Source organism: Maribacter sp. 1_2014MBL_MicDiv, from assembly GCF_001865655.1.
GTDB lineage: Bacteria > Bacteroidota > Bacteroidia > Flavobacteriales > Flavobacteriaceae > Maribacter > Maribacter dokdonensis.
In genome coordinates this window covers 2,883,168-2,998,510 of the sequence record NZ_CP011318.1, presented here as the reverse complement: position 1 = coordinate 2,998,510, position 115,343 = coordinate 2,883,168, and the positions used below count along the sequence as shown (strand labels likewise).

Genomic DNA, 115,343 nt, shown 5'->3' with positions numbered 1-115,343 from the left:
TCCATTCCGTAGACCAAATTTACTCCCAAATTCAAGGAAATATCATCACGCAACATGGTCAAAGACGGATTTATACCTACCTGCAAATTGCCATAAGAAATACCATTATCATTGTCAGCATTACTAACACTGGCATTTTCAAATGCACCACCAACATAATCCAACTTTACTTTAGCATTAAAGGTTTCTTCGTTCATTGGAAACTCAAATCCGGTATTGAAAATTGCCCTGTTTTCACCGGAACTTACGGCATCAAAAAATCTTCTATACTTAAAATCGGCCCTTTTAAAATAAGCATCTTCCACGTTTATGTGACCACTTACTTCACCCATGTAATAATTTTGACGTTCATCAATACTATTAATATCCGTTTCACTGAACACACCAGGTTCAATACCGTACCAATTATACAGTTGATGTTGCAACCCAATGGCCGCACCCCAATCTAAATCCCTATCTCTTTTTGCATACGATGCATCTAACCTGGTATCATAAAAGGTATCGTTAAGCTCTACACCGTTGATTCCACCACGAGAAGACAAATGGTTGAAACCAATATCAAAATTCTCATCTCTATTTATAGTTCTACTCGTATAAAATTCGCCCAGAACATTACCATACAATCCGGCGCCCAATGAAGCATAAGAATTATATAATACCGGAGGAGGTAATTTTTCTACTTTAGATGCCGTTCCTTTAGAAGGCGTAAACGTAGATGCTACCGGAACGGAGAATATGCTGTAATTGATCGGTTTTTTCTGAAGAACGATAGAATCGTTCATGTTTGGTACCGATTTAATTTTAAAAGCATCTGAAACGGTTGGCGTGTAGGCTTTGGTCACCGTTACGGTTTCCGTACCCAAATCTTTCTCTTCCTCTTCTTGAGCAAAAGTAACTTGAAAGCCAAGCGTTAAAAATATAAGCGTAAATATATGTTTGTAGTACATAGGTGTTCTTTTACTGGTGTACGTGAATCTTTTAGTTAGGATCTACAGATGAATTGCTCTTGGCCTCTTTTGACTTTATGATGGTCAATTCCGCTCTAGCCTCGGCAACAATTTCCGGGTATTGCGTAAAGTTGGTTATTACGCTCTCTAAAATATAGGTTGCTTGGTAGGCATCGTTTAAGGCATAATAGTTTTTAGCCATTAACACCAAACCTTTACCGCCCCATTCTTTGTACGCCGCATAATCTTTAGCTAATTTTTGAACCGCTACGTTTGAATTTTCATAAGCACCGTCTTTATGCTCAAAATAAGCATCATAATACAATGCTTCTGCAGCAGTTGCACCAGAAGCTATTTTTAAAACTTCTGCATAGGCCGCTTTAGCCTTTGCCTCATCATTTGTAGCAATGGCCGATCTGGCGATCATTATATGCGCATCGCTCTTTATTCTGTCGTCAATACTTGGGGTAGACAATACCTTATCCGCATATTCCAATGTCTTTGGATAGTTCTTTTGCTTGTAATACCCTTTCATTAAATTGGAACGTGCAAAAGTTCTGTTCTGCTGAATATTAGCCTGACTCTCCAATTTTAACAAATATGGCAATGCAATCTGGTAATCGTCTTTAGAGACATAGACCTCGCATACACGTGTTAATGCTTGCTCTGCATACTCGCTCGTGCTTCTATCCGCCACATATTTGTAATACGGTAAAGCAGCTTCCTTATCTCCTTTTCCAAAATATAATTGAGCTAAACTGAAGTTAGCATCTACGGCATGTAAACCAGTTGGGAACTGCTGAATGTAATTCTTATACCCTTTAATAGCGGCATCAACATTACCCTCCAAGTTCTGTTTTTGGGCAGCGTCGAAGGTAGCGTTATCCAATTCGGCATCGGTTACCTCTACAAAATCCAATCCGCGTACCCACTCGGCATACTCGTTTACCTGCCCCATATCCACATAGACCAATTTTGCCGTAGCAACCGCCTGTATAGCCTCTTGCGTTTTTGGGAAATCTCTAACCACGGTTTTAAATTTAGCCAATGCAGCCTCATTTCTGCTAGCGTTATAATTGACCAAACCTTGTCTCATTAATGCCTGTGGCACCAATGAACTAGCCCTATATTCACTGATCAAACGATCATAAGCCTCTAGACCTTTGCTCTCTTGGCCTTGGGCTACATACGTATTACCCAGTTCAAACAAAGCATCGTCCCTAAAGCTTGATCTAGGAAATTTGCTTACAAATTCCTCTAGGTTTTCAATTTTGCTAGCACCTCTGTCCACGTAACCATAGCTCATTGCTTTTTGGTAGAAGGCATAATCTTTTTCAGGTCCTGTTAAAGCCAAAGCTTTATTGTATGTTTCTATGGCAGGCCAGTATTTACTGGTCGCATAATAACTATCGCCCAAACGTAGGTAACCATCATTTAATTTTTCTACATCGGCATTACCATTAGACGTAAATGCGTTGAAATAGGTAATGGCCTCATTATAATTTTTCTGCTTAAAATATCCGTATGCCAAATTATAATCAACATCGGTATACATTTCCGTACTTTGTGCAGACGGGTTATTCTTAAATGCAGTATACCCTTTTACCGCATCATCAAAACGGTTGGACAAATAATCGGACTCCGCTTTCCAATAATCGGCACGGGCCTTGAACAACATGTCTTCCGCACTGCCCAATGATTTGGAAAAATTCTCTGAAGCCGCATTATAATCGCCTTCCATAAAAAGCTCAATACCTCTATAATAAGCTACTTTTTGGTATACCGATTTACTGGCGTAGTTTTTATTCTCCTCCAACAATTGCATGGCACCTTCAAAGTTCTTTGAGGTAATGTATGAATCTACCAATAAGGTCTGCATCTCTTCTTGATGCTCATCTTTAGGATAGGTTTTCAAATAATTGGTAATTACTTGCGGTACCGGCTCATAGGCATTACCCACTTCATAACTTAAACGCGCATAATTTAAGAACGCATCTTTTTGAATTTCCGCACTGTAATCCATTTGAGATGCATTACGGAAGGCATTTAAAGCTTCCTGCTTTTTATCCAATTTTAAATAACATTCTGCCAAATGGTAGTATGCATTTTGTGCAACGCTATTGGTACCTCCTATAATTTTGTTGAATTGGGCAATGGCATTCGCATAATCACCACCTTTGTAATAGGCATAGCCCAAATAGTAATAATCGGTATTACTCCATTTACCGCCTTTACCATTATACTCCGTAAGGTAAGGTATGGCGTTTTCATACTGCTTTAGGTTAAAATAACTTTCCCCAATGATCTTGTTCAGTTCAGATACTTCACGTCGGTCAGATTTTGGCAATTGCTTTTTTGCCAATGCAATAGCCTCTTCAAACTTACCCAGCTTAAAGTTCATATCAGCCTGGTAATAACTCAACTTTTCCTCTAACACATCTTGATCCGTAATTTGATCAAAACGCTGGTTTGCAGTTTCATAGTCATCTTGCTGATAAGAAATATAACCTAAGTAATATTTTGCCTGTGAACCGTAAACCTGAGAGGTCGTTACTTTCTCCAAATATTTTTCAGCCTCTTTTGTTTTGCGTGACGAAAATAAAGAATACCCATAATTGAAGTTAAACTTATCCATCTCTCCACGAGAAAGAGAACTTTGATCTACTTTGTTGTACCATTTTAAGGCGTAAGGATATTTTCCTGTTTGAAAATAATACTCCGCCACATCGGCATATGCAGAATTACGTTTAGTGGACGTAGGGTATTTTTCAACGAAATCTTCCATCAACCTATCGGCACCCATCTGGTTTAAGCGCACTGCCGCGTTGGCAGAATAATAGGCGCTATTGGCAGCGGTCTCCTCATCTTTTGTTGACACTTTGACCTTATCAAAAATAGTCTGTGCGGCTTGATATTGTTCGTTGTTGTATAGCGCTAGCGCGTCTTGAAATGCTTTCTGTTCATGGGTATAGATCTTTGTCTCTTGGGCTGTGCCCAAAGCTACCAAACCCAATACCATTGGAATAAAAGCGGTGAATTGTTTAAGCATAGTGTTCTGTTACTATTTAGAATTACCGTTATCACATGTGATAACGGCAAAAATTGTACCTAAGTATGTGCAATACCCATACAAAAGAAAAGAATTTGAACATGGGGACTCTAATATCTAATGGAACTTATTACTTTTATATCAACATTTGCGTTATGGAAGAGATTGTTTTAGAACTTAAAGATGCGGCTATCTTTCAAAAGGAGAGCTTGGTACTTAGTGAAGTTAGTTTAAAAATCGCTAAAGGTGAATTTGTTTACCTCATTGGTAAGACCGGTAGCGGTAAAAGTAGCTTTATGAAGACCCTATATGGCGATTTGCCTTTGCAAAAGGGCGAAGGGCATGTGGTGGAGTTCGATCTTAAGACGCTAAAGGAAAAGGACATTCCATTTTTACGCAGAAAACTAGGTATTGTCTTTCAGGATTTTAAACTATTGCCAGACCGCAATATTAACCAGAACATGTTCTTTGTTCTGAAAGCGACCGGATGGACGGATAAAGCCGAGATGGATGCAAGGGTAGCAAACGTACTAGAAAAAGTAGGTATGAAAACCAAGGGCTTTAAATTTCCGCACGAGCTTTCTGGTGGAGAACAACAGCGTATTGCCATTGCCCGTGCCTTATTGAACGACCCCGAGCTGATCATTGCCGATGAGCCGACCGGAAACCTTGATCCACAAACCAGTGTAGAGGTGATGAAGGTTTTACAGGAAATCAACAAATCCGGGAGAACCATTTTAATGGCCACCCATGATTACGCCTTAATATTAAAATTCCCTTCTAAAACTATCAAGTGCGATGCCAATAAGGTTTTTGAAGTAGTGCAAAGGGCGGTTTAAATAGAATCCTATAATTCCATTTTAGATTTTTCTAGAAAATACTTAGCTATATGTCCCAAAATAAAAAGGAAATTTCATACACACTCCTTAAAGCGGGTATAGCATCTATCCCTATACTTGGAGGTGCTGCTTCTGAAATTCTTCCTCTTCTTTTAAAAAGTCCAATTGAAAAAAGAAAAGAATTTTGGATGAAAGAAGTTGGAGAAAAGTTAAAGATTCTTGAGAAATCCAATACAATTAGTTTGACTGAATTATCTAAGAATGATATTTTCATTGATACGATTATTAGAATATCAACAGAAGCTCTCAAAACTAGCGAACAAGAAAAATTAATATATTTTAAAAATGCACTTATAAATACAGCAATACTCGAGAATTTGGATATTTCCGAGGTTAATATTTTTACACGATTCATAACTGAATTTACTATTTGGCATATCCAAATTTTAAATCTTTTTGATAATCCTACAAATTGGTTTAGCAGAAATGAAGTTAACTTTCCTAAGTTTTCATCAGCACCATTATCTAAGGTTCTCGTTATTGCCTTTTCTGAACTAAAAGATCGAAATGAGTTTTATAATTTAATTTGGTCAGACCTTTATAGATCTATGCTAATAAATACTGCCGAGTTAAATGTCGGTATTACTTCAAATGGTTTAAAATCTTCAAGAACTACTGCTTTTGGCAAGAAATTTTTGTCTTTTATTCAACAAGTTGAAATTCAATAAATAAAATAAACAAAGTAGCATAAAGCGTACCGCGATTTGCGCGCAGCCTTAAAATTACCTTATGAAAAACCCTGAAAAAATCCGCTTATCACAACAACAAAAAGAAGAAAAAGACTGGTTAAAATGGGGACCGTATTTAAGTGAACGCCAATGGGGAACGGTACGTGAAGATTATAGTGCCGGTGGCGATGCCTGGAACTATTTTCCGCATGATCATGCCAGAAGTCGCGCTTTTCGTTGGGGAGAAGATGGTATTGCAGGTATTAGCGACCGCTATTGCAACATGTGTTTTAGCATAGGATTATGGAACGGAAAAGATCCCATTATAAAAGAACGCCTATTTGGGTTAACGGGTCCGCAAGGTAATCATGGCGAAGACGTAAAAGAACTGTACTATTATTTAGAGAATACACCGTCTCACTCGTACATGAAGTACTTGTACAAGTATTCCCAGAAAGCATATCCATACAATGAACTCATAACCGAGAATCAAAAACGAAATCGAAAAGAGCTGGAATATGAACTTTTGGATACCGGTATTTTTGATGACAACACCTATTTTGATGTCAGTACCGAATATGCAAAGGGAGACGAAACCGATATTCTTATCAAAATCACCATTACCAACAGAAGCAACCAAGCAGCGCCCATAACACTATTACCACAAATGGTAATGCGTAATCATTGGACATTTAAAGAAATGTCCAAAAAGCCTGTTATCACTAAAAAAGGGACCAAAACAAACCCCTTTGTGCACATAGACCACCCTTATGTGGGCAGCTACAATCTGTATTTTCAAAAAGCGGCACAGTTGTTCTTTACCGAAAATGAAACGAACAGAAAAAAAGTATATAGCGATACAAACGACCACCCATATAAAAAGGATTTATTTAATGATGCCGTTTGTAACAATGATTTTGAATTGGCCACCAAAAATAACTCCGGGACCAAATTTGCACCGCTATACCAAGAAATTATAGGTGGCGGTGAATCTAAAATCTTTCAACTTCGTTTGACCGAAGATACTCTGGATACACCTTTTTCAGATTTTGATGCTATTTTTAAAGCACGACAAGAAGAATGTGCCCAATTTTATGAAGAAATAGCTCCTAAAGCAACCGATGATCGAAAGGCGATTTTAAAACAAGCCTTTGCCGGTTTACTATGGACAAAGCAATACTACAACTACGAGGTTGAAAAATGGCTGGAAGGCGATTACAAAACCACCCCACCACCAGAGCAGCGTAAAAACGGAAGAAACAGCAATTGGAAAACATTGAGAAACCACGATGTACTTTCTATGCCCGATGCCTGGGAATATCCGTGGTACGCGGCGTGGGACTCTGCCTTTCACTGTGCCTCTTTTGCATCTATAGATCCTGAATTTGCCAAAGATCAATTATTGCTGTTCACCAAAGAATGGTATATGGCACCTAATGGGCAAATTCCCGCATACGAATGGAATTTCAGTGATGTAAATCCGCCAGTACAGGCATGGGCAACATTACAGATTTACGGCACCGATAAGTCCATTACAGGTGTACCCGATATCAAGTTCCTAAAACGCATGTTCAACAAACTTTCTTTGAACTTCAATTGGTGGGTAAATCGTCAAGACAGAAATGACAATAATGTCTTTCAAGGAGGATTTTTGGGCTTGGATAATATTGGGGTCTTTGATCGTAGCCATGGTGTGCCCGGCGGTGGATTCTTGGACCAAGTTGACGGCACCGCTTGGATGGCCCTATATAGTTTAAACATGCTAGAAATAAGTCTTCGTATTGCGGAACATGACGATACCTATGAAGACATGGCGACAAAATATTTTGGGCATTTTGTATTCATAGCAGAAGCCCTGAACAAAATGGATACCGATAAGGCAAATGTTTGGGATGATGTAGAAGGTTTCTTCTATGATAGGTTGACCTTGCCCAATGGGCAATCTACCACCATTAAAGTGCGCTCTATTGCAGGTATGCTGTCCCTAGCGGCAGTACTTACCATTAAAAAAAGTGTGTTGGATAAATTCCCTAAATTTAAGGCCAGTGTTCTTTGGTTTAAAAAGTACCGTGCAGAAAACTTAAAATATGAAGTAATACAGCAATACGAAGCAGATGGTGATCTACTGCTTTCATTGGTACCTAAGGATAGAATGCAAAAACTGGTCACCGCACTTTTAGATGAGAAAGAATTTTTAAGTGAATATGGTATACGATCATTATCTAAAGTACATGAGAAAGCCTATCAAATTCATATTGACGGTATAGAATATTCCATTGATTATGAGCCGGCGGAATCTACCGTACCCTTGTTCGGTGGAAATTCTAACTGGCGCGGACCTATTTGGATGCCCATGAACTACCTGTTCATTCAAGCACTACGAGAATACCAATGGTATGACGGTAATGATTTTTTGTTTGAATACCCAACCGGGAGCAACAAACTCCTGAACCTTAAACAAGTGAGCGATGAGTTGAGCAAACGCCTGATCCACATGTTCGAGAAAGATGAAAAAGGCAATAGGGCAATCAACAAGAACTACGAAAAATACTACCAAGACCCTCATTTTAAGGACTTAATATTATTCTATGAATATTTTCACGGAGAAAACGGTCGTGGTCTGGGAGCATCGCATCAAACAGGTTGGACAGCCTTGGTTGCCAACCTTATTGAGCAATTGGAAGAATAAAAAAATCCTTTTACATATCCGACTCAGAGAAACCCAAACCATATTTTTCGGTCGGATATAAAATTCCCTTTTCCAATTTAAAAATGGAATGATAGGGATCATCAATGATATCTAAATGACCATCTAAGTCGGCATACTTAACATTAGGTCTAGATAGGGCAAAATGCAAACCTGCGGCAATACCTAGTCCGCATTCATCTATACAACCCACCATAGCATCTAATTTAGCTGCCTTGGCTACGGAATTGATATGCATACCCACCCAAATACCACCTACTTTCTGTAACTTGATATTTACCATATCTACCCGTTCATTTTGTGCCAAACGAAATGCATCGGTCAATGTTTTTAGACTTTCATCTGCCATAATAGGCACATTTACCTGATCCATTACTTCGCCCAAACGTTCTTCAGCCTCCACTTTTGTAGGTTGTTCAAAAATTTCTACCCCAATTGCTGCAGTAGCCTTCACAAACGCAACCGATTCTTTTACAGAATAACCTTGGTTACCATCAAACCGTAATTCAACATTCGGGTACTTTTCGTGAATCATTCGCATTTTAGCAATATCCTCTTCAAGGTTAGAACCGCCTTTTACCTTTAAAATGCCAAATCCTTGCTTTACAAATTCATTAGCTTTAGCCAAGGTCTCGTCTACACCCATAATACCAATGGTAATACTGCTAGCAATTTGATTGCGATAACCACCCAAAAACTTGTATAAAGGCACCTCGGCTTTTTTAGACATGATATCAAATAATGCCAAATCTACCATTGCCAAAGCAGAAGACCTTTTGCCCAATACTTGTTTAAGTTCTAAAAGCAATAGCGCGTAGGTAAATGGATCCTTGCCTTTTAAATACGGTATAATAATGCTATCTATGGCATGTGCAACATCATCAGGAGTTTCATTGGTAACTATAGGATCTGGCGCTGCGCAACCATAACCTATAATTTTACCATCGGTCTCTACTTTTAATATAAAGTTACTGGTACGATCTATAGTCTCATAAGCGATCGTGTAAGGATCGGAGAGTTTTAAATCTAAGCGCTCAAAAGAAATGTTCGTTATTCTCATTTCAATTTTGACATCAAAATGGCTATTAAATCATCTGCGCCGTACTCCAACACATCAAAAGCCGGTAATTTAGTTTCAAGGGTAATTGCTTTGCATACCTCTAGAATTTCACTTTTCTCCATGCCTTCATGATTTACGGTAATGGCAATTACTTCTTTACCCGAAATCACTTGTATGGCATTGATCTGCTCTTCCAATGAATGCATTTTATATCCTGGAAACCCATCATATTCCAAACGTTTTGGTGCATGCTGTAGAATAACATAATCCGGTCTACCTGCAGCAAGAATTTCAAATCCGCCCGGGTAAGCAGGATTCATTAAACTCCCCTGCCCTTCTATGACAATAACATCTGGATCTTCATTCTTGTAGGCACTGACCACGGCATGTTCAATTTCACCCGATACAAAATCATTGATACAACTATCCATCACCATACTATACTTAGCGCCTTGCATCCATCCGGTTTGTCCGGTACCTATCATTTCCGCCTTTTTACCGGCATTCCTAAATGCATGTACCAAAATCCAGGCAGTAGTACGTTTACCTAGGGCAGAATCCGTTCCTAAAACCGCTAATTTTAAACAGTCTACTTTTTCGATATCTCCCGTAAAAAAGTGCAATTGATCACGATCTGGTGTTTTTCTGATATCCCTGATCCTTACATTCTTTTCTTTGGCCAATGCCACCAATGCCGCATCGTTCGTTAGAAAATCATGCAAACCACTGTCAACGTTCCAGCCTTGTTGCAACGCAGCTTTTATAGTGGCTTTTGCAACTTGTGGCAATCTACCACCATCTGGCGCAAGCCCTATCACCAAATAACTTGGCAAGTTGTCGCTGGCCGTTAATGCTATAATAGCAGCTTCCAGATCTTTAAAAACCGGAATTCCGTTTGGTCTGCCATCTAAAACATCACCAGCATCTCTACCGGCATATTTAGCATCTAGCACACCAACCACCTCATAACGTTCGGTAAAGCGAACCAGCCCATGTGCCGTTTTACCGTTAGGCGTATTAAATGCCCCCTCACAATATACCAGTGCCTTACCGTCAATAACTTTCTTCATTTTTATATTTAATTTTTTGCAGTGAGCACCGCCACAAATCGGTCAGGCTCAAAATTCATTTTTTCGTCTAATTCTAAGAGTCCGATCAAACCCGCTGTGGATGCAGGTAAAATTCGGAACCCTTCCTTTTTATGTAAAAGAGAGGTCATCTCCTTTAGCTTTTTATCGCTTATGTTAAAGGCATGCCCTTCAGATTCCTTAAGTGCATACAACGCCTCTTCACCATCAAAACTATGCCAATTGATCAATGGCTCATTGTATTTGGTTTCTTTTATTCCGGCAGGATTAAGATCCTTACAATGATCTAAACCTTGCAAATAGGATTCTACAATAGGGTTCTTATGCGCAGAGGATGCCGCGATCATTTTAGGAATACGCGAGGTCTTCCCTCTTTTGTAAAGATTTACAAAGCCCCTATAAATACCAGCGAACAACGTTCCGTTAGAAACGGGTACCGCACAGTATTTTGGGGCATCGCCTAAATCTTCAAAAATCTCTTGTGCGATCTGCGCATAGGCAGAAATCTGTAACGGCGTATTGGCACCGCCCGGGTTTGCATCATACCAGCCATGTTCTGCCGCCAACCTTGAACTTTCCGTAACCACATCTTCATAACTACCGGGTATACGAATAATCTCTGCGCCTAGGCTTTCCATTTCTATCACTCGATCGGTATGGTAACTTTCCGGTATATAAATCTTACAAGCTATACCCGCCAGGTCAGATGCCAACGCCATTGCCACACCATAGTTACCGCAGGTAGCCAAGCTTACCACGCTAAACTCACGACGTAGCGCATCATACAATTGTGCAAAAGCAATACGGTCTTTTTGGGTTCCGGTAGGGTTATCACCTTCGTATTTTAAATAAAGCTGACGAACATCGAACTCACGTTCTAAAGTCTTGGCACGGTGCAGACCGGTATCGCCTACTTCTAAACTTATAATATCTTCAAAGCACTCTAAGCGATCTACCAAAGATTTACGTTTATCCTTGACCATATCACTAAGTCTACGTGCCTCTGTAGACACCTTGTTCTCAGCCGTTTTTACGCCATCTTTAAGATTCATAAGTCTGTATAAATTCCATTTTTTAAGATACAGTTATTTTATTGAAATTAGATATAAATTTTTAACCCATTTACCCTCAAAAAAAGGGACGCATAGGTACTATTTAATCTGAAATTATTTTAAAAATTAACACCCTATTTTATGCGATATATGTCTTTATATTGATTTTACGGTATTTTTAAAAAATGCACTAACCAAAAAAATTAACATATAGCCAATGAGTGCTTTACCTAATTTTGACTACATTTTTAAATAAGCGAACGTCAATGAGATCAACCCCTGTTATTTTTCTTTTTTTCCTTCTATGCTGTACCGCAGTACAAGCACAAAATGAGCTACCACTTCGTATGGACAATTCGAAGATCAAACCCCTGCAAAAATTGTTGGACAGTTCTCTGCAAACCAATTTAAGGGATGAACTGGCTTCTCACCAAGAATGGAACGATCTTATCGTGCAAAAGAAAATGGCAGTTGGACTAGTTGATCTGAGCAATCCGGAAAAGGTGAGATTTGCAAGGGTCAACGGCAACCATATGATGTATGCTGCCAGCCTACCTAAAATTGCCATTCTATTGGCGGCCATGGATGCTATTGAAAAAGGCGAACTAAAGGAAACTGCAGAAGTAAAGAAAGACATGCGTTTAATGATCAGTAAATCTGACAATGCTGCATCTACCAGAATGATCGATCGCGTGGGGTATGAAAAATTAGAATCGGTGATGTGCGATCCCAAGTATGCCTTTTATGATGAACAAAAAGGAGGCGGTCTTTGGGTAGGCAAACGTTACGGCAGTGGTGGTGAAACTAACAGAGAGCCCTTAAAAAATCTGAGTCACGCCGCATCTGTAACCCAAGTATGTAGATATTACTATCTGTTGGCGAACGGTAAGTTGGTCAATGAAAAACGATCCAAGCAAATGCTTGATATTATGGAAGACCCGGAACTGCACCATAAGTTTGTAAATACGCTGGATAAGATCGCACCCAATGCCAGGTTGTTCAGAAAATCGGGCTCTTGGCGCACCTATCATTCCGATTCCATATTGGTTTGGGGCGAAGACAGTAATAGAAGATACATTCTGGTTGCGTTGATAGATGATGCTAATGGAGAACAAATAATCAGAGATTTAGTAAAACCAATTGAAAAGGTGTTAAAAAAGCCAGTACTTTAGGTCTTGGAATACAGATGCCCATTTCTTGATGGTAGAAAGACTGATTAAAAAAATATTCGATGTACGTGAAGGCGAGTTCAAAGTATCTCTTTGGATGCTCGCCTACATTTTTTTGGTCATAGCCGTATTACTGATCATAAAACCTACGGTAAACGCTCTTTTTCTTTCTGAACTAGGTGTTGAACAATTGCCTTTTGCTTTTTTATTGGTTGCCGTTACGGCGGTAGCCACCTCTTATTTTTACTCAAAGGCGGTATCAAAATACCCGCTTAAAAAAGTAATTGAGATTACCCTGATCAGTTCCATTACTATCATGATCGGTTTAGGCATTCTATTGTCATTTGAGGTAGTAAGTGGCGTTCTGTTGTATTTCTTCTACATCTGGGTAGCCATTTATGCCGTTTTATCCGCTTCTCAGTTTTGGGTATTGGCAAATTTGGTGTTCAATATTCGTGAGGCTAAAAGACTGTTTGGCTTTATAGGATCGGGAGCTATTATTGGTGGAATTTTTGGTGGATACTTAACTTCTATTCTAGCCCCTATAATTGGCAATGAAAACTTAATGTTCGTAGCCGCCCTGCTTCTATTTTTTTGCATTCCCCTTCTGCGAAATATTTGGAACATCCGCGTTAAAAAAAATGGTAGTGTAAAAAAACATAAATCTGCGACCAACCTTAGTGAACCGCCTTTAAAACTCATACTAAAATCCAAACATCTCACCTATATTGCCAGCATTGTAGCCGTGAGTGTCGTAGTCGCTAAATTGGTAGATTATTTGTTCAGTGATTTTGCGTCGTCGTCTTTTACGGATGCTGATGAGCTTACCGCATTTTTTGCTTTTTGGTTTTCTACGTTCAATCTACTTTCGCTAATAATTCAGCTATTTTTCACCCATAGAATTGTGGGTATTTGGGGTGTAGGGTTTTCACTCTTATTATTGCCCATTGGTATATTTGGTGGTAGTATTTTGTTTTTAATGCTTCCTGAACTTTCTGCCGTTGTAGTCATTAAAGCGATGGATGGCGTATTGAAACAATCCATACATAAAAGTGCCTCTGAACTGTTGACCTTGCCCTTACCTTTTGAGCTAAAAAACAAGACCAAATCATTTATTGATGTGGTAGTGGATAGTTTGGCTACAGGAATTGCCGGATGCCTTTTAATATTCGTGGTGCGTGGGCTAGACCTACCCTCTTTTTATATTGGCATTCTTATAATTGCTTTGGTATGTCTTTGGCTCTATTTTATTTATAACGTACGTATTGAATATTACAAAACGTTTAGAAACAATTTAGAAGTACTGACCGACTCTTATAAGAAAACCAAGAAGGTCACGGACACCAAAGTATCTGTAGTTACAGGCATGCGCACCGTTTTTAAGAAAGGTACAGAAGAGCAAATTCTATTTATGTTGGATAAATTGATGGAAATCAATGACAAGAGATTCGCAGATGATGTAGAGCTGCTGTTAGAGCACCCAAGTAATAAAGTGAAGTTATCGGCTATACAGAATCTATACTTTTTAAATTCTAAAAGTATGACGGCAGAGGTATCCGAATTATTGCAAATAGATGACCGTGAATTGACCATTGCCACTTTGGCCTATATTCTAAGTTTTGCCCATAAAGACAAATCGTTCATATTTGATGCGTATCTAGAACACTCAAACGAGCGTATTGCGACCGCTGCCCTATATTGCTTGGCTAGAGCAGCAAAGAACAACTTTTCTTTAAAACAGCGCTACTCACTATTGGACCGTATTTCTTTGGCACTGAAAACCATGGCATCTGACCAAAAAGACCTGCCATACGTTGCATCTGTAATTGAAATATTGGGAGTAGCCAACTTGCCTATTTTCCACAACAGGTTGGTTGCATTTTTACAGCATGAAAATGAAGAAATCGTAAAAACCACCATAAAGGCTATAGGTACGGCAACCGATCCAGAAATGGTACAGCACATTATTCCCCTTTTGGCAGAAAAGGCATTTAGACCAACAGTTCTGGAAGCCTTTAATGTATACGGACAGCAAATTTTGCCTATACTGAAGAACCATGTTGCAGAGCGCCGGCAACCTTTATCGGTATTACGATTTATACCGGCCGCAATGCAAGCTTTCCATTCCAAGGAGGCCGTACATCAATTATTGAGCATTTTAAACCATGAAGACCTTACGGTTCGTTTAGAAGTATTGAGGGCATTAAGTGCTATACGGGCAACGCACCCGCAATTAAAATTTAATAAGTACAAGGTGGTATCTGTCATTTTTGACGAATGCAAACTGCATCACCAAACCTTATCCGCCATGCACACGCAAATCATTATTTCATACCGAAATAGAAATAAATCCAAAAAGGAAATTGGCGATGCAGAAAGAGATGCGCGCACCAGTCTTTTAGAGCTATTGGAACGCAGACTGGATTCTGGGTTAGAACGGATTTTTAAACTTTTGGGATTACGTTATCAACAAAAAGATGTAGCTATTGCCTATGAAGGTTTACTGAGTCAGAAACAAGAAGCGCAACATAATGCCATAGAGTTTTTGGACAATCTTTTAACTGGCGAGCTAAAACGTAGATTACTACCCATCATTGAGGAATCTGCCTTGGATATTTCTTCTGAAGAGGAGCTTCAAAAGATTAAACATAAAATACCAACGGAATTAGAATGTTTTAAACTTCTTTTACAGGGCAATGACCTTAAGATCAAACTTGCCGTATTGTATCTTATCGCACAACAAAAAGAACCTAGGTATCTACACATAGTAGCACAATATCTTGATGACCCGAACCCTAAAATTAAGAGTTTTGCGCATATAGCCCATGAGGCCATGAACTCGGACAAATAATGCCATTACACAAAGGTAATACCTTGTTTAGCACAAATTTCCGCAACTTTCTCAAAATCCGGTGGTCCGGCAGGTAGTTCTGATAATTCTTGAAACATTATCTCTATGCCCGCAGGCAACGCCGAGGTAATCATTTTTGCCTTTTGGCTACCCACTACTTTCCATGTATGCGGTACTCCTTTTGGCGCAAATGCAATATCACCCGCTTTTAAGACCGTACTTTCTCCATCAATCGCGATTTCTACTTCCCCTTCAACAACTCTAAAAATTTCATCTTCCTTTGCATGAACATGAGGCGGAATACCCACACCGGGTTCAACGTTATCTACCCACTCAAAGATTTGATTATTGGTTTCGCTGCCCAAAAGTTTATGGGTCTGTATATCTCCTATCACATTGAGCACCTCTCCATCGGCATCTCGTATAACCTTTGGGTCATTGTAATTTAAAGTACCTACTTCATCATCTTGACTTTTGCAGAAAATGAATCCTGAGAATAAAGCATAACTAATACCTGCGCCTGATTTTTTAATAAAACTTTGTCTATCCATGATTCTGTTTTTATGCCAAATTAGGCATAAACCACTGTGCCTAAAATGTGAAAATCAAGGTATAAACCTTGAATTTAAGAACCAACGGACTTTCTTAATATCGAAGGCTTACTGCCTGTCTGTGTTTTAAAGAAATAACTAAAATAATCTGGTGTAGAAAAACCTAACTCGTAACTAATTTCCTTTATAGTCTTGTTCGAGAATTTTAACGCATGTCTGGAACGAATCAATAATTGCTCAATTATAATGCTCTTAGAACTTACATTAAGCACTTCTTGAACGCATTCGTTCAAATACTTTGTAGAAATATTTAAGCGTGAGGCATAATAACCCACCTCATGAGAGACTTCTATATTTTGATCTACCAATTGTTTATAGGAGTATACAATGTTTGACTTGGTATGATTTTTTTCAATGATGGATTTAATGTTGCATTGACCATCACAGTATACAAAAAAGGTATTCAACAAAGAAATGAGGGCATCTTCTTTATTGTTCAAATGAGAACCCAAGAGTTCATCGATCATCTCTAAAATGGCTTGGGTACGTTTTTCAATACCGGGGCTTAATTTAAATAATGGCACCGAACCCGTATTAAATAGCCTTACCTTATTGATATGTAACTTACTTAGTAAAGGGTGGCTTAATACTTCTTGAGACAATTGCAACAAGTACCCCGTATTGGAAGCTCCGTCTTTAATATGCAATTTCCAATGTACTTTTTTGTCCAAGAAGAAAATGGAGTTGGAAATATTGGCATAAAGTACACCATCTATTTCTATTCCTTTTATTTCATCTTTGATCCAGCAAACAGTATAGTCAGAAACATTGGAAGTGTGGGAAACATTTTTGACTATTTTCGATATATGTATAGTATCGGTTTTCATCAGTAAAATGTTGAATAATTAAAAAGGCTATGCAAAACACATAGCCAATACTCTAATATACAATATTTTAAATAAATAAACCTAGGTATTCTGCTCCAGTTCCATAATTAAGTTGGCAATTAATGCTGTCCAGCCTGTTTGGTGAGAAGCTCCAAGACCTTTACCTGAGTCGCCATCAAAAAACTCATAGAAGAAATGTTCATTTTTAAATTGTTCATTTTTCGAGAATAATTGCTGCTCATCTTCTGAGTGGTAGACAAATTTACCGTTCTCATTGGGCTCAAATAACTTAATAAGCCTTTTAGAAATCTCATTGGCAATTTCGTTCAAGTTCAGTTTTAAACCTGATCCCGTTGGAAATTCATATACATATTGATCTCCGTAATACGAATAATACTTACGTAAAGATTGAACGATCATATAATTCAAAGGCAACCAAATTGGCCCGCGCCAATTAGAATTACCACCGAACATATTGGATTGACTTTCCCCAGATTCGTACGAAATTTGATGATGTCCATTGTGTTGGAAAACATAGGGATGTTCTTCATGATATTTAGAAAGTGAGCGTATACCATAATCAGATAAGAATTCATTCTCATCCAATAAACGGAACAATAATTTCTCCAATCTAAACCCACGCATAATGGAGAACAGATAATTACCGTCTGAGTTGAACTCTTCAATATTGGAAATTAAAGACGCTAGATCAGGTCTGGTCCTAACAATTTCCGCAGCCCTCACTTTAAAATGTTTAAGCTCATCGAACAAATCCTTGTGAATGATCTCTACCGCGAACATTGGTATAATACCTACCAAAGATCTCACTTTTAAACGGTCCGTTTTACCATTGGCCATTTCTACCACATCATAGTAGAAATTATCTTCGTCATCCCAAAGTGAAATATCTTTTTGACCTATATGGTGCATTGCCCAGGCAATATTCAAAAAGTGTCTAAAGAACTTGGCAACACTATCCTCATAATTAGGGTTCACCGCCGCAAGTTCTAGTGACATCCGTAACATGTTTAAAGTAAACATGGCCATCCAACTGGTTGCATCTGCCTGTTGCATACGTGTAATACCTTCTGGCATGTGGTTACGATCAAATACACCAATATTATCCAGCCCTAAGAAACCGCCTTCAAAAAGGTTGGTTCCGCTTTTATCTTTTTGATTAACCCACCACGTAAAATTGACCAGTAACTTTTGATATGCTTTCTCTAGAAAGTTCACATCCCCTTTACCATTTCGCTTTTTATCCTTTTCATAAACCGTCCAAACGGCCCAAGAATGCACTGGCGGATTTACATCACTGAAATTCCATTCATAGGCGGGAATTTGTCCGTTGGGGTGCATGTAACTTTCTTTCAGCACCAAAAGCAATTGTTCTTTGGCAAAATAAGGGTCTATTTCTACAAATGATGCCATGTGAAAAGCAAGGTCCCAAGCGGCATACCAAGGATACTCCCACTTATCTGGCATTGAAATAACATGCCTATTCGTCAAATGTTCCCAGCGAGAGTTACGAGAATCCGTTCTATAAGGTTTTGGTTCTCCCGGACCACCAAAAAGCCATTTATATACATCATAGTAATAAAACTGCTTAGTCCATAATAAGCCCGAAAAAGCTTTTCTGGCTATTTCTTGTTGCCCGGCCGGAAGTTCTTTTTTTAAGATATCACCATAGAAATCTTCACATTCTTTAATTCTTTTATCAAAGATAGCATCAAAACTACCCCAAGGGTCATCAAGCTTTTTCTTGCTTAGGCGTACTTTAATGGTTTTTTCTTCTCCAGATTTTAATCGAAGTTTGTGCCAAACGGCAAATTTTGATCCTTTTTTATCTGGGTTTACGGTTGGCATACCATCTACCACATGATTATTAATACCGTCTTTTACATACTTTACCTCATTGGGTACATTATAAATACGCTCGTTATTGGTCTCATTCTCACAAAATAGCTGCTCTCCATTTTCATGATAAAAATAATAGCGCCCATTTCTAGTGCTACGCGATTGAACGGAATTATCTGAAATAGCCTTCATTTCAGGGCGCTCAAACCTACGATTGTGCTTCCAAAAATTACGAAACCACAAATGCGGCAGTACATGGATATTTGCAGCTCTTGGTCCTCTATTTATGACGGTAACCTTCATTAAAATATCACCAACATCTTCTTTAGCGTATTCTATAAAACAGTCAAAATATGTATTGTTGGCAAATGCCTTGGTGTCTAAAATTTCAAATTCTGGTTGTTCCCTATTTCTATTTCTGTTCTTTCTAACCAGCTCTGCATACGGAAACTTTTTATGCGGATACTTATATAAATATTTGGCATATGAGTGCGTGGGTGTAGAAACTTGATGAAAATAAAGCTCCTTAACATCTTCACCATGGTTACCTTCATCATTGGTCAACCCAAAAAGACGTTCTTTTAAAATGGCATCTTTACCGTTCCAGAAGGCAGGTGCCAAGCATAATATTTCTCTAGAATCACAGAAACCTCCAATACCTTCTTCTCCCCACCTATACGCATTACTTCTGGCTTTATCGTGACCAACAAAACTCCACGCATGCCCTTGCGGACTATAATCTTCCCTAACAGTACCCCATTGCCGTTCAGCTAAATAAGGACCCCATCTTTTCCAATTTTTATAATTATCCGCTACGGCTAACCTTTCTTCCTCGGCGTTTTTAAAATTCATAGGGTTTTTTCAATTTTACTATTCCTTGATCTAAATGATTTAGTTTGGAATTAAATAGATGAATTAAGTTCTAAAATACTATTTGTTATAACATTTGAATGATTAACGTAGACATCAAATGAATAGTATTGTACAATTATTACAATTACAGCACTATCAATGTCAACTTACTAAAAACAACTTGAATTATCTACCAACTACACAATCAAACATTACGGACCCCTTTTGATATATACAACACATTGTTAAAATTATTCAATTTTATATAGTTTTATAAATGCAAAGGCAGTTCCTATTTGCTGAATTCAATGCATTAATTAATTCGCCATGGCGGATTTAGCCTGTTTTCACCACCATAGAACAAAATGAGCTGGTTGCCATCCGGGTCTTTTAATCTTGCCTCTTTCCATAACCACCTCTCGTTGGTAGGTTCTTTTTCAAATTGAATACCGATCTCTTTAAGTGAAACTACATGAGCATCTAGATCTTCACATTCAAAATAAACATAAACTCCATCTCCCTGTGGCAATGTTTCTGTTAGGTGAATGGAAAAAGTGGCATTACCATCCGGACACTCAAACCTTGCATAATTGGGAAGCGATTTTACTATTAATTTTAATCCTAGTTTTTCATAGAAGAGAATAGCATTTTCAACATTTAAGGAAGGAACGGTTACCTGATTTAAATTCATAATTGTTCAATGTCTTTATCGGCTTCTAAAATAACGCATTCAAAACAATATGACCAACCGAGTTTCAGGATAGCAATCTACCATGCATTATTGTACGGGTAAGTAAATAATAAAAGTAGCACCTTCCCCTTTTTTACTAATGGCATGAATATAACCATTGTGTTTTTCAACTATTTTTTTACAGATAGACAAACCTATACCCGTACCCGAATATTCGTTCTTAGAATGTAGTCGTTGAAAAACCTCAAAAATATTACTAGCAAATTCAGGATCAAAACCGATACCATTATCACGCAGGGAAATTTTATAATAATACTCGGCGTTCTTTACAAAGTTTTCGGCAATGGTATCACTTCTTAATTTCTCCGATACAATATGTACTTGGGGCGCAATATCTTTATTTCTATACTTGATGGAGTTACTGATCAAATTGGTAAATAATTGTTCAATTTTGAAAGGAATACCATATAACAACGGTAAGCCGGAATAGGAGATTTCTGTTTTTGTATCTTTTATCAATTGAGAAAGCTCGTCTTCAACTTTTTCAATTGTATCGTTTAATTCTATTTGCTCAAATTTAGAATTGATCTTATCTATCCGCGAATACGATAATAAGTTTTGAATGAGCTCTCTCATTCTAAATGTAGCTGCCTTAATTTTATTGAAATAAGCTGAACCTGCATTGGGTGTCTTACCTTCTTCATCATCCTCTATGCGAGAAATGAACATCTGTATTTTCCTTAATGGCTCTTGTAGATCGTGGCTGGCTACCCTATTAAAAGACTCCAATTCTTCATTACTTTGTTTGAGCTTTTCATAGCTCTCAATAAGTTCTCTATCTTTTTCAATTCTACTTGTGATGTCTTGTACAATACCCACGGAAACCGGTCTATTGTCAATTTCCAAATTTCTCCCTTTTAGATCCAGATATCTAATTCCCTTATTTTTAGTGAAAACCCTATAAGTGAAAACCGTTGATTTACCGCTATCTTCAGTATTGGTCCCTAGAGATTCAAATATGGAAATATCATCTGCATGTACATACTCCTTATAGGCATCAAAAGTTACATCAAAACTATTGGGCTTAACCCCAAGTATTCTGTAGAAATTATCTGAAACCGTAGCACTACCGTCATCCAGGTACCAGATAAAACTACCCACACCTGCTACATTTTCCGCTTCTTTAAAAATGGTATTCTGCAGGCTAAGGTCCTCATTTAATTTTTGTAGAACCTTTTCAGCTTCTTTGACCTTGGTAGTATCCCACGCGGTGTTGGTGATACCATTGGCAGATTTTACAATGGTATTATGAATGTATTTCGTTTGGTTTTCGAACGTGTAAACACTCTCATGTTCTTGATTTTCACCACTTAAAAAACACTCTTTCATAATCTCAAAAAGTCCGTTTTCAACAACCATTGGATACAATTGTAAAAGAGAGCCTCCAATAATGTCATCCTGTTCTTCTCCCGTTACTTTTTCAATAGCGTCTGAAGTATATTTAAACTGAAAATCTACAATGTTCTTTTCACCATCCATAATAGGCTCAAAATGACTAATAACATTGTTAGAACTTTTATATACCCCTTTTAAAAACTCTTCAGTTTCCTGTAATTTTTTGTTCTGATTAAAAACCTGATTATTAACCTCTTGAATCTCTCCTTTTTGCTTGTATATACTAATAAAGCCAATTAAAAAAATACCTAAAGCGGTAATAGCTACCAATAATGATGACATAGGTGTCAAAAATGATTGAGAAGTGTATTCCTCTTTACGGGCCACCATTAAATAATTCTCTTCGGATAACATTCTCTCTTTAAGAATCTGAGAATCCTCTACAATTTTAGAGATTCTACCAATACGCTGATACCTTTTGCTTGCCAAGTTGATCTCCACACTATCCTTAGCTTCTATACTATCAATGACAGCAATACTATCTGTAGACTCTACCGTATTTACCTCACTACTAATTTTATCGCACAATTGCTCCAAGACCTTTACACGCTCTTGTTGGGCTTGGTTATCTGAAGTTAGCTGCTTTAACCTCTCTAAAGTCTGCTCCATTTCTGAAACTACAATACCACTTAAGTTGCTACTATCCTCTTTTAAAAGTACCTTAAGTTGTAAGGATTCCAGCTCTTGAAATTTAGCCGAAAGTTCTACAATAGTACGTTGCACCTCTAATGTATGCGCAACCATATCTCCGGTTTCATGAAGTCTATTTACCTGCTTGTAACCTACACTCACCGTATACAATAGAAGCCCTATAGCCAAAATTAACAGTACAACATATGTTTTTGCAGAAGCGATTAGGGCTTTCAACTTCATCATGGTCTCTTTTGAGAATAAGGTTGTCATTTTTAGCATCAGTTTAAAAGGGGGTATTACCGACCATTAAAATTTCAATCAATGAATATAGCTTATTTTAATACCAACATAAGGTCTTCTACACAAAAAAATAAAAAGATTTTTTAACCGCGAAATACTAATAGTTCCGCTGAAGAAAACAATGGGATACTATATCTTTCAATAGTCTAAAATTGCCTTATAAGGGTCTCCTTCTAAGCCAAGTAAATCTGCAAAAGCAGGCTCGGTTTTAATGCCCCGTAGTTTAAGCGCGATGATCTGTTTTCTAAATTCTTCCCCTTTTTCCAGTAAAATCGTATACTCTTTGATCATATGTCTATAAGCATTCTGCTCTTCAGTAGGCAGGTTTTGCCCAAAGATTTCAAAAACAAATGACCCAAATTCAAATTCACATATAGTCGCCTTTAGGTTATTGGCGTAGGCTGTAGAAATTTTAAAATTGTCAATAACCCAAATTCATGGACCAATACCTCTGCAAAAGCATTATGATCAACACACTCGCAAATAATATCTAGATCACTACTAGGTATATCAATACCTATGGGTAAAGTACCCGTTAACACCGGATCAAATGGTTGTAAGGTCTTAAAAATCTGAAGCTTATTCATTTCTTCAAACGCCAATCTTTGACGGTCATTTCCATGAAGTAAATAATCTAAACTTTTAAAATTGTGTTTTGGCATTTTAACATATGTAGGCTAATAAATAAGTGAAAATCTTCCTTACAATTAATTATGCAACACGTAAAATTTTTTCCATTTTACGTCCTTTTGCCAACTCATCAATTAGCTTTTCCATTTGCCTGCATCGTTTGTAGACTTCAAACTCATCCTCTATTTCCTCAATGCGATAACCACATACCACACCTTTGACCAAATGTGCATTAGGGTGAATTTTAGCTTTTTGAAAAAACACTTCAAAAGTCACTTTTTCATCAATTAACTTCTGAACCATTTTGTTATCAAAACCGGTAAGCCATCCTATTACTTGATCAAGTTCTTCTTTTGTTCGTCCGTTCTTTTCTAATCTAGCCAAATAAAGAGGGTAAATAGATGCAAAAATCATATTTGCAACCTTTTCATTTTTCTCTGGTGTTACCTTCATAATTAAAAGTATTGACTCATGACTTCTTAAAACTCATTACTATCCTTCCATTTAATAATTCAATTTACGAAATCACTTTAAAAAAATATATTCACTGCTAATTTGAAATCTAGTTATTTCAGGCTATTAATTAATTCTAAAATATTCTCTTGCGTATATTCTCCAGCTTTTTTCTTAAACTCTCCATTTTCATTAACGACAACAATTCCATAACAAGCTTCGCTTTTAGAAAAAAAGTTATTTAATATAAAAGAATTGACATCCTCAAAATGAGCTTTAGAATCAATAATCTTTTTTGCCTTCTTGTTATCTGAATATACAAACACGTTGTGCACGTTAACTAATTTCATTTTAGCATAATAACTAGTCCACCATGTAGAAGATTTTTTTAAATCTGAATAATTATTATAATGACAACTGCTTTTTGGCATTCTAAAATTAATAATCAAGAACTCTTTAGAAATCCAATTGTAGTTTTCTTTGATAGACTTCAATTCAGTTTCAGTCAATTTTTCTTTAGAACCATTTTTTTCTAACTTCTTAAAACTTAAGAGCGCTACTGCCAATATTATAGATAACAATATTTTTTTCATGTTTAAAAAAGATTTGAACAATTGCGCATTGGCGTAATCAGTAATGATTCCTATTTTCACCAAAAGATAGCAATTTAAATGACAAACATCTAGTAATATTTTGGCGAGGTCCTTATGATGGTACACAATATGTGATTTTAGGTTTTAAGAATATTTATAATGTTTTTTATTAATTTAACAAAGGTTTTTACCAAATGTGATGGGAGATTAACAGTATTTTCTTTGAACGGATTAACTTTTTAAATCACTTTCGGTAAATAAATGGAATAAAAAAGCCAGTATTTTGACAATACTGGCTTTTATAATTAGTGAGAAAATATAGTATTACTCTTCTCCTAACTCTGTTATTTTTTTCTCGTACAGTTTTTTACTTTCTACAACAGCAACGTTCAGCTCGCTCATTATTCCATCTACACGACCTTCTATACTTTTCATTTGATCATTGATATTATCAAAAGAATTAAGTGCTGCAGCTACCTCCAATGCTTTAACTACCTCAACGGCATCGCCATGCAGTAATCTTAATTTATCAATAGCTTTAGAGGTATTGGCTAGTGTACCATTATATTTTGTACGTGCTTTTTCAATTGCCCCTAACAAGGTTTTTTTACTGGTCTCATCGCTTAAGCTATTGGTTTGGGTTTCCATAGCCGTAAATAAATTGGAAGCTTTTTCCTTTAAGTCTTCATATTCCTTCGTCAGGTTTTTAACCCTACGGTCTACTTTCTCCCAGTCTCCATACACTTTTGCAAATTCCTTATCTTCATTTTTAGTATCCTCTAAGGCACTCTTTAATGCATTTAAGGATTCCAGACCTTTGTTCACATTTTTATTTGCGGTTTCCTTTTTGTTCTCAAAAGCATTTACCTGCGATTTAAATTTATCCTTTAAACGAATTAGGTCTTCTGGACTTTTATCTTTCCAACAAGAAATTAATGAAATGGCAACGAATGCAATTACTAGTGTTCTTTTAAACATATGTATACGCTTTAGTTAATGGTGCGGCAAATATACATAATCTGTCCACTTTTTATTTTGACACCTTATATAAAACAACAGCACTGTACAATGTACGGTGCTGTTGTTTACATTATTTTGACCAGACCATTAATCATAAGTCATTAATGTTTTGGCTACTTGCAGCAGATTGTCTTCAAAAATTTCTGTTTGTTTAGCCAAAGGAAAAGGTTGTTGCCCAGGTCTATTTACAAAGGCTGCCCGCCAGCCTGCCCATTGTGCACCTGCCACATCCCAGCCATGGGCGGCAATCAGCATGCACTCATTGGGTAGTATGCCCATTTTTTGGGCTCCCCAAGTATAGGTTTCCGTAAATGGTTTAAATTTTCCGGTTTCCTCAACACTCAAAAGTTCATCAAAATACTCGGTTAGCCCGGCATTTTCAAATTGCTTCTTTAATAAAGTCTTAGAAGAATTGGTAAACGCTACCAACTTATATTCTGCCGCTTTTAGCTGTGTAAGTGCCTTTTTCACTTCTGGATGTGCAGGTAAATTACTGATGGATTCGCCTATTAACCTACGAGCATTATCTTTTGAAATATTAATAGTATGATTTGCCGCTACCATTTGTAATGCCGCCGCACCAATATGACCGAACGGTTCATAAGTTCCACTGGCGGAAACTACCAATGAATATTGTAGCATGGTGGTAAACCAAAGCGGTAATAAATCTTCCCTACCGCCTAATGCATTACCTACTTCTTTTTTAACGGCGCTAAGATCCAATAGGGTTTCATTTACATCAAAGAACAAGACTTTAGGACGAATACCCTTTAATGACCCATCTACCATAGTTTTATGTATTTCCCTATTGTTCATTTCCATTATACCTATTTACTAAAGATATATGAAATGATCAATGAAAGCAAGGCAATAACGGCTGCCGTCTGTTCACCATCACCAACCATTATATGCGCAAAAAATGCCAGTACAACGGCAAAGAAAAATGCGGCATACGCCCATTCTTTGATCAAATAAAACTTTGGATTCCAAATAGCGAACAAGCCTATTAGTTTAGCCGTAGCGTACGGATAAATTAAATAGGTTGGGTAGCCCAAACTTTGAAAAGCCGTTTTCACGTAATCATGATTAAAAAAATACATGCTTGCAGAAAATAGCATTACCAAGGTAAAAATACCTGTGGCTATGTAGTATATAATTTTATTTGAAATATTCATGATTCAAAAGTTTATTTGGTTTATTCGGAAATAAGTTCTCCCAGTATTTGCTTAAAAGTAGTAACAGGTTGAGCACCCGTTACGGCACTTTTCATGTTAAAGACTATAGTAGGTACTAAATTTACACCCAAATTCTTCCATTCGCCCTGCTTGTTTCTAACTTCATATCTTGCCGCTTCACTATCAAGTTTTGCCAGTGCTTCGTCAGCATTAAGACCAACATCCAACAACGCCTGTTTAAGCACATCTCTTTTAGAAACATCCTTTCTTTCGTTAAAAAACGAATTCATTAGTCGCAATTTCAGTTCGGTCTGTTTATCAAAATCTTTGGCATATTCCAATAGCACATGAGCATCAAAAGTGTTTGCCATACGCATACCTTCAAAATAGTCGAATTTGAATCCTAATTCTTCTCCGATATCCGTCATGTTTTTACGCGATTCCTGTTGCTGTTCTAAGGTAGAACCATACTTTTCGGTAATATGTTCGGTCAGATCTTGACCTTCTGGCGGCATACCCGGATTCAGTTCAAACGGTTGCCATTCAATTTATACTTGGTCTTCAATTCCCAGTTCTTCAATTGCTTTTTCCAAACGTTTATACCCAATGGCGCACCAAGGGCATACTACATCAGATACAATATCTATTTTCAATTTCTCTTTCATCACTTAAAATGTAATCAAATCACTAATTTGAATTTCACCTTGCGCATTACTATAGTTCTTGACATCTGCTGCAAATGTTGCCGCATGCGGACCAAAAGCAGCTTGAAAAGAAGCTACATCATCAAATTTTAAATGAGCAATGGCTACGTATGGTGCAGCATCGCCCGGTGCTCTGCCACCAACACCTAAATCCAATTCCAATTCTTTCAATGCACTGCCCACTAGTTTTTGAACCATTGGCAAGTGTGTGTTCTTATAATATTCCGTATCGAACTTTACGTCTTCGCTATTCGGATACATTACGGATACTTTTATCATGTTGTTTATTATTTAAGTTAATAAATAAAGATAGCCAATCTTTTATGTCAAGATTAGTGCCTAATTTAATTCAGTTTTCCGCCAAAATTTGACGTATCATTTGATTGGTGAATCCCCATTCGTAATCGTACCAGGTCATTACTTTCAACAAATCGCCATCTACTACCCTTGTCATTCCCAAATCAACGGTAGACGCATGCGGATTCTTTACAATATCAGAAGATACCAAAGGCTGATCTGTAGTATCCAAAATATTCTTATACCTATCCGTAGCCGCTTCCTCTTTAAAAATAGCATTTACTTCTTCAGGGGTTACTTCACGTTCGGTAACAAAAGTTAAGTCTGACATTGACCCAACAGGAATTGGCACACGTAGGGCAACACCATCAAACTTACCAGCAAATTCGGGCAATGCCTTTGTCGTTGCAATTGCCGCACCTGTAGATGTCGGCACAATATTCGCCGCACCCGCGCGACCCATTCTCAAATTCTTTTGTGAAGGTGCATCTACAATACCTTGAGAGGCAGTATACGCATGTACGGTAGTCATTATGGCTTTTTTAATACCCACTCTACGCCCCAATATTTCTACAACCGGACTAATGTTATTGGTAGTACAACTAGCACAGGAGAAAATATTGGTTTCACCTGCATCCGTATTTACACCGTGTACAACCGTTGGTATATCTTCACTCTTAGTAGGTGCAGATATAATAACGGATTTAGCACCAGCTTTAATATGTTTTTTGGCATCTTCACTCTTGGTAAAGAAACCGGTACTTTCTATTACAACATCAATTTCGTGTTCTGCCCAAGGCAAATCTTCAGGATTGCGTTGTGAATTATATTGAATTTTTTTTCCATCAATGATCAAATTGTTCTCATCATGCGTAACCTCTTTTTCATAAATTCCATAAACCGAATCATACTTTAATAAATAAGCTATATTCTCTATGGAAACAATGTCGTTTACCGCTACTAAGTCTAACTCTGGAGTATCCAAAATTACTTTTAAAGAAGCGCGACCTATACGCCCCATTCCGTTTATTGCTATTTTTTTCATTTTGATGTATTTAGTTTATTAAAATTAAATAGCCCCCTGCCTTAAGACAGAAGGCTATCAACAATCAATCAACAAATGGTTTCGGGGAACTTGAAACCAAATTATTTAGACCATTCAAATTTCTTGAAAGGTTCATCTACTGGTGTATGTGCAATATGATTTGTATAGTTACTGATTACCTTTTGTGATAATCCTAGGATAATTTCCAATACTTGTTGCTCTCCATAACCTGCAGCGTAAAAAGCATCAAGGTCCTCTTGTGTTACATTACCACGGTTACGCACAATGGTCAAAGTCATTGTTCTTAAGGCCTCTAATTTTGCATCGGCCAACGGTGTTTCATTACGTAATGCTTCTGTAATGGCATCATCAACTTTCATCATTTTCGCGATACCAGTATGTGCCGGTACACAGTAGTGACATGCATGCTCTACGTTTATCGTTTGCCAAACCACGGTCAATTCTTCTTCATTGAAAGAAGTTTCAGTAAATAATTGGTGTAACGTTTGGTATGCTTCCAAAATTTTTGGTGATGCCGCCAATACCCCGTGCAGGCCAGGAATCATTCCAAATGACTTTTGAGAATTTTCTAATAATGGCTTACTACCTTCAGGTGCAGATTCAATGTTGTGTACTTTTAAAGTTGTCATACTCTTTCTAATTTGAATGTTTATTATAGTTATGTTAAATCTAAGCAATCGCTTAGTTATTGTTCAAAAAAAATGTTACAAGTGTAAAAACGTAATTTTAATAATGCCCTTTAATTCCTCCTCACTAAATACTTTAGATGAAATGGACAAACCTAAAAGAGCGTTCATTAAATAGTCTGCTTGCGCTTCTATTTCTTTTACATCCCTTTGGTCGTCTTGTTTTAGATTCCTTACAAACAATTTTCTAATATTTAATGAAAACCGTTTTAATGCGGCCATGATTACCGGATTAGTATCTTCTTTAATCTCATTTACCGTATTGGTCACCAAGCAACCTTTAAAAATAGCTCCTTCCCTTGAGAAATCTAGAAAATCCAAAAAATAATTTTTAATACCCTCTACTCCATTAGTAGAGTTTTCCAAGATATTTGTTATGGACTTTATCTTTGCATTATACAGTTTAATGCTCTCTAAAAAAACACCCTCTTTATTCTTAAAACTGGCATAAATGGAAAACTGATTAATACCCATTTCTTTCTCCAACATACGAACGGAAGTACTTTCATAGCCATTACGCCAGAAAAGACGCATTGCCTTTTCTATGACTTCAGCTTCGCTATATTGCTTTTTGCGTGCCATTTATTCTAATTACATTGTAAAACTAAGCAAGTGCTTTGTTATAAAAAAATATTTAACTTTAGATTAAGTATTTATTCAAAATAATAGGGCATAAAAAAACCTACTGACATATCATACAGTAGGTTAATTACTTCACAGTAGGAATATATTACCCCTTTCTAATAATTTTATCAATATTACCTGCTAAATACATATGATCACTGGCAGAGTTTTTACGAAGTACGTTGGTCATTAATACCACCATGTACCTACAATTATCCGGATGCTCAACAATGATGACCGAGTTCATGAAATTGGTAACGTTGCCCATGTATTTTCCGCATGCCTCCCCATTACTTCTATCGCATTTGTACAAAGAGCCCGATTTAAAATATACAGCGGCTTCTTTCAATGCCGGTGACTGTGCGTAGCGGATTCTACGATCGGTCATATACATTAATCGTTTCATCTCTAAGCTTGATGCTTCATCTACCACCTTACCCTGTTCCAATTGAACCAAGAATTTCATTAAACCCTGTGGTGAACCTATACTACCGCCTTTATCGCCCACATAGGTATTTGCACCTCTAGTGAAGAAACTACCCAATCGCCATTCATCTGATGTAATGCCCAATTCACGTAAAGGCAAATTAACCACATCATTACTCAAATCTGTCAGCTCTTTTTTAGGAGTATCCTTAAAATAAGTATCCGCTTCTTCTTGTGTCAGCTCAGGATACTTTTCACCAAATGCTGCCATTAACAGCGCCTCTCTCCACACTATACTTGCCGCACCGTTGTTACTCACAGTCAACATGTGATCTGCCCATTCATATAAAGAGAACACATCGCTGGCAATTACTTGACGTTTTACCAAGGTATTCTTTTCAATATTATAGATAGGAATGGTATGTTCATCCGTTAAGCCCCAAACTCCGGCTTTAACAGATTTATTCTTTAGTAGCTCCGTTCTTTTTTCAAATGAATCTGGGTAAATTTTTTCCAACTGTGTGAACAAGCCCAATAACACAGCCAACTTACCTACAGAACCTGGCTGATAGCCAGCAGTCTCATTTCGTTCTGCATAGCGAACATTTTCTGGGTCCGATATATCTAAAACCGTTAACGAATAACTTTTATCCAAACCGCGAAACAAGGCACTGATTTCCTTCTGAAAATCTGCATCTACCTGCATTAGACCCATTGCGCTATCATTCTTTCTTGACAGTAAGTTCAATTGAATATCGTTGTAAGATTTCATGGCACCGACAGGTAAAGCCGATGCATCTTTAATCTCTCCGCTCTTGATCAGCTCCAATCGTTTTAAGCGTTTAATGCCTGTGCGCTCGTAACCATCAATTGGGTAATATTTGTATGTTGTAAATGCGGATGCACTTACAACTACGATTAACAATACTATAATTTTCTTCATACTCATTTCTAAACCTAATTTTAATAACTGTTGTATGCAACATCAAATCGACCATCACTAACGATTACAAATTGCCCGTTATCATCTAATGCCGAAAAGTAAAATGTTCCGGAAATAAATTTACGTTCCTGATCAATCCTAACAATTTCCAAAACACCTCCAATGCTATTATTGGTATAAAATTCTGAATCAAGAGCGACCCCTTTAATTTTTTTATCAATAACACACTTAGCATTGGAGAGAAGAGTATCATTATTCATTAAAGTAGTTTCTGATAAAGAGTATTTTCCTTCATTCAAAAAATCTTCGTCGCTATACACCTCCAATTGCATAGAAATTTCACCATCTACTTTGTTAGATGTAGCTAAAGCAAATCTATACCCATCTGAAGTCTTTTCATATGTTAAATTCAGCTCGGTCTCGTAATCACAATCCGTACAGAATTCCTCTTTCTTTGCCACAAATACTTGTCCATCAATCAGACAACCAAAGGTGTTTAAGCCTGCCGTACTTATTGCCGGTAATTCATCCATTACCGGAACATCATCATCTGAATTACAAGCTATAAAAACAAGAAAACACATGGCTAACAAACAAAACCAATTTCTTTTCATATCATATTTTTGTACTCAGCGAAATTTCTTTTGCCGTATTAATTTTTGGGGTGATGGATTCCAGATACCCAGAACTCAACGCTTTTTTATTTTCAACGAACGGTCTTATTTGAAACAACCATAATTTGTCTTCCTTAAAACCTAATTCCACATCATAAGCACCCTCATAATCCGTATTCGTTTCTTTTGGCATTGTTTCTCTAATGGTCTTTGCCAAGGTTTTAATATCCGCCATGTTCTTTTCATTCAAAACCCTGTGCTCAAAAGTGGCTATTTTTTTGCCCGTACCACCTGTGGCGGGAAGCGTATTAAATAATGCTTCACGCGCAGGCGCCAATAAACGATATCCGTTATCACTATAGATTGTATATGTTTCCGCTGACTGCCCATCAACAGCACCGCCCGCACCTCTACTGAATGCAACGGTCAAGTCTTTATCATTACCTGAGTTAATGCCCTTTGTGATCAAAACGCCCGAGTAATCTACATCTACACTTGGGATCACCAAAATAGAAGGGAATACATTCTCTGGATTCAACAAATACACTTGGCGCCATTTAAAACTTCGCTCTGTATATGGCGATGCCCAAACATCTTTAATACCCTCAATAATCTTTTCTTTGTCCAGCACGTTGAATAAAGTCAAGTTTAGTCCGGCACCGGTGAACTCCTTTAAATCTTCCATATTGGTATCACTACGTAAGAATACAGGAACCTTACCAAATTCAGCACCAAGAACCGATTTAAATTTAGTCTCCAATTGATTTTTAAAATCTTCTTTTAAAGGCATTTTTTTAATTGCCGTTCTTAGCGTCTCCAATTGTCTTAATTGATAATTTTCAACTTCGGGTTCAGGCACATCTGCACCTCTCATGCGCTCAGCCTCTTTAAACATGCTATTCAAAAACTCCCAATACGAGGTAGTTTCACCAGGCATGGTCTGATCCATATGATCTTTAAAGATCCCGAAAGGTATTACCAACCCCTCCACAACTTGCTCTGGAAACATCTTTTTCAACTGACCAAGGTTAGCGGCTTTTGGTCCGCATAAGGCACCAGAATCACTTGCATCAACATCTCGCATGTTCAGCACATCTGTAGTACCTAATTGAATTTTCTCAACTGGCACTTCTATCTTATCGGTGTTTCGTTCTTTCTTTAGGAACAGTCCGCGTTCTTGATCTGTCATTTGCGCTTCTGGTTTTAAGATCACGTTCCCTTTATTTGAAACCGCATAAAATACACGGTCACCATCATACTTCTTTAAACTCTGAAGATTCTGATCAGATAGTGCGGCATTGGGTATACCTAAATTACGCGCCAATAATTGTACATGCGATACCATATTACCTTCAGCCACAGTGGCTATACCTGCCACTGGTTTTAGGTCTGACGGAGAGCGCTGAAAAATATAAATTTTATCTGCCGATACCTCAATATCTTCAGATGAACCATCCACTACGACCAATTCACCTAAGGCATAACCTGGGTTCAATCCCCTGAAGGTACTTTGATTGGTAATATCCATAACCTTATTGGTCAAAGCGGATTCTTTAGATATAAAATCGCCCAACTGCCCCACACTTTGCCCTAAATGCAAAGCAACGGAACCTCTAATTCTATCATCTATAAATGCATAAGACTTAGGCTCAAAAGCGGTATAGGTATTTACTACTTCTTGATAATTGGCTTTAACTGTCGCCGCGCTCCACTCCACGGCAGATCTTGCCGTTTCTAGCACTTGTGTCAATTCTGCCAATGTCAATATACTTTCACCAAATTTACTGAGCGTACCAGAAATCTGCTCCCACTCCCACAGTTCTAGATAGCCTGCACCCACAGATGCCGTGGTCAATGCACATATTTTTTCTAACTGACCACTAACCGTATCAGGCTCCCAATTAGGCGCGTTTTGAAATAGCAACTCTTCTAACTTCAAAGAAATATCCAATAACTGCAAACGTGCCAAAGACCGCTTTTCTGTTAACAGATCTTCCCTGATATCTAAAAGTAATTGAGCCGTTTCATTCACTATATAGGGTGGATTGTCATTATATGCCTTTGTATTTATAAAAGATTGTACTTTATCTCCCAATAAAGTTCTTTTGACCAACTTAGATGTGTTAAGCAACGCCTGTACATCAACCGGTTTAAAAAACGTATTCATCGTAGTTACCAATCCGTCTAATTTCTTATGTAAATCGGTTGTCAATGATTTTTGATGTTTCGTTTTAAAATCAATTACTTTTTGAATATCGGCTTTTTCCGGCTGACTATGGATCTTGGTTCTAAGGTCCATAAACGGTGCGTACATATCCGAAATTACCTTAGACTGGCTTCGCATTAATTGTGCAACATTATCATCACCGTTATGGGGAATATCTTTTAAAGATTGGCGTATTAGATAAAAGTTATTGAGCAGAACTTTATCATCTGCCAAAATAGTTTTATAAAAATCGATTCCCCATGCCTCTTCGTCTTCTACCTGTACTGAGCCTCTATAGAACTGCCCTTTTTGATTGATCCAACCATTATCTACCAAACGCAAATACTTATCCAATTGATATTGTTTTAAGCGCGAGTGGATATAATCGGCATCCCACAGCTCATCAATATCCGTGTATGCCAAAATTTGACCTAAATGAATATGATTGGTCTCACCCAAGGAGACCACTTCATCTTTATAACGGGCATGTTGTACGCCAGGACCAATATTATCCGGGCAGGGGTCTTTTGGTTGTCTAATACTACCATCCGTACAGAACCAACGAATATCTTTATACGGACCCCTTATATCTGCCTTATATTTTTGAACCCATTGTTGAATATTAACAGTAGATACCCTGTCTTGCGAATAACCAAAATTAGATGCTAAAAAACACACTATGGTAACCTGCGTAAATTGTAGAGGAGATGTATAGTTTTTCAATGTATACTAATGTTTAATATAGTAAAGGTAGTACGTAATTTTTCTATTAAATAGTGTTATCCAAAAATATTTTACTTCATTATTCAAAAAATAGCGAACTGGTTTACAGCTATTTAACATTATAAAAATCTTTCATAATAAAATGATAAAAATAATCGTTATTCAACTAATTAGATTTCATTTGTATTCAGAATTTTAGACCTAAAAACAGGACTAAAATCAGGCAAAAAAATCGATAATTAACTTAACAAGAAAAAATGAAATCACTATTAATTGTATTGTTCGTTTCCATTTCTACCTTGACCGCATACGGGCAAGACGAAAGCACTATGAACGCCACCTATGAAGGCTTCATTAATGGTACTTATGTGTTCACTGACGACGAAGGAGAGCGTGTTGAATTCAACAACGTTGCCAATGGCGTAAGTGCAAAGTACGACCTTAACAGCTCTAAGTTTGTAGGTAGACAGTTCTCTATTACTTTTACGATTGATCTAGAGATGGACGAGGATGATGAGGAAATTCAAGTAAGCACGATTACAAACTTGCTTATGCCCGAATAAAACACTTAAAGGACCTAAAAAGGTCCTTTTTTTATGCTATAAATTATAGACATCCATAAACGTAAAAAACACACTAAATAATAGCACTTCAAAGAGCCGAAACTTTTTCGTTTCTTTGTAATTCATAACAAAATATAAAATGACTTTACTTGGTATTGATGTAGGTGGTTCTGGAATAAAAGGAGCGTTAGTTAATTCTAAAACCGGAGAAATGATTTCAGAACGTTTTAGAATACCAACTCCCATACCCAGAACACCCGAGGCAATGTCAGATGTAATAGCCCAGATAGTAGCGCATTTTGACTACAAAGGCAAAGTGGGCTGTGGTTTCCCTACTATTATTAAAAACGGAATCTGTAAAGCCACAGGTAATCTAGATAAAAGTTGGTTAGGTGTTAATGTAGAAGAATTACTGGAAAAGAAAACCGGATTGGATTTTACCGTAATCAATGATGCCGATGCTGCTGGATACGCTACTATGAACTATGGTACCGGTAAAGGAGAAAAAGGTTTTGTAGTAATGATTACCATTGGTACCGGTTTAGGAAGTGGCGCATTTCTTGACGGAAGATTGATTCCTAATTTTGAGCTAGGACAAATTCCCTATAAAAAATATAGCAAAATTGAGAAATGGGCAGCGGGATCAGCCAAGGACCGTGAAGGACTCTCCTATAAAAAATGGGGCAAAAGATTCAACAAATTCTTAGAGTACGTAGAATTGATCGTATCTCCAGATTTAATAATACTTGGCGGCGGTGCCTCAAAGGATTTTAAAGAGTTCAAATCAAAAATAAAAATAGAGACCAGGGTCATACCTGCAGAATTACAGAACCACGCGGGTATTATAGGTGCCGCTGTTGCTTCACAATACAAAGCACAAAAAGTTTAGTGCTATAATTAACCACATCGCAAAAAAAATCCCAAAGTTACCTTTGGGATTTTTTATTTATTTTGATTAAGCTATATCCTTAATTCAAAATCTTAGCATCTGCCGGAGCATCAAAAAAGTCTTTTGGTAGATCATTTTCAAATGAGACATCGGTAAAATCAATTTTGGTTATATACTCACCAGGCTGATTACCTTCTACTGTCCAATACGTTTTAAATCCGCCGGGCATAGTAATACCATCAACTTTTTGCTCACCAATAAATTCAGTGAATTTTTCTGGAGCATGACCACCGTCCTTAAAATATTCCGGGTAAGAAACAATGTATCTCATTACCGCAATTTTATTGCTTTCTTTATTCACGTAAAGAATATAGTAATCGTCCGGTGCATCGCCCGTGCCTGCATCAAAAGTTACTTTTACAACATTGTAATCTTTATCTTTAAAGGTAGTAGGCTCCAATAGCTCTAAGTTCACTCCTTCTCCACTTAAAACAAACGGATGACCAACAAACCATAAGGGTGTCAATGCCCAGAATTTAGTATCATAGGCAAATGCCGTACTGTCCTTTGCCATGACCCAAGCCTTTTCACCTGTCCACCCAAATTTAGCCGAACTATCCGTAGCACTTGTATGTACCGCACGGTTGCTCCAAGTATCTACCGTTTGATAGCTATCTCTTGCCGTTTTCCCGTCTAAAGGCTGATAATTGAAACGAAAAGTTAGAGGACCATTGGCAAACCAAGTATCCAATCCGCCATGCGCTTCCATAGCATTCCATATAATTTTACCCGCCTCGGTTTCATTCAATCTATTTTTCGCTTTTTCAACTCTTGAATTTACCCATGAATCTGGGTAAGAAATAACGTTAGATTCCGCAACCACTTCTTTGGTAGCTTTATCAACTGATTTAGGAGTTTCTTTACAGGATACGATTACTGCAAAAACTGATAAAAGTGAAAATTTGTAAAATAATTTCATAATTGTGTGCCGTTTATTTATTTCCCAGTAAAAATCATACGGCTTTATGATCTAAACTAGCGGTTTTACGTTCCTCATAATTCTCCGCAACCTTTTTATCCAATTCTTGGGGTGCTTCAAAGTTCAGGGTATTTTCCTTGAGTCGTTCTTCACCGCCAAAAATTACTTGAAGTTCTTTATTAAATAAACCTTCTAATGATCGCTCTGCTACATACTCGGGTGCATCCATTTTTCTACCTTTAAATTTCTGCATCATCTCGGTATCCGTAGCCGTTGGAAAAGCACAGGTAACCGATACTTTGAAAGGAGCCAATTCGCGCCTCATAGAATCTGAAAACTGACGAATTGCAGCTTTGGTACTACCATAGACAGCGTAGAACGGCATTCCGATCAATCCTAACCCCGAAGAAATGTTTAAAATAAAGGCATCTTCAGATGACTTCAGCAATGGAATACAGTATTTTGTCAATAACATAACAGCGGTAAGGTTAACGGCTACTTGATCGTACAGATCTTCATCTTGTATATCCTCTAACGGACCAGCCGCAACTATACCAGCATTATTGATTAAAATATCCAGATGCCCCCATTTATCTTCTATACGGGCTGCGGCATCTCTCAATATTTCAATATTGGCGACATCACCAGCAATTTTCATAAAGTTTACTTCAGGATACTCCTCTGCTAATTGCTTGAGATTACTTTTGTCACGAGCTATTACCGCTACATTGGTTACTCCCTCTTTTATAAGGCTTTGAACCATACATTTTCCAATTCCGCGAGTACCCCCGGTAATGAGTACATTTTTACCATTTAGTTGCATATTAATAAGTGTTTGAGTTGAGTTAAATTGCACTTTAAATTAGCTAAAAAATGGACTATAAACGAAGAAAATTGCAGGATGAACCCATTATTAAGAAAGTAGGAAAATCTATCTTAAAATTTTGCGTTTTTCTTAATGAAATAGCTTTAATCAACTATAAAACCAGTGGAAATTGATAAAATTAAATACGCACACTTTCCCCTTAAGTATACAAATTAGAAAAGCCACCTAAATAGGTGGCTTTTACATAGTAAAGGAAAAAAGTCCTTAAGAAAAAAGAACTTTTATTTTAAGCTATTTTATTACGCTTACGCTCGTTCTCCGTTAAATAGATTTTACGTAAACGTAAAAATTTAGGAGTTACCTCAACGTACTCATCTTTTTGAATATATTCTAGAGCTTCTTCCAATGAGAACTTAATTGCCGGTACGATTTTGGCTTTATCATCTGCACCTGAAGAACGTACGTTAGATAGTTTTTTAGTTTTGGTAATGTTCACGGTCATATCATCTCCACGAGAGTTCTCACCAATTACCTGACCTTCATAAATATCTTCACCTGGATCAACAAAGAACTTACCTCTATCCTGTAATTTATCTATAGAATAAGGAATAGCCTTTCCTGTTTCCATAGAAACTAAAGAACCATTCTGTCTTTGTGGAATTTCACCTTTCATTGGTTGGTACTCTAAGAAACGGTGTGCCATAATAGCCTCACCAGCCGTAGCAGTCAACAATTGGTTACGAAGACCAATAATACCTCTAGATGGTATAATGAACTCACATACCATACGATCGCCTTTAGCCTCCATACTGGTCATTTCACCTTTACGCATAGAAACCATTTCAACCGCTTTACCAGATACTGTTTCCGGTAAATCTATGGTCAATGCCTCAACAGGCTCACATTTTACACCATCGATCTCTTTTATAATAACTTGAGGCTGACCGATCTGTAATTCATACCCTTCACGACGCATGGTCTCAATTAAAACTGAAAGGTGTAATACACCACGACCGAATACCAAGAATTTATCTGCACTGTCCGTTTCGTTTACACGTAACGCCAAGTTCTTTTCCAATTCTTTTTGAAGTCTGTCGTTGATATGACGAGAAGTAACGAATTTACCATCTTTCCCAAAGAACGGACTATCGTTAATGGTAAACAACATACTCATTGTTGGCTCATCTATAGCAATGGTCTTCAATGCCTCTGGATTTTCAAAATCGGCAACGGTATCACCAATTTCAAAACCTTCAACTCCTACCAAAGCACAAATATCACCCGTTTCAACTTCTTGTACCTTTTTACGGCCAAGACCTTCAAAAACGTACAATTCCTTTATTTTGGATTTCACGATACTACCATCGCGCTTCACCAAAGAAATTTGCTGATTTTCTTTCAATGTACCTCTTTGCAATCTACCGATAGCGATTCTACCTGTAAATGAAGAGAAATCCAATGATGTAATCAACATTTGAGTGTTTCCTTCTTTTGGTTCAAAAGTAGGAATATGTTCAATTACCATATCTAACAATGGCTCAATGTTCTCAGTTTCATTTTGCCAGTCGGTACTCATCCAGTTGTTCTTTGCAGAACCGTATACTGTAGGGAAATCTAACTGCCATTCTTCTGCACCAAGCTCGAACATCAAATCGAAAACTTTTTCATGCACCTCTTCTGGAGTACAGTTTTCCTTATCTACCTTATTAATTACCAAGCATGGCTTTAAACCTAGATCAATTGCTTTTTGCAATACAAAACGTGTTTGTGGCATGGGACCTTCAAAAGCATCAACCAATAACAAAACACCATCGGCCATGTTCAATACACGCTCTACTTCACCACCAAAATCGGCGTGACCAGGAGTATCTATTATATTTATCTTAGTATCCTTATACACAACGGAAACGTTCTTGGATGTAATGGTAATACCACGCTCTCTTTCCAAGTCGTTATTATCCAAAATTAAATCACCTGTATTCTCGTTTTCACGAAACAAGCTACAGTGGTACATTATTTTGTCTACCAAGGTGGTCTTACCGTGGTCAACGTGCGCAATGATCGCAATATTCTTTGTAGTAGTGGACATAAGGTCTTATTTAAGCGTGCAAAGATACTTTAAATATATATAGCTACGCTTAAACTTATGTTATTTTTATCTTATTGATTTTGAGAGAGTTCCCTTATGGGCATGCTACTTTTTTCTACCACCTACAACCCAACCAAGTCTAACATCTATTAAAATACCTGCATCCTTATAAAAATCATCAACAAAAATACCGGGACCAAAAGCTAAGCCCCAATAGAGTCCTTTTCTGTAATTACGCTGAATACCATATACTAAAGCACCGTTATAAAAATAATCCGAGGCGTATTCCCAAATCACTAATTATTGGCGTACCCAATTGAAGTTGATTTAAAAATGCAATGTAGTTACCCGAGTTGCCAGATATATTCTTTCCTTTATTTAATCTTCTATTAAAATTTACGTATTGCCTTACATCTGCCTCTAAACCAGGATATAATCCAAACCTGGTCTCCCTATCTATACCGCCGTTAAGTGCAAATCCCAAGAACGCCTCTAAATTCAAAGTAGTTTTATCAGCTACCCCTAGTTCATAAGATATCCCCGGTGCTTAGGCATTAACTTTAAAAAGTCCGTCTTCCACATGCTTAACGGATTGTGCATTCAAATGAAAAACGGATAACAGAATAACGGATAAAAAAATGTTTTTTTTCATGATGTAGATTGGTTTGATTTTATGTGGGATTTATATCAAATACCAGACCAGATCAATCAAAAGTGGGCTTTCTAGATTTTCTTTTGGTAGCGACCCATCCAAAGGTCACATTAAGCAAAAAGCCATGACCGCTATCTAAAGTTTTTGAATCAAAATAGCCATAACCCACTTCTGCATTTACATTGAACCCTTTTCTGTTGGTTCGCTGAATACCGTATACTCCGCCATAGAATGCAAAGGCATAATCAATATTTCCGTCAGAGATATTATCTGTAAACTGTACAGGCTCCCAAAAAATACTACGCGCAGGACCTATATAATTTGCAGAATTTCCAACAATATTCTTATTGACATCTAAGCGCTGTTGAAAATTATGGTAATATCTAATTCTGGTATGCCATGTATAACCCAAAGCATAGCCTTCTTGGTATCTTGCAAATGCCGGAGTAAAACTTGTAGAAGCACTTACATTTTTAAATAACCCTAGCTCGTACCTAATACCTGGTCCCAATAGATTAATTGTGAATTGATGACGCTCTAGATTGATGAGTCCGTTACCTTTTTCCGAGAAATCCCTTATTTGTGCATTGGACAAGGAAACCGATAAGAACAGTAAAACAAGTGTGATTTTTTTCATGTAGATTGATTGATGTTGCAACTAAAACTACAAGATTAAAAAAAGGTAAACACTTGATTTAAAGAAATATTAAGAAAAAAGGTAAGATATTACCTACCCACACACCAACGTTTCTCACTGATGATCCAGCCAATACTTAAGTTGGCAACCGGATAGATTCCACCCTCAAACTGCCCAGCGTAATAGCCCGCACCAACATCTACCGAAAAATTAAAACCACTATCATAACTACGTTGCAAACCTGTAACCAAACCTGCGTACCCAAAAGCACCTTTTACATTTTCATTGGCAATAGTTCTAGGACTTGGAAAAAACACAGCTGCCGCCGGTGCTATGTAATTGGCAGAGTTGCCATAAATCTGTCTTCTATTGCGTTGTCGTTTTTCAAAGTTGTAATAATACCTATACTGAGCGGCAACTGCCGGAAAAACACCCAATTCATCATAAACATCTGGTAACAATGGATCTAATGCCACTTGAATACCAGCTTTAATATCAAAAGTAGTATTGGCACCCAATGCCATTTCATACTCTAGACCGGGATTTATAAGGTTGATCTTTACTTGCCTGAGCTCACAATTTTTACCAAATTGAGCATGTATATTAGATGTAACAAACGCCAGCACTATTAATAAAGTAAATTGTTTGATTTTCATTCAGATTTTTGATTTCGACAATCTTATCCTAATAGAACAGTAAGCTTCTTAAAATAGTATCTTTGTTTAAAAATATTCGACGAATGAACCTATCTCTTATACCCCAAATAAAACATACGGACAGTAACAACTTTTTTCTTCTCTCTGGACCCTGTGCCATTGAAGGTGAAGATATGGCATTGCGCATTGCAGAGCATATTGTGACCATTACCGATGAGCTTAAAATACCCTATGTATTTAAAGGAAGTTTTAAAAAAGCTAACCGTAGTAGGCTGGATTCGTTTACGGGCATTGGAGATGAAAAGGCTCTGAAAATTTTACGTAAGGTTTCTGAAACCTTTAAAGTTCCTACGGTTACCGATATACATACAGAACAAGATGCCGCTATGGCTGCCGAATATGTAGACGTATTGCAAATACCGGCATTTTTAGCCCGCCAGACCGATTTAGTTGTTGCCGCTGCCCAAACTGGAAAAACGGTCAACATAAAGAAAGGGCAATTTATGAGTCCGGAAAGTATGAAGCATGCCGTAAATAAAGTTACCGAAACCGGAAACGAGCAAGCTATCATCACCGATCGTGGAACCATGTTCGGTTACCAAGATATGATCGTAGATTTTAGAGGTGTACCTACCATGAAACAATTTGCTCCCGTGGTATTAGATGTAACCCATTCTTTACAACAACCCAATCAATCTTCTGGTGTAACTGGTGGTAGACCAGCTTTGATCGGCACCATGGCACGCGCTGGTGTTGCTGCAGGTGTAGACGGACTATTCATTGAAACGCATTTTGACTGTGCCAATGCCAAGAGTGATGGTGCCAATATGTTAGACTTAGGATTAATGAAAAAATTATTGACGGATTTAGTGGCGTTAAGAGCTGTTGTTAATGACTTTTAATTTTGATAATAGCTAAATAAATTTAAAACGAAATGAATAAAGTAATACCTATTTTAACCATACTATTATTGTTCTCCTTAGCAAGCTTTGGTCAACAAACAGGAAATACCAGAATGACACAAACTGTAGTGACTAATGGAATTGGGATAGGTAGCGCACTTGCTATTGTAATTTCATGGGACAGAAACAAATCAATTCTGTATGCGCTATTACACGGAATCTTGGGCTGGTTTTATGTAATTTACTACGTTATAGTTAGAGAAAAATAGTGAAATCCAACTATTAGATAAGGTTCATAGTACTAAACATTTACAATCAAATTAAATCTTTCTGCTTATAAAACCCATTTTTACGAACGGAATAAGCATCTTGTAAAACATCAACTAAAATATCGTTATCTATTTCCTCTAAGGTAGTGTAACGTAATGAACGAACTACCTTTCTGTTTTCAGAAACTAGTACGTTCAAATGTTTGGTAAGGTGAGCAGAATTCCAAAAAGCAATATCCACAAACTTTTTTTTATGATTTGCATTTAAATAACAAATGGGAGATTTCCCAATGTAAAAACAAGGTATATTCCACTTAAATTTTAGTTCAACACCTGGCAAGGTTGTTTCGATCATCATTTGTAGATGCATTAAAATACCTTTGTACGGTTCCGGTTGGTTATAAATATAGTGCTCTGCTGGGTTCATATCTCTATCAATTGCATTAAGATATCGCACGAATACGACTATGAATTCTAATCAAATATATAATTTTACCACTTTATAATTTATCATGAGCTTAAAAACAACTTATTTATTTTTCTCTATTTTAATATTTGGCTATACCACAGGTTTTTCACAAGATAGTGAAGATGATAATTGGTATTTTAATAATAGTAAGACCTTGACCGAGTTGTGGGAGCTAGATGATGAACATCATCGTGGCAATTTTATCCTTACCTCTTATAAGCCTATCTACATGACATTGGCTAAATATTCTACAAACCCTAACGAGTTTCCTGTAGCCGAAAATTCAGATAAAGTCCTAGACGAACCCAATAGTTTAAATGCTGTTGAAGCAAAATTTCAAATCAGTTTAAAAACAAAGATTTTTCATAATATGCTGGGCGGGAGAATGGATCTTTGGATGGGTTACTCACAAACTGCTTACTGGCAAATTTATAATACTGAGCGCTCAAGACCTTTTAGAGAACTGAATTATAAGCCAGAAATCATAGCCAATTTCCCAATTAAGTTTCCCATTCTCGGATTTGATGCAAAAATGGTGGGTATTTCGGTCATTCATGAATCAAACGGACAGTCAGATCCCATCTCCCGAAGCTGGAACCGTATTGCCTTGCACGCCGGTTTTGAAAAAGGCAACTGGCAGGTAATGCTAAAACCATGGTTACGTGTGGGAAGCAAAATTGACGATAACGAAAATATATCTGATTACATAGGAAGAGGCGAAGCCGACGTTACCTATGATTGGGGCAGGCAACGTTTTAGAGCCATAGCCCGGCATTCACTGAATTTAGGAGATAAAAGCAGGGGAAGTCTACAGTTGAACTGGTCTTTTCCAATTCATAAAAACTTCAATGGCCATGTACAGTTTTTTGATGGATATGGAGAAACACTAATAGATTACAATCACCGACAAACAACCCTTGGTATAGGCGTCTCATTAATAAACTAGTAACCTAGCCAATACGCAATGTCGTTTACTTAATATTTGTTTTAAATTTTTTGGGCGTAGTACCTTCTTGACGTTTAAAGGCTGCAGAAAAATGGGTTGCATTCTTATAACCTATTTGCTCCGCAATTTCATAAATAGGCAAATCAGTGTTCACCAGAAGTAATTTAGCCTTTTCTATTTTTTTATTGATACTATATTCATGAACGGTTTGTCCAAAAACCCGCAAGAATTCCCTGTTCAGCAGAGTTTTATTCATACCCACTTCTTTAGACAATGTAGCCACCGAATAATTAATGGCTAAATTATCACTGATCTTTTTTTTGACACTTAAAAGTTTCTTTACCCTGTGACTATTTTGAACCGAGTTGTTCTTATAATGCTCTTTCTTATAATTGGAAACTTGTATGGCCAACATTTCAAAAACCTTAGCCTTCAAATAAATTAGTCTTGCCGTACCTTCTAAACTAAGCGTATCAAAAGATTCAAGAATTACCATCATCTCATTAGAAATGGGTACTACCAAATTATCATCTATAAGTTCTTTTAATTTAAGATCATTGAAAAAACCATGTTTTGTTAAGAACGCATTAGACAACCTTACTTTAATTTCCTTATAAGTTTTGTTCCCTGCAATCTTAGACGTGCCATGAAAAGATTTAATATTTGCCATGTAAGAATCACCGCTACCTAAAAAAATATCTTCACAACCTGCAACAGATATTACCCGTTCACCCTCAATTAAAAAAGTAAGCTGCACAAAATCTATAGTTAGCTGTTGTTTTAAGATAATATCTTTCTGTAACCTAAAATGCATTGCAGATATACAAACATCTTCAATTTGTATTACATCTATACGGCCTTGCCCAAATGAATCTTTTATACGGTATACCTTATGGTCAATATCATTGTTCTGCTTTACCTCAACACAATCGGCAATTTCACTATACGAGATTTTATTGGTCTCAGATAAATCAACAATCTGTAATTCTGTAAAACTGCGTCTTTTTTTTATCATTTCACGTCATTTCTAATCCACAACAAGGTCATAAATTCGCTTCAAATTTATTTAGACTAATTAAAAATAACAAATATTAAATGAAGAATCTTTACACTATACTGATCTTGTTCATAGGCACATTGAGCACTTTTGCGCAGTCTGCAGGAGTCTCAGGGTCGGTAGTTGATCAAAATAATAAACCACTTTTAAATGTGAACATCACTATTTCACATACAAGCTTAGGTACTACCACAGATGCCAAAGGTAAATTTGAGGTAACCGATCTGGCACCTGGCGCATACACCCTAACGTTCTCCATCATGGGTCATGATACCAAACAGGTACAAGTAAACGTAGTTGCCAATAGAATAAAAGAAATACCGAATGTATCGTTACCGGAGAAAAGTGAACAATTAAATGAAGTGGTGGTTAAAGGCCATCATAACAAATACGCGGTAAAAACACCCTCTTCCTCCTTACGTCTAAAAACAGAAGTAGCCAAACTACCCCAAAACATTCAAATCATCAGTAGTGAACTATTGCAAGATCAGCAGGCTACGAGCATTATGGATGGGGTGATCAGAAACGTATCTGGTGTAACCATGTTAGAGCACTGGGGGAATTTTGCCAGGGTGAATATGAGAGGATTTAGATTACCTGCATTTAGAAACGGTTTCAACGTTCAAGATTCCTGGGGTCCATTATCAGAGGACATGGCCTTTGTTGACCAGATAGAATTTGTAAAAGGTCCTGCAGGTTTTATGATGTCTGCCGGTGAACCAGGCGGATTTTATAATGTAGTAACCAAAAAACCTACGGAAAGAACTATTCGTCAAGTTTCATTGATGGCCGGTAGTTTTGACAATTACCGAGGTACTTTAGACCTTGGCGGCAAGGCAACAGAAAACGGAAAGTTATTGTACCGTTTTAATGCCATGTACCAAACAGCTGACAGCCATAGAGGCAATGAAGACGCTGAGCGTTATGGCTTTGCCCCTGCCCTAACCTACAAGCTTTCCCAAAAAACAGCTGTAACGGCAGAATTAAATGTACAACAGGCAGAAAGTTATATGGGTGCCGCTTATGTTTTTGCCCCTAATGATGATGGCTACGGTAGTTTAGATAGAGATTTTAAATTTACCGATACCAACTATCCCGCATCAGACATTCAAGAAGTAGCATTCTTTGGCACCATAAAACACGACTTTAATAGAGATTGGAGCTGGGAAACAAAATTTGGTTCTTTACGCTATGATCAAGTAGGAAATTCTAATTGGGTCTGGTCTTTAGAAGAAAATGGAGATGCTGTAAGGTACATTAGCAATTGGGATGCCTTATCCGTTGGAAAATATTTTCAAAGTTATATTACCGGAGCATTCCATACAGGTGGTATAAATCACAATATACTGGGAGGGTTTGATTATAGCCAAAAAGAATATTGGGCAGATTTTAATCAATTCGGCTTAACGGATGTTAATCAACCCTTCAATATTTACAACCCTGTTTACGGAAATACCGAACTTCCTATTTTTGACAAATCTACCCCGGTACAATACAGAGACAATATTTACAATTATGGGGGAATTAATCGCTCTGTATATCTGCAAGATGAAATAGGTTTCTTCAACAATAAAGCAAGATTAACCCTTGCAGGAAGATACACTCACCTGTTCACAAGAGGTAAAGATGAAACAGATTCTAAAATTACGCCACGTATAGGTTTAAGTGTGGATATACTACCTACACTAAGTGCCTATGGTCTATATGACCGCTCTTTCATTGGTCAAAATGGTGTAAGCTTCACCGGGGAAGCATTTGATCCCGTTGATGCAAATGATATTGAAGGAGGTCTTAAAAAGAGTTTTTTCAACGGAAGGTTAAGAACATCCTTGGGTGCTTACCAGATTACCAAAGAAAATGTATTGGTCACCGATCCAGAAAATCCTAATTTCTCTATACAGTTAGGTGAAATACAATCTAAAGGTATTGAGTTTGACCTGCAGGGCGAGGTAACCCCTGAGTTGAATGTTATACTCAACTACGCTAATACCAACGTTGAAATTACGGAAGATACTGATCCAGAAAATATTGGTCAACGTGTAGCCGGTCATGCAAAACACATTACCAACGGCTGGCTTAATTATAAATTCTCTGAAGAATCCAAACTTCACGGTTTTGGTGGCTCATTGGGGTATCAATATCAAATAGACCGTTCTACCTGGTCTTGGGGAGCGGACAATGAATCTCAATTACCAGATTATTTTAGGTTAGACGGAGCCTTGTCATGGAGCAACGACAAACTTAGGGTACAGCTCAACGTGAACAACCTACTAGATGAATACCTTTATTCAGGATCTAATTACGCTGCTTATTTATACTGGCAATCAGAACCCGGTATTAATGGTAGAGTTACCGTAACCTATAATTTTTAAAGAACAGCATACAATTTTTTGTTGAGTTAGTTCAAATTGGTTATCCCCTCGGTTTTACCGGGGGTGTAGCCTTAAATAAATAAACATGAAAAGAATACTTATTACACTTACTTTACTACTATTTTCCATATCGCCCATGTTCGCCCATTATTTATGGCTTGAAACGGACCGTACCGGCAGTCTAAACAAAGAACAAGAGGTACGTGTATATTTTGGAGAATACACTTATGGGGTTATTGAAAAAGTAAAAGGTGAAAACTACCCATCCGTTTCAAAGTTTACGTTATGGCTTATACATCCTAACGGTAAAAAAACAGCATTGAAAATTTCTTCCAAGGAAGAATATTATGTGGCCCATTTTACCCCAAATACAAATGGCACATATACCGTTGCCCTAAACAATGATGATATAGAAGTACTAGATTATACAGAATGGGATTTCGGTATTTTTAAAACACACTATCAATCGACCGCAAAAGTTCAAGTGGGCGACCAAGCCACAGCTACTAAAACTTTGAACCAAGATGGTATCGTTATCAAAGAACTACCCGGCACCGATAGTCAAATTACACTACAAGTACTATTTAAAGGTAAACCCTTAGCTAAAAATGAATTTAAACTATATGTATCTGACCTATGGAGCAAAACCATAGAAACAGATGAAAATGGAGAAGTAAGTTTCTCTTTGCCCTGGAACACCAAGTATACTATGGAAACCACTTTTGAAGAACGTGTTCCCGGCACATTCAATGGTAAGGAATATGAATTTATATGGCACTGTGCCACCTATTGTATTTCAAAATAACCTCTAGCAATGATCACCGCAATTCTAATACTTTGTTTTACTGGTTTTTATTTGGGTTACGCCACAACAAAAAGACAAAAAGTGCCAGTACACTTACATATTGAAAACTGGTGTCAAAAGAAAAGTAAAGTAGCAAATTCTTTAGGTTATGTCTTGCTACTATTTGCCTGTTCCCTAACCATTTACCATTTTGGTTGGGGTTCAGGTATTTTTACTTTTTCGGTCATTTTAATGACCATTGCAAGTCTTGTAATCTTGTTACAGCCCTTACACCTAATTACTTACAAAACCTTAATACCAACCGTTCTATTCATATTCTTGATCGAATTTTCACTTCTCTGATATGCCCGCTAATTCAAAATATCTGAATCCGTCTTTCTGGCCACGTTTCTCAAAAATTACCGCAGCTCTTCTTGGCGGTTTTATAGTATCTGTACTTTTTCATTTGGCAGTTGCCAGTTGGTTTGATCATGTAACCGTAATCATAACCAGTACCTATAGCGCACTTATTCTGTGGGCAGTTTTAATGATTGTAGCGTTTTTAGCAAAAAACGGCTGGAAAATATGGGGTATTTACCTGCTAACATCCATCATTTTGGCAATTATCATGTTTTACGGCAAAGCTTTAAATCCAATTCTATAATGAACAAAAGAACTTATAACATTCTATTTCATTTACACACTGTAAGTGGTATCGTGATCAGTGTAGCACTTTACGTTATTTTCTTTACAGGTTCATTTTCATTTTTTAGAGATGAGATTGCCAATTGGGAACGTGGGCATACTGTAGAAATTCCTGATGAAATACAGTTGAACTTTGATGAGACCTTTCAACACATGTCAACAGAGAAAAACCTGTATGGAAGGGATATTGAATTAAGGCACTATTACAACGAACAGAATATTGGGGTGAATTTAGGCAGCTCCAAAGATACTTTGCTAACCAAAGAGGATGCCGCAGGCTCATTTTATTATTTGAATACCAAAGATGCAACTACTACAGACTATGTAAGCTCATATACATTGGGGGAGTTCTTGTATAGACTTCACTTTTTTGCACAACTGCCCCACCCTTTTGGGTATTATTTATCTGGTTTTGTAGCATTCTTTTTTCTGTTTGCGCTGTTAACCGGCATTATAGTACATTGGGATAAGATCATTTCTAATTTCTACGTATTTAGACCAATGACCAAATTAAAAACCGTGTGGACAGATGCCCATACAGCTTTGGGCGTTATAGGTTTCCCTTTTCAATTCGTTTATGCCGTAACCGGAACGTTCTTTATGTTAAAAGTACTATTGGTTGCGCCTACTGTATTGGCATTATATGATGGTGATGACAAAAAGCTATATGAGGACCTAGAATATGCTCATCCGGAATTTGAATTTCAGAATACTCCACTGACCTGTCCGGTTAGTATCAACAAATACGTAAACAAAGTCAAAGATCAATGGACCAATTTTAAAGTAAACGAAGTACATATCTTCAACTACGGTGATACGGGCATGCACGTATCGGTAAGTGGCAACTTGGATTTTAAGGACAAAATAAACGGTTATGGTTACACTATTTTTAAAGTAGCCGATGATAGTGTTCATAGTGTAAAAGACCCCACTAAAAAAATACAGTACCTAGATGCCGTTAAGGGTATATTTTATAGGTTGCATTATGGGGATTATGGGGGATATGGCTTACGCATTATCTCTTTTATACTTGGTTTAATAGGATGTTTTGTAATACTTAGCGGTGTACTTATATGGTTAACCGCTAGAAACAAAAAGAACATACCCCTCAAAAAAAGAAAGTTTAACGAAAACGTAGTACGGTATTATTTGGCGATTTGCCTAAGCCTATACCCAATAACGGCCTTATCATTTATTTTGGTACAGGTCATTAATCCTACAGGCATGGGATTATTGTATCAATTTTATTTTATAGGATGGCTGCTAATTACCATTTTCTTTGTTTTTAAAAAAGACAATTATTTCACCAACAAATACACCTTACTTTCGGGTAGTTTAATTGGACTGACCATTCCTATTGTAAATGGTTTTTGCTCTGGCAATTGGTTATGGGTGAGCTTTGAAAAAGGTTATGATCAAATTCTGTTTATCGATGTCTTTTGGATTGTAATTAGCATTACTGGTTTACTTATTCTTAGTAAATTGAATGCACAGCAAAAGAAATCTTGAGAAGACATTTGATTAAAAATACCGTTAGAATGAAAAACACAATTCTCTATGGAAAAATTTTCAGCTAATAAATAGAACCTTATAAAAACGTAGAAAAGTGTGTTCCAATTTCTTGCTCAAATTTTGTTGTAATGGCATTACGGTATGCCGCTGGCGTTTGCTCACTTACTGTTATTTTATTAGCAATAACATCTACATTAAAATGGAAACATGAAAAATCTGAGCAAGCGTCCAAACTCTCAAAATTTGTAATCAAGAATTTTACGATTTTTGGTCTTAACTGATATTCCAGGTCAACACACCACCTATGTAATTTTTCATCAGCTGTATCACCTAAAATCCAATTAAATCTCATGGTACTTTAAATTATGACCACAATATAACTCTAAATTAACAATTACTTAACAACTGATTTAAAATTTAATAAATGTAGGTTACACACTTTAATTCACTCTCAGTTAAGAGATATAATCTTTCAAATAGCTAAAACGTTCCGTAAGTTTTCCTCCTTTGGTCATTCTTGCTCTATTAAGTACTCCGTCTTTATCACCATTAAAAAATGCAGGAATAACATTTTTTATAAATGCATCACCAAAACCTTCACTAGCATCTCTAGGTAACTCACATGGCAAATTGTCTACGGCCATAACAGCAATAACATGCTCATTTTTGAAATCTGCTTCAGACTCCGTCTCTGGATCATAGCCATAAATTGGATCTGCTATCGTAGAAGGTCTAATGGTCGATGCCACGGGACCATCTATATCACAGCTTACATCTGCAACAACCCGTATCTTAAAATCTTTTTGTTTTGCATCTTCCCTAGTAAATAGATATGGAGCGCCCTGACCATAAAAATGACCGGCAATGTAGAAATCTGTAACCTTTGCAAACCTAAAAAAGTTAGACTTGTATTCTTCTGGGTGCGCAAAAAAATTGGCTTTATTACCGCGTACCCCATCTTTTCGCTTATTATACTCACCGGCGTCTATTTGACAATAAACAGGCTCGTTGAAGGTTTCTTCTAAATACTCGGTAACATTTACACATTTCATGCCCATACCATCCAACATTTCCCTAGCTCCGTTACCAACTCTACCTCTACCGGTAAGCAATACCTTGATATTTGGTAATTCCAATTTTTTAAGCGCTTCAATTAATGCTTGTTGATCAGGTAAATCATTTGCTTTTGGTAATTGAAAAATATCGTATTTAAGTCCATATGTCCTAAAACCATTATAAGCTCCAACAATACCGGCATATCTGCCAAACGCAACAACACGTTGCTCTCGTTTATTGGTAATCACTTCATGGTCGTACAATTCTATATTCTTCTCTAAAATGGCACGGAGCAAATCTCTATTATAAGGTTGCTTTTTAATGGTGTGGGAAAAGAAAAAGTATTTTTTATTGGGAATCAGGGCATCAATAGGTACTTCTTTAACACCTAAAAGAACATCGCACTGATCCATTTCATTAGCTACAGTAATACCTAAATCACTATAGGCATTATCTTCATAAGCTCTTATAGGGGAAGGTTCTACAACTATTTCTGCCTTATTATAGATTTTTAAGACTTTTTGACATGCTTTTGGCGATAGAACCACACGCTTATCTGGCGGATTCTTACGTTCTCTAATGATTCCGAACTTCATATGGGTTTGGTATAAATATTGCACTAAATTATACAATTAGAAACACTTTAGCTTGGGTCTAAATAAAATTATAGCGGTTGCTAAAGATTTGTTAGCTTTGCTGCCCGCTATTTATTAGCCTTATGTTTTTAAAAAGACATAAAACATTAATTAGAGTAAAAAGTTCTTTTACATATTGGGGCCGACCGGTTTTGACAGCGAGACCAGTTGGAATGTAAGCATGTCGAGCGCTGGGAAACAGCTCGTTAATCTCATTTTTCACACTTTTAATTGGCGAAAATAATTACGCTCTTGCCGCTTAATCTGAATTATAGTAAGATTAGCCTCGTCCCTACAAGGTAGGGAAGCGAGATGTTCCTGAATAGCCCTTGTTGATGGCGATTCTTATAGGAGCACCAGAAAAGTCAACATAAGGGTGTTCGCTCGCTTTGGCGACACCACCAAAATCTTAAGAAGATAAGTGTGTATTAGGCGGTTTCTGGTCAGGTACACATCGAAAATTAATCAGATCCTAAACATGTAGAAAGCATTTTAATTGCTTGTTTGGACGAGGGTTCGAATCCCTCCGGCTCCACTAAACAAAAATAAAACCACCTTATGGGTGGTTTTATTCGTTTAAATATAGCTTATACCCTACCCCGCATTAGACTTAACATTGGAAAAATCACCTTTTGCCAATTTCTCTTTTTCTATAAATAGCATTAAATATCCACGACCGTTCCAATACAAACCAAAACCGGATTGATAACGCAAGGTTAATAATGATGTCCAATTTTCATTTTCCCTTGGATCAGCTTTTAGTGAATTATAATAAGGGTAGCCTAATAAATAACTATCGTATTTTTTATCCGATTTCTCCAATACCTTAGTACAGACATAGTTGACTTGTCTTTTATTCAGTCCTTTAGTTTTGTACAGTTCTGGCTTAAAAGGAATATCCACTTCTTGTTTGAAAATTACATCTAATGAATACTTATCTGGAAAATTAGGATTGTCATATGGCTTTAAATCTTTAATATTTTCAAAATAGAAGACCTTCGCATAGTTATCATCTGTCCAAGCCATTGTATTTTCCTCATTGTACGCTACAAATATGCTTAACAAACCTTTCATTGGCAGTTGGTTTTCACCCGGTGGTAGTTCACTTAGATTAAATTGTGCTATAAATCTATAGTCACCAAACTTATGCCTAGGCCATTCAAAATTCTCTGGTACTAGCGGATTTCCTCCATATTTACTGAGCCCCTTTACATCAAAAACAGTTGCTTGCTCAATTTTTATTGCAGGAAGCATAATCGACCGTAAATAATCATCCTTCTGGTCCAAATCATATTTTCCTGCTATTATAATCTCGTTAAGATCTTTAATATCCATCGTCCGCTTTTACCACTTTAAAATTGGTTCCTCTTTCCAAATGACCAACCTAAATTCTTCATAGTGTTTTCCCGTTGCAATGGTATGGTCATCTCTAAGTCCTTTATCTAATTGTAATTTATGAAGCATACCAGATGACGATCCTATCCATAGTGTTTTTTCATCATCAGAAATGGTCATACCACTTATGGTAGACCCCAGAAAATATCTCCACATACAATTTCCTTTAGTATCAACTGCTCTAATATACCCAAAGGCATCACCCAAAATATAGTAGGTAGCTGTTGCCACACCACAATACACTCGCATTTCTTCATCCACCACGGTATACTGATCACTTTCTTCATAGGCAGGGATACTTAAATTCTCAAAATCAGTAGTGGCTACACCAATAGTAATACCGTTATAAAAGTGGCAAGAATTGGTAATCAACTGATCATCGTCTTTAGAAAAAAGGCAAAAATCCGGATAGGATGATTGCGGACCAACAGCACCTACCTCGGTACCGTGTTGGTCCAATATTCTATGATCGCTACATTGGTCACCTACAACAATGTATTTGTTATCATTGGAAAGCGTTGCATTCTCCATATCAATATATGGCTCCCATTCATCATCCTCTGGGTCAGGTAAAGGGTGAATCATTTTCTCAGTATTTTGAGTGATGATAAAAATACCTTCAGAAGTTACCATAAGTACTTTTTTACCGTCATTGAACGGAATCAATTCCTTTATTCCCAGATTCTTTGCGGTTTCTAGCTCAAATGTTTCAATAATATTGCCTTCCCAACCTTGGGTGGTTACAATGGTATTATTCGTTACAATGGCAAATACATTATTACGCTTAGATTTACCAATGGCGCCTATAGTACTTTCTAATGCAATGACCTGGTCACCTTTTAGAAGATATGCTTGTCTTTTCTGATAAGCGGTACCCACCATGAACACAATTTTTTGATCATCTATAAAAAATAGTTGCTGTATGCTTTGTGATTTCTCTTTCATGAACTGCACCATTGGAGAATGAGCAGGTGGAAAATCATTTCTAAAGGCATTAACAGTATTGTTATTATTGGCTTCTTTTAATAGTTGAAAAACAGCTTCTGCCAAGTGATCTCTTTTATCTTCGGGCTCTTTACCTTTCCAATTTTCCCATCCGTTGGTTTCACCAAATTCAACCATTTTATTCACTTCAGAAGCATATTTACTTCCTTTAGAATTCCATTCTTTTTTGATCTCGTCAATATTCATTCCTGATTTTTTTAATTTATTAAGTATGGATCGGATCATGTTTATCATCTAATTAAAAAGAATAGCTGTGTTGTTATTGATACTAAATTTAGCAGCATCAATTAGTGATGCGCATACTAAAATTTCAATCCAGAAATCGCCATTTTCCTGTATTATTTCATTTAACTGTTGAACATTCATAATATCATTGTTGTCATCTAATTCAATACCCAAATACTTAGTGAGACCTTTTAGTTCTTCGAGCAAGCTGTAAGATGAACCGATCATGGCACCGGGTACACGAGCTTCTTCGATATCAAAAAGCACTTCTGGCATTTTTACGGGAAGATAAAAACCCTCGGCATCTGAATGGGTCAGCAAGTGACTTTCCATATACGAATAGTGATTTTCTAAAACTGAATCTACACTAGGATCTTCATTTGGAGAAAAAGGCTTAGGCTTCCAATTCTCGTCGTCTTCATTTTCCCAAGCATGTGCTAGAAATCGTCTTAAATGGTGCAAAAAACTATAAGGAAAACCGCCAAATTGTAACGGTTCATTTTCCATCTCCTCAGGTTCATTATGCGGTTCTAAATTATTTGTAGCAAGAACAACATTAATATTTTGAAAGATTTTTTTATAAGCATTGTAGGCTTCAGGCTCACTACCTTTAAACTCTGCCAACATTCCGCTTGTAATTTCTAAACCCATAATTTTTCTGTTATAATAGGTATCAAATGTATACATAGCATGGTTTTCATATATCCCTGAAACCAATGAATTCTTTATTTCCTAGATTTATATTGTTACTATGTACGATTCCCTTTAAATGAAAAAAACACGCTAATTATGCGTACTTTTTTGATTATTGTTATTTACACGACCAATCAAATCCACTCGGCATCAACGCCAAGAATAATCAGTTCGTCACATATATGCTCTTTTGCATAGCATAACGTAGCTTTCTTTAGATTGGGAAAGTGTTTAATATCATCGCTACGTTCAATATCCCAAAATTCAACCGCACCACCGGAGAAAGGGGAAAGGTTCATATAAATATCATTGCCCCCATCTTGATAAATTTCGGTAATCTCGGGTGCCAAACGTTTTGGTATGGGTAATTTTTTAAAGTATTGGGTTACTTCATCTATGGGGTCATAACCTTCTTCATCAATATCTATTTCACGATCCTTATACCAATCTGCAAACTCGTACAAATCGAATTTTGGTTTCAATAATCCCTTTATATACATCAACTCTTCTATGATGGAAAGCTTGAATCCGAAATCGGCAAACTCTATTTCCTCCTCATCAATTGGCTTAATGGTGTATTTGTCTGCCGGTATTCCTTCTCCACGAACATAAGGTTTGTGCGCACTAACTTCAATAGCTCTTACAAGTTCATTTTTTACACTGAACCACGCACTTAATCCGTTTTGCACCAAAGCACCAGAATCATCGCCCTTAAATGTCTTTACACGTTCGCTTTCATGGGTTTTGTAATACTCACGGATATCTTCACCGTTATAATTAAATGTTCCAGTAAAGATTGTTTTAGGACTAAAATCATAGGTTGAAATTTCAAATTCAAACCCTAAGGATTTTACTAGTTTACCATTAGATGTATAGGCGATAATCCCTAAATCATCCCAAACAAAAAGTATGTTATTCTTTCCTTTATGCTCTCTACATTCTGGGGTAATAATCTCCTTTAATGTTCCTATTGAAACAGGAAATTGTACTGCAACGGAATTGATTGTAAAACTATCCGAAGAAAATTCTATATTGACCATAAGCTATTTATATATTAGATTATAAAGGTTTTTGGGTTCTTACAAGCTCTTTAAAAGATTTAGAAAGTAAAGCTACCTCGCCACCATCATGGTAATATGCCCAAACCGTAAATTTACATTCTGGATCTAAATATAGGTAATCTCCATTCTCCTCACCTATAACAAAACCTTTAGCTACACGTGCCAATTTTACGGAACGAAAATGTGCTGAAGGCGCAGTGAACTCCATCCCCGCTTCTTCTTGAACCGTGGTGTATAATTTTAAACATTCATAGTTGGCAGCTTTATCAACGCCACTCATTTCCCATCTTTTCAAAAGGGCTACTTTACCCATTAGGTTCCATGTACGTTTATCCCACCTGCTGCTATTTTTCAATAAAACACCCGTAGGATTATCCCGTAGAAAATGAATATAGTCTACCGGCAAATCTTGCTTAAAACTTTCGCTCCATTCCAATTTCATAATTGCTGGTGAATTGTTTTAATAGGATGTTTAAAATGAACTACAAAAATGATGCTTCAACTTTAAAATTTGCTAACCGTTTTCAGTGATATTGCTGCCCAAATATGCCGAATTACAAGGTAAACGTTCTTTTCTAAAAATTAAAATCACCCTTTTCGGGGATAGCCTCCCCATTAATCTCAGGTACCTTAGCAGCACCAATAAATAGGTTGAAATGAGAAATAAGATTGCGTTTTCAGACCATGTAGAACAAATGAAATGGGAGGATTTTCATTTTGATATAATGACCGTAAACACCCTGCCACAGATAGAAGACCCTGAAGATATTGATAACAGTTTTACCTTTTGCGATGCCCTATTAGATGCATTCAAAGTAGCAACGAACAAAGAAGTACTTAAGCTACTTTTTATTAGTCCAGATGATATATCCAATTCCAAATTCAACGGTATCGCATATTTAGAAAGTAAAGAAGTTTTTACTGCCGAAATAAAAAGCACACCGTTGTTTAAAGAATGGTTTACTATTATAGATGAAAGAACACGTAAAAAAGAAACCAACGCTGCAAAGGTGTATTTTTTTGGCGCCAATTCTTTTAGCAGTCAGCCTATTTCCAATTTTAAGGACAATCAGGTATTTGAAAAGTCCGGTTTATTTATTTCGGACCATATCCCCAATGCATTTATCGCTGAAAAACTGGCAAAAGAAAAAGCGGATTTTATAGCGCCGTATATTCAGTTGGAAGCTAAAAGCAATTTTCAAAAAGTGGTGCAGCATTTTGTGCAATTGGTACATGCCAAAGGTCTCGTAATTATTCCACCAAAGAACAATGATGCAATTTATGAGGAGTTTGAGGCTGAAGCGGGATATCCATTTCCGAATATCATCAAAGAATTTTTAACCCTACATAACGGCGTACAGAACTCAGCGATTATGGGTGCCGAGAAAATCTTACAGGAATGGAAAGATTGGTACAGAATTTATAATGATTGGACACAAGAGGAACTGCTAGACACCTATAGTACCAACGAAGGTAAAACCCTGCTAATGTACACTACACCGTATTGGATTCCGTTTTTCGATTTGCAAAACGGAAATTTTCTGGCATTTGATTTTGCACCAAATACCAAGGGTTCAGCGGGTCAAATTATACGTTTTGGTGCCGACCAAGAAATTGGCTACATACAAGCTGATCGCTTGGATTTATTTTTAGAAAGCTTGATGGATGCTGACGGTGACATTCAAGATTATGAATGGTTCAGCAGTGAATAATTCATGGTTAAACTACCAACTAAATCCATTTAAAACGTATTAGACATCTAGGTACATGTTAGAAATTTTCAAGAATAAAATACTCCCAAAGTTAGAAACAACACAGCTATCGGCACCCGCTGCAAAAGCTTTGTTACACGTTTTAGAACTACAGGATTGCCAAGACACCAAGGTATTAGAGCAAGTAAAAAACAACTTAGGCAACTTAAATAATGAAGCCGTGTTTACCGAGGAACTAGCACAACAAATTTACTACCATCCAGAAGTTTATGCCAATGAAGAAGAAGGCATAGCATTCATAATCTCATGGCTGCCACTCTTGGAAAACGGATTTTATCCTGACAAAAAAAGCAGTGAAAAACTAATTGAGTTTCTTTATTTCAGTCTAGGCTATCTTCAAAGCGAGGCGATTTCAGAAAAAGAACGTATACAAATTTTCAGCGTTTTAAAAGCACTGGTACAAAGCGAATCTAACGCTTCACTAACCGTTGCCCATTTTTTGATTCGGAGGGTATTTGATATTCGAGATTGTGTGAATTCAGATTTTATCATTCAAAACTGCATAACACATCAAATTCTTTCGGGAAACTATTACGTTCTTAATTCCGACAATGGTTTTACAAAAAATTCATTCAGCATAGACAATGAATTTGTTCATCATTTTTTTAAAGGCGATTGGCATAAGTTCGTAAACGCTCTTCACCTAATTTTACCCGTAGGTAAAGTTTACCAACCAAATGCATTTAATATCATAACCGCTTGGTTAAGTACCGACTTAGCCGAGTTTTATCAAGAGCATACGGATCTGGTATTTGCAGCCCATACGGCGCTAAATGAGCGTTTCTTATTTATGGAAGAAGAAGGTACAGCCTTGTTGAACCTGCAAACCAAAGACGGTATTTTTCCGCTAATTTCCGCATTAGGTACAAAGGAATGGGATGCTGGCGATGTGCTCCTTTTTAATAACCGAGATAAAAATATTCCACAAAATCAACTAGACCAATGCTACCTCAGATTTTTAGATTGGCTAAAAGCAGAAAGCGGAAGTAATTTTTACACCGAAGCCTTTCAAGCATTTGGCAAACATATTTTAACGGTAGAAAGCTCCACAGTTCTTCCCGTAGCATATATCTTGTTTTGGTTTGAAAAATGTAATCCAAAATCAGGTATTCCAGATCAAATTGAGCCATACAACAGCCTATTTTCAAGATTTCTAAGTACTGGTTCAACCGGTAAACTACCGGTAGTTAGGTTAGGTAATGAAGATGTTGAGCTAAAAGGAGAATATCTTATAGAAGAAATATTTCAAATTAAAAACAACCGGACTGAATGGATTTCAGACCTGGAGTCATCAAACCTATCTGATCCTCTAAATCAGTTTTTGATCCTAACCTTTTATGATGCTCGCGAAAAGCTGGCTACCCTTTTCGATTTAGACAACCAAAAAGTGCTATTCGCTTATCTTGAAAAAATGGCATATTCCGCTAAACAAGCGGATGATAAAGTTAAAAAAGAATGCCTACCCCTAGTCGTTAAAACGTTAACGGCACTATTTGCAGAAACCAACGATTTTAAACTAGTCAATAAAATTTGGGCATTAAAAAATATTGACCCCAGTGTACTAGACCTTTGTAATGATTATGCACAATTACAGTATGTAAATGAAAGTCGCCCTTTGTTTTTGGGGCTTCTGCAAAGCTGGTATAATTTCTTAAGCGATTATTATTATAGTTTGGGTACCGAATCGGTTTGGATTCCGCATATGCTAAATACACAAGGTAGACGCAGTGCCGCCTACCTCAACGAACTTGATGAAAATGTCAGCCACTTTTTAAACCGGGCTTTAGTGCATCTTTTTGATTTCCATAAAAAAAGCAAACAGAAAGCTGAATCCAACCAATTATTTCAATCCATCCAAACGGATATTGAAAACTACCTAGAGGACTTTCTTAAAGAATTAATGGAACACAACCTGGCAAAAGAAACGGCAGAAAATATGTATATCTACAGTAAAGCACACTTTGCACATCGCAAAAAATTACAGGAGTCCATTCAAAAACACCATGATTACTATAAAGTGGAAGAACCAAAATCTGAGAAAGCAATTCTTGTTGAGCAGTTACAAAAGTCACAGATTAATAGTTCAGAAATGACCTTTGACCCAAAATATGCCAGTGCGGTCTTACACAACCTAGAAAATTATAAAACCGAAGGAACCTGTGACAGCAAACTCCTTGAAGTATTGGATAAGAACATAATAGAATTTAAAACTTGGTTATCGGAAACATCTACTACTGAAGCCAAATTTATTCAAGCTCTTTACATGACCTTGCTTGATAAAAACCTAGCTCCTGAAACCCCTTTAGAAACGTACGGAAACCTGTGTAGAAACCTGTTCGTGAAATTAGCAAAAGACAGTAAAATGGCAAGCTCCTATCAAATGGGACTCGCGGCAATGGCAAATTCCGGAGCTTATCCAGAAAACTTAACAACTGCATTGTTGCAGGTGGTTAACCTCTTAAAAGTTTAAAAAATGACAGCAGAAATTACACCCAAAATTCAAGATCAGCTCAACTTATCTGCTTTGGTTTTAATGAACAATTATAAAAAAGCGGATTTAAATAGTTGGTACGGATTTGATATTGAAGACCACTTGCAATTGAAAAATGTAGAGCGTATTGCCAAGCTACATGGCATACAATCTGGCGTTCATCTACGCAACAGTTTACACCGTTACGAAACTGGCGCTATGGCATCAAACCCTTTTGAAAAATTGGCATCTGAATTTCGCAATTATACCACCAACACTTATGAAACAAAGTATAATGCACAGAAAAACCCCATGACCAAGAATGTTTACAAACTAGTTTGGCGCTACCGTTTTAGCCTTAAAAATGAAAAACTGCAGGGCTATGATTTTGCGTATTACATTTTTCTCATGCGTATAGGCGGTGCCTTAGGTTTTATAAAACCCGAGGAAATAGCCATGCGTTTAGAAGACGTAAATACAAGATTAAAAAAAACGTTCTCCAGTTGGGGCGAATTTCACCGCAATGTGTGTATTGGCGATGAATTTATAAGAGGAGCCGCAGAGCCGGACATCAGTAAATACCCCGGCACGGAAACCCTTTGGGAATGCTATCAAAGATTACATATTCACCAAGCGAACAGCTTTAAAGAATGGAACAAATGAGCTTAACAAGAAAAGAAGTCTTAGCACATATTGAACAAGCTTACGCCCTGTTGAACGCAAAAAAGTTCGCTGAGCTAAATCCGCTTATTACCATTATACAAGATAATTTAAATGTTTTGGGCTACACCTATCCGTCGGATAATGCTCGTTACTACCGCTTTTTTATGTTGTATATAGGTGCTTTTGAACAGGTAAATATGGAAGTCATGCATTCATATGTAGAAGCACTTGAAGAAGTGGGACAAGTTTTGGCATCAGACTATGAATACATTTGTAGTTATTACAAAGCTTGTCCCGAGTTGGTTTATGAAAAAGCTCTACAAGCGTATCCGTATAACGAAACACTGCACATACACTACGCCTTGAAATTACAGGTAGAAAAAAGGTACACGGAAGCAATTGCCATATTAAAATACGTTTTAGAATGTTACCCTGCCACAACCGAAGCACGATTCTTACTTTGGGAAATTCAATCGGCACAGTTAAAGGACCAAGTAAAATCTACCGAGGAAGCCGACTGTTACCAGCTGTTGGAATTAGCCTCTGCGACTCACAATCTTGATGTTTTAAAAGGTCTTCAATTAGATACGCGTTTAGACAAGAAAACCAAATTACTCACCTTTATTCAAGTTGCAATTTGGGAGCTACGATCGGCAGAAGTCATTGAACTATGGAAGAAAGAGTGGAAAACGCTAGATCTAACCGATCTAAGTCGTTATGTATTGGCAGATTACGCCAAAGCTTTTATGATGTACGATCTTGTTCCACAAATATTAAAGGCACCGCAAAATCCAGATTTTCCAGATGCTGATTTTACCAATTTTACGGAATACAAAGCCTTTATACAGGCATTTACGAATGCAGGATGGCAACTGGTACAACATCATTATTTATTGCTTGGAAATGCCGCCTATTTTCATTCTAAAAATGGGAATGCAGTAAAAATTTGTCTAAAAAACGGATTGGCCCTAAACGATAAAAATCCGTTGTTGTTAAATCTAAAGGCAATGTTCCTTAAAAGCGAAGGCAGCTATCAAGAAGCTGGGGCTACCTACCATGAGGCGTTTAGAAACGGGCTCACCATGGATAATTATTTGCAATATTTAATTGAACTGAACAACAGAATTGAAAGTTACCAAGGTGTTTTAGACACGGTAAAGCAATTTCACATAAGACATACGCCTACATTAAAATCCATGTTCTTTAAGGCAAGGGCTTTGTTTAAATTCCACCGAGATGATGAAGCATTGGCAGTACTGAACGAAGCGCTTCAAGATTTTCCGTTACACTCCCGATCCTACGCACCGTGGATGTACCACTATCGTATGATCATCAATAAAAGAAAACGGAACTATACCCAATATTTTTTAGACCAACAAGCTGAAATTAATTACTACGTTGATGGAGATGACGACTATTTTGATACTACCAACCTTGCCGTTGAAACCATTTTTGAACAGGGTGAATACGAAGAATGTTATAAATATGCCATTTACAATCACGAACAGGGGAAACTAACAGAAGAATTATATCCCATTTTTCAATGGATTTGTTTTTACGATTTTCTACTTGAGAAACCAGATGATTTGCAAGACCCAACGGAAGCAAACATCAACAAACAACCAGAAAAATTTGAAGATTTCAGAAACAATGGTTTGATTTACTGGATGCTGGACGACCATACGGCTGCTGCGGAATCGTTAATGGTAGCGGCATCAAAATCGGTTAATAAAGCTATCTATCTAAAACTAGCATTAACATGTGCAAAAGAAGGCTTTAAAAATTCGCTTAGCCTCACCATTTGTGAAACCATAAGAAAAGAAGTTCCAGAAGCTCGTGAATTTAAAACAGATTATACGTACGCCCAGATTTTAAATGATGAACACCGCCATGAAGAAGCTTACAAAGCCCTATTAGATGTTTTAAAAAGTTATCCGGAACGTTCGTTTTTTGAATTCCCAAAAGATTACAATTTCCTTTTGCATATTCTAAAAAACAATGTCAAAGCCATGGCAAACATGAGTGCCTATAATAAATATATATCCATGCTTTTAAGTAGGGATACTCCTATAGAAAATCAACTTAGGGAGCAGCAAGAATTGGTAAAATCACAAAGCGAAGAAGACCTTTTCTTACAGCATAACCTTATGGAAAATTTAGCACGCTTTAATTTTGAACTGTACCCAGAAGAACAAGAAGAATTAAAGGAAATGAAAATGCGCATTAAGGCTGCCCATTTCGCTTAAAGGTGGTAATTTTGCCCATTCTTAAATGAAGCTACGCACACTACATAAAATCTTTATCGTCTTCCTATTTTTAGGGGTTTACGCGAATATTTGGTCGCAAAAATCAGAAGCAAACCCGCTAATGGACTCGCTTTCATACGTTTATCAAAAAAACGTGTATTCACAACCTGTTTTAGCCAAGGAAGCTGCGCAAAAATGGTTGGAAGAAAGTGAAAAACAAGGCTTAAAAATCCATACCATTAGAGCGCATTATGCACTTGCGAATCTAGGAAATATTTCGGGCGATTATAAAAGTGCAGTGAACGAAACTCAAAAAACCATTGCCCTTCTTAAAGAGCTCAACATGGAAAATGGTTTGGCGGCCAGCTATAATATTTTGGCATTGGGCTATAAAAACCTTGGCAACTACCCAAAGGCAATGGAAAGCTTTTTGGAGTGTTTACGGTATGCAGAAAAAATGGATGACACCCAGCAAGAAGCCAATGCCTACCAAAACATAGCTACCTTATATGTTTTACAAGAAGAGTATAAAAAGGCAACCGAAAATTTAGACCGTGCTGCGAATCTATATCGTGCTTTAGGTGATGATGATGGTGTTCTGGTTACTTTATTCAATTTCGCAAGTATTTTAAAAGAACAAGGTAAATATGATGAGGCTCGCGAACACTTTAAAACAGTGTTAGAATATCGTGAGAAAGAAGGAAACAAAGCAGTAATAGCATATATCAACATGAATCTTTCCCAAATGTTGGTGAAAGAAGAAAAATATGATGAAGCCGTAATTTCCTTAAAGAAAACCTTGTCCCTTTTAAAGGAAGTTGAGTTTACGTCTGATATGGTAATCATTTTAAACGACCTTGGCTTGTGCGAAAGCAAACTAGGACATACCAAAAAAGCCATCTCCTATTTTGAGCAAGCGCTGCAAATGGGTGAAGAACAAGCTATAAAACAATATAAATCTGACATCTTTAAAAACCTTTCCCAACTTTACCAAGATGAAGGCGATTATAAAAAAGCCCTGGCATTTTATGAAAAAGGTGTGAGTACATTATCACAGCAGAATTCTCTTGATAAAGAAAAATATGTTGCTGAACTACAAGAGCGGTATGAAACGCAACTAAAAGAAACCAGGATCAACCTTCTTGAAAAAGAACAAAAACTGGGCGAAGCAGAACTGCAAAAAGCAGAACTTACCGCAAAAAGACAACGCCTCATTAGAAACGTATTTATTGCCGGTTTTATCCTGGTTTTATTGTCATTGCTTATTCTGCGTCATCAATACGTTAAACGCTTAAAGGTACAGCAAGAATTAAGCTTACAGCGCGAAGAAAATGCCGATCAGAAAATCAACCAAATGATCAAGGACTATAGATTATCTGCCGTTGAAAGGTATCAACAAGGTCAAGATGAAGAGCGTGCACGTTTGGCTCGTGAAATCCATGACGGTATTGGTAGTGATTTGGCAGGGATTAAAATTGCTTTTGAGCATTATGTGGAAGACCAACAAGAGAAGCCACAGACCAAGCGAATATTAACGGCAATAAATAATGCGTGTACAGATGTTCGCGGACTGTCCCATCAATTACATCCACCGGCTTTTGCCGCACTGGGGTTTACCAATTTTTTGGGTGATTTTATTGACCAAATCTCCGCAAGTGATACTATAGATTTTCAAACCTTCTTTTACCCGGAAGAAGATATCAACAAACTGCCAGATGCCCTTCTTGCAGATGTGTACCGCGTTGTACAAGAATTGGTCAACAATATTCTAAAACATGCCGAAGCCACCAATGCGGAAGTACAGCTTACCAAGCATTATGACCATTTGAACATTGTGGTCAATGATAATGGCAAAGGCTTTCAAGAACATAAAAAACAAGGAATAGGTCTACGAAATATTAAGGAGCGCCTTTCTAAAATGAAAGGTACTTTAGATATAGACAGTAGCGCCAGTAGCGGAACATCTATCACCATAGATATTCCATTAAAACAGACCATGTGAAGAAAATTAACATCATAATAGCGGACGATCACTTAATGTTTCTTGAAGGAATCAACACCATTTTAGGTGACATGCCAGAAATTGGAGAAGTTCATCTTGCCACAGAAGGAAAACAGGTGGTACGGCTGTTGAACCAGTTTGACATCGGCTTGATCATCAGTGACATCAATATGCCAAAAATGGACGGTATGGAGTTGTTGACCGAGATAAAAAAGAAGCACGGTACCGTAAAAATTATCATGCTGAGCATGTTAGACAATCATAGAACGGTACATAAGGTCATTCAAAAAGGTGCAGATGGTTTTGTGCCCAAATTTACCAGCAAAGAAGAACTGCAGAAAGCGGTACGTACCGTTTTAGATGGCGAACAATACTTTTCTGAAATTATTAAGCAACGCTATATGGAAAGTATTTTTGAGCGAAAAAAGTACAAGAATATTGAACTTTCTCCCAGAGAGAAAGAAGTATTGTCCCTGTTGGCAGACGAGCTGACATCGAAAGAAATATCGGAAAAACTATTTATTTCGGTTAATACCGTGGAAACCCACAGAAAGAATATCCTGTTAAAAACTGGCTCAAAAACCACAACAGGAGCTGTAAAATATGCTATAGAATCTGGCTTGTTCGATTAAGACTAGAGCATTATTACATCTGAATACCCTCGGCTTCCACTTTTAATTTGATAAGAGCTAAGGTCTCATCATAGGAGATATTATCATTTTCTTGACTTACCATTTCACCAAAATACAAATGCCCCGTTTGTATATCGTAGTACGTAATATACAGCCCCGTTAAGGGGTTTTGCCATTTCTCATTTTTATCATTGTCTATGGTTTTATCTTTTAGGTATTGCACCCAAGCAATTTTTGACAAACTAGATTTATCTAAAATGATTTTGCGGTAATTATCGTCTATTTCATAATTAGGATACGAGGCATCCAAATCGGTCTGAATACGTTGTTTTATGTCCTTTTCTATGGTAACAAAATTGTTCATAGTAGCAGAAAGCATAAACATCTGCGGGTGCCATTGATTTTCAATATTCTCTAGCGGAATGTCAATAAACCCCTCAGGATGGGCTTTCGTCTTAATGAACAAAGACATGGTATATGGAATATCCAACTCCTCATAAACACTGTTCAGCCTAGCAACAAACCTTTTAATTACATCATGTAAAGCAGCCGTTTCTATTTCCCCCGGAACAAAAATCTCAAACCTATCGTTCTCAAATTTTATTTCAGGTATATCATTTACAAAATCGGCTTTTACGTTTTGTCGTGTTTCATAGCGCTTGCGTTCTCTTTCGTAAAGGTCCGCAATTTTCAAGTTTTCCGTTCCATAATACGATAAGGTATCGTTCTCCAATAGCTCTTTTGGATTCACATGGCAGTAGAATTCAATTTCAGGTATTTCTTTATGAAAAATAACTACGGTAAACATGTTCGGGTTCATGGTAGCGGCATTAAAGAACCTATTCAGTTCCCTAAAACCTAACTCGCCCTTGTGTTCTTTCTCTAAGTAATGTTCCAAATTCTGAGCAGCTTTATTGTTTGAAATCCCACCCATAAAACGGGAAAAATTGCTTACAAAAATGAAAAACAGCACTAGCAAAACGCCTATAACAATCAATGTTTTCATACCTGAAATTTTATAAAGTGAAGTTACCATGATTGCCTTGTAAGCACCTCACGGAATTCCGTGAGTTTTACATTTCACTTAAATGGGGTGCTTAGAAACTAACGTGCCAAAATACCTTTGAAGTATTCAAAATTACATCTAAAAAACAATCATAATGGGATTACAGGAAAAAAGAGCCGCAAAAGCAATTGAAGAACAATATGTAGGGGATTACCAAAAAGAAATAAATGAAATAGTAGGTAAAGAATTACCTATTAACATTAATTGGGACACCTTTGAAATGGATTATATAAAATTTGTACCAAGTGTATGTTTACAACGTGTTACAGATGCCTTTAAAGAAGTATGTTCAGATGATTTAGGTAAAGAAGCCATTGCAGAAAGCATTAATAGCATTGAAGTATTCTGTATTGCCAATGACGGTGCAGAAGACAAAAAAGAATTGAAAATAGCAGATGGTGTATTCTCACTAACTGCATGTTGGGGAGGTCACCACAGCGGGTATTTCTCTGATTTGGTTATAAGAGAATTCTTAGAGAACAATCTTTAAGAGTATTGGTCTATAAAGACTATGTTGTTACAAAAAAAGGAAAGCCAAGTTGGCTTTCCTTTTTTGTTTTCATCAATCTTATTTTAAGCTTATAAACACTTCTCTATACGATCCTGCAGTACCGTTTTTGACGCCACACTCTTTAATCCCTTAGAAAAGTTTAAGCATACAGTAAGCATATTGTTTTGTAGGTTTACTGTATTTTCCTCTCCCAAGTGAAACGAGAGCTCTTTTACAGCGTTTACAAATGCTTCTTTGGCTAAATCGTCCGCGGCTATTGCTGCTAATGTTTCTTGCAATAGCACTATTGTTTTCTTTGCATAGTACTTTTCAAGATCTTCTGGTTTTTCTGCATAGTCATAATTAATGACAATTGCCTTACCCAACATTTTCTCGACCGATTGTTCTACATCCCTTATTTCCTTTTTAAGTTGAAGTACGGTTGGTACATCTTCTGCATTTGGCGTAAAAGGAATGTTACCATCTGAAAATTGATATAGGTAATTTTCAATATTCCCTAGCGAGATGGAAGCAATTGAATGCAACTCTACATATTGTAAATCTGGTTTATGGTCATACCAATTCCCCAATAAAACAATACTTTTTTCCGTATCATAATTAATGAAGTACCCAGAGACATTACCTCTACTGGTACCAATAGACACGTTAGGCATTTGGGGTTTTTCTTTATTTCGTTCTTCGTCCGCTATTCCTTGAAGGGTTTTGAGTACCTGGGAAATTTCTAGTACAGGTAGCTGCAGCATTGTCTTAAAATCCATAGTTCTGTTTTAATTTAAGACAGTAAAGATGGAACGTATAGCGCTGAAATTAGTACCCATTTTCAGTGATATTGCATCTTCAATAAAAGTTAATGCATATTGGTATTTCATTTTAGGTGAAGCGCTTTATTTATTCACCTAAAACGCTAATCCAAAACTTGATTAATTGCCGTCATTCTTTTTAGAAGAATAGGCACGAACAAAGCGAATTTAGCATTGAATTCTTCTTGCGATGCAGCCGTGTTTATGGTTTTCACCATACTGCCCCAACTGTTGAACAGAGCTTCTTCGGCATTTTCACCATCGGTGTCCATATTCATGGCTTTTACCAGTTTAAAATTCTCATCATCATTATAAAAACCGGTGGTCTTCACCTTTTCAAAAATGTTCTCAAGGATGCTTTGCGTAGCTAGAAGTTCGGTTACGCCAAGTGTTGCTTCTTGTGATGTTTTGATAGCTTCAAAAACGTCTATCATTAAATTCTGTACCTCATCATTGATACTCTCGTCTAAATATGTCAAAATCGTATGTGTTTTAGTTGTTTGTTTGTGTTCTATAATGGTTTTTTTACGCTGATATTTAAAGTAACTACCAATAGGTACCCACCAAAAATGTCATTCGAATAAAGGCAATGACACTTTCGTTGCTGAGTGCTATTGGTGCTTTTAAATCGGTTACCTCATCATCATCTATGAATACAACAAAGAGTCCGTCTTTAAAAGCAAGCAAAACATTATCAATTGCTTTTTGCTCATCGGCGAGGTCCTTATTTGCCAAATCGCCAAAATCTACTTTACCGCTTTGTGCCTGATCCTGAATTTCTGTGGGACTTAAAAAACCGACCACATTGACTTCCATTCGCTTTTTGTTGAAAGCCGCCACTTGGTTTTTTACGCAACCTATTAAAAGTTCTCCAAGATTCTTTGGAGTTTCCACTAAGGTGAAAGGCACTTGCTTTACCTTTTTCTTACCGAGTCTTTTTAGCTGTAATGTAATTTCCATTGATCTCTGTTTTGTTTAGCGTTAGGGATTGTCGTGGAAAGCCCACAGTGCGATAGCACGCGGACTTGCAACAAAAGCCCGACCCCACCTAAGTGGGGTAACGCCATTATTCTTGTTATTTAGCTATTTATCTGCGCCAAAATTGTTGGATCTTGTATTTTATTATCCTCTGATAGTAACTTCATTTTTGAAATGATCTCGGCAGATTTTGGGTCGTCATCCACAAAGGGTAAAAACATACGCCCCCTGTGCTGACTGTGCACTGGAATAATGGATAACGACAAGCCTTTTTTGCTTACTTGACCGCTACCTAAATGTATACTGTACTCGCCCAACGTGCCCTGTATAAATATGTGACGCTCTTTAACCGTTATATTGCTCAGCTTAAACAATTTTGCCGACTCTTCTGCCAAGGCAGCACGCATTTGCATGGTACTGTGGCTTGCTTCTGGATCTACACCACCAACATGTGCTACACTTACCACAAGATCCATATCTCTCATAATCTCACTAAAAACCACAGCCGGAATTTCTGTTAGCGGAATACGCTCATGCGTTTCAATGGAGTGGAAACAAACTTCTTCTAGCGTTGGTGCCTCTACATCTGACGGGGAATACCAGTCTGCCATAGCATACATGGTAGCAATGAAACCGCGTTTATGATATACTTTCTGTAAGCCTTCTTCCCTACTCACCGTCCAACCGCGACCCCTTAAAAGTGCTACGGTTTGCTTGGGCTGAATTTGATGTCCTTGGTAACGCTCAGACCTATTGCTGTGCTCGCGCTCATCTTCAGTAAGTAGATACAATTCTCTAAATACCTGCTTAAAAGGCTGTACCAAACGCTCTGCAAAAAGGTGTTTCTGATATACATCCCATTCTACCGCTGTATATAAATGCGATGCATGGGCAATGACCAACTCATCTTCTTCTTGCAATTGATGGGTTTTTCCGGAAACGTCGGTAAGGCTACCATCGGTATAGAAACCGGAGATTTCCTTATTTGGAGCGAACAGTACCAATTTGCTCAACATCACCTTCACGATAGGATGCTGCATCATTTTATGAATCTCCAAAGCGGTAAACTTATCTTCATTTACCATAGCATTCTCTAGCGACAAACGTGTTCTACTATATTGCCTTGAGAGGTAGGTTTTATTCTCTTTTAATGCGATTACCTGCTTGTCTTTTCGCAACTTGGCCGGTATGGATTTTAAAGATTTATCACCTTTTGCAACTATAATTTCGGCTTTTCCAAGATCATTGATGACCAGAGTAATTTGGGTATCATCAATAGACAACACCGCATTTTCCATTATAGTCCGGGTTGCCTTTGCCTCCATTGCCCAACCAAAACGTACGCGATCTAGATAACCCGCATTCCTTGACAAATTATCTAGTGCAATTTCTACTGCTGCCTTTTCACTTTCTTGGCGCTGAGCCCCAAACTGCTTGCTTTCCTTTAAAAAATCTTGCAACAGGTTATAACGCTTCAACAAATCTTTTTCAGGTACGGTTTTGCTCAACGGAATCAACCCTAAGGCACGTACATAATCTTTATCTCGCTTATCTTTTATCTTCTTTAATGTCTCGGTAATTTTCACCTCGCCCAACATTACGCTGGAGTATAATTTTACCAGTCTGTGCGCATTACCATCTGTAATATATTTAGCGGCATCATGCAAAATTTTCCAGTTGGCTTTACTCAAACTGCCATATACTTTATTGAACCAATCTATATCAATGGCACCCAACGAAAAGTCCGATTTTGGAATATTGGAATACCTTGAAATAATGGTTTCTTTCTCGCTACTCATATAATCAGATGCGTGCGCCTGAAACCACCAAACGGCATCTTCCAGTTTTTCCAATCCTAGATATTCACCAATAACACCTGACCACTGGGTAGCGTAGCACGCCACTTCTATTAGTCGTTTTTTAGATATTTTATGCTCGTCTGCAAGTGCTACAAAATCAGCATAACTTTCGGTTTCCTTAAATGTCGTCTTCTTTAAAATAGCGCTGAAAAGTGATTTTTTACTATTACCATAATAGCTATAACCACGCTCAAAGGTATCTTTACCCAAACGCTGCAACACTTTAAAAACATAGTCTACCCCTTCAACGGTATTAATGGAAAAAATATACTCCGTTGCCGGTGTCACCAAATCTCCCCGTTCCAGCTCAGTTTCCAACAGGTTCGTTTTTAAGGGTAAAAACACATGTTTAGGAACCAAATTTTCAGTTAGCGTACCTCTGCGAATTCTATAATTATAGCCACCATCTATAATGGTCATTAGATCATTGGAATACAGTGCTTGGAAAAGTAGGTCGTCATCATTTATAAATCCTGCTTTATAGAGCCTTAAGGTTACTTCTACATCTGGAAAATTAAGGTTGCCAGAATTTCGTTTTTCCCTGGTAATTTCCTGTATATCCGTAACCGTATCAGGATGTCCAAAATCCTGTGCCACCAAGTACATTTGAATGTCCCAGAATCTTTTTAAATCTTCATTACTTAATAAATTAATCTCGCCAACACTTAGATCACCTGCATACGATGTAATAATATTTGCCCAGTTAGCGGTTATAGAATGATGGTACCCACTTAATTGAAATTTATAATTTTGCAACCTTTTGGGAAATGAAGCCACCATGTCTTCAAAAACATCTAGCTTATAGGAAACAATGGTTTCCCTATCCGCATATACTATGAACAAGCGCCTGATTATAGTAATGTACGTTCTTATTTTGGTATAATAGTTTTCTTCGCTATTGATATTTAACCCCGTTAAATCTGGATAAAATTGTTTTATATAAGGTACCAGTTCTTCATACTGTCCAAAAGGATAACTCTTATGGTTTAGAAAACGCAATACGGCACTCATTTCAAAATCGTTCAACTTACTTTGTTCGTACCAGGCTACCCAAACATTGGACAATGGTAAATTATGTAAACGATCCTGTGCCGTGGCATGCTCATCTAGTTTTTTCATATCATGAAGCCCTCGGTTAATAAAGGTGGTGTCGTTCTCACCTTGATAGCCCTCCATCTGATATTCATACGTACCATTTTCAGCAACCAGAGCAATTAATGCATTGACAGTGGTAATTATCTTATCAATGTCAATGATATCCTTAAATTTAAAGTCTGAAGACTGAGAGGTTTTAATACCCAGCTTATCCAAAAAATTAGATTTAACCTCAAAACGAGGCTGTGGCTGGTAAAGAGCACTTAAGTTATTGTAATCTACAGTCCCAAAACCGTTACTGAAATTGTATTCATCCTTATTTTTAACGAACTTATTTAAAAGTACTTGTTCATTTTTGGAGATTTTGGGTCGCTCCTTAAATGTAGCCACCTGAGCTTCTACAAAATCTGGATATCTGTTCTCAGCATCTAAAATGGTTAGTATCTCTAAACCTGCCAATCGTTGATCAATACTTTTTGCGGTAACCAAGTTGCCGGCACTCTGTTTTATGGTATCATTAGGTAAAGACACCAGCAGTTGTATTACGGCGGTACGCATACTTTTGTTCTTCCGTTTCAACAGATCTTCGGCAATCTCCAAATCGGTATCGTATAAATGCATTTTGCGGAAAATGTTGAGTCCCGTTGCCATAACACACTCATTTCTATTGTATACAGCCTTTCTTGCCAACGCCCTGCGCCATGAGTATTGATCATAGTTCAGCTTTACTTTTTTCTCATCTGTCTTATAATGGTGAAATGCATAACTATAATGTATTGGAAAAACTTTACGAATGTAAGTCTCCCTAAATTCTGACGGCAATTCATCTAGATCGTTTGCCATAAGCTCCAGCTGTTGCTCGGTTGCCTCATGCAATAAAAACTGATAGAAATATTGAGAATTAGGGGTAAAACTCCACCAAGAGAAAATCTTGCTTTCATAAGTTTTTCCCTTATCCTCAACTGTTTTTGCGACCTCGAATAATTTGGTAAACGTATCATTATCCAACTGCATTTCCGGTAAGTTTACCGCCATCCAATGATCTAGGGCATAATCTTTACCTAATTCTTGTATAAAATATGCAACCAAAGAATCATTGGTACGATCCGTTTTACTCATAAAGTAAAGCGCTAGAATTTTCTTGTTTCTATCGGCTGAAGAATACACGATATCCAAGGCTTTTGCATTGGCTTTATCAACATCCAAAATACCTATAGCCCATAATGCCACATACACCTCAATATTATCTTTACTTTTCAGAAGTGTGTCTACTTCCTTTAAGTTAAGAATTAAAGAGTGCGCCAGTTCCAAAATACGATTGATGACCGATTTCTTAGGCGCCTCCCAGTTTAACCCAAACCAGGTATTTACCGCCCTTACAACGCTACTGAAACGGGTAAGGTCATTCTCCAACACTACATTGATCATGTATTTTAAAGACTGGAGACCTGCTTCATCCATAGATTCCAGAATGGACTGTCGCAAACCTTCTTGACGTTGAGCAGCCAATAATAGTTTACCCACCATGTCCCAGTGTTTTTCATCTTCCGACAGTAATAAAGCTTTGATAATATCTTGACTTACACCACCAATTTCATCTTCACCTTGTAAAATATCGTTCAACAGCTCATTGAACATATCACCACTATTTTGCAAAACAATAGCGAAAAAAACACTGTTGCCATGTGGATAATATGTGCTGTATTGAAAATGTTCTTGCAAGCTTAATCCACAAAAACCTACACGGCTATTGTATAAAAATTGACTAAAAATAGTTAGCTTATTTTGTAAAATATCTTCACTTGGTTGTGATCTAAAGGCTTTGCGATCATAGCTTCTTTGGTAAGGCATGGTATTGATAAAATCCCACATGGCAGATAAATACGGTGCTTGTACCACGCCAAATAATTGTATACCCAAACGCATACCTTCTTCGGTCAACCAAGGGTTTATGGTCAAGGGATCATCAAACTCGTTAATGAAATCGTTACTATTGTAATATTCATATTTCTCCTTCTTTATACGTCCTAGAATTTGCCCAAGCCTTCTGTAGGGCTGAGAAAATGAACGAAACTCAAAACGATCTACGGCTGGTTTTTGGTGTTGGGCTATATATTTGTGCGCTTTTTGTGCTGGAATCATATGATGCTATTCTTTATGCTTTATATTCTGAAATGATGACATTACGGATTGTATCTACATATTAACTTATGCTGTACAATGTTATTTTACAGTCTCCAATTAATTATGGCAAGGTAGCCGGAAAGTAACTTTTCTTTCTACCGGAATTTGGGGATTTTTCAACCTACAGGATTTTTTTAATCTTCAATATCACTGAATGCAGTGACAAAAACACCAGTGCTTTTGGAAAGCTTTGTACATCTAAAAAATTACGTGTTGTTATGCCGAATACTAACGAAACACCCCTATTCGATTTTTTTGAGATCGATGCTTCTTTTGAAGCTATAAAAAGCCGTACAAACTACCCTGAAGGTTTTTTCTATGAAATTTTTGTGATAGCAAAAACAACGGCGAACAAAGAAATTAGAACGGAATGCACCAATATTATCAAAAAACAGGCACCTGAGTACTTTCAAACGGCATTTAAAAGCCGTAAAAAAATAAGTCAAAAAGGAGGTGTGAAATCGGTTGATTCCAGATTGGTAGCGATGTTGGAATACGGATTACTTTCTGATGAATTAAATCTTTTTAAACTACACTCGTTATTATTCAAAGAACCCGAATTAGGTCTCTTCAATTTCACCAAAAACTTTTTAGACCGTTTGGTAGAACACCCAAGTATACTAGGTAGATTCAACGGAATACAAAAGCTTGAAATATCACTAAAGAATGAGGGCAATTCATACACTACAATTTTAGAAGCACTACCTCATCTCACCTCTTTAGAGGCACTAGAAATACAGGCAGATTTTGAACAATTGCCTAATGAATTAGGCAACCTAACCAACCTAAAGAAAATGAAGCTTACCATGCCATTTTTAAAGGAAGTACCTGCTTCAATAGGTAAATTAAAATCACTGGAAGAATTCACCTTTAAAGGCGATTACTCTTTTGGAGGCGATGATCACAACACCTATTTAAAAGATTTCAATTGGCTTGCTGACCTTAAATTTTTAAAAGAATTAAAGTTGCAAAATGTAGGAGTGGAAGATTTGTCTAAAGTTGTATTTCCATCCACATTAAAAAAGATAAATTTATATGGTTTAGACGAACTAACGGCGTTGCCAAAGGAAATGAAAAACCTACCAAAACTTGAGAAATTCAAGGTAGTTTCTAACCGTTTGGAAACCTTACCATCAGGATTTGAAGCAATGCCAAAGTTGCAGCTGTTTGAACTTATAGCTCCCAAAATAACAACCATTTCTGCAGATTTCTTTTTTGGTTTTGAGTCCAGACCAAATTTGATCACAAAAATTGGCAACCGTAATGTAGACATTGCCCCAATGACCGAGAAATCTAGCCGAAAAGAACTGAATTTAGACACACCCAAACTGCTAAATTATGTATTGGACAATGTGGAGTATTTTCCAGAATTGACAACCATCTTAATTAATTGCGAAGCTCCGGAAAAAAAGCACAAGAATACCTTGGCAGCGTTTAAAAACCTAACCAGCATTACTTATAAACTAGTACCCAACTTAGATTGGATTTTTGATGGGATAAATGAATTGGAAACAATAGAAAGTGTCACCTTGTATAAAAACACTTCTTATGCTACTCCGGTAGGCGAAGCACCTAGCTCGGCTATGGTACCCAAAGCACTTTCTAAAATTGAAAAACTAAAGCAATTCACCGTTCAGTTTGAGAACCATTTGGAATTAAACACAGATGCAATGCCCAAACATACAGAGCAGCTGACCATAAAAGGTTTAAAAGGGATTATTCCTGGAAAAACGAAACGCTCGGCAACTCAGGTAAATGTTGAACATACGCCCGTATCAGACTTAAAAGCATTTTATAATGTGATGGATGCTCAACAGATGGACTTAGGTAAAAACAACTCATATATAGCAGGTGAATCGGGATTCGCGTTTCTTAAAAATCCGCAGAGCATTAAAAAATATGAATATACCGGTCCCGCTAACAATATTGCAGAGCTTTTAAAAGCCTGTCCGAATTTAGAATATCTGTTTGTTGAGTTCCCGGAAGATAAACCAGAATTCTACGAGGGACTTTCTGGATATAAAAACTCAAAATTAAAATCTCTACAACTCAATAATTATAAGGGAGATAGTGCTTCTTTACAATCGGTATTGGAGCAAACTCCAAATCTTGAACATCTAGAGCTAAGGGATTGCACGGGAATTCGTGATTTTCCAAAGGTAAGTCTGAACAAGTTAAAAATACTTGAACTATACAGTTGTGATGTACAAACAACGTCAGGCTTAAATGTGCCCCAAATAAGAGCGTTTAAAGTAAACTTTTGCAATGATTTTGGTTCAGAAGCCATAAAAACGATTACGAAGTGGAAAACACTAAAATACCTTTGGTTAGAACATATATCAAAAGAAATGAAAACCTACCCAACTGCAATTGCCAATCTCACTTTAGACACTCTTTTAATTAACGGCAAATACAGCAAAAGGGAGATACCACATTGGATCGGCACTATGAAATCGCTTCGAGTTTTAGGAATAGAAAGTTTTACACAAAACACACTACCTATAGAATTGGCAAAACTTATCCAATTGGAAGTATTGAGTATCACCGGTTGTGATTTTCAAGAGCGGTTATCAGAGGAATTTAGACAGTTACATTTAAAAAAACTCATTTATTGGACCTCCAAATTTTCAGGCAGTAATATGAAGTATGAACTATATGAACCTCTTGTTGGCAAAAGTATAACCCAAAGATACTTTGACGATGATGACAAAATAAAACCATTTAAACTTAGATGAAATGAACATTTAAACAACAATGAACAATCTCATTTTTGAGATATAAAATCACGCAATAACATTAATGAACATTAACCTTAAAAACTATATTATGAAGAAATGACAAATTAGATTACTATGGACAAACAAGAATTACTAGGTAAAGAATTGAGTAACCTGTATGCAATTAACAAACAGGTAAGCCATTATTTTAAAAATAGTGACCTGAGCTTTTTAGACGAACATAGACAGCAAACCGTAAATAAATACATAAATGCCAATCTTAAGAATGAGGAATTGGTCACCAAAATGTTACGTTCATTAGAGGTAAACCCAGGCAATACCGTAGATTCAATAGTAAATGAAATTACCGAGAATTTACATGAGATAAGCCTAAAAAAAACCGAAAATAAGGCATTGAACGGCTTGGGTTATATGATGTCTTTTAATAGACTATTAAGCTATCATAAAGCAAATGTGGTCAACATTTATTTTATATTGAACGAGCTAGATTTAAGCTAAAGTTGTAACACCTTTACACTGCAGTTTTGCTCATCTCTATAATATCGTTCAGATTTTTTGAAATCAATGGTTTGGAAATAAAATCGCGAACCAGTTCATACTCTTTTGCCCGCTTAATTTCATGGTCTCCATAATGTGAGCTTACTATAAAAATCTGTGGTTTGTTTACCAATGGTAATTTTGAGAATTTATCCAAAAAGCCCCACCCATCCATGATGGGCATATTGAGATCCAATAAAATAATATCGGGCATTGGCTGTCCCTTATCTAATTGATTGGTTAAATTGGTTAAAGCTTCATCACCATCCTCGTAAACAAGAATATCAGCGCTCACAAAATTATTGTGGTTTAAAAGAATCTTAGTACCATAAACGCAAATTGGGTCGTCATCTATAATACAAACGGTGTCTATTTTCATAGCAAATTATATTCGTTAATCCCTGGGGAAATTTAGTTCTTACAAATTAACAAGATTTAACTTACAATAAATTTTTGAAACTAACTAATGAATTCTATAGAAAATCCAATAAACAGCAGTAACACCAAGGATTACGATTGGCAATTACTTAAAATTCCAAGTTGAATTTTTACAAAAAAAAGTTTAATTCTATTATTTCCTACAAAACAGCAATAATTTTGAACGTAAAATCAGGATATCATAAAAACACACTCAGACCTATTTTCAAACGACCATAAACCTAAAACTATTCACTATTCGCCAAGAATATAACTCGTAAAAAAAATCTTAAACTATTAAACCTCTAAAATTATAAATTAAATGAGAAAAATTAGCATCATCCTTTTATTTAGCCTTTTTGCAATCAACGCTTTACAGGCACAAATTAATTTAGAACAAAAGACAGTGACCGTAACCGGTAGCATCCCTTTAGAAAAAACAATTATTAAATACAGGGTTAAGGCTACCTTAAGTATGGATCAAGTCTACTATGCCGATACACGAGTGGAAAACCTAGACCAATTAAGAAAACAATATTATCAAGAATTAAAAGCACTGGACATAGATACCTCTAAATTTCAAGAAAAAGAGATGGAGTATTTTTCTTTAGGATATCAACGCGACGGTACCATTTTATACTATGAAACAGATTCTAAAGAGCTAGCCATGAAATTACTGAAGACAAACTTGTTAGGGGTTCAATTACAATTTCAAGTAAAACAAAATGTTTCACCTGAAAACAACAAAGTTGCACTCAATGCCGCATTGGAAAATGCCAAGGCATATGCTATGGAATTATGTAAAACGATAAACACTGATTTAGGCAACATACACGCTATTAGCAGTAACTCTAATTATAATGACGATTGGACCAGTTATTATGCTGACTACCAAGAGCAATTAACGGTCAACGTAGTGTATAGTATGAATTAATACTTTTGTGTTTAATGTACAAATGGGCTGTTATACTGTGTGTAACAGCCTTCTTTTTATTAGCTTATCAACAAAAAAAATCCAACACCAAAATTCATTGGCATTGGCTTATTTCAAATCTAATTTATTCTAAACTCGCTGTAAAAATCGCAATTAACTTTAGTTTTAATTTAAAGAAATCATCAATGTTATTTTAAGTTAATCGGTTTTGCCGGCATAGTTTGTATATCTACGTCAACTTCTAAAATTTTAGCTATGGTTGGCGCAAGTTGATCGGTATAAAGTTGTCCATTAACTACTTCCCCAACAGGTTTTACATTTGGACCTAAAATAGCCAACCATGTATGTTGGGCTCCTTTTACATTGCTACCATGACTTGTCCATTTAGAATCTTCAAGAATACCAGATCCCCTACCATGGTCCGTAGTGATTATAAAATAGGTATTATCCTTATAAAAATCGTCTTGCTGTACGTATTGCCATAAATCCGCTATTAAAGCGTCAGTATTATGTAATGATTTCATGTAGAAATCAAACTTGCCGCCATGTGCAAAATCATCCGTTTCTCCATAAGATATGTATACAACTTTAGGATGGTTCTTTTTTACATATTCTTTTGCGTAATGGTGGGTAAACACATCTAACCGTACACTTTCCCAAATAATTGGCGCTTGACGTTGCATTTCATTTAAGAATATCTCCCTACCACTCAAATCTCCTTGGGCATTCATATACCCGGCATTTACGGGGATTCCGCTCCTTTTATCATTGATGATAAAAGGAAAAACGTCCCAACTGGCAAAGGCGGCAACCTTACCTGTATACCGCTCTTGTTTATTTGCCAATTCTAAAACCGTTACATTCTTATTGTAGTTTTTGTCGTTACTATCAATATGGGCATCATCTGCCTTACCGGTTAAGATCTCATTATACCCAGGATAGGAAAATAACATTTTATTAGTGAGATCAACTTTACTGCCTTTGGTCCTATTGCCGTACAATTGACCATCTTTGGCAATGGTATTCCAAAAAAAAGGCATGATTTTTTCCCTACTTTCTTCAGGTGAACTATCTGAAAACATTTTATTTAACAGATCTTTGCCCTCTGTATAATTACTCTGCACCAATGCTGTATCTAAACCATGATATACATCTTGCCAACGTACACCATCTAACGTAATTAAAAATACATTAGCGGTCTTATCAATTTGGGCTGTTGCCCCTACCCACATAAATAGCACGGCAACCAATAGTATTCTCGTTCGTATTTTCATCATCAAATTAATTATTCGTTTTAAATGATTCAGTTTTTGACCAATCGCTCCAATTTAAATGTTGGTCCCTATAGCGTACTCGCCAATAATATTTGGTATTCGGATTTAATCTTTTAGTGGGTTCATCGGTTAAGTTATCGTTTTTTTGCCTGTTCTCGCCGTAGTACCAATTTTCAGATTGTTTCCAACTATCCAGAACCAATGTATCAAAATCCTCTGTTGTGGATATTTGCCAATGTGATGCCGCATGATAGGCATCTTTAAAGGAACTTTTAAAAGGTTGCGCCTTTAACATTCCGCCAGTATACTCCACCGCACCACTAAATGCAATAGCTATTGGAGTTTCCGGTTGATGTGAGTTGGCATAAATGACAATTTCATCTGTTTTTTCATTGTCCCTATACAACTCTTTATTTCCTCTACTGATTCTTTTGATGGTGAATTTTGGATTCTCATGATTACCATCAACCTCTACCATAACAAATCCGTATTCATCTTGGGTAACACTGAATTCATCATAGTCCCTACCCTCAAACTCACCCCAATTATCAATAGCACCACCTGCGGATGCCACATTGATCCAAAGATGTTTATGATCCTTAGACTGCCCTCTAGAATAGCCATGGGTATGTCCAAAAAAATGCAAACTAGGCTTACCTGTTTTGGTGGTAAATTCCTCTAACATTTTTACCACCTTACCTGAAGATTCTTCTTCACCAGGAATCCATAATTCAGATTTGTGCGGATGGTGCAATTGTGCGAACACAAAATCTATTTCCCCATTCTTAGCCGTCTCTTCAAGCAATGATTTCAGCCAAGCAAATTGCTCACGACTATCACGGTATCCTTCATTTGAATTAAGACCGATAATTCTGGTATTGCCATAATCTTTGTACCACCAATGCTCTGCATATGCGGGTGTACCATTTTTAGGCAAACTAAAATATTTAAAATAATAGTTTGCGTTTCTTTCATGATTACCCAATACAGGATACACAGGCACTTCTGAAAAAAGTTTTTGCGCAGGCTTAAAAAAGTCGTTTTGCCACTGCTCATACTTTGCACCGTTCTCTACCAAATCTCCAGGTATTAAAACCATTGCCAAATCATCTGGCGTAGTATTGCCATATTTGGACTTCAAGAAGGGCAGTATACCTTTGTTTACAATTTCATTGAACTTATCCGGATTTTGGTGATCAATCTGCATATCGCTCATAGCCAAAAAATTGAACGACTCATTATCACTTGCAAATGGAGGTGTCTTAAACTGATAAATTTCTGACACCAACTTATCTGTTTTCACACGATAATAATAGGTAGTAAATCTTTTTAGTCCCGTTAGTTTTACCTCATGAATACGAGATGGACCAAAGTTGATATCCTCAGCACCACCTACCGCTTTTTTACCCAGCTTAGGTGATGTACCAAACTCAACCACGCTTTCTTCTCCCAAAGAAGTCTCCCACATTACCGTAATTTCGGTAGGGTTCGCATCTTGCAAATAAGGCTTAACCACAAATACCGATGTCTCTTGGGCATATAAGGCAACACCACAAAAATAGGTTGCCAAAAAAGTAAAATTCAATAGTTTCATATGTCATTAATTACTAACGCTATCTAGCGCATGTTCTAAAATTTGTATTGCATTCTTTAATTCAGTTCTAGTAATGGTCAACGCCGGAGCCAATTGAAGCACATTACCTGCGGATACCTTAAAACTCAGACCATTTTTAAGGCAATTGTACATAACCTGTTCAGCTTTTTCCACTGCTTTCTCTTTCGTCTCCCTATTGGTTACCAACTCAACGCCCCATAGTAATCCACGACCACGTATATCGCCTATAAGTTCGTACTTTTCCTTTAAAATGGTCATTGAAGTACACATTGTCAAAGAATCTCCCGCAACCTTATGCAGTATTTTTTCCTCTTCTATAATTTCTAAGGTCGTCAATGCCGCCATGGCACCTAAGGGACTTTTTTCATGGGTATAATGCCCTAATGAAATGTCCGGGAAGGTATTATACCTATCTCTGGTAACCATACAGGCCTGTGGAAAAATACCACCGCCCAAACCTTTTCCCAAACAAAGAATATCCGGTTCTATACCGTAATGTTCAAAAGCGAACATTTTTCCGGTTCTGCCCAAAGCAATGGGTATTTCATCTAAAATAAGAACAACCCCATACTTATCACATAATGCACGAGCTGCTTTCCAAAATGTGACCGAAGGCAATTGAACGTCCGTATTGCGAACCGTCTCTGCGATAAAAGCACCTATATCACCCTCTTTAGCAAATACATATTCCAAATATTCCAAGCATTTAGCCTCATCACCTTCAAAAATACCCCTATAGCTAACTGGGGGAGGTATTCTTTCTACACCTGGCATCATTGGTCCCATATATTCCCTAAAAACAGCTTCTCCACCAACACTGATAGCATCTAAAGATGCGCCATGAAAAGAATCCCAAAACGATACCACTTTAAATTTACCGGTAACGGCGCGTGCCAATTTTAAAGCAATACCTACCGCCGAACTCCCGTTTGGAGTCATTAAAACCCTATTTAAATCCGATGGAAGCAATGAAGCCAGCTTCTCCGCAAATTTTATAGCAGGTTCATTCGTATATCTCCTGGTAGAAAAAGACAGTCTCTGCAACTGCTCCGTTAAGCGCTTTACCAATTTTGGATGTGAGAACCCCAGTTGATGCACATTGTTACCATGAAAATCTAAATATCGCTTACCGGATATATTCTCTATATGTGGACCGCTACAATTACCAAGCACATCTAAACAAGGCGTAGACAGGGCTTGATGAAAAAAGTAACGGGCATCTTTTTCCAATAACCTTAAAGTCTTTACATCGGTAATACCATCAATCCATTCATTTCTGGCATGGGTGTTATTTATATCTCCTTCGGTACGTTTATTCTGCAATGGATCATGTTTCATATTACGGTCATTCAACATTATCGCGCTTTTAAAAAATCCGTAGATAAAATTTGATTAGGCGTTTTATCACCTTCAATATAAACATCTAACCAACCGTCACCACTGCCATTGAACCAAAGCACCTCAACGGTGTGACTACCTTTGTCCATTTCAATACTTCCTGTTTTTGTTCTTACTCCATGATCCCCGTCATTATCGACAACCAAGTGACCATCTATGTACAGCTTACTACCATCATCTGATCTTACTGCAAAATTGTAACTGTCTTCATGTTCAATCTTGAGCATACTCTTAAACCTGAACAAGGTGTTTGCTTGTATATGCTGACGAACTTCTTCCGATGAAAATTCAAAAACGGTTCCCTTAGCATCTGGTTTTCTATTCCCTATTGATGGAATAAAGGAAAGGTCGTTCAAATGAAAAACCTCATAAGAAACAGGAGCTTTAAGCGATGCTGGTTTTATCCTAAAAAATGCTTCGGAAACCCCACTGCTCAACTTATCAGCAACAAATATGGCACTCTTAACCACCGTATTTTCTTTTAGAACTATGGACTGTTTAAAGGTGTTGGATTCTTTCGTTGGCATTACACCATTTAGCGTATACCTAATTTCACCGTAGGCATTTGGGTTTTCTAATACTAACTGGACCTCCCCATTGAACAAGCCCCCATCTGTCGCATAGCCTTTTGCCGGTCGATTTAATCTTGGTTTTTTCAACTGTACCGAAGTAGGGTAATCATCTTCCACATTTTCACCCTCAAAAGCCTCAAGTACAGGTCTACCGATCCATGCACGTGGTGTTTTAATTTGTAGGGCGTGTGCAACAGTTGCAGCATTATCATATTGGTATACCGGATATTTTATCCTATAATCTTTTTTTATACCCTTGCCCCAAAGTATAAAAGGTATTTCAATTTCTTCCATAGATTCGCCACCATGGCCTTTGCCCTTACCGCCATGATCAGAACTAATGATTACCATAGTATTATCTGCCATACCAGATTCCGTAATGGCCTTCATAATTTCCGCCAATAATGAATCTGCCTTTTCAACCGCATGGTAATACTCTTTTGTACCGTGCCCAAACTCATGACCAGCGTGGTCAATATGATCAAAGTGGACAAACGTAAATAAGGGTTTTTCTACTTTGATATAACTACTGGCGTTCACAGCAGTTACTTCCTCGGTAGCGGGATTTTCGTCAAAATCTACCGCATTTTTCTCAAATAACCGTCCAAAACCTCCCCAATGATAAATAGCTCCAATTTTTTCCGATGTTCTTTGCTCACGAATCAAATGAAAAATACTGGGAAACAAAAAAGGTTCGCTCTGTGTAACCGCAGGTAAGGTAAGATTATCTCTTTCCCAAGCATTGGATGTAATACCGTGTTGTTCCGGTCCGGCACCCATAATCATAGAAGCCCAATTGGTACTTGAACTTGTGGGTAAAACTGCCCTTGCGTGCATGGTTGAAGCACCCTCTTCTATCATAGTATCAAAAGTAGGTGTATCAGCATTTTGGAGTCCGTCTGGACTCAACCCATCAAAACCGATCACCACAACATGGGTGGTTTCAGAACCCATTTTATCCAACTTGTCATAATCACAAGACCATAGGGAGGTCATCCCTATGGTCAGTGTTATAATTGAAGTGTATTTTTTAACCCTATGCTTAATCAACATCCCACCAAAGTTTGGTATTAATATCATCGGTACCCATACTTTGTACAGCGGCATTGTAGTTTTCGCTATTGGTAGATTTTACGGAATTTGGATATTGAAAACGTACCGGAACCATACCATCGTTAACAGCATCTGGTCCTGGAATTACTTCTGGCATTCCCGTTCTTCTCCAATCTGACCATCCTTCAAAACCGGTATAGAATAACGATATCCATTTTTGAAGCGCAATTTTCGCCAAATTATCATCTGTAGCTGCAGTTAATGCTACAGCATCTTGACCAACATAAGCCTCAAGATCCGTTGCTTGCATAGCATTGGCAATATCTGACCATCCGCCAGCGGCAACTCTTTCTGTATAATATGCAAATGAAGCTCTAATTCCGTTTTCATAATACATAGCTGCATCGCCAGAAGAAATAAATCCTCTTTCAGCAGCTTCTGCCAAAATAAACTGAAGTTCAGAGTAGCTCATTATAATAGTATGTGAAGCCGTAGCCGAAGCCTGCTCTGGGTTACAGGCTCTACATGCTAAAAGAATACCTAGTCTAGAGATGAAATTTGAGCCGGACTCATCTGGGTTTCCAGAGGGACTATATCCTAATGCCGCTTCATCATCCAACCCATTGGGCATACCTACATAATCATTAAAATCTTCAGAGAAAATACCTTTATCAGAATCTGTGGTTGGCTGTGCAAAAACATATAGTCTATTATCGTTCAAATCCTTTAAACGGGTTTCAAGAGTTTGGCTTAATCTCACCTCGTCAAAACTACCGCTACGGGCGTCATATTTTGGTTGTGGGTTATCAGAATTCCACTCTACAAAAGCCATATCTTCATTACTTTCAAAAACAGGATAGGCAGATGGGTTACCCGTTATTTGAGCCATACCCGCAACTGCGGTAGCATTATCAACATCACTGATACGCATTAGCAAACGCAACCTCAATGAATTGGCAAACTTTCTCCATTTTTCAATATCACCATTATAGATGATGTCACCAGATATATTGCCAGCTCCCGTTAAAACGGTGTTCGCAGTTTCTAAATCTGCCAAAATACCAGCATAAATAGAGCTTTGAGCGTCAAAAGCAGGAGTTACGTTACCGTCTTCAATACCACTGGTAGCTTCAGAATAAGGCACATCACCATAGGCATCGGTTACGTAAGAATAAATCCAAGATTTCATTACCAAGGCAACACCATAGTAATTTTGCGCTTCTTCATTGGTCTCCGTATCCCTAATGATATTTTCCACATCGCGTAAAGACGCATATGCATTGTCATAAGGATCACCAGACGGAGACCAGTTATAGGTATCGCCACTGGTAAACTGCAACCTAGCGCCATATTGTACCACAGTAAAACCTTCTTCCCAACCTTGGTTTCCCCAATTATAGGCCATTTCTCGTTGTACGCCCGGCAATAAAAGTTCTGGTTGTGCAGAAGCCGGGTAGTTAGGATTTATATTGATCGTTTCAAAATCTTCGGTACAGCTAACCGCAAGTACCAAGGATATTAGAAGTAATAGTATTTTTTTCATGATTTCTTTATATTATTTAGTTTTCGTCAATTAGAAATTAACCTGTAGGTTAAAGGTGAACGAACGCGAACTTGGGTAACTCATGTTTTCTATACCCGGTTGCAACGTACCCCCGGAAACACCAACCGTTTCTGGATCAAAATGAGGATTGTCCGTCCATAGAATCAGGTTTCTACCTGTTACAGAAATTCTAGCATTGGTGATCGGTAATTGATCGATCATTTTTTGCGGAAATGAATATCCTAATGAAACCTCTCTAAGTTTGGTATAAGAAGCATCATACTTTGCCGCTTCTACATTATCCCTTTCATAATATCTGTTATTGAATGTTCTAGCATCTACATTTATAGTGTTTGGAGTATATACGGGGTTCTCTGCCGTTCCCGTATTTATAACACCTTCTGCAACAATTCCGGTTTCCCTTCCTTCTAAAGTTTCTTGCAGTTGCCCAGAAGTACTACCAATAGTCTTTGTTCTAGATACTACGATACCGCCCTGTCTGGTATCGATTAAAAACCCTAGATCAACATTCTTATATTTAAAGGTATTTTGTATACCCAATGTAAAGTCTGGTGCATAATCACCTTGGTATACCAAATCATCCGTACGTTCTGGAATACCTTGATTATTAATGATCATTTGCCCAAAGTACTCACTAGTTTCATCTTCTACTCTTTGAAAACCTCTACCATAAATAGCACTGATAGAACCTCCTTCACGAGCTTGTATATATGCACCGTTAGCCTCGGTCAACGTAAACTGAATATCATCACCCAAATCTTTCACCTCACTTTTATTAGTGGCGAAATTGAAGGTTGAGCTCCATTTAAAATTATCCGTTAACACTGGAACAAAGTTGGCAATGGCCTCAAAACCGTAGTTACGAACTTCGCCCGCATTGATCAACTGACTGCTATAACCACTGGCAATATCCGTACTAATATTTATGATCTGGTTTTTGGTAGCGCTATCATAATAGGTCATATCCAAATTAATTCTACTTTGTAGAAAACGCAGGTCCAGACCAAATTCATAAGAGCCGGTTATCTCTGGTTTTAAATTTGCATTTGGTATCAGCGAAGATTCTGTCAATATAGGTGTGGAACTATCAAATTGAGTCTCATTTTGGTAAAAACTACGTAATCTATACGCATCGGTATCATTACCTACCTCAGCATAAGCAGCCCTAACCTTGGCAAACGTTACCCAGTCTGGCATATTGAACATATCACTGGCAATGGCACTTAATGTAACCGACGGATAGAAATATGAATTATTACCTTCTGGCAATGTACTAGACCAGTCATTTCTTCCTGTAATGTCCATAAACAATACATTGTCATAGCCAAATCTGGCATAACCATATAAACTATTGATGCGCTTTTCACTGTTATTAGAGCTCACTTGCACCGCCTGTCTACTATTATTAAATGAATACACCCCAGGATTGATCAACTGTGGAGCTACACTTTTTGTAAAATCTTGCTTTTGACGTAATTGGTTTCCACCTGCGGAAATATTTAAATTAAACTTTTCTCCAAAGGTTTTATCATAACTCAGCAAGAAATCAGAATTACTTTCTTCAAAGAAAATATTATCTTCTTGGTATGTCCCAAAAGGAAAACGCTGCGTACTGAACGCTCTTTTACGAACCCTAAAATCTCTATAGAAATCACGACCGCTACGAAGCAACAACTTCCAGTTTTCACTAATGTCATAAGTAAGGCTTACATTACCGAACATACGATCCTTATCTTGCGCATTGGTATTTTCATACATAGTAAAATAAGGGTTATCATGATAATTGTAGTTGTAGTTAAACTGCTGTATACCCTCTAGACCAGGTTGCCAATAATCTCTAAGGTTATTGGTATTCAATTGACGCCCGTACCAAATGAACAGGTACATGATACTTTCCGTACCGTAACCTACTGCAGGTCTATTGTCACTATCTGTCTTTACGTAATTAAGATTGGCATTTACCTTTACTTTATCCGATACATTCATGGTTCCGGAAAAACTTAAGGTATTTCTATTGAGATCAGTATTGGGCAATGTACCTTCTTGATCTAAGTTCTGAAACGACAATCTCATGTTTCCCATGTCACCACTTTTAGAAATGGCAATACTATTGGTCTTTGTAATACCAGTTTCAAAGAAATCTTTTGTATTATCAGGTTGAGATACCCATGGTGTAGGAATAATATCGGCATTACTGACCGAGGTGTCACCACCTCTGGTTCCATCTGTTCTTGGCGAGTCAAATTGTGCGATCATAAGTCCGGTATCCAATCTTGGGCCCCAACTTTCATCAACACCATCGGCAATACCGGAACCACTACCATCCACAAAAGAAAACTGTTGGTTATTCCCCTGTCCGTACTCATTTTGCCAATCTGGTAGCATTAATACATTTTCTACGGTAATACCCGTATTAAAAGAAACACCAAGCTTACTACTTTGGGATTTCCCTTTTTTAGTTGTTATGATAATAGCACCGTTTGCCGCTCTTGATCCATAAAGCGCTGCCGCAGCCGGTCCTTTTAGTACGTTGATCGATTCTATATCTTGCGGATTGATTTCAGCTGCACCATTACCATAATCTACATTCTGCGTACCTGATCCACTAGAACCAACAATTTCATTACTGATAGGTGTACCATCTACTATGAACAATGGCGAGTTACCATTAATGTTCAGAGAAGCATCACCACGTATAGAAACCCTTGCCGAGCCACCCAATCCGGTTGGACTGTTGGTAATTTGTAAACCGGCCACCTTACCGGACATACTGTTCAATAAGTTTGGCTCCCGCGCCTGAACAACCTCGTCATTATCCAATTCCTGAGAGGCGTAACCCAAAGACTTTTTCTCTCTTTCTATTCCCAATGCGGTAACTACTACTTCATCTAGTTGTTGAGAATCGGGCTGTAGATTTATGGTGCCCGTAATTTTATTCGCTGTATTATACTCCTGAGCAATATACCCAATATAGGATACCACTAAAATGTCATTTGAACCGTTCAGTTCAATACTGAAGTTACCATCAAAATCTGTGGCCACCCCGTTCGTTGTTCCTTTCACTACTACTGTAGCACCAGGTAAAGGAACTTGGTTTTCGTCTAACACCTTACCCGTAAATACCGTTTGGGCATGTGCTACAAAACTTGCTAAAAACACAAGCATTGTAATTAATAATGTTTTTTTCATTTTGTTCGTATTTGTAAACTTTGGTTTGTTAGTTTAGCAAATATCTAAATGAAAATTCAATGACAAGCCTATTACACATTAAGCAATTGCAACTATTACAAGGCTAAAGTTAGCTTATGGTTAGTTAAACATTATTTACAAATATGCAAAATGTAAGTTTTATGTTAAGCCCCTGCACCATGGCTGATTACAGCTGTATCACCTACCAAAAAACAATACATTTTATTTTTCATTATGTTTGTAGGAGAACACTTATCAATGGATGATTACCTTATTGGAATTGGCAAACGGATCAAAGAAATTCGTAAAAACGGGAGTTTGACTATTAGTGAAATTGCCATGCGCGCCGGAGTAACAGCAGGACTTATTTCTAGAATAGAAAATGGTAGAACAATTCCCTCTTTACCCGTACTATTAAAAATTATAAGTTCCTTGGATATTGAAGTGACCGATTTTTTTAGCGGACTACCACAATCTAACGGAGCCAATTTTATTGTTTCTAGAAAAGAGGATAATACCTTTATAGAAAAAGAAGACGATGCTATTGGATTTTCTTATTCGCTTATTTTTGGTAAACAGCTTAATAGCCTAGGTTTTGAAGCCGTATTATTACACGTACACCCCAACTCTAAAAGAGACAAGGTAAAGACCGATGCCTATGAGTTCAAATACATGCTTTCAGGTGAATGCTACTATATTATAGACGAAGAGGAGGTACTGATCAAAGAAGGAGATTCTATATTTTTTGATGGTAGAATTGCCCATGTCCCAGAAAACAGGAGCAACAATACGGCAACTATGTTAGTACTTTACTTTTTTATATAACCAACCAAAACATACAAATAAAAAAAGCCACGATCAGTGGCTTTTTTTTATTTTATTTTCATCCTTTAAGATGGTAATAACAACTGCCTTAATTCGGTTAAGCTATCAAGAACATGGGTTGGGTTTGCACTTAATAACTGATGTCTGGTATGTGCACCAGTGGTCACCCCGATTGTAACCCCACAATTGGCATTTTTACCTTCTTCAATATCGATTATGGAATCACCGGCTTTTAGCACCAGTTCTTCATCATGAACGTTAAGTTTCATCATTGCCTCAACGATCATATCTGGATTAGGCCTACCAAGAACTACATCATCTGCCGTTATCAAAACATCATACTGCTTGCCTTCGGTCCAATCCATTTTATTTAATAATAACTGGGCGGTTTTACTATCATACCCTGTATTCAAAGCTACCTTAATACCATTTTCTTTTAATGACAGTAACATCTGTTCTACACCTTCATAACTACCTACCTCTAGCTTATGGTATGCTTCATTAAGCAACACCTTAAAATCTTCAAAAATGGAAGCTGCCATTTCTGTATCAACACTACCGATGTCCGCTTTAATAATATCTTTTATTGCTTGATGTTTTTCTTTACCGGCACCATGTTCCAGCACAAAATCCAAGGTCAATTGAAAACCTCTCTCATTGATCGCCTTTTGTAAAGTCTTATATACTACATTGTCTTCATTGACAACAGTACCTGCCATATCAAATACGGCCAATTTAATTGTATGCATGTTAAATATTAAAAATTTGTTGAATGTTCTGTTTTGAAAAACCTGCACTACCGGTCATTCCCTTACCCCCAATACCGGTAACAATATGAATATTCCTATCAATGGTGCGCTCATAAATATCAGAATTCTTGCATTGAGAATACATGCCAAACCAGCGCTGCTCAATTTTATAGGTGGGCAGGTTAAAAATTTCTTTGGCCCTTTTTAGCATTAGATCATCAATATCCATATTTAAGTCGAACCCAAGATCATCAATATTGTCCGCATCTGCATATTCATGAGAATCCCCAAGAATAACCCCACCATCCTTAGCTTGTTTAAATAAAATATGTACTCCCCATTTTTTCTCAAGACTATCCATTGGTTCTTTGGATTTGATCTTTAAATAAGACGGACACTCAGCAAAAGCCTCATATCTTCTAATGGAAAGTCCCGTTAAAATAGATCCACTAATTTTAAAATCACCTTGTGATTTGGTCTTCATCATCTGTAACTTAGAAACCTCTAAATCACTAGTGGAAAATAGTTCTGGATACAACGTTTTAAAATCGCTACCATTACAGATAATTACCTTTGCAGACATCAACATTCTACCGTTTGCCAATTGAGTGCTTACTTCATTATTAAGCGCATTGCATTCAATTACCTTAGCCTTATAAAAAATGCTTACCCCTTTTTTCTTTAAATACTTATGTACACGACCGATCATGGTGCGAGGTTCTACAGTAATTTCCTCAGGAAAGAATAAGCCAGCTTTTACGTACCGTTCATTTAATCCTGGGTATTTTCTAAGACATTCCGTCTTTGTAAAAAGAATAGAAGTGTAATCATTGGCTCGGTTAATTTCTTTCAACTCTTCAATTAGCTGAATTTCATCATCGTTAGAAGCCAAATAAATAGATCCTTCTTGCCGTACCGAAATATCAAATTTAGCATGGATCTTCTTATATATCTTTAAGCTTTTACGACCGTATTGTTGCCATTTGGTATTCATACCAGAGGGTACCACCTGTCCAAAATTGCGAACTGTAGCCCCTTTTGGCATAGCATCTTTTTCAAGTAAAGCTACTTTTAACCCTTTTTTCATGGCGTGATAGGCATGAAAAGTACCTAACACACCACCACCAACTACAACTAAATCATACTCAATATCTGCCATTAATCATGGGGATTTTAAAATGGATACTAGAATTATTTTGCTTGTATTTCTTTTGAAAATAGAACATAGATACTATAGAAACACCTACACCCAAAAAGGCAATACAGTAGGTAGCACCCATGAAAAACTGTAGCCAAGAACTATTTGGGCTTCCAAAATTTTTATAAAGTAGTACTGCCATACTACCCAAGTAACCAAAGGAATCTGCAATATAAATAAGGTAACCAGCATTACCTTTAATAGAAAAAGTGGCGATCATCCGATCAAAAAAGATACAATTGAACGGCACATAGCAGGCATAAAGTCCAAAACCAATAAACACCATCCAATACACAGGCTGAAGGGCGCCTTGTTGAAATAAAAAAGTAGAAACCCCTACCAGCACACTTGCCAGTATCAACAAGAAATGAAACCCCATAAAAGCCTTAAAGTTATTTTTTATCAACCCGAACAACCCCAATACAAGTAACACCAAAAATGCTATTGGAAGTTCAGATAGTGTATAAATAGAAGCATCACCGGCGTACCCCACACTGTCCCATAATTCTCTAGAAAAATTATCCCTAAAATCCCGTAACGCGGTAAGCGCGGTATAAAAGACCACTAAAATTATAATCGGAAAAGAAAATTTGCTGAAGACTTTTTTACGATCCGCTGCACACATTGGTTTTCTTTTCTTTCTGAGTTTAACATCCTCTGCTGTTGGTGGAGGCAATTTGTTTAAAAAATACAGGCAAATGAAAAACGGCAGAAGAAATAGGGCTCCCGTAACCGCAGGCATCCAAAATTCGGAAATTACATAGGTGGTCATTAACCACAACCCAACAGATTTTACGGCACCGCTAGACACTATAAAACTAGAACATAGAATAATACTCAATATCTCGGTCATTTTTCTACCCTCCAAAAAAGAAAACGTAATGCCCCAAATCATACCCAAGGAAAGTCCGTTAAGGAAAAAAAGTATGAAATTATATGGACTTGGCAGCAGACCAAATAGTACCAATGTCAATTCTGCAAATAAGATCATGCCCGTTAAATAGGCTACCCTGTGTTGTACCTGCAATGCAGAAACCACCCGAATACCAATAAATTTAGAAAGCATATACCCTAAAACCTGAGCCAAAATGAGCAAAATTTTGTAGTCGATACCAAACAACATTTGACCATTGAATGTGGCTACTGAAAAAGGCTTTCTAAAAGCATACATACAAAAGTAAAGTCCGAACGAAGCTAAAGCTCCATTTAACAATACGGCCATATTAATTTTAGAAATCTTAAACACGCAACATTTGTTTACTAATAGTAAATAATTACCTCAAAATTCAGTATTTATTTACTATTAGTAACTTTTTTAATGTTATTAGATGGTTATAAAAAGTGGTAGAATAAGTTAAACCTCTGGTTTGTTGAGGGGATTATTATATATCAAATAGCAAAATCTCAAAAGTTTAATAAAATAAAGACCATACCATTTATTTTAGTTTCCTTGAATATCATTCACTCTCCATAATCACTTTCATCATGTGATGATAAATCTCACTATTCTCATATATCCCTTGAAAGTTATGAGCACCTTTCCCTTTAGCAAATACTGGAATTAATTCGCCCGAGTGTTGATCGGTATTAAAATACACACCTACCTTTTGTGGCACCTCTGTCTTCTTACCGCTTTCCTTATCTGTTTCATAAAATTTACCAACACTTACTCCGCCAGTTTCATGATCTGCTGTGACCACTAATAAGGTATTAGGATGACTTTCTACAAAATCTAAAACCGCACCCAGCGTACGATCAAAATCACTTACCTCAGAGATTACCATTTCCGCATTTTCGGCATGACCTCCCCAATCAATATAAGACCCCTCTATCATCATAAAAAATGGCTGGTTCGCCTGATCAAAGTAATGCAGTGCATTTTCTGTAGCCTCTTTCAAAAAATCACCACGACCATCTATTTTTGACGGCAACCCTTCCTCGGTTAAAATAAATGCATTTTTAGTAGACGCATTGGGCTTTGTCAATGCCAAAGTATCAACATTATACTGCCTATTTGCCAATTCTAAAAATAGGTTTTTAGCATCCTTACGCTGGTTAAAATATTTCTTTCCTCCACCTGCAAAAAAATCAACATTAGAGACTGCCAATTGCTCGGCTATCTCTTCGTGCAAATCTCTATCTTTTACATGGGCATAAAAACTAGCCGGTGTGGCATGGGTTATAGATGTTAGACTTATAAGTCCTGTTTTATAGCCTTTATTCTGTAATTTTTCTAAAATCGTTTCTTTTGGAACCGTATCTGCCGAAACACCTATTGCCCTTTTATAAGTTTTCTCTCCAATAGAAAATGCAGTAGCACCAGCAGCAGAATCGGTAATCCAATGACTGGTAGAAGACGATTTATGAAATCCAATACTTTTGAACCGTTCAAAATTTGAAGTTCGATCTTCAAAATAAAAAGCTGTAGAAATTTGAGGAACACCCATACCGTCACCGATCATGAGAATTATATTTACCGGAGCTTCCTCTTTAGAGGCAGACACATTTGTTTCTTCTTTAATTATGGCTGTTTGTGAAGTACACGCCGATTGTAACAGTATTGCAGCAATTAAAATTTTTCGCATCGTATATTATTTATGGAAATAAAAACGGCAAGAATTAACATTCTTACCGTTTCCAATTAAAATTAGTTTTCGATTAATATCCTTGGTTCTGAGCCAAGAAACCATCTATACCAGAAGCACCATCAACGGCACTTTGCGGAATAGGGAATAATCTATGATTTACATCTGTATCCGTTTTTTCTGTCCAGCTATCTTCATATTTTCCAAAACGTATTTGATCTCCTCGTCTAAACCCTTCCCAATACAATTCAAAACCACGCTCGCGAAATATGATATCCGTATCTACTGCAGTTAAAGGTTCTGGCGTTTGTTCCGGGCGTGCCGTTCTAGAAGTTCTTACCACATTTACATCTGCCAATGCACCTGCAGCATCGCCATTTCTTAATTTGGCTTCCGCTCGCATTAAATACACCTCGGCAAGTCTCATCAACACCAAGTCAACACTACTGTTACCATTACCATTTGGTGAGGTACGGCTGAATTGATACTTAGATGCCCTGTAGCCCGTATTATGCAAAGATCCTTCATTGGTAAAATCTATTTCCAAAGTGTGATCTACGTACCCTATATCTCGAGAAGGACCATTTCCTTTTATCTGTCTTACCGGTAAAATTTTAATAGTACCGTCTTCACAGGTAAGAAACTGGCCGTCATCACCTTTTCTAGGTCCCCATTGTATACCACGAAGAATACCTCTATCCATTTCAAAAGCAACATCTTGTACGCAGTAAAAACTATCTTCGGTCTCAGTTTCCAATAATTTTTCACGCCCTTCCAAATCTGCCAGTTGAGCATCTGGCACCAAGGTGTTTTTTTGATAGAAACGGGCATCTGCATCCGCAGGATCAACATCTCCATAGGCATCTACCCACGTTTGATAAAAATCAGAAGTAACGGCAGGTCCGTCAGTACCATCGGCACTAGGCCACTCAGGTCTAGGAAACATTGACCCCGCAATAGACCAATATGCCCAACGACTATGTTCCTGGGTCAATACACCACGTTGATCTAAAGCAAATATCAATTCTGGGTTAGAATGGTTCTCATCATTGAACAATTCAAAATACTCTGGAGATAAAGAAAAGTTTCCGGAATCTATAATATTACTGGTATATGTGATTACCTGGTCCATATCTGCCTGCGTGAAATTAGGCGTACCGTAAGGATCACGGTACACGGCAGCGTTCAAGTTCAATCTAGCCAAAAAACCATATACAGCAGAACGCGACATTCTACCAGATCCTTTATCATCATTGATCACATCAACAACAGACAACAACTCGCTCTCAATATAGTCTATGGCATCTTGTGTTCTTAAAACCTCTGAAAGTTCTTCAGATGATTCTTTTTTAAGAACAATACCCCAACTGTCTAGCAATAACATGTTCAAATACGCTCTTAAGGCTTTCATTTCATACAATGCCCCTGCCGCTTCCGCATCTCCCTCATCCGCTAATGGAGTAAGTACTTCAATGGCGGCCAAGGTTCTTGAAATATTCGTGGTAAGCTCATTCCAACCACTAGCGACCAAATCATTAGTAGGGGTGAAATTATGGCTATGAGCCGCCAAGAACTTACCACCGTCAAACCAATCCGTTCCTCCTCTATAAGGTAGTATTGCCTCATCTGATGGTATAAGCTGTAGACCATAATAATTGGTATGCCTCCATGTCCAAGAAATATAACCGTAAGCGGGTGCAATAGCCCCACTAATCACTTCTGCCTGGGCACCTGTTAATGATTCATCTAATAATTCTTCTTCTAGATCAGTACAGCTCCATGTCAACAAAGAGACCAGAACCAGTGATGATATAATTAGTTTATTTTTCATTTTGATAGATTTTTTTGTGTTAAAAGGATACATTTAAACCAAACAAGATGGTTCTTGAATTAGGGTAAGTATACCGGTCTATGCCAAAAGTTTGTATACCATCTATTTCACTACCTGTGTTTACTTCTGGACTGTAGCCCGTATAATCCGTAATGATGAATAAATTTTGACCCGTTAGCGTAAAGCGTATATCGTTCACATAATCATCTAACCCAATTTTACTGGCCAAAAGGTTGTATCCCAATGTAGCATTGTTCAGTTTTAGGTAAGCACCGTCTTCCAAATATCTGGTAGATACCTCATTGGAATTATTAACATCTTCGTTTGGAAACTGAATAGCGAAATCAGTAGTATTCAAATTTCTACTCAATTGTCCTTTTGAGAATGAGGACATTGCGGTGTGGTTGTAAATTTTATTACCGGACACCCCATTAAAATTAAATCCTAAATCAAAATTCTTATAATCAAAATTCAAATAGAAGGCATAAGTAAAATCTGGCAGGGCACTACCTGCAGCAATACGGTCATCATCTAAAATTTCACCGTCACCGTTTACATCTCTAAATTGATTTAAACCGTCATCACCAATACCAATAAACTCTTTCATGTAAAAGGTACCTATAGCCTCATTGTTCAAATAACCGTTGATCGTTGCGCCAGTTTGCCCACCACCTTGTGCGGCACCGGTAGTAATAATGGCAAAAGGAGAATCAGTAACCTCATTTTTAATGAAGGTAGCGTTACCACCTACATTAAGAGAGAAATCTTCACCGATCATTGTTCTAAAATTCAACGCAAATTCTACACCGGAGTTATGTATTTCCAAATCTTCAAGATTGGTCCATATTTTCTCGGTTGGTTGAATAGGATCCACTCTATTGGCAAACAATACTACATCTGTAGTTACCTTATTAAAATAATCTACCGTACCCGTAATTTTATTATTCAAGAAACCATAATCCAATCCAATATTGGTCTGGGTGGCAACTTCCCATTTTAAATTAGGATTTGCAGTACGAGCAGGTACCGTACCAAATGGATAACCATCTAATGTAGTAGCACTATCATCTAAAGGATAAGTATCATTATCACTTTTGCTATCAATATAACTTGCCAATGACACTTTATTATCTATACCTTCTTGACTACCCGTTTGACCCCAACTAGCACGTAGCTTTAGGTTGTTCACAATAGTACTTTCTGACAGGAAATTCTCTTTACTTATATTCCAACCTAAGGCTACAGAAGGAAAATAACCGTACTTATTGTTCTCCCCAAATTTTGAAGAACCATCTGCGCGCATGGTGGCAGTCAATAAATATTTATCTTGATAATCATAATTTACCCTACCAAAGAAAGATTGTAATTCATTTTTCTCTGCCGTAGAGAACAAACTAGTGGGAAATTCTTGGCTACTGATCTGATCTTGATATCTTGGATCAATACCATTATCCGCAAAACTTTGCAACTCAAATTTCTTTTGTTGGAAGAACACTTCTTGGTAAGAGTGACCAACCAAAACTGTTGCTCCATGATCTCCTTTTTCAAATGTATAGGTCAACGTGTTATCTACCTGTGTATTCTGGTTAGTAGTGATCCAACTATTTAAATACCCTTGATTTAAATCTTCTAACAAGGCATACGGTGCACGTTGTTGATCTCTATTTGTAGAAGAATAATCTACACCCAAATTAAGTTTGTACGTTAATCCTTTTACAATCTCTACAGATGGAGAAATATTCGCCAAAATACGGTTACTATTAGACTCATCTGCATAGATTTCATTACGAATCATTGGGTTTAACCTATTATCATCTAACAAAGTGGGTTCACCATTTGTGTATAAAGGTATTGTAGGGTTCAGCCCTAACATATCTGCAACCGTAGCACCAGCATCTGGTCTGTTGTTCAAAGTTCTAGAAGCGGATAAATTGAAATCTACATTCAACTTACCGTCCAAAGCCTTTTGATTCAAGTTCAAACGGCCAGAATATCTTTTTAAAGAACTATTGGCAAACGTACCCTCTTGATCGTCAACCCCTACAGAAGCATAATAATTGAATTTATCAGATGCCCCACCACTCATTGAAAAGTTTACGTTTTTAGAAATACCTGTTTGTGTAAGCTCATCTTGCCAATTGGTATTTGCGCCTCCATCTACCAAAGTGCCACCAACAGCTGGCACCTGTCTTCTAAACTCATCTGCAGAAAACACATCTATTTTATTGGCCAATGTTGCAAAAGCCGTAGAAACCGAAACATTCATTTCCGTTTTACCGGTTTTTCCTTTTTTAGTAGTGATCACAATAACCCCATTTGCAGCACGTGCCCCATAAATAGCGGCAGCAGATGCATCTTTCAACACATCCATGGATTCAATATCTTGAGGATTGATGAAATTTAAAGTATTAGATGCCACACCCGTAGAAGTATTATCTATGACAAAACCATCTATTACGAACAAAGGCGAAGTACCCGATCTAAAACTACCAATACCACGAATAACAATATTTTGTGAAGCGCCAGGCTCACCACTTACCGAAGTAATGTTTACACCGGCAACTTTACCCTGTAATAATTGACCAGGATTGGCAACTACCCCTTTATTGAAGTTTTCACTTTTAACCGATGCAATGGATCCCGTAACATCCGATCTTTTTTGAGTACCATAGCCCACAACAACAACATCATCTAATTGCGTAGCATCTTCCACCAATTGAACAGTTATTGTGGTTTGGCCCTGCAAGGCAACTTCTTGCGTTGTAAAGCCCAAATAAGATACCTCCAATACAGCATCGCTCTTAACATCAATTGTGAAGTTACCATCAAAATCTGTTGTGACCCCGTTTAAAGTTCCCTTTTCAAGTACCGTAGCACCAACCAATGGAACACCACCCTGATCGGTAACCGTACCATTAACGGTCAAAAACTCAACCTCTACCACTCTTTTGAAAACCTTTGGTTTTACGGTAATAGAAATAGTGTTATTAATCCTTCTAAAGGTTAAATTGGCATCTTTGGCCATTAGCTCTAAAACGGATCGTAAAGACACGCTTTCATAAGCTACACTATAGGTATTCTTAAGCTTACCTACTTTGCGATCGTACACAAAATTAAAATTTGTCTGATCTTCGATATTGGTTAAAATATCCAATACCGTAGCGCCTTCAACGGCGATATCCACTTTGTAATTTTCTAATTTTTGGCCCCTAAGGTCAGCTGCAAGTATGGGATTCAGCATCGCCATGATCATAAGGAGACAAAACGTATTGAATGTCAACTTGATAAATTGTTTATTAGTTAGCAAATTCATAATTTCACATAATGTTTAATGGTTGTTTTTTTATAAATAATCTTTAAATAATTGACAGTCTGTTTAGCTCGCCAAAGTGTTACAGGCTGTCTACTTTTTTAGGTTTAGGTCTACATCATAATTGGTTTTTGGTTTGTTAGTCATTATCTCTACATTTTCCTTTGATCAGAATAGTACTGTTCTTCAAGGGTTGAAAAGACAAACCCTTTTTCACATAAGTGATACTTTCTAAAACATTGGACAAACTTTCATTATTGAACGAAGCGGTAATATGGCAATCTAACGGCGTATCATCATGAATTACAAAAGTGACTCCGTACCACTTCTCTAAAACATCAAGCGCCTCTTTCATTGTTATATCATTCAGCGTTAAAAGTCCTTTTTGCCAATTGATTAAACTATTGGTATCAACATCGTTTTTTGAAATACTATCAGATTTTTTATGAAATACGCCCTGTTCATTGGGCAACAAGAACACCGTATTATCCTTAGCTCCAATTTGCACTTTACCCGTAGCAACGGTTACCAAAATATCATTGCTTTTAGGGTATGCATTAATATTGAATGTTGTGCCCAAAACCGTAGTGCTTAAATCTCCGGATTTTATGATAAAAGGTTTGGTCTTATCTTTTGCCACATTAAAAAAGGCCTCGCCCACTAAGGTGACCTCCCTGGTGTTGCCCAAAAATTTCTCTGGAAATGAAATTGTACTTCCCGAATTCAATTTTATCTCTGTACCATCAGCTAACACAAAATCTTTTCGTTGACCCCATTCTGTAGTTTCAACTATTTGTGATACAGTAACCGTCTTTTTATTTTCTGTATTTAACCCTAAATATGTTAAAACCCCTAGGTTGATTATTATCGCAATAGCTGCAGCAACTTTCACCCAAGATTTATCCGACTTTCTATTTTGCTTGTCATGTATTCTCTTCAGCAGTTTTTTCCCTACCTGTTTTCTATGATCATCATTTTTAAATACATGACCTTCTTTATCAAGCATTAGAGAAGCATCAAACTTTTCTAAAAGTTTTTCTTCTGTAGTTGTAATTGTACCATTTAGGTACTTGTTCATGAGTATTTTTACTTCTTTTTCGGTCATTATACTATTGTTACAATCACAAGTACCGAAACCGACGGGGTACGCACACTCAAAAAAGCAGGCTTAATGGTTACTTAACAAAGCAACCGTTCACTTAACTTTTAGATAATGAAAAAGAAACTAAAGAAAGGAAAACAACGTTTTTGCCACTGCAAGTTCTTTACGTAATTGACGTAAAGCATAGGAAATTTGATTCTCTACAGAACGTTGGGAAATGTCTAATTTACTGGCAATCTCCTTATTGTCAATATTGTTTACTCGACTTAGTCTAAAAATTACCTGACATCTTTTTGGAAGGTTTGATATAACACTATTTATTCTGGTAGATAATTCAATGACATCATCATTTTGATCCACATCTGATGCTATAGACAATGTATGTGCAACCTCTAACTGAATCTTATTGAATTTTTGATTGCGTAAATGATTGTAACATTTATTACGAATAGATTTATATAGGTAAGATTTTAAAAACTTGACATCCAAATCTAGTCTTCGTTGCCAAAAATCTACCCAAATATCCTGCACCACATCTTGGGCTAGACTGTCATTCATGAGTATAGAACAAGCGTAGGAATACATTGGACCCCATAACTCTGTAAACAATATATTGAATGCTTTTTGGTCCGACTTTTTTACACGCAAAACCAAATTTTCAATACTACCGTTATCTATTCCCTCCACTTTCATAGTTCACAAAGCTCCTATAAATTAATTGAAGTGATATTATAACATTGTAAACATTAGGTAAAATGATCTCTTTAAGCTAATGAGCGGATAGTGCTCTGCAAATTACTTTTTAACAGCAATTTTCAACACCTTTAATAATTTATCAAAAATTTCATTGTTCTCGTACACCCCTTGAAATTCCTGTGACATGGGACCGTAAGCAAAAACAGGGACCATAGTGCCGGTATGGTCATGAGTAGTAAAATCCGCCTCAATCTCATGCCTAACAATATTACCTTGCGGTATGGTCAACCCGCCAGTTTCGTGATCTGCTGTAACCACTACCAAGGTGTTACCATCTTCATCTGCAAACTTTATAGCCTCTGATACCGCCCTATCAAAAGAGATACTTTCCGTAACAACACCCTTTATATCATTGGCATGACCATAACTATCAATCTTTGCACCTTCTACCATTAAGAAAAAAGGCTTCTCTTTATTCAAATATGAAATTCCATTCTTGGTGGCCAAAGCCAATTTTTGGACATTTGATTCGGTCACGTTTTCATTGGAATGATCAAACCAAGCTCCTATTTTTTTATCTACACTTGCGCCTATAGTGTTTATATCGGTATTCATTACAAAACCGGCATCTTCTATATGCTTCACCGTTTTTGTTGGCTGAGAGATAAACAGTTTTAATTTAGAGATTTTTAAGTCAGAGGCTATTTCTGCCGCCATACCCCTATCCGTTCTATGCGCATAAAAAGAAGAAGGTGTTGCCCCAGTAATTTCATCAGTAGTAATGACCCCTGTATAAAAACCTTTTTCAGATAATATTTCTGTAAGATTGAGAATAGTCGCACCTTTCTTATTAGTACCTATTGCCCTATTATTTGTTTTTTTCCCTGTAGCTATCGCTGTACCTGCACCCGCAGAATCTGTGGTAAAATCATCTGCAGATTGTGTTTTAATAAAACCTATACTTTTTAATTGCGTTAAGGACAATTCTCCATTATTTGCTAAAACAGTAGACGATATCTGCGTTAACCCATTACCGTCACCTATCATTAGAATAATATTCTTTGGAACCCTTTTTGCTTGATCTACTTTAAAATTTGGATAATACACTTTAGAAAAAACAGAATTTTGCACTACTCTGTCTTTTAAGGAAGTAACATATGTAACACATTCATTGGGCATATCCGTATTTATATAATCTACACCCATGTCAACAAAAGCCTTCCAAGCAGATTTTGAATCTGGTGTTGCCCAAAAACGAAAAGGTTTATTTAAAGCATGTGCCTTGTTAATAGCTTCAGTAACACTTATAAAGTCTTGAGAAGTAAGTCTACCTTTACCGTTCCATTCAGAATAGTTTTTAAAACTTAAACTTACCAACGCAATTTTTTTAAGCACTTCAGTATTGTTTACAGGCTGCAAACTCTGATAATCAAAGAAAATAAAATCAGGATAATCAATATATTCTTTCAAATCTGGGCGGTTACCCGAGATAACAATTTTTACATTATCGGCGTTAATGATTGCTGGGTATTCTTTCAATTCTGCAACTATAGCATTTAACGTTTTATGTGCGTTTGACTTTACATCTATCAATAATTGCAAAGATTTATTGTTAAGCAACCCTAAGGCTATAGCCTCTTGAAGGGGATTTAAATAAAGTCGAGCTAAGGTTGAGTTTTCTTGAATTTCATTTTGTTCATGTGCTACCAATAATTTTCCGTCCTTATAAAACACATCAACTTCAACAGATTGCACCTCTGCTCCCAAAGCTTTCCAAAAAGGAATATTTTGCTTGTAATCGTTATGGGAATGCACTTTAAATTCTTGTGTATAACCCGCATATACACTAATGAACAATAAGCAAACTATTGGTAATTTTAAAAGTCTCATAAATAGTTATATAAAGAAGAAATTTGGTCAACAAACATTAGATATTATTATACCTAAGCTATTTTCTATGGTTTGCAAAAGTGAGGTCTAAATTTCTTAATTATTTTAAATTAATATCAAGTAAACATTAAGTTGTTATCAAAATGCTAATATCTATTTATTTTTTTTAGTCAGCTGAAAGACTTTTTTATTTATTTTTGAAAACTACCAAAACCACCAATGACCGAAAATATTAAACAAATGTTCAGTAAAATGAACGACGAAACTCGCGAAGAAGCTTTAGAATGCTTAATGGCCGAGTTCAACTTGGAAAGTACCAAATACGCTAAGAAGAATTGGATTATAGGAGGGCGTATACCTGAGGAAAACCAAGAAAGAATTGTTCGTATTTTTCAAAATCTACTTAGAACACAAGCTTTTAGAATAAAGGAAATAAAAGTGAAGCTCTAAAAACTAGCTCTTTAATATTTCACCAACTTCAAGCTTTAATGCTACTCCGCTAATTTTTAAAGCGAATGATTTTTCAATTAAATATTGCAAAAGTTGAGCACCTTGTTTACCACTTAGTCCGTTGACATGAATATTTGAAATACAATTTCTACGCTCATCGGTAAAGCCTATTTTTGGATGATACGTGGTGTAAATACCCATACTTTCAGGTGATGACAAACCTGGTCTTTCACCAATACATACTGCTACAAAATCTGCATGGTAAAATTCCGCTACAGCATCACCAATTGCAACTCTCCCATGTTCCACGAGTGTAACTGCGAAATTATAGCTGTCGTTCAGATTTGGTAAAAGATGATTTAGAACTTTAAAGGCATAAGTATTTACAGCTTTTGCCGAAAGTCCGTCAGTAATGACAAAAACAATATCGACCTTTTCAGTCTTTATTAAATTAGTATTAAACAGTAATTGTCTACCAAGATCAGGTCTCTTTAAATACTCAAGCCTGTCGCTTGCTCTACTTTTAAATGTTTGATATGGTATTTCCTGCGCTTTACATTTTTGGGATAGCCCCTCTACATCTAACTTGGTTACAATAGCATCTTTTGCCATTGCATGTGCATGTTTTAATGCCAGTACTTCGCTCAAAGGCAAACTAGTACCCACATGGCCTAGTGCTACTCTCGCCTTAGTGTGTTCTTTTAATTGCTGCCATTTATTGGCTATGGTTAAATCCTTACTCATAATTTCAACAGCAATTTATTCGCGTCATCTATGCTACATTTATTACCCGCATCATCTATGATACCCATTTTCAACAACCAAGCTTCAAACTCCGGTGCTGGCTTTTTACCAAGAACCTTACGTAAATACATTGCATCATGAAAAGAGGTAGATTGGTAGTTTAGCATTATATCATCTGTACCGGGTACACCCATAAAAAAATTACATCCGGCTACTCCTAATAAAGTCAATAAATTATCCATATCATCTTGATCGGCATCTGCATGGTTGGTATAACATACATCCATACCCATAGGTAAGCCCATAACTTTGGCACAAAAGTGATCTTCCAATCCCGCACGGATAATCTGTTTTCCATCGAACAAATATTCCGGACCAATAAAACCAACCACAGAGTTCACTAAAAAAGGATCAAAGTGTCTAGCGACCGCATAAGCCCTTGCCTCCATTGTTTGCTGGTCAACACCATGATGGGCATTTGCAGATAAAGCGGACCCTTGTCCGGTTTCAAAATACATACACTGATTACCAATCGTACCTCTCGCCAAAGCCAAAGTAGCATCATGAGCTTCCTTTAAAACTTGTAGATCGATACCAAAAGAACTGTTGGCCTTTTGCGAACCGGTAATGGATTGAAATACTATATCGACCGGAGCTTTATCCATAATCTGTAAAGCCGTAGTTACATGGCACAAGACACAACTCTGGGTAGGTATTTCATATTTTAAACGAACATCATCAAGCATTTTCAATAGATTAATAGTCACACTAGGACTATCGGTTGCGGGATTAATACCAATAACCGCATCTCCACAACCATACAATAATCCGTCTATCGTACTTGCTAAAATCCCTTTCATATCATCCGTGGGATGATTGGGCTGTAAGCGCACCGAAACATGACCTTTTAAGCCGACCGTGTTTCTAAAACGGGTAATTACTTGAATTTTGGAAGTGACGGCAATCAAATCTTGATTACGCATCAGCTTACATACGGCAGCTACCATTTCTGGAGTCAATGCTTTGCTAACTTCTAAAATATTTTGCCCAGATGTAGTATTTTCTAGCAACCAATCCCTAAGGTCACCTACCGTAAAATGAGAAATGTTATCAAAAGCTTGGACTTCATGGGTATCGATTATTAACCGAGTAACCTCATCTAATTCATAAGGAACTACTGCTTCATTTAAAAAAACTTTTAGTGGCAATTCACTCAACACATACTGAGCTGCAATTCTTTCCGTATTACTAGCGGCTGCAAAACCAGCCAAAGCATCGCCCGATCGTAACGGACTCGCTTTTGCCAAAACAGTTTTCAAATCATCAAAAAGATAATTCTGTTTTCCCAATGTAGATTGATAAGCCATGCTACTTTTTCCGGATTAAAAATACATACACCAAGCTACAAGCAATAAAAATAACAAACGCCGTAAATTGAAGGTATGCAAAAGCCAATACACAAATTAGCGAAATAATTACAGCAGTCATAGCGCTAACGGTTGAGAAAATAGGGTTAAAATCTGAATGTCGATACCAATCGAACTCAGATACCGAAGATATCAAGTCTTCCCTTTTTCTTAAAACCAACAAAGATGCACTTACCGCCAAATACATACATACCGCCCCAAAAACCGACAGTTCAATTAAAAATCCGGTTTGACTACTCCAAATAGCGACGAGGCTAAGAATAAAAACCAACGCAGAGGCAACGGCTCTTTTAGAAACCCCTTTGATTTTTAAATCTGGCAGCAAGGGCTCTAGCTGCGTAGTTGCCGCAAAAGCAATTCCCTGTAAGGAAGCTATGAGTCCAAATAGCCCAATAAATGTAAATAGTTGCACTAAAAAATTCTCTTTCCCCAATATCAAAGCCATAGATGCAGGCATGGGATGATTTTCAATAAGTATATCCATACTTTCTGGCAATGTCCAATCTATACCTCCAGCGGCAAGGAATAACACCAAAAGCGCCAAAGTCAATAAGGTAAAAAAAGCGAGGTTATACCCCTTGGTAATTGTTTTTCTAAACCCCTTTCTATCGATCGTTTTGGTCATAAGCGATATCCCTTCAATGGCTAAAAACAACCAAATAGCATATGGTATGGCTTGAACAAAACGCTCAATATCTAATGACCACACTCCTGAATTCATGAGATTTTCCACTTGAAAAGAACTAACGACAGAACCTTGGTACAAAAACAATTCCGCAATGGCCAATAAGGTTAAAATCACTAACAGACGCACCCCAACATGCATTTCAAAGAGGTTTATGATAGAGAAAAATAATATAAAAAGTGTAGCTATCCAGGGAGACATCGTTAAATCATCTATTAAAAACCCTAAATATTCACCGAGAGAACTGGCAATAGCAGGAGTGGCAAATAAAAATTCAAACAAAATTGCTAACCCTACAAAATAACCCCATTTCTGACCAAAAGCTTTCTCTACATAAGAATGCGGACCATTGGCATTAGGATGTACACATGCCAATTCAATTAAATTTTGCACTAGCCCAAAGTACATTAAAGCCGCAACTGCCACAGGAACAAAAAACCATAATGGTCCGGTAATGGCCCAACCTAAATTCCAGCCGAAAGATTCACCTGAAATCACCATCCCAACACCAATTGCCCAAATAGCAAAAACTCCAATTTTCTTAGAAACAGCAGGTTTTTCAGTAATCTTCATTAAAGCTATGAGTAAGGTGATGGATATCAACGTTCACCTTAAAGCTAAGATTAATTATGATAGCTTAAGCCCAACACCGATATAATAAATAAGAATTGACATAGAAGTATGAAATCAATAAAAATAATAGGTCCATAATTAAAAACCGATAATTTAAGACTACCATTTTTTATAGTTTCTGTGGTAAAGTCAAGACACAAAAAACCGACACATTATGAGGATATGCCGGTTTTTTCAACTAACTCAAACTTATTCTAAACTCGCTGCAAAGATGCATTCATTTATTAGGATCAAGTTTAACTAAACATCAAGGAAACTTTAAATCCTCTAAAAGTCAATAACTATTTTAGGGTTATCACGATAGTTCTTTAATTGGTACTTCAAATTTAAAATCTGTATTTTTTTTCCATAGCATAACGCAATAACTCTCCCTTTCCTTTTAAACCTAAAATTCTTGCCATATTTTTTCTATGTGTATCTACTGTGTGAACACCAATAAACAATTCTGCACCAATTTCACGTGACGTTTTACCTTGGGCAATAAGGTGTAAAATTTCTGTTTGCCGCTTAGTCAGTAAACTTTTAGATGAACTCCCTGTTTTTGAATTATTTGATACGGTAATGTTACTATCGTAATACGTTTTACCCTCATAAACAGCATTAATAGCGGCTAGCACTTCTTTTAATGCAGTATTCTTTAAAATATATCCATCTGCTCCTGCTTCTAGCATTTGAGAAACAGCCTCGTTTTGATCGAACATAGTAAACGCCAAGACCTTGATTTTAGGAAATTCCTTTTTAATAACGGTTGTTGCTTGAATACCGTCTAACTTTGGCATTCTAATATCGGTAATAACAACATTGGGTTCTTTTAATCTGACCAAATCCAACAATGCTTCGCCATCGTTTACGGTACCAACTATACTGATATTGTCCTCATACTTCAACTGTAATTCTAATCCATCAATTAGAGCTTGGTGATCTTCTGCAATAACTAGTCTTATCATATGGGTATATCTAAAATAATTACTGTCCCTTTTCCTAACTCAGACTCCACGTCCATGGTTCCATGCAAATGGTTAATACGCTTATCTATACTTTTTAAGCCCATACCACTGCTATTTGCTTGAATAGCATTTACAAGCATACCTTTACCATTATCTTCTACCAAAATATTGAGTGTTTCTCCATGGTTTGTAATATGAATATTCATTTCGGTAGCTTCGGCATGTTTAATTGCGTTGGTAATCAATTCTTGAATGATACGAAAAAGCATAAGTTCTATACTATTCTCTAGCCTATTATCCAACCCATGATCATGCACTAAAATGTTGATTCCGCTAGCTATAGATACTTTTTCCGCCATTTGTTTAACAGCCTGCAACAACCCTTGTTTAGCAATTAAACCGGAATTTTTTGCGTGTGCAATTGCACGTATTTTACCATAAGCTTCATCTATGAGTAATTCTGTTTTTGCAAAAGTTTCTAAATTCTCTTTTTTATCTGAAGCCTCCAACGAATTGAATTGCAATTTTACCGCAGCCATTAAACTTCCTAAATCATCATGAAGCTCATTGGCAACACGTTGCCGTTCTTTTTCTTGCCCCTCTACCATAGCATCTATAGTAGCAAGCTCCTGTTCTTTCAATAAGTTAGAAACTTTTTGCTGCTGCAAGGTTTTCTCTTGCTCAGCCAATAACTGTTTACGCTTGGTATTCTTATGTATTAAAATACCAATTAAGGATCCTAAAATTAAAAGTGTTCCTAGAAATATAGCCCAGTTCCTTATTTTAACATTGGAAGTCTCTAACTCCAACTTATCTAATTTTAATTTATCGGTTTGGTTTTGAACCGTAAGTATTGACGATTCTAAGGTGTTATTTTTATAACCCAATTCATATTCGATATCTACCGATTTACGCAGATAGTGATAAGCAGAGTCAAATTTATCTTCATCATAGTGGATAAATGAAGCCAACCTATTTTCATAAAACTGTTCCCTTAACCTATCAGAATACTTTTTTGATAAATTCAAATACCTTTTAGATTCTTCATTTTGGCCTTTTTGAAGGTAAACGTATGCTAATTGCCAAGCAATTTTATTTCTAAAGTGCCTAACATGATTACTATCACCTAGAAGACTATCTGCTTTTATAAAAAAATCTTCAGCTTTATTAAAATCTTCCTCTATTTTATAAAACATACCCTTTTCATAATAGTAAACGGGGTAAAAGGCATGAGTTGTAGAAAAATCCTGGAAAATAGAATCTAATTTTTTGTAGTTAGAATAATATTGGGCATCAATATTATCAATACCTTTTGAAGAAAAAATCAATTTATAAAATATAATTAAAGCTTCATCTGTTTGATCTTCTTTAATAGTCATAAACCGATCTAAATACGGCTCATATTGTTTGCTCCCTATAAAAATTTCACCAGCGAACAGATCCAACATAGCTATATGTGCTGCGCGAATTAACTTTATCTCCTTTAATTCATCAGCTATTTTAATAGCCTTGGAAAAATTTTTATAAGCCTCTAAATTATTTTGCTTATCCTTAAAAGTAGATTGATATCCTAAGATTAAGTACTTTATAAAATTTAACTCTGGGTCTAGTCCAATTTCCAAATTTACTTCATGGTTAGAAATAGCATCCTTTTCCATCAAAAGGTTTATAAGCAGGCTTAAATGATTTTTAAGTTTAAGATGGTCTTGACTTTCAGCTATTTTAACTGCCAAATCATAATTCTTATTTTTTGTAGCGTCAAAAAACCCATGAATTCCTTTGTTGTTAGACAAGAGATCAGAGCTATTAAATAAAATAAGTACTACGAAAATTCTTAACATTAAAACATAATCTTATTAAAACTTGAACTACACCTTTTACCAGGTAAGGTCGATGCAATTTCATTATTATATACTTTATTCAAATCTTCTTTATCATAATCTTCTTTTCGCACTACCAAGCGCCCATCCTTATAGAAAAACTCAAAATCAAAAGCTTTACCATTATCTGGTTTACAAGCTATTCGCCCATCATTTAGCAAAACCGGAAAACCTGACTCATTAATTTCAGGAAACATAGGATTTAAAATACGTTCTGAGTGTAAATAACTACCGTTTTCAAAATGAATATTTTTCAACTCATTTTTACCCAAATTATAAGTTGACTTATCACTTAACGCTCGGGTATAAATTATAAAGGTGAGCCCATCTAATGCCCTTGTTGTGGAAACAACTACTGAATCTATCCCAATAAAATAAGTTGGTTTATAATTTACTATTTCAAAATCAATATTTTTCAAAGTCCTATATTCTTCACCCAAAACAGAGTTTACCATTTCTATTTTGGCATAAATACCATAATTTGTTTGATAGTTTTGCCCTGCCATAACAAGCTGTTTACGACTATCTGTAAAATCAATGGTGGAACTGTATTCTTGAAATGGATTATTGTCAATTTTCTTTAGGATTATTCTTTGTTCACCACCCACGGGCAATTCTTTTTTTTGAGCAACACTCATTTTACATGTGAAAAGAAATAAAACTAAAATGGCGAAACTGGTAATTTCTTTATGCATTTTCATTGGATCCTATATTTTGGTTTGGTTTTTCAAATATGAATTAAGTAATTAAAAAAAACTATACCCAATACACGGTATATTCTTTAAAAGAACTAAAAATTAAAGATCAATCAAAGTATTAATACATGAAAAAATACCCGTAACTGGGTATTGTACCGACACCTAACTTCTAATAGTTTTACCCAGTAATCAATCAGGTTCAATAGAGCGTGGTTGTTAGTTGTAAAAATCCGTTCTCCCCACAAGAGGACGGATTTAACCTAAGTAAAATGCAAAGACAAAAAGAAGAACTTCAAATTCTAGCAAGAATAGGAGAACGAAAAATAAAATCGCTAAAGAAAAGCTATGAATTAACCGAAACTGAGCTTTTAACGATTATTAAACTACATTATAAATACAGAAATCGAAAGGAATTAGATTTTGCTAAAACCTTGAATATATTTTAGACCAAGCCCTTCATGGAAATTGCCTATCGAAATCGGGGGAACTAGAGAAGCAACGAAAATGAAGGGCTTGGTTTTTATATTTTTAATGAAGAAAACAGCTGCAACCTACACCCATTATATTAACAAATCACCTTATATCATACCCTGATAAATTATTAACAATTAGTGTTAATAACATTTAGTGTGCATTTCATCGAATAAATTCAACTTTTCGTCGTTAATGGATAAAGTTTAAATATTTTCGGATTGCGTTAATTTTTTAGCGAGATAAATTTTACCAACATTTACATGAAATTCCACCTTACCAAAGCCTTTTTCGTCCCTGTTGCAGCCATTGTTTTCTTATTAAGTTTATCTTCTTGCGGTAAAGACTATGACCTAGTTTCAGATTACGTAGTACGTGAGAATGTTGAAACCAATATTTTAGAGGATAACATGAATTCCCAAAATTCTAGTGTAACCTCAATAGATGCCCAAAACAATAAGGGTAAATAATAGGTTCCTGCATCCTACTAGACTCCGATTTTTCACTAGATGGCTTCACATCTATATCTAAGTGTATATATTAGTCAGAAGCGCCACTGTACTTAAATGCTTTTTAACTTTTATACCACTAAATAATATTTAGTTTTCTACCTACTAAGTTTCCTTTACCATACAACAAATTACCTTTCTAACTCATTTTCAACTAACTTTGTAATGATTAGATATTCCTCACTTTTTTGTACACGATAATTGACATAGAAACTACCGGTAACGGTATTAAGGGTAATAGAATTACCGAAATTTCTATTTTTAAATATGATGGTCATGAGGTAGTTGACGAATTCACTTCACTAGTAAATCCGGAATGTGAGATTCCCGCTTTTATTACCGGACTTACAGGTATTGATAATGATATGGTACGTAATGCTCCGCTGTTAGAGGATATTATTCCACAGATTATTGATATTACCAAAGACACCATTTTTGTAGCGCACAGCGTTAATTTTGATTATAATGTCATAAAAAATGAATTTAAACTGCTTGGGCATGACTTTTCTAGAAAAAAATTATGCACCGTACGCTTATCAAGAAAATTATTGCCCGGCTACAATTCTTATAGTTTAGGAAAATTAACCAGTGCCTTAGGAATACCATTAACTGACAGGCACCGTGCCAGGGGTGATGCTCATGCCACCGTACTTTTATTTCATAAATTATTGAGAACTGAAAATGCTGAAATTGTTTTCAAGCAATTTCTCAATGCCAAATCTCAAGAAGCTACACTACCACCCGGCTTACCAAAAGAACAATTTTTAAAATTACCTACGACCCCTGGTGTTTATTATTTTAAAGATCAAAAGGGAAAGATTATTTATGTTGGTAAGGCAAAAAACATCAAAAAAAGAGTGCTTGGGCATTTTTATGATAAAAAGACGAAAGAATTGGTTCTTTGCGCTGAAACCGCTTCTTTAGATTATGAGGAAACAGGTAATGAACTTATTGCACTTTTAAAGGAATCTGCCGAAATTAAACACTATTACCCCAAGTACAATAGTGCTCAAAAAAGGTCTATTCAACAATATGGTATTTTCTCTTACGTTGACCGCAATGGTATTTACCACTTGGCGTTCAATAAGATAAAAATGACTCCCAACCCTATTGCCGTTTGTTATAGCCCAACGGAGGCCAGACAATATCTAGAAACCCTGTGTAGCACTTTTGAGCTTTGCCCAAAATATTGCCATCTGCAAGAAAACGTGACGGTTTGTTCCCATTACAAAATTAAGCAGTGCATTGGCATTTGCTCGGATCTAGAAATGGTGGATGAGTATAACGAACGCGTTCATAATGCTATACAAAACATTAAAGATGTTTCCTCCACCTTGGTTATTAAGACCAAAGGCAGAACTATAGACGAAAACGGTTTTGTAATCATTAAAGAAAATAACTACGCCGGTTACGGCTTTGCACCTACTGAAGTGGCTATTTCACAAATTGAAGACCTAGAAATGTTCATTACACCGCAAAAAAATACGCTAGAAACCCAGCGTATCGTAGAAAGCTATTTAAGAAAACACCCCAACACTATTTTTCAATTATAGCGTAGTAGGGCACACATAGTCCGTCTTCTCCAAATCTTCTTTCTTCAATGCTCCATAGCCACCTTTAACATCGATCAGATTATGAATACCACGACTTTTTAAAATAGAAGATGCTATAACAGAACGGTAACCACCTGCACAATGCACCAAAAATTCCCCCTTTTCAGGAAATTTGGACAAATGTTTGTTCAATTCACTTAATGGAGTATGAACTGCACCTGCCAAATGCTCGCTTAAATACTCACCATCTTTACGCACATCAAAAACGGCATTACCTTTATCTATTAAAGTTTTTGCTTCAGGTGCCGTAATAGAAGTTATTTGATCCACTTCCTTCC

General features: G+C 36.8%; 95 protein-coding genes, 1 other RNA gene and 2 pseudogenes (2 of these 98 cut by a window edge). 30 read left to right on the top strand and 68 right to left on the bottom strand.

Translation table 11 applies throughout. The features are described from left to right. Both YQ22_RS12620 and YQ22_RS12615 read right to left on the bottom strand, forming a co-directional pair. Nucleotides 1–947 carry the 5' portion of a TonB-dependent receptor gene (locus YQ22_RS12620; protein ID WP_071341483.1) on the bottom strand. Its footprint begins 808 nt before the window's first position, so only the first 947 of its 1,755 coding nucleotides appear in the window; its start codon is at nt 945–947; its stop codon lies beyond the left edge, outside the window. Between the two features lie 31 nt (nt 948–978). Continuing rightward, nucleotides 979–3,996, bottom strand: coding sequence for a tetratricopeptide repeat protein (locus YQ22_RS12615; RefSeq protein WP_071341482.1), 3,018 nt, complete (start codon nt 3,994–3,996; stop codon nt 979–981). Between the two features lie 155 nt (nt 3,997–4,151). On the opposite strand from YQ22_RS12615, the gene YQ22_RS12610 reads away from it, so the two are divergent. The 3 genes from YQ22_RS12610 (at nt 4,152) to YQ22_RS12600 (ending at nt 8,252) form a co-directional block, all read left to right on the top strand. Then, nucleotides 4,152–4,835 (top strand): cell division ATP-binding protein FtsE, encoded by a 684-nt coding sequence (locus YQ22_RS12610; protein WP_058103679.1) that lies wholly within the window; start codon nt 4,152–4,154, stop codon nt 4,833–4,835. Between the two features lie 50 nt (nt 4,836–4,885). After that, nucleotides 4,886–5,563, top strand: a complete 678-nt coding sequence (locus tag YQ22_RS12605) for a hypothetical protein (RefSeq protein ID WP_071341481.1) — start codon at nt 4,886–4,888, stop codon at nt 5,561–5,563. A gap of 61 nt (nt 5,564–5,624) precedes the next feature. After that, on the top strand, nt 5,625–8,252 hold the full coding sequence (locus YQ22_RS12600) for an MGH1-like glycoside hydrolase domain-containing protein (RefSeq protein WP_071341480.1): 2,628 nt from the start codon (nt 5,625–5,627) through the stop codon (nt 8,250–8,252). A 10-nt stretch (nt 8,253–8,262) separates the two neighbouring features. Here the strand turns inward: YQ22_RS12600 and YQ22_RS12595 are convergent, their stop codons facing one another. The 3 genes from YQ22_RS12595 to YQ22_RS12585 are packed head-to-tail and all read right to left on the bottom strand — an operon-like array spanning nt 8,263 to nt 11,470. Further along, nucleotides 8,263–9,330, bottom strand: a complete 1,068-nt coding sequence (locus YQ22_RS12595; RefSeq protein ID WP_071341479.1) for a mandelate racemase/muconate lactonizing enzyme family protein — start codon at nt 9,328–9,330, stop codon at nt 8,263–8,265. Continuing rightward, nucleotides 9,327–10,400 (bottom strand): DUF1611 domain-containing protein, encoded by a 1,074-nt coding sequence (locus YQ22_RS12590; protein WP_071341478.1) that lies wholly within the window; start codon nt 10,398–10,400, stop codon nt 9,327–9,329. The genes YQ22_RS12595 and YQ22_RS12590 overlap by 4 nt, the downstream gene beginning before the upstream one ends. Nucleotides 10,401–10,408: 8 nt before the next feature. Next, nucleotides 10,409–11,470 (bottom strand): pyridoxal-phosphate dependent enzyme, encoded by a 1,062-nt coding sequence (locus tag YQ22_RS12585; protein WP_071341477.1) that lies wholly within the window; start codon nt 11,468–11,470, stop codon nt 10,409–10,411. Between the two features lie 266 nt (nt 11,471–11,736). Between YQ22_RS12585 and YQ22_RS12580 the strand changes: the two genes are divergently transcribed. Together YQ22_RS12580 and YQ22_RS12575 are read left to right on the top strand one after the other, a co-directional pair. Further along, on the top strand, nt 11,737–12,642 hold the full coding sequence (locus YQ22_RS12580; protein WP_058103685.1) for a serine hydrolase: 906 nt from the start codon (nt 11,737–11,739) through the stop codon (nt 12,640–12,642). Nucleotides 12,643–12,670: 28 nt separating this feature from the next. Next, nucleotides 12,671–15,490 (top strand): Npt1/Npt2 family nucleotide transporter, encoded by a 2,820-nt coding sequence (locus YQ22_RS12575; protein WP_071341476.1) that lies wholly within the window; start codon nt 12,671–12,673, stop codon nt 15,488–15,490. A gap of 5 nt (nt 15,491–15,495) precedes the next feature. Here the strand turns inward: YQ22_RS12575 and YQ22_RS12570 are convergent, their stop codons facing one another. The 19 genes and pseudogenes from YQ22_RS12570 to YQ22_RS12480 form a co-directional block, all read right to left on the bottom strand. Continuing rightward, entirely contained in the window at nt 15,496–16,041 is a 546-nt protein-coding gene (locus tag YQ22_RS12570; protein ID WP_071341475.1) for a cupin domain-containing protein, read from the bottom strand. Between the two features lie 74 nt (nt 16,042–16,115). Next, the gene (locus tag YQ22_RS12565; RefSeq protein WP_071341474.1) at nt 16,116–16,928 is read right to left on the bottom strand and encodes a helix-turn-helix domain-containing protein; all 813 of its coding nucleotides are present in this window, start codon (nt 16,926–16,928) and stop codon (nt 16,116–16,118) included. Nucleotides 16,929–17,009: 81 nt separating this feature from the next. Next, nucleotides 17,010–19,637, bottom strand: a complete 2,628-nt coding sequence (locus YQ22_RS12560; protein WP_071341473.1) for an MGH1-like glycoside hydrolase domain-containing protein — start codon at nt 19,635–19,637, stop codon at nt 17,010–17,012. Between the two features lie 313 nt (nt 19,638–19,950). Next, nucleotides 19,951–20,328 (bottom strand): VOC family protein, encoded by a 378-nt coding sequence (locus YQ22_RS12555; RefSeq protein WP_071341472.1) that lies wholly within the window; start codon nt 20,326–20,328, stop codon nt 19,951–19,953. Between the two features lie 87 nt (nt 20,329–20,415). Then, on the bottom strand, nt 20,416–22,686 hold the full coding sequence (locus tag YQ22_RS12550) for an ATP-binding protein (protein ID WP_071341471.1): 2,271 nt from the start codon (nt 22,684–22,686) through the stop codon (nt 20,416–20,418). 168 nt (nt 22,687–22,854) lie between these two features. Then, a pseudogene (locus YQ22_RS12545) lies at nt 22,855–23,303 on the bottom strand (DUF4269 domain-containing protein). A 124-nt stretch (nt 23,304–23,427) separates the two neighbouring features. After that, a complete protein-coding gene (locus YQ22_RS12540) occupies nt 23,428–23,799 on the bottom strand; it encodes a DUF2200 domain-containing protein (protein WP_071341470.1) in 372 nt (123 codons plus the stop codon). Between the two features lie 113 nt (nt 23,800–23,912). Beyond that, nucleotides 23,913–24,392, bottom strand: a complete 480-nt coding sequence (locus YQ22_RS12535; protein WP_156894571.1) for a hypothetical protein — start codon at nt 24,390–24,392, stop codon at nt 23,913–23,915. 324 nt (nt 24,393–24,716) lie between these two features. After that, nucleotides 24,717–25,370: a hypothetical protein gene (locus YQ22_RS12530; RefSeq protein WP_071341468.1), complete on the bottom strand. Its 654-nt coding sequence runs from the start codon at nt 25,368–25,370 to the stop codon at nt 24,717–24,719. A gap of 129 nt (nt 25,371–25,499) precedes the next feature. After that, complete coding sequence (locus YQ22_RS12525) at nt 25,500–26,228, bottom strand: haloacid dehalogenase type II (RefSeq protein ID WP_232231180.1); 729 nt, start codon at nt 26,226–26,228, stop codon at nt 25,500–25,502. 11 nt (nt 26,229–26,239) lie between these two features. Further along, nucleotides 26,240–26,587, bottom strand: a complete 348-nt coding sequence (locus tag YQ22_RS12520) for a DoxX family protein (protein WP_071341467.1) — start codon at nt 26,585–26,587, stop codon at nt 26,240–26,242. A 20-nt stretch (nt 26,588–26,607) separates the two neighbouring features. Further along, nucleotides 26,608–27,252: pseudogene (locus YQ22_RS12515) on the bottom strand (DsbA family oxidoreductase). 3 nt (nt 27,253–27,255) lie between these two features. After that, entirely contained in the window at nt 27,256–27,570 is a 315-nt protein-coding gene (locus YQ22_RS12510) for an EthD family reductase (RefSeq protein WP_071341466.1), read from the bottom strand. Between the two features lie 70 nt (nt 27,571–27,640). Continuing rightward, nucleotides 27,641–28,633: a type I glyceraldehyde-3-phosphate dehydrogenase gene (gene gap / locus YQ22_RS12505; RefSeq protein WP_071341465.1), complete on the bottom strand. Its 993-nt coding sequence runs from the start codon at nt 28,631–28,633 to the stop codon at nt 27,641–27,643. 101 nt (nt 28,634–28,734) lie between these two features. Then, nucleotides 28,735–29,283, bottom strand: a complete 549-nt coding sequence (locus tag YQ22_RS12500; protein WP_058103702.1) for a carboxymuconolactone decarboxylase family protein — start codon at nt 29,281–29,283, stop codon at nt 28,735–28,737. Nucleotides 29,284–29,358: 75 nt separating this feature from the next. Beyond that, on the bottom strand, nt 29,359–29,922 hold the full coding sequence (locus tag YQ22_RS12495) for a TetR/AcrR family transcriptional regulator (RefSeq protein ID WP_071341464.1): 564 nt from the start codon (nt 29,920–29,922) through the stop codon (nt 29,359–29,361). Between the two features lie 148 nt (nt 29,923–30,070). After that, a complete protein-coding gene (locus YQ22_RS12490) occupies nt 30,071–31,333 on the bottom strand; it encodes a serine hydrolase (protein ID WP_071342581.1) in 1,263 nt (420 codons plus the stop codon). A gap of 20 nt (nt 31,334–31,353) precedes the next feature. Continuing rightward, entirely contained in the window at nt 31,354–31,947 is a 594-nt protein-coding gene (locus YQ22_RS12485; protein WP_071341463.1) for a hypothetical protein, read from the bottom strand. Between the two features lies 1 nt (nt 31,948). Continuing rightward, nucleotides 31,949–34,114 (bottom strand): PEP/pyruvate-binding domain-containing protein, encoded by a 2,166-nt coding sequence (locus YQ22_RS12480; protein ID WP_442914840.1) that lies wholly within the window; start codon nt 34,112–34,114, stop codon nt 31,949–31,951. A 1,019-nt stretch (nt 34,115–35,133) separates the two neighbouring features. Here YQ22_RS12480 and YQ22_RS12475 point away from each other — a divergent pair. After that, on the top strand, nt 35,134–35,439 hold the full coding sequence (locus tag YQ22_RS12475) for a hypothetical protein (protein WP_058103706.1): 306 nt from the start codon (nt 35,134–35,136) through the stop codon (nt 35,437–35,439). Nucleotides 35,440–35,578: 139 nt separating this feature from the next. After that, on the top strand, nt 35,579–36,328 hold the full coding sequence (gene ppgK, locus YQ22_RS12470) for a polyphosphate--glucose phosphotransferase (protein ID WP_071341461.1): 750 nt from the start codon (nt 35,579–35,581) through the stop codon (nt 36,326–36,328). Nucleotides 36,329–36,407: 79 nt separating this feature from the next. On the opposite strand, the gene YQ22_RS12465 is transcribed toward ppgK, so the two are convergent. The 7 genes from YQ22_RS12465 to YQ22_RS12435 all read right to left on the bottom strand — a co-directional run bounded on the left by YQ22_RS12465 (nt 36,408) and on the right by YQ22_RS12435 (nt 42,167). Then, nucleotides 36,408–37,307 carry a DUF6503 family protein gene (locus YQ22_RS12465; protein WP_071341460.1) on the bottom strand — a complete coding sequence of 300 codons (900 nt, stop codon included), beginning with the start codon at nt 37,305–37,307 and terminating at the stop codon, nt 36,408–36,410. Nucleotides 37,308–37,341: 34 nt separating this feature from the next. Beyond that, complete coding sequence (locus YQ22_RS12460) at nt 37,342–38,130, bottom strand: SDR family NAD(P)-dependent oxidoreductase (RefSeq protein WP_071341459.1); 789 nt, start codon at nt 38,128–38,130, stop codon at nt 37,342–37,344. Nucleotides 38,131–38,419: 289 nt separating this feature from the next. Next, nucleotides 38,420–40,222: a translational GTPase TypA gene (typA, locus tag YQ22_RS12455; RefSeq protein ID WP_071341458.1), complete on the bottom strand. Its 1,803-nt coding sequence runs from the start codon at nt 40,220–40,222 to the stop codon at nt 38,420–38,422. 105 nt (nt 40,223–40,327) lie between these two features. Further along, nucleotides 40,328–40,519 carry a hypothetical protein gene (locus YQ22_RS12450; RefSeq protein WP_071341457.1) on the bottom strand — a complete coding sequence of 64 codons (192 nt, stop codon included), beginning with the start codon at nt 40,517–40,519 and terminating at the stop codon, nt 40,328–40,330. Further along, nucleotides 40,485–40,724 (bottom strand): hypothetical protein, encoded by a 240-nt coding sequence (locus YQ22_RS12445; RefSeq protein ID WP_156894570.1) that lies wholly within the window; start codon nt 40,722–40,724, stop codon nt 40,485–40,487. The genes YQ22_RS12450 and YQ22_RS12445 overlap by 35 nt, the downstream gene beginning before the upstream one ends. A 202-nt stretch (nt 40,725–40,926) precedes the next feature. After that, on the bottom strand, nt 40,927–41,511 hold the full coding sequence (locus tag YQ22_RS12440; RefSeq protein ID WP_071341455.1) for a hypothetical protein: 585 nt from the start codon (nt 41,509–41,511) through the stop codon (nt 40,927–40,929). An 89-nt stretch (nt 41,512–41,600) separates the two neighbouring features. Continuing rightward, the gene (locus YQ22_RS12435) at nt 41,601–42,167 is read right to left on the bottom strand and encodes a DUF3575 domain-containing protein (protein WP_071341454.1); all 567 of its coding nucleotides are present in this window, start codon (nt 42,165–42,167) and stop codon (nt 41,601–41,603) included. A gap of 83 nt (nt 42,168–42,250) precedes the next feature. On the opposite strand from YQ22_RS12435, the gene kdsA reads away from it, so the two are divergent. Both kdsA and YQ22_RS12425 read left to right on the top strand, forming a co-directional pair. Next, the gene (kdsA, locus tag YQ22_RS12430; protein WP_071341453.1) at nt 42,251–43,069 is read left to right on the top strand and encodes a 3-deoxy-8-phosphooctulonate synthase; all 819 of its coding nucleotides are present in this window, start codon (nt 42,251–42,253) and stop codon (nt 43,067–43,069) included. Nucleotides 43,070–43,101: 32 nt separating this feature from the next. Further along, nucleotides 43,102–43,338, top strand: a complete 237-nt coding sequence (locus YQ22_RS12425) for a hypothetical protein (protein ID WP_071341452.1) — start codon at nt 43,102–43,104, stop codon at nt 43,336–43,338. A gap of 46 nt (nt 43,339–43,384) precedes the next feature. Here the strand turns inward: YQ22_RS12425 and YQ22_RS12420 are convergent, their stop codons facing one another. Continuing rightward, nucleotides 43,385–43,795, bottom strand: a complete 411-nt coding sequence (locus tag YQ22_RS12420; RefSeq protein WP_335625826.1) for a DUF1801 domain-containing protein — start codon at nt 43,793–43,795, stop codon at nt 43,385–43,387. Nucleotides 43,796–43,850: 55 nt separating this feature from the next. On the opposite strand from YQ22_RS12420, the gene YQ22_RS12415 reads away from it, so the two are divergent. Then, the gene (locus YQ22_RS12415) at nt 43,851–44,753 is read left to right on the top strand and encodes a phospholipase A (protein ID WP_083414251.1); all 903 of its coding nucleotides are present in this window, start codon (nt 43,851–43,853) and stop codon (nt 44,751–44,753) included. A 25-nt stretch (nt 44,754–44,778) separates the two neighbouring features. Here the strand turns inward: YQ22_RS12415 and YQ22_RS12410 are convergent, their stop codons facing one another. Next, nucleotides 44,779–45,768 (bottom strand): helix-turn-helix domain-containing protein, encoded by a 990-nt coding sequence (locus tag YQ22_RS12410; RefSeq protein ID WP_071341451.1) that lies wholly within the window; start codon nt 45,766–45,768, stop codon nt 44,779–44,781. Between the two features lie 80 nt (nt 45,769–45,848). Here YQ22_RS12410 and YQ22_RS12405 point away from each other — a divergent pair, with 80 nt between their 5' ends. From YQ22_RS12405 to YQ22_RS12385, 4 genes are all read left to right on the top strand, one after another. Next, nucleotides 45,849–48,182: a TonB-dependent receptor gene (locus YQ22_RS12405; protein WP_071341450.1), complete on the top strand. Its 2,334-nt coding sequence runs from the start codon at nt 45,849–45,851 to the stop codon at nt 48,180–48,182. A gap of 85 nt (nt 48,183–48,267) precedes the next feature. Beyond that, on the top strand, nt 48,268–48,987 hold the full coding sequence (locus YQ22_RS12400) for a DUF4198 domain-containing protein (RefSeq protein WP_071341449.1): 720 nt from the start codon (nt 48,268–48,270) through the stop codon (nt 48,985–48,987). Nucleotides 48,988–49,330: 343 nt separating this feature from the next. Then, nucleotides 49,331–49,630: a hypothetical protein gene (locus tag YQ22_RS12390; RefSeq protein WP_058103723.1), complete on the top strand. Its 300-nt coding sequence runs from the start codon at nt 49,331–49,333 to the stop codon at nt 49,628–49,630. After that, the gene (locus tag YQ22_RS12385) at nt 49,630–51,180 is read left to right on the top strand and encodes a PepSY-associated TM helix domain-containing protein (protein ID WP_071341447.1); all 1,551 of its coding nucleotides are present in this window, start codon (nt 49,630–49,632) and stop codon (nt 51,178–51,180) included. The genes YQ22_RS12390 and YQ22_RS12385 overlap by 1 nt, the downstream gene beginning before the upstream one ends. 79 nt (nt 51,181–51,259) lie before the next feature. Here the strand turns inward: YQ22_RS12385 and YQ22_RS12380 are convergent, their stop codons facing one another. Then, nucleotides 51,260–51,535, bottom strand: coding sequence for a hypothetical protein (locus YQ22_RS12380; protein WP_071341446.1), 276 nt, complete (start codon nt 51,533–51,535; stop codon nt 51,260–51,262). Nucleotides 51,536–51,638: 103 nt separating this feature from the next. Continuing rightward, nucleotides 51,639–52,835 carry an NAD(P)-dependent oxidoreductase gene (locus tag YQ22_RS12375; RefSeq protein ID WP_071341445.1) on the bottom strand — a complete coding sequence of 399 codons (1,197 nt, stop codon included), beginning with the start codon at nt 52,833–52,835 and terminating at the stop codon, nt 51,639–51,641. A gap of 177 nt (nt 52,836–53,012) precedes the next feature. Between YQ22_RS12375 and ssrA the strand changes: the two genes are divergently transcribed. Continuing rightward, nucleotides 53,013–53,412: a transfer-messenger RNA gene (gene ssrA, locus YQ22_RS12370) on the top strand. 56 nt (nt 53,413–53,468) lie between these two features. Here ssrA and YQ22_RS12365 read toward each other — a convergent pair. The 5 genes from YQ22_RS12365 to YQ22_RS12345 all read right to left on the bottom strand — a co-directional run bounded on the left by YQ22_RS12365 (nt 53,469) and on the right by YQ22_RS12345 (nt 57,695). Next, complete coding sequence (locus YQ22_RS12365) at nt 53,469–54,209, bottom strand: DUF1963 domain-containing protein (protein ID WP_071341444.1); 741 nt, start codon at nt 54,207–54,209, stop codon at nt 53,469–53,471. A gap of 9 nt (nt 54,210–54,218) precedes the next feature. Next, nucleotides 54,219–55,460 (bottom strand): hypothetical protein, encoded by a 1,242-nt coding sequence (locus YQ22_RS12360; protein ID WP_071342578.1) that lies wholly within the window; start codon nt 55,458–55,460, stop codon nt 54,219–54,221. Between the two features lie 48 nt (nt 55,461–55,508). After that, nucleotides 55,509–56,150 carry a hypothetical protein gene (locus YQ22_RS12355; protein ID WP_071341443.1) on the bottom strand — a complete coding sequence of 214 codons (642 nt, stop codon included), beginning with the start codon at nt 56,148–56,150 and terminating at the stop codon, nt 55,509–55,511. A 176-nt stretch (nt 56,151–56,326) separates the two neighbouring features. Next, on the bottom strand, nt 56,327–57,232 hold the full coding sequence (locus tag YQ22_RS12350; RefSeq protein ID WP_071341442.1) for a DUF6892 domain-containing protein: 906 nt from the start codon (nt 57,230–57,232) through the stop codon (nt 56,327–56,329). Between the two features lie 19 nt (nt 57,233–57,251). Then, nucleotides 57,252–57,695, bottom strand: a complete 444-nt coding sequence (locus tag YQ22_RS12345) for an SMI1/KNR4 family protein (RefSeq protein ID WP_071341441.1) — start codon at nt 57,693–57,695, stop codon at nt 57,252–57,254. A 214-nt stretch (nt 57,696–57,909) separates the two neighbouring features. Here YQ22_RS12345 and YQ22_RS12340 point away from each other — a divergent pair, with 214 nt between their 5' ends. The 6 genes from YQ22_RS12340 (at nt 57,910) to YQ22_RS12315 (ending at nt 67,038) form a co-directional block, all read left to right on the top strand. Next, entirely contained in the window at nt 57,910–58,965 is a 1,056-nt protein-coding gene (locus YQ22_RS12340) for an SMI1/KNR4 family protein (RefSeq protein ID WP_071341440.1), read from the top strand. Nucleotides 58,966–59,020: 55 nt separating this feature from the next. Next, nucleotides 59,021–61,495 carry a hypothetical protein gene (locus YQ22_RS12335; protein WP_071341439.1) on the top strand — a complete coding sequence of 825 codons (2,475 nt, stop codon included), beginning with the start codon at nt 59,021–59,023 and terminating at the stop codon, nt 61,493–61,495. 3 nt (nt 61,496–61,498) lie between these two features. Then, nucleotides 61,499–62,158 (top strand): DUF1266 domain-containing protein, encoded by a 660-nt coding sequence (locus tag YQ22_RS12330; RefSeq protein WP_071341438.1) that lies wholly within the window; start codon nt 61,499–61,501, stop codon nt 62,156–62,158. Continuing rightward, nucleotides 62,155–64,404 carry a tetratricopeptide repeat protein gene (locus YQ22_RS12325; RefSeq protein WP_156894568.1) on the top strand — a complete coding sequence of 750 codons (2,250 nt, stop codon included), beginning with the start codon at nt 62,155–62,157 and terminating at the stop codon, nt 64,402–64,404. The genes YQ22_RS12330 and YQ22_RS12325 overlap by 4 nt, the downstream gene beginning before the upstream one ends. A 121-nt stretch (nt 64,405–64,525) precedes the next feature. Then, nucleotides 64,526–66,406: a tetratricopeptide repeat-containing sensor histidine kinase gene (locus tag YQ22_RS12320; RefSeq protein WP_232231179.1), complete on the top strand. Its 1,881-nt coding sequence runs from the start codon at nt 64,526–64,528 to the stop codon at nt 66,404–66,406. Then, complete coding sequence (locus tag YQ22_RS12315; protein ID WP_071341435.1) at nt 66,403–67,038, top strand: response regulator transcription factor; 636 nt, start codon at nt 66,403–66,405, stop codon at nt 67,036–67,038. Before YQ22_RS12320 ends, YQ22_RS12315 begins: the two co-directional genes overlap by 4 nt. A 13-nt stretch (nt 67,039–67,051) precedes the next feature. On the opposite strand, the gene YQ22_RS12310 is transcribed toward YQ22_RS12315, so the two are convergent. Next, complete coding sequence (locus YQ22_RS12310) at nt 67,052–68,044, bottom strand: hypothetical protein (protein WP_156894567.1); 993 nt, start codon at nt 68,042–68,044, stop codon at nt 67,052–67,054. Between the two features lie 154 nt (nt 68,045–68,198). Between YQ22_RS12310 and YQ22_RS12305 the strand changes: the two genes are divergently transcribed. Then, the gene (locus tag YQ22_RS12305; RefSeq protein WP_071341433.1) at nt 68,199–68,594 is read left to right on the top strand and encodes a hypothetical protein; all 396 of its coding nucleotides are present in this window, start codon (nt 68,199–68,201) and stop codon (nt 68,592–68,594) included. Between the two features lie 89 nt (nt 68,595–68,683). On the opposite strand, the gene YQ22_RS12300 is transcribed toward YQ22_RS12305, so the two are convergent. The 4 genes from YQ22_RS12300 to YQ22_RS12285 all read right to left on the bottom strand — a co-directional run bounded on the left by YQ22_RS12300 (nt 68,684) and on the right by YQ22_RS12285 (nt 75,489). Next, the gene (locus tag YQ22_RS12300; protein WP_071341432.1) at nt 68,684–69,373 is read right to left on the bottom strand and encodes a hypothetical protein; all 690 of its coding nucleotides are present in this window, start codon (nt 69,371–69,373) and stop codon (nt 68,684–68,686) included. A gap of 146 nt (nt 69,374–69,519) precedes the next feature. Then, nucleotides 69,520–69,894: a hypothetical protein gene (locus YQ22_RS12295; protein WP_232231178.1), complete on the bottom strand. Its 375-nt coding sequence runs from the start codon at nt 69,892–69,894 to the stop codon at nt 69,520–69,522. Nucleotides 69,895–69,961: 67 nt separating this feature from the next. Then, nucleotides 69,962–70,375, bottom strand: coding sequence for a hypothetical protein (locus YQ22_RS12290; RefSeq protein WP_083414250.1), 414 nt, complete (start codon nt 70,373–70,375; stop codon nt 69,962–69,964). A 119-nt stretch (nt 70,376–70,494) separates the two neighbouring features. Further along, nucleotides 70,495–75,489 carry a DUF4132 domain-containing protein gene (locus YQ22_RS12285; RefSeq protein ID WP_071341431.1) on the bottom strand — a complete coding sequence of 1,665 codons (4,995 nt, stop codon included), beginning with the start codon at nt 75,487–75,489 and terminating at the stop codon, nt 70,495–70,497. A 260-nt stretch (nt 75,490–75,749) separates the two neighbouring features. On the opposite strand from YQ22_RS12285, the gene YQ22_RS12280 reads away from it, so the two are divergent. After that, nucleotides 75,750–78,266, top strand: coding sequence for a hypothetical protein (locus YQ22_RS12280; RefSeq protein ID WP_071341430.1), 2,517 nt, complete (start codon nt 75,750–75,752; stop codon nt 78,264–78,266). Nucleotides 78,267–78,383: 117 nt separating this feature from the next. Continuing rightward, nucleotides 78,384–78,767 carry a hypothetical protein gene (locus YQ22_RS12275; RefSeq protein ID WP_071341429.1) on the top strand — a complete coding sequence of 128 codons (384 nt, stop codon included), beginning with the start codon at nt 78,384–78,386 and terminating at the stop codon, nt 78,765–78,767. Nucleotides 78,768–78,780: 13 nt separating this feature from the next. Here YQ22_RS12275 and YQ22_RS12270 read toward each other — a convergent pair whose 3' ends face one another. Further along, nucleotides 78,781–79,185 carry a response regulator gene (locus tag YQ22_RS12270; RefSeq protein WP_071341428.1) on the bottom strand — a complete coding sequence of 135 codons (405 nt, stop codon included), beginning with the start codon at nt 79,183–79,185 and terminating at the stop codon, nt 78,781–78,783. Between the two features lie 360 nt (nt 79,186–79,545). Between YQ22_RS12270 and YQ22_RS12265 the strand changes: the two genes are divergently transcribed. After that, nucleotides 79,546–80,157: a hypothetical protein gene (locus YQ22_RS12265; RefSeq protein ID WP_071341427.1), complete on the top strand. Its 612-nt coding sequence runs from the start codon at nt 79,546–79,548 to the stop codon at nt 80,155–80,157. Nucleotides 80,158–80,345: 188 nt separating this feature from the next. Here the strand turns inward: YQ22_RS12265 and YQ22_RS12255 are convergent, their stop codons facing one another. From YQ22_RS12255 to YQ22_RS12230, 6 genes are read right to left on the bottom strand one after another with little or no spacing between them, the layout of a single operon-like run. After that, nucleotides 80,346–81,434 (bottom strand): sulfatase-like hydrolase/transferase, encoded by a 1,089-nt coding sequence (locus YQ22_RS12255; protein WP_071341425.1) that lies wholly within the window; start codon nt 81,432–81,434, stop codon nt 80,346–80,348. 4 nt (nt 81,435–81,438) lie between these two features. Then, nucleotides 81,439–83,025 (bottom strand): fibronectin type III domain-containing protein, encoded by a 1,587-nt coding sequence (locus tag YQ22_RS12250; RefSeq protein WP_071341424.1) that lies wholly within the window; start codon nt 83,023–83,025, stop codon nt 81,439–81,441. A gap of 6 nt (nt 83,026–83,031) precedes the next feature. After that, nucleotides 83,032–84,384, bottom strand: coding sequence for a (R)-1-hydroxy-2-aminoethylphosphonate ammonia-lyase (gene pbfA / locus YQ22_RS12245; protein WP_071342576.1), 1,353 nt, complete (start codon nt 84,382–84,384; stop codon nt 83,032–83,034). 17 nt (nt 84,385–84,401) lie between these two features. After that, nucleotides 84,402–86,069, bottom strand: a complete 1,668-nt coding sequence (locus YQ22_RS12240) for an alkaline phosphatase family protein (protein WP_071341423.1) — start codon at nt 86,067–86,069, stop codon at nt 84,402–84,404. Then, nucleotides 86,059–87,612 (bottom strand): SusD/RagB family nutrient-binding outer membrane lipoprotein, encoded by a 1,554-nt coding sequence (locus tag YQ22_RS12235; RefSeq protein ID WP_071341422.1) that lies wholly within the window; start codon nt 87,610–87,612, stop codon nt 86,059–86,061. The genes YQ22_RS12240 and YQ22_RS12235 overlap by 11 nt, the downstream gene beginning before the upstream one ends. A gap of 30 nt (nt 87,613–87,642) precedes the next feature. Further along, nucleotides 87,643–90,822, bottom strand: a complete 3,180-nt coding sequence (locus tag YQ22_RS12230) for a SusC/RagA family TonB-linked outer membrane protein (RefSeq protein WP_071341421.1) — start codon at nt 90,820–90,822, stop codon at nt 87,643–87,645. A 258-nt stretch (nt 90,823–91,080) separates the two neighbouring features. Between YQ22_RS12230 and YQ22_RS12225 the strand changes: the two genes are divergently transcribed. Continuing rightward, entirely contained in the window at nt 91,081–91,647 is a 567-nt protein-coding gene (locus YQ22_RS12225) for a helix-turn-helix domain-containing protein (protein ID WP_082642945.1), read from the top strand. 65 nt (nt 91,648–91,712) lie between these two features. Here the strand turns inward: YQ22_RS12225 and YQ22_RS12220 are convergent, their stop codons facing one another. The 9 genes from YQ22_RS12220 to YQ22_RS12180 all read right to left on the bottom strand — a co-directional run bounded on the left by YQ22_RS12220 (nt 91,713) and on the right by YQ22_RS12180 (nt 105,008). After that, nucleotides 91,713–92,396, bottom strand: coding sequence for a phosphonatase-like hydrolase (locus tag YQ22_RS12220; protein ID WP_071341420.1), 684 nt, complete (start codon nt 92,394–92,396; stop codon nt 91,713–91,715). A gap of 1 nt (nt 92,397) precedes the next feature. Then, nucleotides 92,398–93,555 carry a TIGR03364 family FAD-dependent oxidoreductase gene (locus YQ22_RS12215; RefSeq protein ID WP_071341419.1) on the bottom strand — a complete coding sequence of 386 codons (1,158 nt, stop codon included), beginning with the start codon at nt 93,553–93,555 and terminating at the stop codon, nt 92,398–92,400. Continuing rightward, nucleotides 93,542–94,816, bottom strand: coding sequence for a DUF5690 family protein (locus tag YQ22_RS12210; protein ID WP_071341418.1), 1,275 nt, complete (start codon nt 94,814–94,816; stop codon nt 93,542–93,544). Before YQ22_RS12210 ends, YQ22_RS12215 begins: the two co-directional genes overlap by 14 nt. Before the next feature lie 235 nt (nt 94,817–95,051). After that, a complete protein-coding gene (locus YQ22_RS12205) occupies nt 95,052–96,179 on the bottom strand; it encodes an alkaline phosphatase (protein ID WP_071341417.1) in 1,128 nt (375 codons plus the stop codon). A gap of 73 nt (nt 96,180–96,252) precedes the next feature. Continuing rightward, a complete protein-coding gene (locus YQ22_RS12200) occupies nt 96,253–98,010 on the bottom strand; it encodes a RagB/SusD family nutrient uptake outer membrane protein (protein WP_071342575.1) in 1,758 nt (585 codons plus the stop codon). A gap of 19 nt (nt 98,011–98,029) precedes the next feature. After that, nucleotides 98,030–101,323 carry a SusC/RagA family TonB-linked outer membrane protein gene (locus tag YQ22_RS12195; RefSeq protein WP_071341416.1) on the bottom strand — a complete coding sequence of 1,098 codons (3,294 nt, stop codon included), beginning with the start codon at nt 101,321–101,323 and terminating at the stop codon, nt 98,030–98,032. A 136-nt stretch (nt 101,324–101,459) separates the two neighbouring features. Beyond that, nucleotides 101,460–102,425, bottom strand: a complete 966-nt coding sequence (locus YQ22_RS12190; RefSeq protein WP_071341415.1) for a FecR family protein — start codon at nt 102,423–102,425, stop codon at nt 101,460–101,462. Between the two features lie 120 nt (nt 102,426–102,545). Then, a complete protein-coding gene (locus tag YQ22_RS12185) occupies nt 102,546–103,115 on the bottom strand; it encodes an RNA polymerase sigma-70 factor (RefSeq protein ID WP_071341414.1) in 570 nt (189 codons plus the stop codon). Between the two features lie 102 nt (nt 103,116–103,217). Beyond that, nucleotides 103,218–105,008, bottom strand: coding sequence for an alkaline phosphatase (locus YQ22_RS12180; RefSeq protein ID WP_071341413.1), 1,791 nt, complete (start codon nt 105,006–105,008; stop codon nt 103,218–103,220). Between the two features lie 219 nt (nt 105,009–105,227). On the opposite strand from YQ22_RS12180, the gene YQ22_RS12175 reads away from it, so the two are divergent. Beyond that, the gene (locus tag YQ22_RS12175) at nt 105,228–105,458 is read left to right on the top strand and encodes a hypothetical protein (protein ID WP_058103767.1); all 231 of its coding nucleotides are present in this window, start codon (nt 105,228–105,230) and stop codon (nt 105,456–105,458) included. Between the two features lie 3 nt (nt 105,459–105,461). Here the strand turns inward: YQ22_RS12175 and eutC are convergent, their stop codons facing one another. From eutC to YQ22_RS12145, 6 genes are all read right to left on the bottom strand, one after another. Further along, complete coding sequence (eutC, locus tag YQ22_RS12170) at nt 105,462–106,202, bottom strand: ethanolamine ammonia-lyase subunit EutC (RefSeq protein WP_071341412.1); 741 nt, start codon at nt 106,200–106,202, stop codon at nt 105,462–105,464. Further along, nucleotides 106,199–107,569, bottom strand: coding sequence for an ethanolamine ammonia-lyase subunit EutB (locus YQ22_RS12165; protein WP_071341411.1), 1,371 nt, complete (start codon nt 107,567–107,569; stop codon nt 106,199–106,201). Before YQ22_RS12165 ends, eutC begins: the two co-directional genes overlap by 4 nt. Before the next feature lies 1 nt (nt 107,570). Then, the gene (locus YQ22_RS12160) at nt 107,571–108,887 is read right to left on the bottom strand and encodes an amino acid permease (protein WP_071341410.1); all 1,317 of its coding nucleotides are present in this window, start codon (nt 108,885–108,887) and stop codon (nt 107,571–107,573) included. A gap of 386 nt (nt 108,888–109,273) precedes the next feature. Continuing rightward, nucleotides 109,274–109,894, bottom strand: coding sequence for a response regulator (locus tag YQ22_RS12155; protein ID WP_071341409.1), 621 nt, complete (start codon nt 109,892–109,894; stop codon nt 109,274–109,276). Continuing rightward, entirely contained in the window at nt 109,891–111,735 is a 1,845-nt protein-coding gene (locus YQ22_RS12150; RefSeq protein ID WP_071341408.1) for an ATP-binding protein, read from the bottom strand. The genes YQ22_RS12155 and YQ22_RS12150 overlap by 4 nt, the downstream gene beginning before the upstream one ends. Next, complete coding sequence (locus YQ22_RS12145; RefSeq protein WP_071341407.1) at nt 111,735–112,475, bottom strand: hypothetical protein; 741 nt, start codon at nt 112,473–112,475, stop codon at nt 111,735–111,737. The genes YQ22_RS12150 and YQ22_RS12145 overlap by 1 nt, the downstream gene beginning before the upstream one ends. Nucleotides 112,476–112,741: 266 nt before the next feature. Here YQ22_RS12145 and YQ22_RS12140 point away from each other — a divergent pair, with 266 nt between their 5' ends. From YQ22_RS12140 to YQ22_RS12130, 3 genes are all read left to right on the top strand, one after another. Further along, complete coding sequence (locus YQ22_RS12140; protein WP_156894566.1) at nt 112,742–112,918, top strand: hypothetical protein; 177 nt, start codon at nt 112,742–112,744, stop codon at nt 112,916–112,918. A gap of 288 nt (nt 112,919–113,206) precedes the next feature. Next, the gene (locus YQ22_RS12135) at nt 113,207–113,413 is read left to right on the top strand and encodes a hypothetical protein (RefSeq protein ID WP_058103771.1); all 207 of its coding nucleotides are present in this window, start codon (nt 113,207–113,209) and stop codon (nt 113,411–113,413) included. A gap of 227 nt (nt 113,414–113,640) precedes the next feature. Then, a complete protein-coding gene (locus tag YQ22_RS12130; RefSeq protein WP_071341405.1) occupies nt 113,641–115,005 on the top strand; it encodes an exonuclease domain-containing protein in 1,365 nt (454 codons plus the stop codon). Here the strand turns inward: YQ22_RS12130 and YQ22_RS12125 are convergent. Next, nucleotides 115,000–115,343, bottom strand: partial view of an MBL fold metallo-hydrolase gene (locus YQ22_RS12125; protein ID WP_071341404.1) — the final stretch only. Its footprint extends 1,063 nt past the window's final position; only the last 344 of its 1,407 coding nucleotides appear in the window; the start codon falls outside the window, past its right edge — the gene reads right to left on this strand; it ends in the stop codon at nt 115,000–115,002. The two genes, YQ22_RS12130 and YQ22_RS12125, sit on opposite strands and share 6 nt — an antisense overlap.

Bases quoted from the DNA above. Each gene is read 5' to 3' on its own strand.
- YQ22_RS12615 (WP_071341482.1), bottom strand. From the start codon at position 3,996: ATGCTTAAACAATTCACCGCTTTTATTCCAATGGTATTGGGTTTGGTA.
- YQ22_RS12610 (WP_058103679.1), top strand. From the start codon at position 4,152: ATGGAAGAGATTGTTTTAGAACTTAAAGATGCGGCTATCTTTCAAAAG.
- YQ22_RS12605 (WP_071341481.1), top strand. From the start codon at position 4,886: ATGTCCCAAAATAAAAAGGAAATTTCATACACACTCCTTAAAGCGGGT.
- YQ22_RS12600 (WP_071341480.1), top strand. From the start codon at position 5,625: ATGAAAAACCCTGAAAAAATCCGCTTATCACAACAACAAAAAGAAGAA.
- YQ22_RS12595 (WP_071341479.1), bottom strand. From the start codon at position 9,330: ATGAGAATAACGAACATTTCTTTTGAGCGCTTAGATTTAAAACTCTCC.
- YQ22_RS12590 (WP_071341478.1), bottom strand. From the start codon at position 10,400: ATGAAGAAAGTTATTGACGGTAAGGCACTGGTATATTGTGAGGGGGCA.
- YQ22_RS12585 (WP_071341477.1), bottom strand. From the start codon at position 11,470: ATGAATCTTAAAGATGGCGTAAAAACGGCTGAGAACAAGGTGTCTACA.
- YQ22_RS12580 (WP_058103685.1), top strand. From the start codon at position 11,737: ATGAGATCAACCCCTGTTATTTTTCTTTTTTTCCTTCTATGCTGTACC.
- YQ22_RS12575 (WP_071341476.1), top strand. From the start codon at position 12,671: ATGGTAGAAAGACTGATTAAAAAAATATTCGATGTACGTGAAGGCGAG.
- YQ22_RS12570 (WP_071341475.1), bottom strand. From the start codon at position 16,041: ATGGATAGACAAAGTTTTATTAAAAAATCAGGCGCAGGTATTAGTTAT.
- YQ22_RS12565 (WP_071341474.1), bottom strand. From the start codon at position 16,928: ATGAAAACCGATACTATACATATATCGAAAATAGTCAAAAATGTTTCC.
- YQ22_RS12560 (WP_071341473.1), bottom strand. From the start codon at position 19,637: ATGAATTTTAAAAACGCCGAGGAAGAAAGGTTAGCCGTAGCGGATAAT.
- YQ22_RS12555 (WP_071341472.1), bottom strand. From the start codon at position 20,328: ATGAATTTAAATCAGGTAACCGTTCCTTCCTTAAATGTTGAAAATGCT.
- YQ22_RS12550 (WP_071341471.1), bottom strand. From the start codon at position 22,686: ATGACAACCTTATTCTCAAAAGAGACCATGATGAAGTTGAAAGCCCTA.
- YQ22_RS12540 (WP_071341470.1), bottom strand. From the start codon at position 23,799: ATGAAGGTAACACCAGAGAAAAATGAAAAGGTTGCAAATATGATTTTT.
- YQ22_RS12535 (WP_156894571.1), bottom strand. From the start codon at position 24,392: ATGAAAAAAATATTGTTATCTATAATATTGGCAGTAGCGCTCTTAAGT.
- YQ22_RS12530 (WP_071341468.1), bottom strand. From the start codon at position 25,370: ATGTTTAAAAGAACACTAGTAATTGCATTCGTTGCCATTTCATTAATT.
- YQ22_RS12525 (WP_232231180.1), bottom strand. From the start codon at position 26,228: ATGAACAATAGGGAAATACATAAAACTATGGTAGATGGGTCATTAAAG.
- YQ22_RS12520 (WP_071341467.1), bottom strand. From the start codon at position 26,587: ATGAATATTTCAAATAAAATTATATACTACATAGCCACAGGTATTTTT.
- YQ22_RS12510 (WP_071341466.1), bottom strand. From the start codon at position 27,570: ATGATAAAAGTATCCGTAATGTATCCGAATAGCGAAGACGTAAAGTTC.
- gap (WP_071341465.1), bottom strand. From the start codon at position 28,633: ATGAAAAAAATAGCAATAAACGGAATGGGGCGTATAGGTCGCGCTTCT.
- YQ22_RS12500 (WP_058103702.1), bottom strand. From the start codon at position 29,283: ATGACAACTTTAAAAGTACACAACATTGAATCTGCACCTGAAGGTAGT.
- YQ22_RS12495 (WP_071341464.1), bottom strand. From the start codon at position 29,922: ATGGCACGCAAAAAGCAATATAGCGAAGCTGAAGTCATAGAAAAGGCA.
- YQ22_RS12490 (WP_071342581.1), bottom strand. From the start codon at position 31,333: ATGAAGAAAATTATAGTATTGTTAATCGTAGTTGTAAGTGCATCCGCA.
- YQ22_RS12485 (WP_071341463.1), bottom strand. From the start codon at position 31,947: ATGAAAAGAAATTGGTTTTGTTTGTTAGCCATGTGTTTTCTTGTTTTT.
- YQ22_RS12480 (WP_442914840.1), bottom strand. From the start codon at position 34,114: ATGAATACGTTTTTTAAACCGGTTGATGTACAGGCGTTGCTTAACACA.
- YQ22_RS12475 (WP_058103706.1), top strand. From the start codon at position 35,134: ATGAAATCACTATTAATTGTATTGTTCGTTTCCATTTCTACCTTGACC.
- ppgK (WP_071341461.1), top strand. From the start codon at position 35,579: ATGACTTTACTTGGTATTGATGTAGGTGGTTCTGGAATAAAAGGAGCG.
- YQ22_RS12465 (WP_071341460.1), bottom strand. From the start codon at position 37,307: ATGAAATTATTTTACAAATTTTCACTTTTATCAGTTTTTGCAGTAATC.
- YQ22_RS12460 (WP_071341459.1), bottom strand. From the start codon at position 38,130: ATGCAACTAAATGGTAAAAATGTACTCATTACCGGGGGTACTCGCGGA.
- typA (WP_071341458.1), bottom strand. From the start codon at position 40,222: ATGTCCACTACTACAAAGAATATTGCGATCATTGCGCACGTTGACCAC.
- YQ22_RS12440 (WP_071341455.1), bottom strand. From the start codon at position 41,511: ATGAAAAAAATCACACTTGTTTTACTGTTCTTATCGGTTTCCTTGTCC.
- YQ22_RS12435 (WP_071341454.1), bottom strand. From the start codon at position 42,167: ATGAAAATCAAACAATTTACTTTATTAATAGTGCTGGCGTTTGTTACA.
- kdsA (WP_071341453.1), top strand. From the start codon at position 42,251: ATGAACCTATCTCTTATACCCCAAATAAAACATACGGACAGTAACAAC.
- YQ22_RS12425 (WP_071341452.1), top strand. From the start codon at position 43,102: ATGAATAAAGTAATACCTATTTTAACCATACTATTATTGTTCTCCTTA.
- YQ22_RS12415 (WP_083414251.1), top strand. From the start codon at position 43,851: ATGAGCTTAAAAACAACTTATTTATTTTTCTCTATTTTAATATTTGGC.
- YQ22_RS12410 (WP_071341451.1), bottom strand. From the start codon at position 45,768: ATGATAAAAAAAAGACGCAGTTTTACAGAATTACAGATTGTTGATTTA.
- YQ22_RS12405 (WP_071341450.1), top strand. From the start codon at position 45,849: ATGAAGAATCTTTACACTATACTGATCTTGTTCATAGGCACATTGAGC.
- YQ22_RS12400 (WP_071341449.1), top strand. From the start codon at position 48,268: ATGAAAAGAATACTTATTACACTTACTTTACTACTATTTTCCATATCG.
- YQ22_RS12390 (WP_058103723.1), top strand. From the start codon at position 49,331: ATGCCCGCTAATTCAAAATATCTGAATCCGTCTTTCTGGCCACGTTTC.
- YQ22_RS12385 (WP_071341447.1), top strand. From the start codon at position 49,630: ATGAACAAAAGAACTTATAACATTCTATTTCATTTACACACTGTAAGT.
- YQ22_RS12380 (WP_071341446.1), bottom strand. From the start codon at position 51,535: ATGAGATTTAATTGGATTTTAGGTGATACAGCTGATGAAAAATTACAT.
- YQ22_RS12375 (WP_071341445.1), bottom strand. From the start codon at position 52,835: ATGAAGTTCGGAATCATTAGAGAACGTAAGAATCCGCCAGATAAGCGT.
- YQ22_RS12365 (WP_071341444.1), bottom strand. From the start codon at position 54,209: ATGGATATTAAAGATCTTAACGAGATTATAATAGCAGGAAAATATGAT.
- YQ22_RS12360 (WP_071342578.1), bottom strand. From the start codon at position 55,460: ATGAATATTGACGAGATCAAAAAAGAATGGAATTCTAAAGGAAGTAAA.
- YQ22_RS12355 (WP_071341443.1), bottom strand. From the start codon at position 56,150: ATGGGTTTAGAAATTACAAGCGGAATGTTGGCAGAGTTTAAAGGTAGT.
- YQ22_RS12350 (WP_071341442.1), bottom strand. From the start codon at position 57,232: ATGGTCAATATAGAATTTTCTTCGGATAGTTTTACAATCAATTCCGTT.
- YQ22_RS12345 (WP_071341441.1), bottom strand. From the start codon at position 57,695: ATGAAATTGGAATGGAGCGAAAGTTTTAAGCAAGATTTGCCGGTAGAC.
- YQ22_RS12340 (WP_071341440.1), top strand. From the start codon at position 57,910: ATGAGAAATAAGATTGCGTTTTCAGACCATGTAGAACAAATGAAATGG.
- YQ22_RS12335 (WP_071341439.1), top strand. From the start codon at position 59,021: ATGTTAGAAATTTTCAAGAATAAAATACTCCCAAAGTTAGAAACAACA.
- YQ22_RS12330 (WP_071341438.1), top strand. From the start codon at position 61,499: ATGACAGCAGAAATTACACCCAAAATTCAAGATCAGCTCAACTTATCT.
- YQ22_RS12325 (WP_156894568.1), top strand. From the start codon at position 62,155: ATGAGCTTAACAAGAAAAGAAGTCTTAGCACATATTGAACAAGCTTAC.
- YQ22_RS12320 (WP_232231179.1), top strand. From the start codon at position 64,526: ATGGACTCGCTTTCATACGTTTATCAAAAAAACGTGTATTCACAACCT.
- YQ22_RS12310 (WP_156894567.1), bottom strand. From the start codon at position 68,044: ATGAAAACATTGATTGTTATAGGCGTTTTGCTAGTGCTGTTTTTCATT.
- YQ22_RS12305 (WP_071341433.1), top strand. From the start codon at position 68,199: ATGGGATTACAGGAAAAAAGAGCCGCAAAAGCAATTGAAGAACAATAT.
- YQ22_RS12300 (WP_071341432.1), bottom strand. From the start codon at position 69,373: ATGGATTTTAAGACAATGCTGCAGCTACCTGTACTAGAAATTTCCCAG.
- YQ22_RS12290 (WP_083414250.1), bottom strand. From the start codon at position 70,375: ATGGAAATTACATTACAGCTAAAAAGACTCGGTAAGAAAAAGGTAAAG.
- YQ22_RS12285 (WP_071341431.1), bottom strand. From the start codon at position 75,489: ATGATTCCAGCACAAAAAGCGCACAAATATATAGCCCAACACCAAAAA.
- YQ22_RS12280 (WP_071341430.1), top strand. From the start codon at position 75,750: ATGCCGAATACTAACGAAACACCCCTATTCGATTTTTTTGAGATCGAT.
- YQ22_RS12275 (WP_071341429.1), top strand. From the start codon at position 78,384: ATGGACAAACAAGAATTACTAGGTAAAGAATTGAGTAACCTGTATGCA.
- YQ22_RS12270 (WP_071341428.1), bottom strand. From the start codon at position 79,185: ATGAAAATAGACACCGTTTGTATTATAGATGACGACCCAATTTGCGTT.
- YQ22_RS12265 (WP_071341427.1), top strand. From the start codon at position 79,546: ATGAGAAAAATTAGCATCATCCTTTTATTTAGCCTTTTTGCAATCAAC.
- YQ22_RS12255 (WP_071341425.1), bottom strand. From the start codon at position 81,434: ATGATGAAAATACGAACGAGAATACTATTGGTTGCCGTGCTATTTATG.
- YQ22_RS12250 (WP_071341424.1), bottom strand. From the start codon at position 83,025: ATGAAACTATTGAATTTTACTTTTTTGGCAACCTATTTTTGTGGTGTT.
- pbfA (WP_071342576.1), bottom strand. From the start codon at position 84,384: ATGAAACATGATCCATTGCAGAATAAACGTACCGAAGGAGATATAAAT.
- YQ22_RS12240 (WP_071341423.1), bottom strand. From the start codon at position 86,069: ATGTTGATTAAGCATAGGGTTAAAAAATACACTTCAATTATAACACTG.
- YQ22_RS12235 (WP_071341422.1), bottom strand. From the start codon at position 87,612: ATGAAAAAAATACTATTACTTCTAATATCCTTGGTACTTGCGGTTAGC.
- YQ22_RS12230 (WP_071341421.1), bottom strand. From the start codon at position 90,822: ATGAAAAAAACATTATTAATTACAATGCTTGTGTTTTTAGCAAGTTTT.
- YQ22_RS12225 (WP_082642945.1), top strand. From the start codon at position 91,081: ATGGATGATTACCTTATTGGAATTGGCAAACGGATCAAAGAAATTCGT.
- YQ22_RS12220 (WP_071341420.1), bottom strand. From the start codon at position 92,396: ATGCATACAATTAAATTGGCCGTATTTGATATGGCAGGTACTGTTGTC.
- YQ22_RS12215 (WP_071341419.1), bottom strand. From the start codon at position 93,555: ATGGCAGATATTGAGTATGATTTAGTTGTAGTTGGTGGTGGTGTGTTA.
- YQ22_RS12210 (WP_071341418.1), bottom strand. From the start codon at position 94,816: ATGGCCGTATTGTTAAATGGAGCTTTAGCTTCGTTCGGACTTTACTTT.
- YQ22_RS12205 (WP_071341417.1), bottom strand. From the start codon at position 96,179: ATGCGAAAAATTTTAATTGCTGCAATACTGTTACAATCGGCGTGTACT.
- YQ22_RS12200 (WP_071342575.1), bottom strand. From the start codon at position 98,010: ATGAAAAATAAACTAATTATATCATCACTGGTTCTGGTCTCTTTGTTG.
- YQ22_RS12195 (WP_071341416.1), bottom strand. From the start codon at position 101,323: ATGAATTTGCTAACTAATAAACAATTTATCAAGTTGACATTCAATACG.
- YQ22_RS12190 (WP_071341415.1), bottom strand. From the start codon at position 102,425: ATGACCGAAAAAGAAGTAAAAATACTCATGAACAAGTACCTAAATGGT.
- YQ22_RS12185 (WP_071341414.1), bottom strand. From the start codon at position 103,115: ATGAAAGTGGAGGGAATAGATAACGGTAGTATTGAAAATTTGGTTTTG.
- YQ22_RS12180 (WP_071341413.1), bottom strand. From the start codon at position 105,008: ATGAGACTTTTAAAATTACCAATAGTTTGCTTATTGTTCATTAGTGTA.
- YQ22_RS12175 (WP_058103767.1), top strand. From the start codon at position 105,228: ATGACCGAAAATATTAAACAAATGTTCAGTAAAATGAACGACGAAACT.
- eutC (WP_071341412.1), bottom strand. From the start codon at position 106,202: ATGAGTAAGGATTTAACCATAGCCAATAAATGGCAGCAATTAAAAGAA.
- YQ22_RS12165 (WP_071341411.1), bottom strand. From the start codon at position 107,569: ATGGCTTATCAATCTACATTGGGAAAACAGAATTATCTTTTTGATGAT.
- YQ22_RS12160 (WP_071341410.1), bottom strand. From the start codon at position 108,887: ATGAAGATTACTGAAAAACCTGCTGTTTCTAAGAAAATTGGAGTTTTT.
- YQ22_RS12155 (WP_071341409.1), bottom strand. From the start codon at position 109,894: ATGATAAGACTAGTTATTGCAGAAGATCACCAAGCTCTAATTGATGGA.
- YQ22_RS12150 (WP_071341408.1), bottom strand. From the start codon at position 111,735: ATGTTAAGAATTTTCGTAGTACTTATTTTATTTAATAGCTCTGATCTC.
- YQ22_RS12145 (WP_071341407.1), bottom strand. From the start codon at position 112,475: ATGAAAATGCATAAAGAAATTACCAGTTTCGCCATTTTAGTTTTATTT.
- YQ22_RS12140 (WP_156894566.1), top strand. From the start codon at position 112,742: ATGCAAAGACAAAAAGAAGAACTTCAAATTCTAGCAAGAATAGGAGAA.
- YQ22_RS12135 (WP_058103771.1), top strand. From the start codon at position 113,207: ATGAAATTCCACCTTACCAAAGCCTTTTTCGTCCCTGTTGCAGCCATT.